The organism is Streptomyces sp. NBC_00569, from assembly GCF_036345255.1.
Lineage (GTDB): Bacteria > Actinomycetota > Actinomycetes > Streptomycetales > Streptomycetaceae > Streptomyces.
This window is the reverse complement of record NZ_CP107783.1, coordinates 3628187-3743529: the sequence shown is the minus strand read 5'-3', so window position 1 is coordinate 3743529 and position 115343 is coordinate 3628187. Positions and strand designations below refer to the sequence as shown.

Below are 115343 nucleotides of genomic sequence, written 5' to 3'. Positions count from 1 at the left end.
CCTCATGTGCTCGCTGGGATCCCTGCACATCAGCCGCTCGCAGCTGACCGCGGCCGGACAGCGGCTCGCCGTGGCCCGCGACGTCTTCGCCGAACTCGGCGACGTGCACGGGCAGGCCATGACCCGGCGCAACCTCGCCCTGCTCGACCAGCGGCGCGGCAACAACGAGGCGGCCCTCGCGCAGTACCGGCCCGCACTCGAGGAGTTCCGCTCGGCCGGTGACTCGGTCGGCGCCGCGAGCGTCCTCGTGCACATGGCGAGCATGGAGATCGACCGCGACAACGCCGACGCCGCGGGCGCCCATCTCTCCGAGGCCCTGACGATCTGCCGTGCCACCGGAAGCCAGCGGGTGGAGGTGCAGGTCCGCTACGTACTCAGCGTGCTGCGCCAGCGCCAGGGCCGCTACACGGAAGCCGAGGAGATCCTCACGGGCATCCTGCGCCAGGTCCGCGAGCGCCGGGACATGGCTGGGGAGTCGCGCATCCTGCACCGACTCGGACTGGTCAACGCCCGGCTCGGCCGCACCGGGGTCGCCCAGGGCCGGCTGCGTGAGGCCATCGCGATCCGCGAGCGGATCATGGACCGGGTCGGCGCGGCCGAGGCGCGCCTGGAACTCGCTCAGCTGGAGGTCGCCATCGAGGACCGCATGCTCCTCGGCGACCACGGTGGTGTCGTCTGCCGCACCGGTGGACCGGCCGGTCCGACGAACACCGCCGGCCCGGGCCGGACCCGGGGCGACGGTCTGCCGGACAGGCCCTAGGGCCTTCGTCGTACTAGGCGGCGCCCTCGGCCGAGTTGGAGCCCGGGCCCGGCCACGGAGTGTCCAACGGTGTGACGGTGCTGTGCGCGGCAGCGGTGGTGCCGGCCTGTGGGCCGGGCCACGGAGTGTCGTCGGTGGTCGCGCCCAGGCCCAGTGTGAGGGGCAGGACGGCCGCTGCGACGAGTGCTGCCAGGGTGAACGTGGTGGTCCTACGCACGTGTTCCCGCTTTCCCTTGTGAACGGGCCCGGACCTCTGCCCGGACCCAGCCCGTGGATCGTAGGCGACCCCGCTATCACTCAGCTATCGCTGCGCCACCGGCGACGGCACCGGCGGCGACGGCCGAACGGGTCCGCGGCAGCAGCGGACCAGTAGGGCTCGTGGTGATGATGCGTGACGGCGGCCGGAGCAGCGTCGGCCGACAGATCCTCGAACTCCCCGGCGCCGGCACAGGCGCCGTCATCCGACGAGGCCCGGGCGCCCCCCGGGCATGGAGGCTGGTCCGTGGACGCGCCGTACCCTTCGCACCCCCTGCCGATCGGGGCGGCCTTCGCCCGGCAGGCCCGCCTGACGCCCGACAGGACCGCGGTCCGCGGTGACGACGGGGAACTGACCTACGGCGAACTGGACGACCGCTCCGACCGTCTCGCCCGGCATCTCCAGGACCTCGGGGTGATCGTCGGCGACGTCGTCGCCCTGGACGCCGGGCGCTCCGTCGCCGCCGTCGTGGGACTGCTCGGCGTCCTCAAGGCGGGCGCCGCCTATCTCGCGCTCGAACGCCGCTATCCGCCGGAGCGGCGCCGGCTGATCCTCGAGGACGCGGGCGCCCCGTTCGTCCTCACCGCGCCCGGCGCGTCCGGGGAGTTGCCTCCCGGGTGCACGGCCCTGCCGCTCGAAGCGGACCTGCCCGCGCGGGTACCCGCCGACCCCGGGGTGACCCCCGCCGACTCCGCCTACCTCGCCTACACCTCGGGGTCGACCGGCGCGCCGAAGGGCGTCTGCGTCCCGCACCGCGCCGTGTCGCGCCTCGTGCTCGGCGCCGACTTCCTCGCCACCACCGAGGACGACGTGTTCCTGCAGTACGCGCCGATGGCCTTCGACGCGTCCACCCTGGAGATCTGGGCGCCGCTCCTCAACGGCGCGCGCCTGGACCTCGCCCCCGACCGCGACCTGTCCGTCAGCGAACTCACCAAGCTGGTACAGCACTCGGGCGCGACCGTGCTCTGGCTGACCGCCGGCCTCTTCCAGCAGGTCGTCGAGTCCGGTCTCGACGACCTGCGCGGGCTGCGCGTCCTGCTCGCCGGCGGGGACGTCCTGTCGCCGCCCCACGTGAACCGCGCCGTCGCCGCACTGCCCGGCACCACACTCATCAACGGCTACGGCCCCACCGAGAACACCACCTTCACCTGCTGCCACACCATCACCGGGCCCGTGACGGGAGCCGTGCCGATCGGCCGGCCGATCCGCGGAACCGGCGTCCACGTACTCGACGCCGATCTGCGTCCCGTCCCCGACGGGGAGACCGGCGAGCTCTTCGCGACGGGCGAGGGACTGGCCCACGGCTACCTCGGCAGTCCGGAGCTGACCGCCGAGCGCTTCCTGCCCGACCCGTACGCGACCCGGCCGGGCGCCCGGATGTACCGCACCGGCGACCTGGTGCGCAGGCGCCCCGACGGCGTCCTCGAGTACCACGGGCGCGCCGACCAGCAGGTGAAGATCCGCGGCTTCCGCATCGAACCCGGCGAGGTGGAGTCCGCCCTCGCGACCCTGCCCGGTGTGGCCGAGGCGGCCGTCGTGGCCCAGCCGCAGCCGGCCGGCGGCAAGAGCCTCGTCGCGTTCGTCACGGGCCGTCCCGGCGAGGAGCTGTCCACCCTCGACCTGCGCAGGCGCCTCGCCGACGTGCTGCCGGAGTACACGATCCCGTCCCGGGTCCGGATCGTCGACGCGCTGCCCCTGACGGCGAACGGGAAGGTCGACCGCCCCGCGCTCACCGCCGAGCGGTCGCCCGGCAGGCCCGAACTCGCGGCGGCGTACAGGGAACCGGCGTCCGGGACCCAGACGGCCGTCGCCCGTCTGTGGAGCGACCACCTCGGCATCGACGGCGTCGGCGCCGACGACGACTTCTTCGAACTCGGCGGCCACTCCCTGATCGGCGTCCGCATCACGGCGGACCTCCAGCGCGAGTACGGCGTGGAGATATCCCCCGTCGCCTTCTACCTCGACCCGACCCCGGCGGGCCTCGCCGCGGCCGTCGAGAAGGCGCGGGACGCCGCGTGAGGATCACCGCCGGATGCGTTCCCGTCCCGGCCGCGGACCTCGCGAAGGCCGATCTCTTCGATCCCGGGTTCCACGCGGACGGTGACCTCCATGCCGTGTGGGCGCGCATGCGGACCGACGCGCCGCTGCACCGCCGAGTGCTGCCCGACGGACGCGCGTTCACCTCGGTCACCCGTTACGCGGACGCCTGTCGCGTCCTCGGCGACCACCGTGCCTTCACCTCCGAACGCGGCAGCATCCTCACCCAGCTCGGCCACGACGACACCTCCGCCGGCCAGATGCTGGTCTCCACCGACCCGCCGCGCCACGGCGAACTGCGCCGCCCCCTCAACGGGAAGCTCACCGCCCGCGCGCTCGCCGACTGGGAGGGCAGGATCCGGCAGGCCGTCACCCACTTCCTCGCCCCCGCCCGCGACGGCGGCGTCTGGGACGTGGCGAGGCGCGCCTACGACCTGCCGATGACCGTGGCCGGCGCGCTGATGGGCGTACCGGAGTCCGACTGGGACGACCTCGTGCGGTGGACCGCGATGGCGGCGGCGCCGGAGGACGAGACCTTCCGCGTCGGCACCAGCGGGGCGGCGACGCTGGCCATCGCGCACCACCAGCTCTTCGAGTACTTCGCGCAGACGCTGCGCACGCGCCGCACCGAAGGACCGGGCGAGAACCTCGTCGGCCATCTGATGACCATGGACGCCGGCGGCGCGAAGCTGAGCGACGCGGAGGTCATCTACAACTGCTACAGCCTCCTGCTGGGGGCCAACGCCACGACACCGCACACCGTCTCGGGCACGCTGCTCGCCCTCTCCGAGCACGAGGACCAGCTGCGCAAGGTCGCCGACGACACCGCGCTGATCCCCGGCCTGGTGGAGGAGGGGCTGCGCTGGACGTCCCCCGCGAGCAGTTTCCTGCGGTACGCGGTCGAGGACACCGAACTCAGCGGGGGGCGGGTGCCCGCGGGCGAGGCCGTCGCCGTGTGGATCGGCTCGGCCAACCGTGACGAGAGCGTGTTCACCGACCCGTACCGGTTCGACGTGCTGCGTGCCGACAACCGGCACATCGCCTTCGGGCACGGCCCGCACTACTGCCTGGGCGCCACACTCGCCCGCGTCACCTTCCGGATCCTCTTCGAGGAGTTCCTCGCCGGGTTCCGGTCCGTCGAACCCGCCGGGCCGCCGCAGCACCTGAAGTCGGTCTTCATCGCCGGGATGACCAGCCTTCCCGTCGTGACCGCGCCGCGCTGACGCCCGCGCGAACCGGCCGCCTCAAGCCCCCGAAGCACACCGAGACAGGTGGAGTATGTCTGTGAATCCCGTGTCCGCCGGCGTCAGGGCCACCACGCCCTGGCTGCTGAGGAAACCGTCGCAGGACGCCGCGGCGCGCGTCTTCTGCTTCCCCTACTCCGGGGTCGGCGCGTCGATGTTCAACGCGTGGCCCGCCCGCTTCGGCGCCGACGACGGCGTCGAGGTGTGCGCGGTCCAGCTGCCCGGCCGCGAGAACCGGATGCGCGAGCCCCACTACGGCACGTACGAGGAGCTCGCCGGGCACCTCGTCGAGGCTCTGACGCCCTACCTCGACCGGCCCTTCGCGTTCTTCGGGCACTGCGCGGGATCGCTGCCGGCGTTCGAGACGGCGCGGCTGCTCGCCGCGCGTGAACTGCCCCTTCCCGAGACGGTGTTCGTGTCGGCGCAGGTCGCGCCGCACGACTGCCCGCACGACCGCTTCCTCGACATGACGGACGACGAACTGAAGGCCGAGCTGGAGTTCCTCGCGGTCTCCCGCGGCGGCACCGCCCACCCCGCGCTCATCGAGCTCGGCCTCGCCGTGCTGCGCGAGGACCTCGGCGCCAACCGGGTGTACGGAACGGAGCGACCGGTACGGGTGCCGTTCGGCATCACCGTCCTGCACTGGTCCGACGACCCCGAGGTCACCCACGACGAGCTCAAGGGCTGGGACGCGTACGCCGACGGAGTCGCCTTCCCCGTACTCGACGGCGGGCACTACGACTTCCTGAAGGCCCCCGACGCTCTGATGGAACGGCTGGCCGATGCGTTCACAGCATGACGTGGACGTGTTCCGCGTGCCCGGCTTCCGGCGCCTGCTCGTCGGGCGCACCCTGTCCTTCCTGGCCACGGCGCTCGTGCCGACGGCGCTCACCCTCGCGGTGATCAGGGCGACGGGCAGCGCAGGCGACCTGGGGATCGTGCTGGCCGCCGAACTCGTGCCCCAGCTCGTGCTGCTGCCCGTCGGCGGCGTGCTCGCCGACCGCTTCCCCGCCCAGCGGGTGGCGTTCGCCGCCGACCTGGTGCGCGGCATCGCCCAACTCGCCATCGGGGCCGAGCTGTTGCTCGGTGCCGTGCGGATCGGGGACCTCGCGGTGCTCTCCGCCGTCACCGGCGCCGCCATCGCCTTCGGTACGCCGACCATGTCCCCGCTGGTCGCCGCCACCGTTCCGCAGGAGGCGCGGCTGCGCGCCAACGCCCACCTCGGCGTGGCCCGCGGCTTCGCCCTCGTGGCGGGGCCCGGCATCGCGGGAGTCCTGGTCGTCGCCGTCGGCGCGGGCTGGGCCTTCGTGTTCACCGCGATCGTCTTCGGCGTCGGCGCCGTCACCCTGGGCGGCCTGCGGACCGAGCCCAGGGAGGCGAAGGCGCACACCCCGACGTTCTTCAGGGAACTCGCCGAAGGCTGGCAGGAGGTGCGCAGCCGCCCCTGGTTCTGGACCAACCTCGTCGGGCACGGGGTGTCCAACCTCGCGGCCGGGGTGCTCATGACGCTCGGACCGCTCATCGCCATCGAGCGGCTCGGCGGAGAGATCTCCTGGGTCGTCGTCTACCAGGCGGGTATGGCCGGCATGCTGGCGGGCGCGTTCGTCGCCCCGCGCCTGAAGGCCACACGTCCCCTGGTCGTGACGTCGGTGTGCGGCGCGCTGTTCGCCCTCCCCATGATCACGTTCGCGGTGCCGCTGGCCGTGTGGGTGAACGCGGTCGCCTACGGGATCGCCATGCTCGGCATCGGGGTCCTCAACACGCTGTGGCAGACCACCATGCAGCGCCACTTCCCGCCGCACGCGCTGGCCAGGGCCGACTCGTACGACGCCCTGCTGTCCTTCGCGGCCAGACCGCTCGGGCTCGCCGTCGCCGCTCCGGTCGCCGCCCTCACCGGGTCCGCCGCGCCGCTCCTCGTCACCGCGGCACTCGTCGCCGTGGCCAACCTGGCGTGCCTCGCGCTGCCCGACGCCCGCGCCATCACCAACCGCGCCGAGCCCGACGTGCGCGTCGCCTGAATCCGTCCGGACCGCTCGACCTTCCACACTCACAGGGGGCAGGACCCATGGGCACGATCGAAGAGGGAGCGGCGCTCGCCGTCGTCGGCGCGGCTTTCGAATTCCCCCAGTGCGCCGACTGGGACACGCTGACCGCGCTGCTGCGCGAGGGCCGCGACACGTTGCGCGGGCTGCCGCAGAAGCGCGCGGAGTCCACCGGCGTCGTGCGCACCGCGAGCGACCGCGAAGGCGGCTGGATCGACGACGTCACCGGCTTCGACCACCGCTACTTCGGCATCTCCAAGGCCGACGCCGAGCTGACCGACCCGCGCCAGCGCCGCATGCTCCAACTCGCCGTGCGCGCGATCGGAGAGGCCGGATACGCGCCCGGCGAGCTGGCGGGCAGCGACACGGCGGTCCTCGTGGCCGGCTACGGCGCCCCGCATCCGAGCCTGTACAACCTCCTGCCCGCCGGGCAGCAGGGCGCCGGGCCCGCGATGACGGGCAGCCTGCACGCGTACGCGGCGGGCCGGGTCGCCTACCACCTCGACCTGCGCGGCCCCGCCGAGGTCATCGACACGTCCTGCTCGTCCTTCCTCGTCGCGCTGCACGAGGCCCGCTGGAAGCTGGCGCGCGGTGAGTGCGACCTCGCCCTCGTCGGCGGCTTCGAACTCGTCCTCGGCCCGCTGCCGCGCCGCACCACTGGCACGGACGGCCTCGGCGTCCTGTCGGCGGAGGACCGCTGCCGTCCCTTCGACAGCGCGGCCGACGGCACGACCTACGGGGAGGGCGGCGGATTCGTCCTGGTCAAGCGGTACGAGGACGCCGTGCGCGACGGCGACACCATCTGCGCGGTCGTCCGCGGCAGCGCCGTCAACCAGGACGCCGGACGCAGCACCGGCCTCACCGCCCCCAGCCCCGCCGCGCAGAGCGAGGTCATCACCGCCGCCTGGCAGGACGCGGGCGTCGAACCCGCGACCATCGGCTACGTCGAGGCGCACGGCACCGCCACGAAGATCGGCGACCCCATCGAGATCCAGGGCCTCGCCGGAGCGTTCGCCGCAGCGCGGGACGCCACCGGCGCACGGCCCGTGTCCTCGGTCAAGGGCAATCTCGGGCACCTCGGCTCCATGGCCTCGTTCGCCGGACTGATGCGCGTCATCGCCCAGTTCAGGGCCGGCGAGATCTTCCCCACCGCGCACTTCCGCGAGGCGAACCCACTGCTCGCCCTGCCTGCGGAGATGCTGCGGATCGCCGCCGGCGCCGAGCCGTGGCCCACCGGCCGTGGCCCCCGCCGCGCGGGCATCAGCAGCTTCGGTCTCAGCGGCACCAACGCCCACATGGTCGTCGAGGAGGGGCCGGCCGCCCCGCCGCCACCCCCGTACACGAAGGCCGAGCGCCCCTTCGTGCTCTCCGCGCGCGACCTGTCGGGCCTCGACCGCCAGGTGCGCCGGCTGCGTGACCTGATCGCCGCCGACGTCACCGGCTTCGACCTGGCCGCGGCCGGCGAGGTCCTCACGGCGGCGCGCGAACACTTCCCGCTGCGGCACGCGTGGACGGCGCGCGACACCACCGAACTCCTCGGCCGTCTGGACGCCGTACTTCACGGGCCCGGCCAGGCGCCCGTGCCCGGCACGACGCCGCCCCTCGTCGTGGCACTCGGCGACACGGTCGCCACGACGGTCGAGGACCTGCGCGCCTGCGCCGCCGGACACCCCGCCTTCGCCGACGTCCACGAGGAGGCTGCGCGGGCGCTGCCCGCGGGCGAGTGGAACGCCGCGCAGCGCACGCTGGTGCGGCTGGTCGGCGGGCACGCGATGCTCGCGCGGGCCGGCCTCGCGCCCGCCCTCGTACTCGCCCACGGCGTCGGCGCCCACGCGGCCCGCGTACTGCGGGGGGAGACGGACCTCGCCACGGCACTGGGCGCGCTCGGGGATCCGCCCGCGGAGTCCGCGCCGCCCAACCCCGAGGCCCTGCGCGGCGCCCTGTCCGGGCTCGCCGGGCACCCCCTGGTCGTCGACCTGGCACCCGGCGGCGCCCTGTCCGGGCTCCTCGCCGCCCAGCCCGTCACGGCCGTCGCCACCACCCCCGTACAGGCCCTGGCCCTGGCCTTCGCACACGGGCACACCGTGGACTGGCGGGCCGCGCTCGGGCGGCCGCCGGTGCGCCGCGTACCGCTGCCCGTCGCGGCCCTGGCGGAGGAGCACTGCTGGCCCGCCATGGCGGCGGTCCAAGACGCGCCGGACGCACCCGAGCCGGAGACTGCCGAGCCGGAGACGGCCGCCGGGGGCAGTGTCACGGACATCGTGCTCGGCTTCGCCCGGGACGTCCTCAAGGAGCCGGGGCTCGGCGAGGACGACGACTTCTTCGACGCGGGCGGGAACTCGCTGAACGGCACCCGGCTCGTCGCCAGGATCAACGAGCGCTTCGGCACCGACTTCGAGGTCCTCGACCTGTTCGACCTGCCGGACCTGCGCTCCCTCGCGGACGCCGTGGCCGGGGCCGCCCCGCAGGCGGCGACGCCCCGGCCGGCCGGCGGACAGGAAGAAGGCACGGCGCGGGGAGCCGGGGGCGGCGATGTGCGGGAAGGCCCTCTGTGCGGGCAGCAGACCGCCATCTGGGCCGCACAGCAGCTCGACCCCGAGTCGGGCGCGTACAACGTGCCGGCCGCGCTGCTCCTCGACGGCGAGCCCGACCCCCGGGCGCTCGCGGCCCGGCTCACCACGCTGGTGCGCCGGCACCCGATGCTGCGGGCCTTCGTGCGGGACACGCCGGAGGGTCCCGTGCAGTGCGTCGCGCCGGCCGACGGGGCCGAAGCCGTCCTGGAGCACATCGAGTCGGACCTCTCGGACCACACCCTGTCCAGCGGCGAAGGCGCCCTGCTGGAACGGCTGCGCGCCCTCGTCGCGGCCCCCCTCTCGCCGTACAGCCGGCCCGCGGCCCGCCACCAGCTGATCCGCGCGCGCTTCGCCGACGGCGAGCGGCACGTCCTGCTGCTCACGTACCACCACCTCTTCGTGGACGGCTGGTCGTGGCGGCTCCTGTTCGAGGACCTGGCCGGTACGGCCCCCGAGTCTCCCGAGCCCGGCCGCCACTACCTCGACCACGTGACCGAACAGCGCGAACGCCTCGGACAGGAGACCGGGCGCACCCTGGAGGCGTTCTGGTCCGGCTATCTCAGCGGCTCCCGCCCCGCGCCGCTGCCCGAGGACCCGGCGGACGCGGCCGCCCCCGGCGCCGCCGTCCTGGAACTGCCCGTCGCGCCGCGGCTCGCCGAGCGGCTGCGCGAGCTCGCCCGGCGTGAACGCGCCACGTCCAACATGGTGTTCCTCGCGGCCTGGGCGGCCCTGCTGTGGCGCATCACCGGAGAGACGGACGTGACGGTGGCCGTACCGGCGGCGGGGCGCGCGCCGGCGGACGAACCCGTGGTCGGCAACTACGCCAACACCCTGGTGCTGCGCGTGCGGGTGCGGCCCGACGAGCCGTTCTCCGCGCTGCTCGCCGCGGTGCGCGAGGCCTCGCTGGCCACGCTCGCCCACCAGGACCTGCCCACCGACCGCATCCGCCGCACCGCGCGTCCCGGCTCGGCCGAGCCGCTCGCCGCCACGATGTTCGGCTTCAACAGCGGTGTCGCGCCACTGCGGCGCATCGGGCCCGACGGACCGGCCGTCGAACTCCTCGACGTGGGCCAGGGAGCCCCGGCCTTCCCCGTGAGCGTCGCCGTCCTCGAATACGGCGAGGAGACGCGGGCCGGTGTCCAGTACACGCCCGACCGATTCCGCGCCACGACGGTCGAGGGCTGGCTCGACGCCTACCGCTCGCTGCTCGAATCCGTCGCCGAACAGGGCACGGGCGCCCGCACGGCGGACCTGGCGGGCGGTCCCGCGCCCGTGCGGGCGACCGACGTCACCGGCGCGGGAGAAGCCGGAGAAGCAGAAGAAACAGCGGACGAGGCCGACGGCGCGGGACACGTGGCCCCACGCACGCCCGTCGAACGCGAACTCGCCGCGCTCTGGGCCCAGTTCCTCAAGCGGGACCGGGTCGGGGCCACCGACGACTTCTTCGACCTCGGCGGCGACTCGATCACCGCCATCGCGATCGCCTCCGAGGCCGCACGCCGCGGCCTCGCCCTGCGGCCGAGGACCGTCCTGGAGCTGCGTACGGTCGCGGCGGCCGCGACCCGGACGACGCGCGCCGAACCCGCTCCCGCACGTCCGGACCACATGGCCGCGCTCGCCGCCGCTGACACCCCGGACGAGAACGAGCCCGTCGAACTCACCCCACCGCAGCTGGAGTTCCTCGCGCGGGGCGCCGCCAGGCCCGACCACTGGAATCACGGCGTGCTCTACCGCGCCCGCCGCCCCCTGGACGCGGCCGAAGTGGGGCGCGCCCTGCGGACGCTCGCGCGCCGGCACCCGGTGCTGCGCGCCAGACTGCGCGAGGACGAAGGCCTGTGGCGCCAGTCGGCCGGGCCCGAGGCCCCGCCCGTGACCGAGTTCGACCTGCGCGGCGCGGACGCCGGGCGCATCGCCGAGACCGTCGACGCGCGCGCCACCGAGCTGCACGAGTCGCTCGACCTGCGGGAGGGACCCGTCTGCCGGGCGGGCCTGTTCCGCCTCCCGGCCGGGCTGCCCGACGAACTCGTCCTCGTCGTCCACCACGTCGTGGTCGACCTCTACTCGTGGAACGTCCTCACCGAGGAACTGTCGGCGCTCCTGCGCGACGGCGACGACCGGGCGCTCGCCCCGGCGGGTCCCTCCTACTTCCACTGGGCGCGCCGTCTGGCCCGCCACGTCGCCGAACGTCCCGACGACTTCGACGGCTCGTACTGGCTGGACCACACCTGGGGCGACGGCGCGCAGCGGGCGACGGTCCCCGAGGGCCCGCGCGGCGTCGAGGGCAACACCCAGGAACTGGTCACCGACCTTCCCGTGCCGGACACCGCGGGCCAGGGCGTCACCCTGTACGAACGTCTGCTCGCTGCGCTCGGCGCCGCCTTCCAGGACTGGCTGGGCGTACGCGGCGGAGAGGTCGCCGTGCAGCTCGTCGGGCACGGGCGGGAGGACCTGTTCTCCGAGGGCGCCCCGGCCGGCGCGGACGCCGGAGTCGACCTCGGCCGCACCGTGGGCTACTTCAACTCGACCTATCCCTTCGCGCTCGCCCTGCCCGGACGCCGCGCCGCCGCCGACCACACCGCTTACGTCGCACGGGAGTTGCGGTCGGTGCCACAGGCCGGCTTCGGCTTCGAGGCGCTGCGCCACCACCACCCGGACCCGGGAGCGCGGCGCGCGCTCGGCGCCATCGAGGTGCCGGGGGTGCTCTTCTCCTTCTGGGGCCGCCCGGCCTTCCTCGACGCCGGACAGGCCGGCGACGAGGAAGGTGTCCTCACCGGCGTACGCACCGAACTCGTCGGAAGGGACCGGCCGTTCGACATGGAACGGCCCTGCCCCGTCGAGGTCTACCCCAGCCTCACCGACGGCCGTCTGACCGTGCGCTGGCGCTTCAGCGGCGAGTTGTTCACCGCCGCGCGGATCCAGGACCTGGCGAACGCCTTCGGCGCGGCCCTCGGCACCTGACCGCTCCCCCCATCCGTCCGGTACGGGATCAGGCCCGTACAGGAACTTCCGCCCATCCAGCTAGGAGTAGCGATCCCATGACCGCGACACCCCGGAAGAGATTCTTCCGGCTCAGGCCCCTGGCCGCCCTCGCCCTCGGCGCGGCCCTGCTCCCTCTCGGAGTGAACGGCCCCGCGCACGCGGCGGACGCCGACGGCATGCCCGCGGACGTCCTCGCCCGGAAGATGGCCGACGAGGTCACCGGGCCGGGCGCCTGGCGCCACCTCCAGGCGATCAACAAGGCGACCCTCGACAACGGAGGCACCCGCGTCTCGGGGACCCCCGGCTACGACGCGAGCGCCGCCTACATCACGCGCGAGCTCACCAAGGCCGGATACCAGGTCAAGAAGCAGGAGTTCGAGTTCCTCGACTACGACATCCTGTCCGAGCAGGGCTCCGTCGTGGCGCCCGAGGCCAGGACCCTGCACCCGACCATCGCCCGGTTCTCCGTGTCCACGCCGGACGGCGGTCTGACCGCCGACCTCGCGCAGCCGTCCGGCAAGAGCACCGGCTGCAGCGCCGACGACTACGCGGGCACCGACGTCAAGGGCAAGATCGTCCTGGTCGACGTGGGCACCGACTGCTTCATCACGCAGAAGCAGCTGGTCCTCTCGGAGCTGGGCGCCTCGGCGATGCTCATGAACGTCAACTCGCCCAACCCCGACCTCAATCTGCGCTACCGGATGGTCCCGCCGACCGACGCCCGGATTCCCACGGGCACCCTGTCGCGGGCCGAGTCCGAGGCGCTGCGCGCCGACGCCGCCGAGGGCCCCGTCTCGCTCCGCCTCGACCTGCGCGGCAACAACAAGATGACCAAGACGTACAACCTGCTGGCCGACACCCCGACCGGCCGGGCCGACAACACCGTGGTCATGGGCGCGCACCTCGACACCGTGGACACCACGGCGGGCGCGAACGACAACGGCGCCGCGGCCGCGATGGTCCTGGAGACCGCGCTCAAGCTCGCCCCGCACCGCAATCACGTCAAGAACCGCGTGCGGTTCGCCTGGTGGTCCGCGGAGGAGAAGGGCCTGTCCGGCTCGCAGTTCTACGTCGACCAGCTCTCGCCCGAGCAGCGCCGGCAGACCGCGCTGTACCTGAACCTGGAGATGATCGGTTCGCCGAACTTCGCCCGCCAGGTCTACAACGGCCAGACCGCGACCGGGCCCGCCCCGGCCGGCTCGCAGCGGATCTCCGAGCTCGTCACCGGCTACTTCGCGGACCGTCACCTGCCGACCGTGCCGCTCGTCCTGGACGGCCGCTCCGACCACTCGCCGTTCATCACGGCCGGCATACCCGCGGGCGGCGTCAACGCCGGCTCGGACACCGTGAAGTCGCAGGAGTGGGCGGACCTGTTCGGCGGCACGGCCGGGCAGATGCTCGACCCCTGCTACCACCAGGCCTGCGACACGCTCGCCAACGTCAACAAGACGATCTTCGACCAGAACGGCCGCTCGATGGCCTGGGCCGTCGGCCGGTTCGCCGTCCACACCTCGGACATCAACGGCGCGGCGGCGTCGCAGCAGTAACACCCGCCGTACGAGCAGCAGTTCACCGCGCACACCGGACCGGGGCCGCCCGAGCGGAGTCTTCGGACAGGCCCCGGTCCGCCTCCCGGGAGGAACGACGGATGTCATTTGGGATCGTGGCCTCGGGCCACGCGCTGGGCGCCCCGGTCACCGTGGACGAGCTGGTGGCCCATGGGGGCGCCGATGCCCGAAAGCTCGCGACCTGGGGCTACCGGCGCTTCCACCGCGCCGACGACGGCGTGGGCCTCACCGACCTGGCGGTCCGCGCCGCCGCGGCCGCGCTGCGCCGGGCCGGCGTCGCCGCCGACGAGGTCGACCTGGTCGTCCTCGCCATCCCCGACATCGCCGAGTACCTGTACTGGGACCCCGCCGCGGCCCTCCAGGGGCGGCTCGGGGTGCACCGCGCGGAGGCCGTGCTCCTGAGCCAGGCCTGCGGCGGCGGCGTCACCGCCTTCGACACGGTGGCCGGCCGGTTCGCCACCCATCCCGACCACCGGACGGCCCTCGTCGTCGCCGCGAGCCGGGTGGCGGAGCCGTACTGGGACCGCGCCGGCAGCGGTACCTCCCTCACCTCGGACGGTGCGGCCGCCGTCGTGCTGCGCCGCGGGCACGACGCGTGCGCATGGCTCGCCACCGAGACCCTCACCGACGGCCGGTACGCCGACTTCATGCGCATGGAGAGCGGGGGAGCGGCCCGTCCCTTCACGCCCGAGAGCCCCGCGAGCCCGGCCGTGGCGAGCGTCGTCGACCGGATGGACGCCTTCTTCGAGGGCGACGGCAGGGCCACGTACGAGTTCGCCACCCTCGTGAACACGCGCAACCGCGAGGTCCTCGAACGGGTCTGCGCGCGCACCGGGACGCCCGTCGGGTCCGTCGAACGCGTCCTGTACCTGCACGACAACCGCAAGGCCTTCGAGGAACTCGCCAAGGAACTCGGCGTCCCCCTCGACCGCACCAACGCCGATGTCGCCATGGAGCTCGGTCACTTCGGTCCCGCCGACCAACTGATCAGCCTGGAAAGGCTGCAGGCCGCCGGAGAGCTCGTCACCGGCGACACGGTGGCCCTCCTGAGCATGGGCAGCGGCATGCACTGGACCTGCACCCTCCTGCGCGTCTGACCGGCACGGAACGCCGACCTGGACCACCGGACCTGGACCCCTGGACCTGGGACCCCGGCCTGGACCCCCACTCAGATCACCGACGCAGATCACCGACCCGGAAGGAAACGCTGGCTGTGGACGACCTGCTCCAGCGGGTGCGGCGCCTCGCCGGACCCGAAGCGGCACCTGACCCCGCCCTCCTCGCCGAGCTGGCCCGCAGCCAGGACGTCACCCTCGTACGAGAGGCGGGACGGCACCTCGCCGCGCTCGACTCCCGGCTCGTGACGCCGCCGGGCCGCGCCCCGCGCCCCCTGCGCGTCGCCGTCGTCCCCTCGTTCACGGCCGACAACGTGCTGCCGCTGCTGCGTGTCGGCCTGCTCGCCGCCGGCATCGCCCCCACGTTCCATCTCGCGGCGCCCGACCAGCAGTTGATGGTCCTGGGCCGCCCCGGCTCGCCGCTCGACGACTTCGCCCCCGACCTCACGCTCTGCCTCACCCACGAGGACGTCTTCCTGCCGCGGGACTGGGACCCCACGGACCTCGCGGGCCTCGCGGCCGCCGTCGACGAGCGCGCGGAGCGGTACACCGCCGCCGTCGCCTCCTTCGCCGCACGGACCACCGGCAGCGTCCTCCTGCACACCGTCCCGCTCCCGTCCGCCTGGCCGCGCACGGTCACCTCCCACCGGTCCCGGGCCGGGATCGGCAGGCTGTGGCGCGAGCTGAACCTGCGCCTCCTCGACCTCGCCGAGCGCACCGCGTCCGTCGACGCGCTCGACCTGGAGACCCTGCTCGCCGACTGCCCCTCACCTCTGCGCGACGAGCGGCTCTTCCGCTTCGCGAGCATGGCGTGGGCCCCGGCCGTGGAGCGGCTGTACGCCCAGGAGGCCGCCGGGTACGGGCGCGCGCTGGCCGGGCTCGGCAAGAAGTGCCTGGTCCTCGACCTGGACAACACCCTGTGGGGCGGGGTGCTCGGCGACGACGGGCCGGAGAACATCGAGATCGGACCGATGTACCCCGGCAACGCCTATGCGGCGGTCCAGCGCACCGCCCTCGCCCTGCGCCGCCAGGGTGTCCTGCTCGCGGTCGCCAGCAAGAACGACCCCGGCCTCGTGGCGCGCGTTCTCGGCGAACACCCCGAACTCGTCCTGCGCCGCGACGACTTCGTGTCCGTGCACGCGAACTGGGACGCCAAGGACGGCAGCATCAGAGCCATCGCCGACGAGCTCAACATCGGCCTCGACAGCATGGTCTTCCTCGACGACTCGCCCTTCGAATGCGACCTCGTGCGCAGCACGCTGCCCCAGGTCGAGGTCGTCCGGGCGGCCGGGGACCCCGCACAGCACGTCAACACGCTCCTGTCCGGAGGGCACTTCGACGTCCTCGACACCACCGTCACCGACGCGCGGCGCACGGACCTCTACCGCGCCAGGGTGGAACGCCGGGAGTGGACCGAACGTCAGGACCAGGCCTCGCCGGCCGACTATCTGGAGGGCCTCGGCCTGGAGGTCACGGTCCGCGCGGCCGACGCCTATCTACTGCCGCGCGTCATCCAACTGGGCGGCCGCACCAACCAGTTCAACCTCACGGGGGGCGCGCACGCGGAGGCCGAGACGCGGCGCATGGCCGGGTCCGACGACCACGAGGTGCTCGGCTTCGCGGTCCGTGACCGGTTCGGCGACGAGGGGGTCGTCGGCGCGCTCTGGATCGCCCGCCACCCCGACCACTGGATCGTCCAGAACGCGGTGATGAGCTGCCGGGTCTTCTCCCGCGGCATCGAGTTCGCGGTCCTGGCCGCCGTCGCCGACGCGGCCCGCGCCGCCGGAGCCACCCGTATCGAAGCCGACTTCCGCGACAGCGGGCGCAACGGACCCGCCGCCCGCTTCCTCGCCGACGCCGGATTCACCCCGCGGGACGCCCCCGCGGCCGACGGCACGGTCCGCCACGTACTTCCCCTCGAACCCGCCCCGGCGCTCGCTCCCGCGTGGATCTCCGTACGCGACGAACGCCCCGTCCCCACCGAAGGATGACGCACGCGATGACCGACCCGACCACCGCCGCCACCGACACCCCCGCCACGGCCGACGCCCCTCGCACGGACGAACTGGTGCGGGTCATCTCGGCCGTCACCGACGCCCCCGCGGGAACCCTCACCGGCGCCTCCCGGTTCGACGAGCTCGACAACTGGAGCAGCCTCGCCGCCCTGCGCCTGCTCACCGCCGTCGAGGACGCGTTCGGGGTCCGGCTGAACCTGCGCGCCTACCTCGCCACCGAGACCGTGGACGGCCTCGCCCGGATGATCGCGACCGGCCCCACGGGAGGCCGGTCATGACCGCAGAACTGCTCAGGGAGGAACCCGCCATGGCGCCCGAGACCGCACCGCGGACATTGTCCGGCACGGCGGCTCACCGATTCCTCGGCATCGCCGCCCGCAGCGGCGCGTGCCCCGCGCTCCGCCAGGGCGATGCGACGTACACCTACGAGGAGTTGGCCCGGTCGGCGGGCGGCGTGGCCCGCTGGCTGCGGGAACAGGGCGTCGGGCGGGGCGACGTCGTGGCCACGCTCATGGACCGCTCGCCCCGCTGCATGGCCGCCGTCCTCGGCGCATGGGCCGTCGGCGCCGCCTACGTCCACCTGGAGGCCACCGACCCGGACCCGCGCGTCGCCACGCTCCTCGCGACGACCGGAGCCCGCGCCGTCGTCACCGACGAACGCAACGCGCCACGCGTGCGGGACCCGCACGGGCGCCCCTCCCGCACCGTTCCCGACGCGGCGCAGGGCGCCCCGTACGAGATCGGCCCGGACCTGGACCCCGCCGACGTCGCCTACCTGGTGTGCACCTCGGGCTCGACGGGCACGCCGAAGGCGGTCGTCGTCCAGCACAGCGCCCTCCTGAACTACTGCGACGCGTTCTGGGAGCGGATCACCCCCGACGCCCTCGACAGCTTCGGCCTCGCCACGACGTTCGCCGCCGACCTCGGCAAGGTGTCGGTGTACGGGGCGCTCCTGTCCGGCGCCCGCCTCGACGTGTACCCGCGCGACACCACGCTCGACCCGGCCGCGCTCGCCGCCGACCTCAAGGCGCACCCCGCGGACTGCCTCACCTACACGCCGTCGCAACTGGAGGCCCTCGGTGCCGAGGGGGACCTCGCGGCGCTGCTGCCCGAGCGGGTGCTCGTGGTCGCGGGGGAGGCGTTCCCGCCCCGGCTCGCGGAAGCGGTCCTGCGCGTACGGCCCGACCTGGAGGTCCACAACGGCTACGGGCCCTCGGAGGCCACCATCCTCGCCACCACGCACCGCGTGGACCTCACCGACGGCGGGCGGGCCCGCGTCCCCGTGGGCACCCCGCTCGCCGGGGTCCGCGCCCGGGTGCTCGGCGCGGACGGCCGCGCCGTGCCCGACGGCACCCCGGGGATCCTGTACCTCGGCGGTGCCTGCGCGGCCGCCGGCTACCTGGGCGAGCCCGAGCTCACCGCGGCCAAGTTCGTGGCGCCGGACGGACCGCAGGGAGGAGTCTTCTACTGCACCGACGACCTCGTCGTCAGGGAGCCCGGCGGTGTCCTCGACTACCTGGGGCGCGCCGACCGGCAGCTCAAGGTCAGGGGCAACCGCGTCGAGCCCGGCGAGGTGGAGAGCGCGCTGCTCGCGCTGCCCGGCGTCCGGCAGGCCGTCGTGACGGGTGAACGGCCCGCCCCCGAAGCCCCGTTGGAGCTCGTCGCGTACCTAGTGGGCGAGGCGGACCCGAGGGAGCTGACCCGGGAGCTGCGCGCCACCCTGTCCGCCGCGCTCGTCCCCAGCCGGCTCCACGTGGTGCCCGCCATCCCCGTGAACCTCAACGGCAAGGCCGACTTCACCGCGCTGCGGGCCGCCGTGGAAGCCGCCGCCCGCACCTCCACGGACGGCGCGCCCGCCGAGCCGCCGCGGCCCGGCACCGAGCAGCTGATCGCGGACATCTGGGCGCAGGCGCTGGGCCGTGACGCGCTCGGCCGTAACGAGCGGTTCCTGGAGATCGGCGGCGACTCCTTCAAGGCGCTGACCGTCTTCGCGCGCCTGCGCAAGCACCACCCGAAGCTCGTGATCGCGCAGCTGTACGCGCACGCGACGATCGCGGCGCTCGCCGCGGAACTCGACGGCACCGGCGCGACGGACACGGCGCCCGCACCGGCCGTCGTCGAGCTGTGACCACCACCGCCACCACCCCAGGAAGGGTGACCGCCCCATGACCCATGCCGTCGTGGTCGACGAGGAGGGATCCCACTCCCTCCGGCCGACGCACCGCACCCCGGGCGAGGCGACATGAAGCGCCGTCGGCTCACCCCGCTCCTCTGGCAGTTCGGGGAGGACTCGCCGTCCCCGGCGCGGACGTTCGTCCTCGCCCCCTTCGGCGGCGGCAGCGCCTACGCCCTCGCGGAATGGCTGCCCGGGCTCCTGGCTGACGGCGAGAGCGCGCTCGCCCTCCAGTACCCCGGCCGCGGCCCCAGGGCCGGCGAACCGCCGGCCGAACTCCTCACGGAACTCGCCGCCCAGGCCGCCCGCGAGATCGACGCCCACACGGAGGGGCCCCTCGTGCTGGTCGGCCACAGCCTGGGCGCCGTGCTCTCGTACGAGATCGCCCACCGCCTGGAGACCGCGGGCCGCGACCTCGAACTCCTCGCCGTCTCGGCGGCCAGGCCCCCGGACCTCCAGCGCCTCGACCCGGCCGCCGTGCTCGCGATGACCCGGGACGACTGGCTGACGGAGCTGGCCACCGGCGGCAACGCCGACATCGGGGAGGGCGCGCTCGCCGACATCGTCGACCTGATGATCCCGGTCCTGCGCGCCGACTACCTCCTGCTGGCCCGCTACGCTCCCGGCCCCCGCAGGCCGGTGGCGTGCCCGCTGCTCGCCACGGGGGGAGCGGACGACCCGTGGGTCGCCCGCGCCTACCTGGACGCCTGGCAGGCGTGGACGACCGGCGCGTTCACCGGCCGGCTGCTGCCCGGCGGCCACTTCTACTACCGGGACCGCACCGACGACTTCTGCCGGACGGTCAGGGACTGCCTGCGCCCTGCCGCCGACCGGGTACCGGCGGCCGGCCCGCGCCACGGACAGGAGGCATGATGCGCAAGACCCTCATCGTGGTGTACGCGGACGGCGCGGCCCACCCCGGCGACATCGCCGTCGGCCTCGCCGACTGGGCCCGCTGCGTCTTCGTCACGGCCCCCGACGACCACACCCGGGCCATGGAGCCCCTGCTCGCCGGGTTCGGGCCCGTCGTGACGGCCGGGTCCCCGGCCCAGGCCGCCGCGAAGGTGCGGGCGTACGAGCCCGAGGGCATCGTCACGTACAGCGAGCGGGCACTGGCGTACACGGGCGAGCTGGCCGAGGCGCTCGGGCTGCCGTTCCACGGCCGGCGCACCGTCGGCCTGCTGACCGACAAGTGGCAGCAGCGGGACGCGCTGCGGGCCGCCGGGGTCGACGCGGTGCGGTGCCGCCGCATCGACAGCGTCGAGGACTGGGCGGACGCGGTCGCCGAGACGGGCCTGCCCGCCGTCCTCAAACCCGCGCACGGCGGCGGCAGCCGCAACACGTTCTTCGTGGAGGACGCCGGGGAGGGCCTGGCGCTCGCCCGTACCCTCCTCGCCGAGGACCGGCCCGGACTCGTCGCCGGCGGCACTCTGGTCCTCGAGGAGTACCTGCCGGGCCGGGACACCGGAGCGTTCGGCGACTACGTGTCGGTCGAGAGCGTCGTACGCGACGGCACGGTCCTCGACATCGCCGTGACCGGCAAGTTCCCCATGGTGCCGCCCTTCCGGGAGACCGGCCGCTTCTGGCCCTCGCCCCTGGAACCGGCGGAGGAGCACCTGGCGCGGGACCTGGCGCGGCGCTCCGTCGAGGCGCTCGGGATCCGAGAGGGCCTCACCCACACCGAGATCAAACTGACCCCCGACGGGCCCCGGCTCATCGAGGTCAACGGCCGGCTGGGGGGCGGCATCAACGAGCTGTCCGTCCGCTCCCAGGGCCTCGACCTCATCGAACTCGCCGGCCGCACCGCCCTCGGCGAGCACCCGCAGCTGCCGGCCCTCTACACCGGCCGCGCCTGCTTCCAGCTCTTCCACCCCGCACCCCGCCGCCCCGGCACGCTCCTCGGCATCGACGGCAGCGACGAGGTCAAGCGGATTCCGGGCGTCACCCTGCACCGCCCCTACGCCAGGCCCGGCACCCGCTTCCCCGGCGGGGTGCAGACCCTGGAACTCGACATCGTGATGGGGGAGGCCCGCGACCTGGCCGAACTCGCGGTGCTCGCCAAGGACATCGAGTCGACGCTGCGCTACCGCTTCGCCTTCGAAGGCGACGACGACACCCCGGACACCCGCCCCACGACGACCGAGGTCACCGGCGCGGAACTGGGCGCCCTGTGACCACGCCCCAGCACAGCGAATGGAGAAACCCGTGAACGACAGCACGACGACCGTGGCGCCCGAGGTCCTGCTCGCGGACATCTGGAAGGAGATCCTCGGCGTCGGCGAGGTCGGTCCCGACGACGACTTCTTCTCCCTCGGCGGGGACTCGCTGCTGGCCCTGAAGGTCATCGGCGCCGCCCAGGAGCAGGGCCTGTCCCTCTCCCTCCTCGACCTGTTCAAGAACCCGACGCCGCGCGGCGCGTGCCGGTCCCTGACCCGGGCCACGGACCGCCCGGCACACGGTGCCCTCGACCAGCTCTCCGTCCTGGACCGGGCCCGGGTGCCCGCCGACGCCGAGGACGCCTACCCGGCGGCCAGGCTCCAGCTCGGCCTGATCTACGAGAGCCTGGTCAGTGACGGCGCCTTCTACCTCGACGTCATCTCCCGCACGGTCCTGCGCCCCCTCGACCCGGTGGCCCTGCGCGCGGCCCTCGACCTGCTGTCCGCCCGGCACCCCCTCCTGCGCACCCGCTTCGACCTGGGCACCTTCAGCGAGCCGATGCAGCTCGTGCAGAAGGAGGCGCCGATCCCGCTGGTCGTCGCGGACCACGGGCACCTGACCGGGGCGGCGGCCACGGAGGCGTACGAGCGGGTGATGACGGAGCTCGCCGAGCCCTACGACGCGGAGAGCGCCCCGCTGCTGCGCGTCCACGCCGCCGCCAAGGCACCCGGCTCGTTCCGGCTCTCCTACTCCTTCCACCACGCGATCCTGGACGGCTGGAGCGAGTCGGTCTTCTTCAACGAGCTGGTCGTCGCCTACGCGGCCCTTCTCGACGGCACCCGGCCCGAGTTCGCCGACCCCGTCCCGTACGCGGAATTCGTGCGCCTGGAGCGTGAGGCGGTGCGCGACGAGCAGTCCGTACGGCACTTCCGTGACCTCCAGGCGGAGTTGCCGCCGCAGCGGGAGGCGTCCTCGGCGGAGCCCGAGCACCGCAAGGCGAGCGCCGACGTGCCCGCCGAGGACGCCCGGCGTCTCGGTGAGATGTCCGCGCGCTGGGGGCTGCCGGTCAAGAGCCTGCTGCTCGCCGCCAACTGCGTGGCGGTGGGCGCCGCCTGGGAGACCGAGACCCCGGCCGTCGGCCTTCTCCTCAACGGGCGGCCGGAGCGCACGGGTGCGGACGTCACCCTCGGTCTGTTCCTCAACCAGCTGCCCATGCGCCTCGACCTGCGGGACGCCGACTGGCGCACCGCGGCCCGCCGTGCCCTCGACGCGGAGAACGCCCTGCTGCCGCACCGCCGCTTCCCGCACTCGGAGCTGCGCCGGCTGCTCGGCCGTAACCCGTTCGAAGTGACCTTCAACTATGTCCACTTCCACCCGCGCGACGAGCTCCTCGCCGCCGGCCTCCTGGCCGCCGACGAGGACATGCGCGACCACACGAGCCTGCCGGTGCGGATCGAGGCCCTCGACGACCCCGAGGGCGGCGGACTGAGCGTGCACGTCACCGCGGACGTGCACCGCTTCGGCGAGGAGCTGCCGGGCCGGCTCGTCGAGGGCCTGCTCGCCGCGATCCACGCCCTGGTCACCGACGAGGAGGCGGCCGCGCGACTGCCCTGGTCATGACCTGGGACGACGGGCCCGTCCGGGATGTTCTGCCCGCCTTCGTCGCGGTGGCGGGCGCCTTCGGGGAGGCGGCGGGCGCGGTCCTGTTTCCCGAGGAGCGCGCGTATGTCGCGGGCGTGGCCGCGTCGCGGCGCCGGGAGTTCGGCGAGGTGCGCCACTGCGCCCGGCGCGCCCTCGGCGCGCTCGGGATCCGCCCGCTGCCGCTGGTGCCGGGCGCGGACCGGGCGCCGCGCTGGCCGGGCGGGGTGGTGGGGAGCATGACCCACTGCCACGGCTACCGCGCGGCCGCAGTCGCCTCCCGTACGCGCCTGCTCTCCCTCGGGATCGACGCGGAACCGCACGAGCCGCTGCCGGCGGGCGTCCTCGATCTGGTCGCCGACCCGGTCGAGCGCGCGGCGCTGGCCCGTCTCGCGCGCACGCGTCCACGGGTCCACTGGGACACCCTCCTCTTCTCCGCCAAGGAGAGTGTGTTCAAGGCGTGGTTCCCCCTCATGGGCACCTGGCTCGACTTCACCGACGCCCGGCTCCGCCTCCGGCCCCGGGACGCGGCCTTCGACGTCCGCGTCCGGGTGCCCGCTCCGCCCGCATCGCAGCTTCCGGGACAAAGCGCCATTACCCCCTGTTTCACGGGCAGTTGGCGCATCACGCGGGGCATTGTCGCCACATCGGTCACGGTGTCACATTCCGGACCCACTGCCGAGGGGAGTCACGGGAGCGAATTGTCCGCTCAGCCGGTTCCCACGTCCGCATACTGCACTCCTGCCGCCTCATCACGGTTGCGCAACCTTTCACGGTGAGGGCTGGCGGCTGGTCACAGGCGCATTGAAGACTCCCTGCAGACACGGGGTTTCGACTCTGTGTACGAGCTGAACGGTCACCTACGAGGCCATGTCCCCGGGCTGTCCAGCCAGTGAAACAGGATCAAGCCGCTACCGCGGCGGGCGTGGGCCGGCCACCGTCGGCCGAGAGGGGTCAACCACACCGTGACCGCACCGATCGAGACCACTGGGGCCCAGGCCGAGGTGCAGCCCGAGGCTGTGCTCGCCGGCACCAAGGGGCAGCAGATCGAGGGGCGCTCCCTCGGGCGTATCGCCTGGAACCGCTTCAAGAGGGACAAGGTCGCCGTCGCCGGCGGCGTCGTCGTAATCCTGCTGATCCTCATCGCCGCCCTGGCACGCCCCCTCCAGCATCTCTTCGGCCTCGACCCGAACACGTTCCACCAGGACCTGATCGACCCCACCAGCTCGCTCCCCAAGGGCGGACTCGGCGGTATGAGCGGCGACCATCCTCTCGGTGTGGAACCGAAGTTCGGCCGTGACATCTTCGCGCGCATCCTCGAAGGGTCCTGGGTCTCCCTCGTCGTCGCCTTCGGCGCGACCGTCCTGTCGAACGTGATCGGGGCGATCCTCGGCGTCGTCGCCGGGTACTACGGCGGCCGGGTCGACTCGATCATCAGCCGCATGATGGACACCTTCCTGGCGTTCCCGCTGCTGCTGTTCGCGATCTCGATCTCCGCGACCCTCCAGGGGGGAGCGTTCGGTCTGAACGGGCTGCCGCTGCACATCTGCGTGCTGATCTTCGTGATCGGCTTCTTCAACTGGCCCTATCTGGGACGCATCGTGCGCGGTCAGACCCTGGCGCTGCGCGAGCGGGAGTTCGTGGACGCGGCCCGCGGGATGGGCGCCCGAGGCCCGTACATCCTGTTCCGGGAACTGATGCCCAACCTGGTCGCGCCGATCATCGTCTACTCGACCCTGCTGATCCCGACGAACATCATCTTCGAGGCGTCGCTCAGCTTCCTGGGCGTGGGCATCCAGCCGCCGCAGGCCTCCTGGGGCGGCATGCTCAACCAGGCCGTCGACTACTTCCAGGTCGATCCGCAGTACATGATCGTTCCGGGCCTCGCCATCTTCGTCACCGTGCTCGCGTTCAACCTGCTCGGTGACGGTCTCCGCGACGCTCTCGACCCGCGCAGTCGCTGAGTCCGGCCGCGCAGAGAGCTCCACAAGTTTCCGACAATGGAGGGGATTCCGACCATCATGCGAAGGTCATCACTTGCCGCTGTTGCGGCCATCGGCAGCGTGAGCATGTTGCTCGCCGGCTGCAGCAAGGCCGACGACGGCTCGGACGGCAGCAACAAGTCGGCCGGTGCGAACGCCGCCACGAAGGATGTCGTCAACGCCTCGACGAAGAAGGGCGGCACGGTCACCTACGCGATGTCGGACGTCCCCGACTCGTTCGACCCGGGTAACACGTACTACGCCTACATGTACAACTTCAGCCGGCTCTACGCGCGCCCGCTGATGACCTTCAAGCCGGACGCCGGCGAGAAGGGCAACACGCTCGTGCCCGACCTGGCCTCCGCGCCCGGCGAGCAGAGCGACGGCGGCAAGACCTGGACGTACACGATCCGCAAGGGTCTCAAGTACCAGGACGGATCGCCGATCACGTCCAAGGACGTCAAGTACGCCGTCGAGCGCTCGAACTTCGCGCGTGACGTACTCTCGCTCGGCCCGAACTACTTCCAGCAGTTCCTCAAGGGCGGCGACAAGTACAAGGGTCCGTACAAGGACAAGAGCGCCGAGGGCCTCAAGTCCATCGAGACGCCGGACGACACCACCATCGTCTTCCACCTGAACCAGGCCTTCCAGGAGTTCGACTACCTGGTCGCCACCCCGCAGACCGCGCCGGTGCCGAAGGCCAAGGACGACGGCATCGACTACGTCAAGCACATCGTCTCCTCGGGCTCGTACCAGTTCCAGAGCTACCAGGAGGGCAAGCAGGCCGTCCTGGTCCGCAACAAGAACTTCGACCCGAAGTCCGACCCGCTGCGCAAGCAGTACCCGAACAAGATCGTCGTCAACCTGAAGGTCAACCAGCAGACGATCGACAAGGACCTGCAGTCCGGCGACACCCTGATCGACATGCAGGGCAAGGGCGTCGACACCCAGACGCAGGCGCAGCTGGTCAACGACAAGTCGAAGATGGGGAACACGGACAACGCCTACGGCGGCCGTCTCGTCTACGCGGCGATCAACACCAAGCTGAAGCCGTTCACGAACGTCGACTGCCGCAAGGCCGTCGAGTACGCGATCGACAAGGTCTCGGTGCAGACCGCTCAGGGCGGACCCATCCGCGGTGACGTCGCCACCACGGTCCTGCCCCCGGACATCACGGGCTACGCCAAGGAAGACGTCTACGCCACCAGCGGCAACAAGGGTGACGTGGCCAAGGCCAAGGACGCCCTGAAGGCCTGCGGCGAGAAGACGATCAACACCACGATCACGGCGCGCAGCGACCGTGACGAGGAAGTCTCCGGTGCCCAGGCGCTCATCGAGTCGCTGAAGAAGGTCGGCATCAACGCCAGCCTGAAGCAGTACCCGTCGGGCAAGTACTTCACCGACTACGCCGGTGTCCCGAAGTTCAACCAGAAGAACAAGGTCGGCATCATGATGATGCAGTGGGGCGCCGACTGGCCGTCGGGCTACGGCTTCCTGCAGCAGATCCTGAACAGCAAGGCGGTCGGCGAGTCCGGCAACACCGCCCTGTCGGAGCTCGACGACAAGAAGGTCGACTCGATGCTCGCCGAGGCCATCGGGGCGCCCGACGAGGCCACGCGCAACAAGCTGTACGCGCAGATCGACAAGCAGGCCATGGATGACGCGGCGCTCGTCCCGCTGACCTACTTCAAGGTCCTGCTGTACCGCTCGCCGTACGCCACCAACCTGGTGTCCACGGCCGCCTTCAGCGGGCAGTACGACTACCTCAACATCGGCACCACGAAGAAGTAGCAGCCCCGGAAGGCAGGTGAAGGCATTGGTGCCCGCGGGCCGCACGGTCCGCGGGCACCAGCGCCGGTCCCCGTGATCTCGTACATCATCCGCCGGCTGATCGCGGCAGTGATCCTGCTGCTGGTCGTCACCGCGGTCACGTTTTGCATCTTTTTCCTGCTGCCGAGAATCGCCGGCCAGTCCGCCGATCAGCTCGCGCAGCAGTACATCGGCAAGAGTCCCTCGGCCGCGGACATCGCGGCGGTCAAGCACAACCTCGGCCTGGACGAGCCCGTATACATCCAGTACTGGCACTTCATCAAGGGGATCTTCGCGGGGTCCACCTACGACCTCGGCCCCACCACGGTCCACTGCAACGCTCCGTGCTTCGGCTACTCCTTCAAGAACCACGTCGCGGTGTGGCCCGAGCTGACCGACCGGCTGCCCATCACCCTGTCCCTGGCCGCGGGTGCCGCCGTCATCTGGCTGGTGTCCGGCGTCACGGTGGGGGTGATCTCGGCACTCAAGCCAGGATCGTTCTTCGACCGTGCGTTCATGGGCGTCGCCCTGGCCGGTGTCTCGCTGCCCATCTTCTTCACGGGCCAGCTGGCGCTGCTCGTCTTCACCTACCAGATTCCGATCTTCGGGCGAACATACGTACCGCTGACGGAAAATCCGGCGCAATGGGCCAACACCCTCTTCCCGGCCTGGTGTTCACTCGCTCTGCTGTACTCCGCCATCTACGCGCGGCTGACCCGCTCGGGCATGCTGGAGACGATGAACGAGGACTTCATCCGCACCGCGCGCGCCAAGGGCCTGCGCGAGCGCACGGTGGTGGGCCGCCACGGCCTGCGCGCCGCACTCACCCCGATCGTCACCGTGTTCGGCATGGACGTCGGTCTGCTGCTCGGCGGCGCCGTGATCACCGAGAACGTGTTCTCGCTGCACGGCATCGGTGAGTACGCGGTACAGGGCATCACCGACAACGACCTGCCCAAGGTGCTCGGCGTGACGCTGCTCGCCGCGTTCTTCGTCGTCTTCTGCAATCTCCTGGTGGACCTTCTCTACGCCGCCGCCGACCCGCGGGTGAGGCTCTCGTGACCGAACTGTCCAAAACCGGTGCCGCCGTGGGCGAGCCGGTGGCCGCGGGCCCGGCCAAGCCCCCGACCGCCTTCCTCGAAGTGCGCGACCTCAAGGTGCACTTCCCGACCGACGACGGCCTGGTCAAGTCCGTCGACGGGCTCAGCTTCAAGCTGGAGAAGGGCCAGACCCTCTCCATCGTGGGCGAGTCCGGGTCCGGCAAGTCCGTGACCTCGCTGGCGATCATGGGCCTGCACCGGCTCGGCGCGCGCGGCAAGAACGTGAAGATGTCCGGCGAGGTCTGGCTCGACGGCAAGGAGCTGGTCGCGGCCGCCCCGGACGACGTGCGCCGGCTCCGCGGCCGCGAGATGGCGATGATCTTCCAGGATCCGCTGTCCGCGATGCACCCGTACTACACGGTCGGCAACCAGATCGTGGAGGCGTACCGCGTCCACAACGACGTGAGCAAGAAGGTCGCGCGCAAGCGGGCCGTCGAACTGCTCGACCGGGTGGGCATCCCCGAGCCGGCCAAGCGCGTCGACAGCTACCCGCACGAGTTCTCCGGCGGTATGCGCCAGCGCGCGATGATCGCGATGTCGCTGGCGAACAACCCGCAGCTGCTGATCGCGGACGAGCCGACCACCGCCCTCGACGTCACCGTCCAGGCGCAGATCCTCGACCTGATCAGGGATCTGCAGAAGGAGTTCGAGTCCGCGGTCGTCCTCATCACCCACGACCTGGGTGTCGTCGCCGAGATCGCCGACCAGGTCCTGGTCATGTACGGCGGTCGCTGCGTGGAGCGCGGTCCCGTCGACAAGATCTTCGCCGAGCCGCAGCACCCGTACACCTGGGGTCTGCTCGGATCGATGCCGCGCATCGACCGTGAGCAGACCGAGCGGCTCATCCCCGTCAAGGGTCAGCCGCCGTCCCTCATCAACGTCCCCTCGGGCTGCGCCTTCCACCCGCGCTGCCCGTACGCGGACCTGCCCAAGGGCGGCATCACCCGCACCCAGCGGCCCGAGCTGCACGAGGTCGGCAGCGACCACTTCTCCGCCTGCCACCTCTCACCGGAGGACCGTACGCGGATCTGGACCGAAGAGATTGCGCCGAAGCTGTGAGTGAGCCCGTGAGCGAGACGAAGAAGGAAACCGCAGGGGGCATTGCGGCGGGCACCGCGGCGGTTACGGTCCCCGCGCAGGCGGCGTCCCCCGAGGACCGGGAGGTGCTGCTCAAGGTCGAGGGCCTGGTCAAGCACTTCCCGATCAAGAAGGGGATCCTCCAGCGGCAGGTCGCCGCGGTGAAGGCCGTCGACGGGATCGACTTCGAGGTCCGCAAGGGCGAGACCCTGGGCGTCGTCGGTGAGTCCGGCTGCGGCAAGTCGACCATGGGCCGGGTCATCACGAAGCTGATCGAACCCACCAGTGGCAAGATCGAGTTCGAGGGCCAGGACATCACCGGCCTCGGCACGCGGGGCATGCGCCCGCTGCGCCGGGACATCCAGATGATCTTCCAGGACCCGTACGGCTCCCTGAACCCCCGGCACACCATCGGCTCGATCGTCTCGGCGCCGTTCCGGCTCCAGGGTGTGGAGCCCGAGGGCGGGGTGAAGAAGGAGGTCCAGCGCCTCCTGGAGCTGGTGGGCCTCAGCCCCGAGCACTTCAACCGCTACCCGCACGAGTTCTCCGGCGGCCAGCGCCAGCGCATCGGCATCGCCCGCGCGCTCGCGCTCAAGCCGAAGCTGGTCGTGGCGGACGAGCCGGTCTCCGCGCTCGACGTGTCGATCCAGGCGCAGGTCGTCAACCTCATGGACGACCTGCAGTCCGAGCTCGGTCTGACGTACGTGATCATCGCGCACGACCTCTCCGTCGTCCGCCATGTCTCGGACCGCATCGCGGTGATGTACCTCGGCAAGGTCGTCGAACTCGCCGACCGCACCTCGCTGTACGAGGCGCCGATGCACCCGTACACCAAGGCCCTGATGTCGGCCGTGCCGGTGCCGGACCCCAAGCGCCGGGGCGCCAAGAGCGAGCGGATCCTGCTCAAGGGCGACGTGCCCTCGCCGATCTCGCCGCCGAGCGGCTGCCGCTTCCACACCCGGTGCTGGAAGGCGACGGAGATCTGCAAGACGGCCGAACCGCCGCTGCTCCAGCTCGCCCCCGGACGCCAGGTGGCCTGCCACCACCCGGAGAACGCCGAGGACCAGGCGCCGGGTGACACCAAGCTGCTCGCGGTCGCCAAGGAGGCGATCGAGGTGCTGACGCTGTCGCGGACGGACACGGACGACGCTCCTGACGAGCCGGTCGCGGAGTCGGCCGAGGCGCCGGCCAAGGAGTCGGCCGAGGCGCCGGCCAAGGAGTCGGCCGAGGCGCCGGCCAAGGAGTCGGCCGAGGAGTCTGCCGCGACTCCCGAGGCGGCAGCCGACGCCGGTGACGACAGTGACGTACAGCCGTCGGACGATGCGGATGACGCGGACGGGACGGATGACGTACAGGAGTCGTCCGGCAGTTAGCGGGGATTTGACCGAGCAGGTCATGTACACGCCCTGACGGGAGAGTGCAGAGTCTGCGTGTCCGTTACATCGGAACACGCGCGAAGGGACGACTCATGGCACTCTCCCGTTCGGCACGTCTGGCGGCGGTCGCGACAGCGGCCGCCTCGTTCTGTCTGGTCGCCGCGGCCCCGGCCCCCACCCCCGGCTCGGACGGCATCGGCGACCCGTACTTCCCGCAGCTCGGCAACGGCGGCTTCGACGCCACCCATTACGACCTGAACGTGGCGTACGACCCCGCGACCGACCGCCTCGACGGCGTCACCACCGTCACCGCGCGCGCCACCCAGAACCTCTCCTCCTTCGACCTGGACCTCCAGAAGCTGACCGTCACCTCCGTCGAAGTGAACGGCAGACGCGCCCACTTCACGCGCTCCGGCGACGAGATACGCGTCACCCCGCGCGACGCGATCCGCGACCACCGCACGTTCTCGGTCACGGTCACCTACGGTGGCGTCCCCGAGGCGCTCAACGGCCCCATCGTCTTCGGCTCCGACTACGGCTGGATGAAGACCGACGACGGCGTCTTCGTCGCCTGCGAGCCCAACGCCGCCTCCACCTGGTTCCCCTCCAGCGACCACCCCTCGGACAAGGCGACGTACGACATCCGCATCAAGGCGCCCAAGGGCCTCACCGGCGTCTCCAACGGCCGCCTCGTCGACACGTACGACGTCCGGGGCGGGCAGACCGTGCACCACTGGCGCGAGTCCCGGCCGATGGCGACCTACCTCGCGACCGCCTCGATAGGGAAGTTCGACGTCAAGACCGGCCGGACCCCCTCGGGCATTCCGATCTACGTCGCCATCGACCCGGTCCTGAAGAACAGCAACAACGTCGACGTGTACGGCGTCACGGCCGAGGTCACCGACTACTGGTCGAAGATGTTCGGCCCCTACCCGTTCGAGGAGACCGGCGCGGTCGTCGACGACATGCCGCAGGCCGGGTTCTCCCTGGAGACGCAGTCCAAGCCGAGCTACTCCGCCGTCCGCTCCGAGGGCACGATCGTGCACGAGCTGGCCCACCAGTGGTTCGGCGACTCCGTCTCGGTGCGGCAGTGGAAGGACATCTGGCTCAACGAGGGCTTCGCCAGCTACGGGCCCTGGCTGTGGAACGAGCACAAGGGCCGCTCCAGCGCCCATGACTCCTTCCTGGCCGCCTACAACTCCGTCCCCGCCTCCTCGTCCTTCTGGCAGAGCGTCATCGCCGACCCGCAGCGCGACACCATGTTCAACAGCGCCGTCTACAACCGCGGCGCGATGACACTCCAGGTCCTTCGCGAGCGGATCGGCGACAAGGACTTCTTCAAGCTGCTGCGTACCTGGACCGCCACACACCGCTACGGCAACGCGCAGACCGCCGACTTCATCCGCCTCGCCGAGAAGGTCTCCGGGCAGGACCTCGACGGGCTCTTCCAGACGTGGCTCTACACGAAGGGCAAGCCCGCGCTGTAGGCCACGCGCCACACCTGGCTCAGGGGGGCACCCGGCAGTGCGTAACAATGTCGGGTGCTTCTGGAACTCTTCACCCCCTCCGTCCAGCATTGGCTGGACCTCGTCGGGATCTTCGTCTTCGCGATCTCCGGCGCTCTCCTCGCGGTCCGCAAGAACTTCGATGTCTTCGGCATCGCCGTTCTCGCCGAGGTCACCGCGCTGGGCGGAGGGCTGTTCCGCGACGTGATCATCGGCGCCGTCCCGCCGGCGGCGTTCACCGACCTCGGGTACTTCCTGACCCCGCTGGTCGCCGCCGGCCTCGTGTTCTTCCTGCACCCCGAGGTGGAGCGCACCCAGGTCGCGGTGAACATCTTCGACGCGGCGGGCCTCGGCCTGTTCTGCGTCACCGGCACGGTCAAGGCGTACGACTACGGGCTCGGGCTCACGGCCTCCGCGGCGCTCGGCCTCACGACCGCCGTGGGCGGCGGTGTGCTGCGCGACATCATCGCCAACGAGGTCCCGTCCCTGGTCCGCTGGGACCGCGACCTGTACGCGGTGCCGGCGATCGTCGGCTCGACGATCATCGTTCTGTGCATCCGCTTCGACGTGCTGTCCGCGTTCAGCAGCGGCGCCGCGGTCATCACGGCGTTCGTACTGCGGCTGCTCGCGATGCGCTACCACTGGCGGGCGCCGCGGGCCTGGCACCGCAGGTCGTCGGCGGCGGAGGAGACGCCCTGACCGGGCTCCCGGCGCTCGGCCCGCGATAAAAGCTACCGCTTAGTAGTTTCCTGTTGTACCGTACCTGCATGGCACAGGTATCGTCCGCCGCGCAGGCGGTCATCGGCGACAGCGAATTCGACCGCGACACCGCGGTCACCCGGCGCGAGCCCGGCGTGTACGACATCGACCTCTCGGCCGGCTGGACGATCATCAGCGCCGTCAACGGTGGCTACCTGCTCGCCGTACTCGGCCGCGCCCTCGGTGACGCCCTGCCGCACAGCGACCCGTTCACCATCTCCGCGCACTACTTGACCGCGTCCCGGCCCGGCCCCGCCGTGATCAGGACCGACGTGATCCGCACCGGCCGCACCCTCTCCACCGGCCAGGCCTCCCTCTTCCAGTACGACGACGAGGGCGCCGAGGTCGAGCGGATCCGCGTCCTCGCCTCCTACGGCGACCTCGACGCGCTCCCGGACGACGTCCGCACCACCGCGAAGCCGCCGCACTTCCCGCCGGTCGAGCAGTGCTTCGGCGCGCAGGACGGCCCCACGCCGATCAAGGGCAGCTCCGCCATCACCGAGCGGCTCGCCCTCAAGCTCGATCCGGCGACGCTCGGCTGGGCGCTCGGTTCGCCCTCCGGCAAGGGCGAGATGCGGGCCTGGTTCGGCCTCGCGGACGGGCGCGACGCGGACCCGCTCTCCCTGCTCCTCGCCGTGGACGCGCTGCCCCCGACCGCGTTCGAGATGGGCCTGACCGGCTGGGTCCCGACGGTCGAACTGACCGTCCACGTGCGCTGCCGCCCCGCCCCCGGCCCCCTGCGCATCTCCATCACCACCCGCAACCTCGCGGGCGGCTTCCTGGAGGAGGACGCCGAGGTCTGGGACAGCCAGGACCGCCTCGTGGCCCAGTCCCGGCAGCTCGCGCGGGCGAAGCTGAGCTGACCGGGGCCCGGCCTCACGGTGTGCGCCGGGCGGGGCGTGAAGTGAGCCCGACGCCCTCGGACGACGCGCGTCGCGAGATCCTCTGACGTGTGAAATCCGACCGGCTGCTCTCGATCCTCCTGCTGCTCCAGACCCGTGGGCGGGTCGCCGCCCCCGAGCTCGCCGAGCGGCTCGAAGTGTCCGTGCGCACCATCTACCGCGACATCGAGGCGCTCTCCGCGAGTGGCGTCCCGGTGTACGCCGAGCGTGGCCGGCACGGAGGCATCGCCCTGCTGCCCGGCTACCGCACGGACGTCACCGGACTCACCGCCGACGAGTCGCGGGCCCTGTTCATCCTGGCCGCCCAGGGCGCCCACAGCGCGCTCGGTCTCGACTCCGCGTTCCGCTCGGCCCTGCGCAAGGTGATGGCCGCGCTGCCCGAACCGCACCGCCCCGCCGCCGAGCTGACCAGCCGCCGCATCCTCGTGGAGGCGTCCCGCTGGAGGGGCGGGCCCATGCCCGCCGTGGACCTGGGCGTGCTCCAGGAGGCGGTGCTCGCCGAGCGGCGGCTGCGCCTGCGCTACCGGCACAGCGGCACCGACACACCCCGCACCTACACCGTCGACCCGTACGGACTCGTCTCCAAGGCCGGGGTCTGGTACCTCGTCGCCGACCGGCGCGCCGCGCCCCACCTGTTCCGGGCGGACCGGGTGCGCGAGGCGACCCTCACGGACGCGCCCGTACGGCGGCGCCCTGGAGTCCAACTGGCCGACGCCTGGGCCGTGCTGAAGCGCCAGGTCGAGGACAGGCCGGGTGCCGTCGAGGCCACCGCGCGCGTGCGGCGCACCCACCTCGACCTGTTCCTGCGGCTGTGCGGCAACGCGCTGACGGCGCCGCCCGATGACGACGGCCACAGCGAGTGGATCATCGTGCGCCTCGGCTACGGGGAGGTGCGCGAGACGCGCTCGCTCCTGTCCTTCGCCGACAACGTCGAGGTCACCGGCCCGCCCGAGATCCGTGAGGAACTCGCCCGCTGCGCCGCCGCGATCACCGGCGTGTACGGTCCGCCCACAGGAACTCCGTGACGGCACCGGTCAGTTCGGCCGGCGCGTCCTCCTGCACGAGATGCCCCGCGCCCTCGATCAGCCGCAGCTCGGCGCCGGGGATCAGCTTGGCCAGCTCGTGCCCCCGCGCGACCGGGATCCAGGTGTCATCGGTGCCCCAGCAGATCAGCACGGGCAGGTCCAACTCCCCGTACCGGTCCTGGATCTCGTCGGTGAAGCGCTGGTCGTTCTGCTCGATCTGGCGGTAGAACGCGGGCTGTCCCTCGGCCGTGCACCAGGGTGCGACCAGTCGGTCGAGTGTCGCCGGGTGCAGGCCCCGGTGGCTCGCCGACCTGATGTACTCACGCACCAGTGCCTCGTGCAGGGCGGACGGGAGCTGGGTGAACACCTCGGCGTGCGCGCCGAGAAGGCGGTACGTGGGGGAGCCCCACGGGGCGAGCGCCACCGGGTCGACGAGCGCGAGCCGCTCGTAGCGCGCGCCGTGCAGCAGACGGGCGCGCAGGGCGACACAGCCGCCGAAGTCATGGGCGGCGACGGCGGGTTCCGCGCCGGGCCGGTCCAGGCCCCAGTGGGCGAGCAGCTCGGTCAGGACGCGGGCGTGGGCGGCCAGGGAGACGTCCTGCCCGTCGTGCTTGGCCGAGGCGCCGTACCCGGGCAGGTCCCACACGTACACGCGGTGCCGGGCGGCGAGCGCGCGGGCCGGGCCGCGCCAGACGTACGAGGAGAAGGGCGTGCCGTGGACGAGGACGACCGGCGGCGCGTCCGCAGGGCCGAGCGCGGCCCAGGCGACGTCACCGGACGAACTGGCGTAGGAGCGGTCGAGATTCCAGTCGGCGGTCATGCGTGTCAGGCTAGGGCTTGTCCCGGCCGGGGGCGTGGGGGGCGCGGGCGTCCGCGGCAGGTCGCCGGTGTGGGTCACCTGCAGGCCGGCTTCAGTCCAGCCAGTGCGCCCTGCCGAGGTTGACGAGGCGCAACTGCCGCGTGGCGACGTCGATCGCCGCGTCCATGCGCTCCGGCGGGGTCTCCAGGAAGACGGACGCGGTCATCACCATGTGCTCGACGTAGTGCAGGGCGAGCATCCGCAGGTCGTCGCGGCTCCAGCCGGCGGACACGGGGTCCGCGGCCAGTCCCTCGGCCACCTCCTCGGCGAACCGCGCGAGCTGCCCGCCGATGGCATCCCGCACCCGCTGGACGCCGCCGTGCCGCTCACGCGCGATGAAGCGCACGTGGGAGGGGTGGGTGCGGACCAGGCAGGCGATCAACTCGACTGTCCGGCCGAGGCGTTCCTCGTTGCTCCCCGTCGTGGTCAGCATCGTGGTGATCGTCTCGTGCAGGCTGCCGAGCGCCTCCTCGACGAGGGCGACGCCGAGCTCGGCCGTCGAGTCGAAGTGCCGGTAGAACGCGGTCGGCGCGACCCCGACGGCCCGGGTGACCTCGCGCAGCCCCAGGCTCGACAGGCTCTGGTGCTCGAGCAGCTCCAACGCCGCGTCGAGCAGGGCCTGTCGGGTCTTCTGCTTCTGGGCCTGCCGGACGCCGAGAGTGTGACTCATGCCATGCAGTTAACACTTGTTCTCTGTAATTCGGAAGCCGTGCGCGCGCTAGACTCGAGAGTCAGTGAACGGTTGTAATCCCAACTGTCGCCGACCCGACCATGAGAGGCACTCATGCTGTTCCTCGTAGCCGCCCTGCTTCTGCTCGGCGTCGCGCTGGGCTCCGTGGCCCACGCGCCTCTTCCCGTCACCCTCGTCGCCGCCGCCGTCATCGGTGTCTGGCTGGTCGTCTTCGCCGTGCGCGAGCGGACCGCCCGACGACGCCACCAGCACTGATCCATCAGCCTGATCACGTCTGATCCAAGAGGGGGTACCACCATGCACATCACCGCTGACACCAGCACCGACACCCGCACCAGCACCCACACCGACGCCGTGGCCGGGACGGCCCCTGCGGAGCAGCCCCGCACCGGTGCGCGCGACGCCGACGGAATGGCCGTCGCCTCGTTCGTCCTCGGGCTGCTCGGACTGCTCGTCCTCAACCTCTTCCTCGGCCCCGTCGCCATCGTGCTCGCCGGCCTCGCCCTGTGGCGCGGCACCGCCCGCCGTGGCCGTGCGCTGCTCGGACTCGGGCTCGGCGTGGCCGACCTGGCGGTCCTCGCGGCGTTCGTCGCCGCCGACCACACGGTGTCCTGGAGCCTCACGGGCTGACCCCTTTCGCGCTCGGCGTGGGACGGGACCCCACGCGGCGCGGAGCACCGGGACCGGGGCTCGTAGAATCGAGCCCACCATGGCCTACCTCGACCACGCCGCGACCACTCCGATGCTCCCGGAGGCCGTCGAGGTGATGACCGCCCAGCTCGCCGTCACCGGCAACGCGTCCTCGCTGCACGCAGCGGGCCGGCGCGCCCGACGCGCCGTCGAGGAGTCCCGCGAGACCCTCGCCGAATCCCTCGGCGCACGCCCCAGTGAGGTCGTCCTCACCTCAGGCGGCACCGAGGCCGACAACCTCGCGGTGAAGGGCCTGTACTGGTCCCGCCGCGACGCGGACCCCGCCCGCACCCGCGTCCTCTCCAGCCCCGTCGAACACCACGCCGTCCTCGACGCCGTGCACTGGCTCGGTGAGCACGAGGGCGCCACCGTCGAGTACCTGCCCGTCGACGCGTACGGGCGCGTGCACCCGGACGCCCTGCGCGAGGCGATCTCCCGCAACCCCGACGACGTGGCCCTGGCCACCGTCATGTGGGCGAACAACGAGATCGGCACGATCCAGCCCGTCCGTGAACTCGCCGACGTGGCCGCCGAGTTCGGCGTCCCGCTGCATGCCGACGCCGTCCAGGCCTACGGTCAGCTCCCCGTCGACTTCGCCGCGTCCGGCCTCGCCGCGATGACCGTCTCCGGCCACAAGATCGGCGGCCCGTACGGCATCGGGGCGCTCCTCCTGGGCCGCGAGTACACCCCTGTACCCGTGCTCCACGGCGGCGGCCAGGAGCGGCATGTGCGCTCCGGGACGCTCGACGTGCCGGCCGTCGCCGCGTTCGCCGTCGCCGGGCGGATCGCCACCGAACAGCGCGAGCGGTTCGCCCGCGAGATCGGCGGCCTGCGTGACGACCTGGTCGACGCCGTGCGCGCGGCCGTCCCCGAGGTGATCCTCGGCGGCGACCCGGCCCCCGGCGGCCGGCTGCCCGCCAACGCCCACTTCACCTTCCCCGGCTGCGAGGGCGACTCCCTGCTGCTGCTCCTGGACGCGCAGGGCATCGAGTGCTCCACCGGCTCCGCGTGCACGGCCGGTGTGGCGCAGCCCAGCCACGTACTGCTGGCCACCGGCACCGACCCGGACCTCGCCCGCGGCACCCTGCGCTTCTCCCTCGGCCACACGTCGACCGAGGCGGACGTCGCAGCGGTGGCGGACGCGATCGGACCGGCGGTGGAGCGGGCCAGGACGGCCGGGCTGAGCTGACGGCCGGGCTGAGCCGACGGCGGGCTGGGCTGACGGCCGGGCTGAGCCGACGGCGGGCTGGGCTGACGGCCGGGCCGGGCCCGGGCGTGTCCGGGCCGGCCGGGCGGCCTATGCCTTGGCCGTGCGCCCCTCGTCGTGGGCGCGCTTCACCAGGCGCATGTACCGGTCCCAGTCCCAGTGCGGACCCGGGTCGGTGTGGTCCGTGCCCGGCACCTCGACGTGCCCGATGATGTGCTTCCGGTCGACGGGTATCCCGTAGCGCCTGCATATCCCGGCGGTGAGCCGCGCGGAGGACGCGTACATGGCGTCCGTGAAGTCGGCCGGGCGGTCCACGAACCCCTCGTGCTCGATCCCCACACTGCGCTCGTTGAAGTCTTTGTTCCCCGCGTGGAACGCCACGTCCAGCTCGCGGATCATCTGCGCGACGTGCCCGTCCTTGCGCACCACGTAGTGCGCGGCCGCCCCGTGCCACGGGTCCTTGAAGACCTTCAGCGTGCCCTGGTAGCTGCCCTGTGTGACATGGATGATCACGCGGTCGATCGTGTAGTCCGCCGGGCGGTCCGCCCGGCGCCAGTTCGCCGCCGCCGCGGCCACCCACTCCGCGCCCCTGAAGTCGACCTCGCCGGCCTTGCGCGGCTTGTCGATGCCGGGCATCTGCCACCACATGTGCGCCAGATCGCTGCGGGCGAGCAGGCCCACACCGACGGCCGTCGCCGCGCCCCCGATCAGCAGCGTCCGTCTGCTGACCCCCCGGTCACCGTCGCGCTTCGCGCGGCCCCCGGACTTCTGCCGGGACTTCCCCTGTGCTCCCACGACCCGCCCCCGTTCACGTCGTACGAGATCCACAACGGATACTCGCGGGATTCGGTTCCCGCGGCCCCGTACCCTGTTAGAGCTATGACTTCGCAGACCCCGCAGAGCACCCGCCCCCTCCGTGTCCTCGCCGCCATGTCGGGCGGCGTGGACTCCGCCGTCGCCGCCGCCCGCGCGGCGGAAGCGGGCCACGACGTGACGGGCGTCCACCTCGCCCTCTCCGCGAACCCGCAGTCGTTCCGCACCGGAGCCCGTGGCTGTTGCACCATCGAGGACTCCCGCGACGCCCGCAGGGCCGCCGACGTCATCGGCATCCCCTTCTACGTCTGGGACCTCGCCGAGCGGTTCCGCGAGGACGTCGTCGACGACTTCGTCGCCGAGTACGAGGCCGGGCGCACCCCGAACCCGTGCCTGCGCTGCAACGAGAAGATCAAGTTCGCCGCGCTCCTCGACAAGGCGCTCGCCCTCGGCTTCGACGCCGTCGCCACCGGCCACTACGCGAAGGTGGTCGAGCACCCGGACGGCACCCGCGAACTGCACCGTGCCTCCGACATGGCCAAGGACCAGTCGTACGTCCTCGGAGTGCTCGACGACCGCCAGCTCGCGCACGCCCTGTTCCCCCTCGGTGACACGGTCACGACGAAGGACGAGATCCGCGCGGAGGCCGAGCGGCGCGGCCTCGCCGTCGCCAAGAAGCCCGACTCGCACGACATCTGTTTCATCGCGGACGGTGACACCCAGGGCTTCCTGGCGTCGCGCCTGGGCAAGGCCGAGGGCGACATCGTCGACGAGACGGGCAGCAAGGTCGGCACGCACGAGGGCGCGTACGGCTTCACGATCGGCCAGCGCAAGGGCCTGCGCATCGGCACCCCGGCCCCCGACGGCAAGCCGCGCTACGTCCTCGACATCTCGCCGGTGAACAACACGGTGACGGTCGGCCCCGTCGACTCCCTCGACGTCACGGCTCTCACGGCCATCAAGCCCCGCTGGTGCGGCACGGCCCCCTCGGGGCCGGGCACGTACACCGCGCAGCTGCGCGCCCACGGCGACGAGACACCGGTGACGGCGGAGCTGGTCGACGGCACCCTGACCGTCACCTTCGACGAGCCCGCACGCGGCGTCGCCCCCGGCCAGGCCATCGTGCTCTACGACGGCACGCGGGTGGTCGGCTCGGCGACGATCGCGACGACCACGCGCGCGAAGGCCGTCGCCTAGGGCCTGTCCGGCGGATCTTGTCGCGGGCGCGGGCCCCGAGTGCGACCTGATCCGCCGGACAGACCCTGGTCCCGTCGGGCGCTTCCGGGGCGCGCGGGCCTACGCCGAGAAGAACTCGCCGAGCAGCGGGCCGAGTACGTCCGGGTCCACCGCGTGGGTCTGGCCGTCCAGCGTGCGGTACGTCCCGTCGGGCACCGCCTCCGCCACCGCCCGCGCCGCCTCGCGCATCCACGCGGGACTCGCCCCGCCCGCGACCGCGAGCACCGGCACGGTGATCGCGGCCAGCCGCTCCCGCGGCACCAGACCGTCACCCATCGCGGCGTCGTCGTAGGCGAGGGTCGGCGCGACCGCCTCCATGTCCGGCCACCAGGGTGACCGCCGGGCGCCCGCGATCATCTCCGCGGGCATGCCCGTGAGCGACATGAACAGCTCCACCGCGTCCCCGTTGCGGCCGTCGGCCAGAAGCCCGGACAGCTGCCGCGTGTACTGCGCGCGTTCCTCGCCGCTCCCGTCGTCGAGCGCGAACGGGGGTTCGTACACGGCGACCCGGGTCACCGCGAGCCCGCTCGCCGCGGCCTCCAGGGCCAGCGCCGCGCCCGAGGACATGCCGTACAGCGCCGCGCTGCCGCCCACCGCGTCGATCAGCGCCGCGATGTCCTCCACCTCGCGGGCGACCGCGTACGGGGCCGTGTCACCGCTCGCGCCACGGCCCCTGCGGTCGTACGGGACGGCGTCGAGTCCGCCGCTCAGCCGGGCGGCCAGCGGTTCCATCGACGAGCCCGCCGACAGGGCGCCGCTCACCAGGATGACCGCCGGACCCGTGCCGGTGCGTTCGTACGCGATGGCCGTGCCGTCGCAGGAGTTCGTCTTCTTGTCCATGTCCGTGAAGACTCCCCCGCCCGCTGGAACTCATCACGCGGTCAGGCGATTTCCACCTCTTCCACCTCGTAGAAGCACAGGTGGTCCTTGATCGCGGCCACGTCCGGCTTCGGGTCCGGGTACGACCACACCAGGTCGGGGGCGTCCGGCAGGGACCAGTAGGACGCCGTTCCCTTGAAGGGGCAGTACGTCTGTGTGCCGGACGGGTTCAGCAGGTCCACGCGGACGTCCGCCGGCGGGATGTAGTAGCGCACGGGACAGCCCGTCTCGCGCAGCAGCAGCGGACGCGCGCTCTGCGCGAGCACCACCCCGCCCTGGACGACGCGTACGGAACCGGTGCCCTGCTCGATCGTGATCGTGTGTCCATCAGCCATACCTGGGACAGCGCCGGAAGGGGCGCCGTTCTTCCCCCGTACCGTAGGACGCATGAACATCTGCGTCTTCCTCTCCGCCGCCGACCTCGCCGACCGCTACACCCGCCCCGCCCGTGAGTTCGCCGAACTGCTCGGCAAGGGCGGGCACACGCTCGTGTGGGGTGGTTCGGAGAGCGGGCTCATGAAGGTGGTGGCGGACGGCGCGCAGGATGCCGGAGGGCGCCTCGTGGGGGTCTCCGTGGACTTCCTGGCCGCCAAGGCGCGGACGAACGCCGACGAGATGGTGATCGCTCGTGACCTCGCCGAACGCAAGGCACTGCTCCTGGAGAAGGCCGACGCCGTCGTCATCATGGTGGGCGGCACGGGCACGCTCGACGAGGCCACCGAGATCCTGGAGCTGAAGAAGCACGGCAAGCACACCAAGCCGGTCGTCCTGCTGAACTCGGCGGGCTTCTACGACGGCCTCAAGGAGCAGTTCCGCCGCATGGACGACGAGGGGTTCCTGCCCCTGCCGCTCACCGAGCTCGTCTTCTTCGCCGAGGAGCCCGTCGGCGCGCTGGCGTACCTGGAGGAATCAGTCGGCACGCTCTAATGCGAGCATGGGCCGTATGGCAACACATGTGATCACCGGAGCCGGCTCAGGGATCGGCGCGGCAGTGGCGCGCCGTCTGCACGCACGCGGGGACGAACTCGTGCTCCACGCGCGCGACGCGGCCCGCGCGAAGGAACTCGCGGCCCAGTTCCCCGGCGCGGGCACCCTCGTCGGCGACCTCGCCGACCCGGACAAGCTCTCCTGGGCGTTCTCGCATCAGTCGCTGCCCGACCGGCTGGACTCGCTGCTGCACATCGCGGGCGTCGTCGACCTCGGCCCGGTCGGCGAACTCACCCCCAAGTCGTGGCGCCACCAGCTGAACGTGAACCTGGTCTCGCCCGCCGAGCTGACCCGCCACTTCCTGCCCCAGCTCCGCGTCGCCCAGGGCCACGTGATCTTCGTCAACTCCGGTGCGGGCCTCAGCGCGCACGCAGACTGGTCCGCGTACGCCGCCTCCAAGCACGGCCTGAAGGCGCTCGCCGACTCCCTGCGCCAGGAGGAGCACGCCAACGGAGTGCGGGTCACGTCGGTCTACCCGGGCCGCACGGCCAGCGCCATGCAGGTCAAGGTGCACCAGCAGGAGGGCAAGCCGTACGACGCCGCCCGCTGGATCGACCCCGAGTCGGTCGCCACGACGATCGTCATGGCCCTCGACCTGCCGCGCGACGCCGAGGTCAACGACCTGACGGTGCGTCCGGGCCGCTAGCGCATCGCTCCGGTCCACCTGCGCTTGAGCCGGCCCCGGCCCCGTTACGTACGCTTCGCTGGTGAGCGAAAACAGCAAGTTCAGGCCGGGGCCGGCCACCGGTGTCGGATCGATGCCCGGTGGCGACGCGCGCGAGGCGGCCAAGACGGTCACCGGCAGTGTCGAGGAGTTTCCGTATCTGGCGGAACTGCCCGCACGCGGACCCGGCGCCGACATGATCGGCCGGACCACCGGACTGCTCGTCGAGCTCTACGCGCGCGTGGAGCCCAGCGGCTGGCGGCTCGGGGACCGGCCGGGCCGCGACACCCGGCGCGCCCGGTCCTGGATGGGCGAGGACCTGGACGCCCTCGAGGAGTTCACGCAGGGCTACCAGGGGCCGTTGAAGGTGCAGGCGGTCGGACCCTGGACGCTCGCCGCGGCCCTGGAACTGCGCAACGGCGAGGTCGCCCTCTCCGACGAGGGCGCCTGCCGCGACCTCGCCGGCTCGCTCGCCGAGGGCCTGCGCCTCCACCTCGACGACGTGCACCGCCGCATCCCCGGCGCCGAGATCGTGCTCCAGCTCGACGAGCCGTCCCTCATCGCCGTACTGCGCGGCCAGATCAAGAGCGCCAGCGGATACCGAACCCACCGTGCCGTCGACCGCCAGCTCGTGGAGAGCACGCTCCGCGAGGTGCTCTCGGTCCACGACGGGCCCGTCGTCGTGCACTCCTGCGCACCCGACGTCCCGTTCGCCCTGCTGCGCCGCGCGGGCGCCGACGCCATCTCCTTCGACTTCTCGCTGCTCACCGAACGTGACGACGACGCGATCGGTGAGGCCGTCGAGGCCGGCACGCGGCTCCTCGCAGGTGTCGTGCCGGGCACGGACGGCCCATTGTCAGACCCTGCCGGTAGCGTCATGGGAGTCAGGACGCTGTGGCGCAGGCTGGGGCTGAATCCCGGCTCCCTCGCGGAGTCGGTCACGCTCACTCCGTCGTGCGGTCTCGCGGGGGCCTCTCCCGCGTACGCGCGCGCCGCGCTCGCCCACTGCGTCCGGGCGGCGAGATCACTCGCGGACAACCCAGAGTGACGGGTCCGGGTCCGCACAGGGACAAACGGGAGGACGAGACGGTGGCCGGCGAACAGCAGCACGCACAGCCCGCAGAGGTGCCCGCGACGGCACGGGAGCAGCACGCGCAGCTCGCCGAGCAGATCGAGGAGCACCGCTTCAGGTACTACGTGAAGGACCAGCCGATCGTCAGCGACGGCGAGTTCGACAAGCTCCTGCGCTCCCTGGAGGCGCTGGAGGAGCAGTACCCCGAGCTGCGTACGCCCGACTCGCCGACGCAGAAGGTCGCGGGTTCGTACGCGGCCGTGTCCACGTCGTTCGCCGCCGTCGAGCACCGCGAGCGCATGCTCTCCCTCGACAACGCCTTCGACGACGCCGAGTTGGCCGCCTGGGCCGACCGCATCGCCCGGGACGTCGGCACGCCCGACTACCACTTCCTGTGCGAACTCAAGATCGACGGCCTCGCGGTCAACCTCACGTACGAGGACGGCAGGCTCACCCGCGCCGCCACCCGCGGAGACGGCCGCACCGGCGAGGACATCACTCCCAACGTGCGCACGATCGCGGAGATCCCCCACCGCCTCAAGGGCGACCGCGTCCCGGCACTCGTCGAGATCCGCGGCGAAGTGTTCTTCCCCATGGCGCGGTTCGAGGAGCTCAACGCGCGTCTGGTCGAGGCCGGCGACAAGCCCTTCGCCAACCCGCGCAACGCGGCGGCGGGTTCACTGCGCCAGAAGGACCCCCGCGTCACCGCGACCCGCCCGCTCCACATGGTCGTGCACGGCATCGGCGCCCGCGAGGGCTTCGACATCGACCGCCTCTCCCAGGCCTACGAGCTGCTGCACGAATGGGGCCTGCCCACCGCCCGGCACAACAGGGTGGTCGACAGCATCGAGGACGTACGGGAGTTCATCGCCCACTACGGGGAGAACCGCCACTCCATCGTCGAGCACGAGATCGACGGCGCCGTCGTCAAGCTCGACGAGATCCCCCTCCAGGGCCGCCTCGGCTCCACGTCGCGCGCCCCGCGCTGGGCCATCGCCTGGAAGTACCCGCCGGAGGAGGTCAACACCAAGCTGGTCAACATCCGCGTGGGCGTCGGCCGCACCGGCCGCGTCACGCCGTACGCGCAGGTCGAGCCGGTCACCGTGGCCGGCTCCGAGGTCGAGTTCGCGACCCTGCACAACCAGGACGTCGTCAAGAAGAAGGGCGTCCTCATCGGGGACACCGTCGTCCTGCGCAAGGCGGGCGACGTCATCCCGGAGATCCTCGGCCCGGTCGCCGACCTGCGCGACGGCACCGAGCAGGAGTTCGTGATGCCCGCCGAGTGCCCCGAGTGCGGCACCCCGCTGCGGCCCATGAAGGAGGGCGACATCGACCTCCGCTGCCCGAACGCCCGGTCCTGCCCGGCCCAGTTGCGCGAGCGCCTCTTCTACCTCGCGGGCCGCAAGTCCCTCGACATCGAGAACTTCGGTTACGTGGCGGCCGCCGCCCTCACCAAGCCCCTGGAGCCGGCCGAGCCGGTGCTGGCGGACGAGGGCGACCTGTTCGACCTCACCATCGAGCAGCTGCTGCCGATCCGGGCGTACGTCCTCGACCAGGACAGCGGCCTGCCCAAGCGGGACCCGAAGACCGGCGAGGAGAAGATCGCCACGGTCTTCGCCAACCAGCAGGGCGAGCCCCGCAAGAACGCCGTGTCCATGCTGGAGAACATCGCGGCGGCCAAGGAGCGGCCGCTCGCCCGTGTCATCACCGGCCTGTCCGTGCGCCATGTGGGTCCCGTCGCCGCGGAGGCACTGGCCCGCGAGTTCCGCTCCATCGACCGCATCGAGCAGGCCACCGAGGAGGAGCTCGCCGCCACCGACGGCGTCGGGCCGATCATCGCCGCCTCGCTCAAGCAGTGGTTCGCGGAGGACTGGCACCGCGAGATCCTGCGCAAGTGGCGGGCCGCCGGGGTGCGGATGGAGGAGGAGGGCGCCGGCGAGGACCAGGGACCGCGTCCCCTCGAAGGCCTCACGGTCGTCGTCACCGGCACTCTCGAGCACCACACCCGAGATGGCGCGAAAGAGGCCCTGCAGAGCAGAGGGGCCAAGGTGACGGGGTCCGTTTCCAAGAAGACCTCCTTCGTCGTAGTGGGGGACAACCCGGGCTCCAAGTACGACAAGGCGATGCAGCTGAAGGTTCCGGTTCTGAACGAGGACGGGTTCGCCGTCCTGCTCGAACAGGGGCCGGACGCGGCGGCGGACGCGGCGCTTCCGACCGAGGAGTAGCGGTTGAAGACCACCCGTTCAGCGCATACCAGATGCATACGGGTGGCCGGGGCGCATTCGGGCAACCGTGGGCGACCGCTGCCCCTGGAAGCCTTCTGCGGCCTACTGTTGAGGGGTGCGCCTGCCGTGCCCGGCTGCGGATGGGGCATCCCCTGCCCACGACGGGCACGGGGCAGTGAACGAGGACGCGGTACCGCTGACGGAAGTCGTCCGCGGCGGATCGCGTGGCGTGGGCACCGCCGGCTGTGAGAGGGACGGGAATGGAACCGACCGAGAGCGCCGCTCCGGACTCACGGCTGCGCACGCGCTGGCGCGTGTGGCGAGGCGCCGAGAGCCCGGCGCCGGCCGCGCGCAGCGTGCCGGGACGGGACGAGACCGGCGAGAAGGACGACACCGGCGAGAGCGACCAGGGGGACGGGCGCCGCGCGGACGACGCCGCCCCGGCAGCGCGCCCCGCGGACGACAGTCCGGGCGGGGACGAGCACGGTGGTTCGGTGAGCAGGCGCGGCGCGTGGCGCGCGGCGTTCGGGATCCGCGGCGCAGGGCGTACGCGCCGTCGCGCGGGCTCCGGTGCTCAGGGCGAGAGCGGACGGAGTGGCTCCGCCGGCGGGTCGGCCGGATCCGCCGCGCCCGTACCCGGCTGGCCCGCGTCCGGTTCGAACGGCGGAGCCGGGATCGGCGCCTACGGCGTGCCCGGATCCGGTGCGGCGGCGCCCGGTTGGCCCGTCCCGGGTTCGAACGGCGGGGCGGGCATCGGTGCCATCGGCGGTAGCGGCTCCGGAGCGGCGGTGAGCGGCGGGACCGGCTGGACCGGGGCCGCCGCTGACGGTGGTTCCGGGTGGACGGGCGCCGAAGCGGGAGACGCGGGCGGCTGGCCGCGTGCGTACGGGACCTTCGGCGAGGAGGGGGACGGCGGGGAGCGCTCCTGGCTGGGAGCGCTGCCCGTGCTGCCTCTCACGATCGTCGCCCTCGCCGCCGCCGTCCTCGGCACCGGCTTCTACCGCGCCTTCACCGGCAGCCACGCGCTCTTCCCGTCCGGCGGCGCCGGCTGGGCCCTGGCCGTGCTGACCGGCATCATCGTCGGCCACCTCGTCGCGCTCGGCCGCGACCGCTGGTGGGGCGGCACCGGCTCGGGCGCGGCCTTAACGCTCGCGGTCCTGCTGCTCTACGGCTGGGTACCCGCCGGCATGGTCAGCCTCACCGTCGTCGTCCTCGTCGGCATCGCCCGCCGGCACCGCTGGCGCCAGGGCATCCTGCAGGGCGCGGTCGACATCATCGGCATCGGCGCGGGTGGCCTCGCGCTCGCCGTGTTCGGCCAGGTCCCGTCCGTGGAGTCCCCGTGGAGGCCGGAGACCTGGACGGTCCTCAACGTCCCCGAGGTGGCGCTCGTCGCGGCCACCTACCTCACGGTCACGCGCAGCCTGCTCTGGTACGTCCACGCGCCGCGCACCTCCGGCCTGCCCACCGTCGCCCGCACAGCCCTCGTCCGTCAGGGCCTCGTCGGCGCCGCCCTGCTCGGCATCGCCCCGCTGATCTGCGTGGTCGCGATCGCGCTGCCCGAGCTGCTGCCGCTGTTCGCCGTCCCGCTCATCGCGCTCGACTCGACGTTGTGGATCGCCCGGGCCCGCGCCGAGGAGCAGCTGCGCGACCCGCTCACCGGGCTGCCCAACCGGCAGTGGCTCCTGGAGCGGACCTGGACCGCGCTCGACGACGCCGAGCGGATCGGCGCGCGCAGCGCCCTCATGCTGATCGACCTGGACCGCTTCCGGTCGGTCAACGACACCCTCGGCCACCTGGCGGGGGACCGGCTGCTGCTTCAGATCGCCGACCGGCTCCGGATGGCCCTGCCCCGTGGGGCGGAGGCCGCACGCCTCGGCGGCGACGAGTTCGCCGTCCTCCTGCCCGTGGTCGACTCCACGACCTCCGCCACCCGAGTGGCGCGCACCCTGGTCGCCGCCCTCGGTTCCCCGCTCGACCTGGACGGACTCACCCTGGTCCTGGAGGCCAGCGCCGGACTGGCCGTCTTCCCCGACCACGCGCTCGACGCCGAAGGGCTCCTGCGCCGCGCGGACGTCGCGATGTACCAGGCGAAGCGCGACCGTACGGGCGTCGAGGTCTACGAGTCGAAGCGGGACTCCAACACCCCGGACCGCCTCGGCCTGCTCGGCGATCTGCGCCGCGCGCTCGACGCGGGCGAAGTGGAGCTGCACTACCAGCCGAAGGTCCGCTTCGACGGACAGGTCGCGGGACTCGAGGCGCTGGTGCGCTGGGTGCACCCCGAGCGGGGGAAGGTCCCGCCGGACGAGTTCATCGCCATCGCCGAGTCGTCCGGACTCATGCCCCATCTGACCGAGTACGTCCTGGAGACGGCGCTCGCGCAGGTTGCCCGCTGGCGGGCGCAGGGCCTGCGCGTGCCGGTCGCGGTGAACGTGTCGCCGAGGGACGTGCACACCCCGGGATTCGCCGGCGCCGTCGCCGCGCGGCTCGCCCGGCACGGCGTCCCCCCGGGCGCCCTCCAGCTGGAGATAACCGAGCACGTCCTGCTGGAGGACCCCCAGCGCGCCGCCGACACCCTCGCCGGGCTCACCGGGCACGGCGTGAAGATGTCCCTCGACGACTTCGGCACCGGCTACTCCTCCCTCGTCCACCTGCGCCGCCTCCCGGTCAGCGAGCTGAAGATCGACCGCTCGTTCGTGGCCCGCCTCGCCGTGGACAACGAGGACGCGGAGATCGTCCGCTGCACCGTCGACCTGGCGCACTCGCTCGGCCTGCTCGTCGTCGCCGAGGGCGTCGAGGACGACGAGACCTGGGAGCGCCTGCGCGACCTCAGGTGCGACGCCGTCCAGGGCTGGCTGGTGGCCGCCGCGATGCCGCCGGACGAGACGACGGCGTGGCTGCGGGCGCGCGGCTCCCGCGGTTGGCAGCGGCCCTCCGTCCTCGCCGCCGAGGCCGAGGACCAGTCGTCGGGACAGACGGTCAACTGAGCCGTACAGGGGTGACCGGAGGTGTCAGGGCCTCCGAACGGGAAACCGTTTAGGGGGCACGGCACCGTGCCCCATAGGATTGGGGCCAGTCGTCCCATTCCCGTCTGTCGTGCGACGCCCGGCACGCACTCGCCGCGTTGCCGAATCGTCCACGTGGCTCCGCCACGAGGACGCTCCGGCGCCTTGCGATCGCACACACCGGACGACGCACGACCCGCCCCTCGGGCGGACGACGGGAATGGGACGACTGGCCCCGGCCCAAACCACACTCACTCACCCCAGAGGATCGCTGCATGCCTGGCATCACGCGCGAGGAGGTCGCACACCTCGCACGGCTGGCGCGTCTGGAGCTGAAGGACGAAGAGCTCGACCACTTCGCCGGACAGCTCGACGACATCATCGGCGCGGTCGCCCGCGTCTCGGAGGTCGCCGACCAAGACGTACCGCCGACCTCCCACCCGCTCCCGCTGACGAACGTCATGCGGGCGGACGAGGTTCGTCCGTCGCTCACCCCCGAGCAGGCGCTCTCCGGCGCCCCGGCCCAGGAACAGCAGCGTTTCAAGGTGCCGCAGATCCTGGGGGAGGACTAATCACCATGACGGACAGCAACATCATCAAGCTCACCGCCGCCGAGATCGCCTCGAAGATCGCCGCCGGCGAGCTCACGGCCGTCGAGGTCACCGAGGCCCACCTGGCCCGGATCGAGGCCGTCGACGAGAAGGTGCACGCCTTCCTGCACGTCGACCGTGAGGGCGCGCTCGCACAGGCCCGCGCCGTCGACGCCAAGCGCGAAGCGGGCGAGAAGCTCGGCCCGCTGGCCGGCGTACCGCTCGCGCTGAAGGACATCTTCACCACCGAGGGCATCCCGACCACCGTCGGTTCGAAGATCCTCGAAGGCTGGATCCCGCCGTACGACGCCACCCTGACGCGCAAGCTCAAGGACGCCGACGTCATCATCCTCGGCAAGACCAACATGGACGAGTTCGCCATGGGGTCCTCCACCGAGAACAGCGCCTACGGCCCGACCGGCAACCCGTGGGACCTCACCCGTATCCCCGGCGGCTCCGGCGGCGGTTCCTCCGCGGCCCTCGCCGCCTACGAGGCCCCGCTCGCCATCGGCACGGACACCGGCGGTTCGATCCGCCAGCCCGCGGCCGTCACCGGCACCGTCGGCGTCAAGCCGACCTACGGCGGCGTCTCGCGCTACGGCATGGTGGCGTTCTCCAGCTCCCTCGACCAGGGCGGCCCCTGCGCCCGCACGGTCCTGGACGCGGCGCTCCTGCACGAGGTCATCGCCGGCCACGACCCGCTCGACTCGACGTCCATCGACGCGCCGGTCCCGCCGGTCGTCGAGGCCGCGCGCAACGGCTCGGTCCAGGGCATGCGCGTCGGCGTCGTCAAGCAGTTCTCCGGCGAGGGCTACCAGGCCGGCGTCGTCCAGCGCTTCAACGAGTCGGTCGAGCTGCTGAAGTCGCTCGGCGCCGAGATCGTCGAGCTGGACTGCCCGACCTTCGACCTGGCCCTGTCGGCGTACTACCTGATCGCGCCGTCCGAGTGCTCGTCCAACCTGGCCCGCTTCGACGCCATGCGCTACGGCCTGCGGGTCGGCGACGACGGCACGAAGTCGGCCGAGGACGTCACCGCCCTCACCCGTGAGGCCGGCTTCGGCGACGAGGTCAAGCGCCGCGTCATCCTCGGTACGTACGCGCTCAGCTCCGGCTACTACGACGCGTACTACGGCAGTGCCCAGAAGGTCCGCACCCTGATCACCCAGGAGTTCGAGCGCGCCTTCGAGCAGGTCGACGTGATCGTCTCGCCGACGACGCCGACCACCGCCTTCCCGATCGGTGAGCGCGCCGACGACCCGATGGCGATGTACCTGGCCGACGTGTGCACGATCCCGACCAACATGGCGGGCAACGCCGCCATGTCGCTGCCGTGCGGCCTCGCGCCGGAGGACGGCCTGCCGGTCGGGCTGCAGATCATCGCCCCCGCCATGAAGGACGATCGCCTGTACAAGGTCGGCGCTGCCGTCGAGGCCGCCTTCGTGGAAAAGTGGGGGCATCCGCTGCTCGAGGAGGCTCCGTCGCTGTGAGTGCCATGGCAAAGAAGGCCAAGAACTTCAAGAAGTCCAAGACCGGCGCATACGTGTCGATTGCGACCACTGCATTTGGCGCGATCAGTGTCGCGAAGCAGGCGAAGCTGGCCCGCAACGATCACGACACCCTGCGGCTCATCGACGCCGCGGTGTCCGCCGCCGCCATCGTTACCGGCCTGGCGATCCTCTACCGGGAGCTGAAGCGCCTGGGCGACGACGACGTCCTGCTGGGCTGAGAGGGAAAGTCTCACCGTGACCGTCACTGAACTGATGTCGTACGACGCGGCACTCGCGACGTACGACCCCGTCATGGGCCTCGAGGTCCATGTCGAGCTGGGTACGAAGACGAAGATGTTCTGCGGGTGCTCCACCGAGCTGGGCGCCGAGCCCAACTCGCAGACCTGCCCCACCTGTCTCGGCCTGCCCGGCTCGCTCCCGGTCGTCAACGCGATCGGCGTCGAGTCGGCCATCAAGATCGGCCTCGCGCTCAACTGCGAGATCGCCGACTGGTGCCGTTTCGCCCGGAAGAACTACTTCTATCCGGACATGCCGAAGAACTTCCAGACCTCCCAGTACGACGAGCCCATCGCCTTCAACGGCTACCTCGACGTACAGCTGGAGGACGGCGAGATCTTCCGTGTGGAGATCGAGCGCGCCCACATGGAGGAGGACACCGGCAAGTCGCTGCACGTCGGTGGTGCGACGGGCCGTATCCACGGCGCCTCGCACTCCCTGCTCGACTACAACCGCGCCGGCATCCCCCTCATCGAGATCGTCACCAAGCCGATCGAGGGCGCCGGGGAGCGTGCGCCGGAGGTCGCGAAGGCGTACGTCGCCGAGCTGCGCGAGGTCATCAAGGCGCTCGACGTCTCCGAGGCCCGCATGGACAAGGGCCAGATGCGCTGCGACGTGAACCTGTCGCTGCGCACCGGCCCCGAGGCGCCCTTCGGCACCCGCTCGGAGACGAAGAACGTCAACTCGCTGCGTTCCGTCGAGCGTGCCGCCCGTTACGAGATCCAGCGCCACGCCGCTGTCCTGTCGTCCGGCGGCACGATCGTGCAGGAGACCCGTCACTTCCACGAGGAGGACGGCTCCACCACGTCGGGCCGTATCAAGGACAACGCCGAGGACTACCGCTACTTCCCCGAGCCGGACCTGGTGCCGGTGGCGCCCGCCCGCGCCTGGGTGGAGGAGCTGCGCTCGGGGCTGCCCGAGATGCCGCGCGTGCGCCGTAACCGGCTGCGCGAGGAGTGGGGCGTCTCCGAGCACGACATGCAGTCGATCCTCAACGCGGGCGCGGTCGACCCGATCGTCGCCACGATCGAGGCCGGCGCCGACTCCGTCTCGGCCCGCAAGTGGTGGATGGGTGAGCTCGCCCGTAACGCCAACGAGTCGGGCACCGCGCTCGACGAGCTGCCCATCACCCCGGCCCAGGTGGCCCGGGTGGCGGCGCTCGTCTCCGCCGGTGACCTCAACGACAAGCTGGCGCGCCAGGTCATCGAGGGTGTCCTCGCGGGCGAGGGCGACCCGGACACGGTCGTCGAGAAGCGCGGCCTGAAGGTCGTCTCGGACGAGGGCGCGCTCGGCGCGGCCGTCGACGAGGCCATCGCGGGCAACGCCGGGATCGCCGACAAGATCCGTGGCGGCAAGGTCGCCGCCGTCGGCGCGCTCGTGGGCGCCGTCATGAAGGCGACCCGGGGTCAGGCCGACGCGGCGCGCGTCAAGGAGCTGATCCTGGAGAAGCTGGGCGTCTCCGAGGGCTGAGGTTCTGTGTCCTCACACGCCGGACGGGCTCAAAGAGCCAGCCCGTCCGGCGTGTGAGGACCGGGGTCCGGGGCGGAGCCCCCGGACTTCGGAAAGGGGGCAGGGGGAGCACGAATTCTGGAGTCGCACGTTGAGCACCATCCCCGCCGAACTCCTCTCCGTCACCCTCCTCCTGCTCATCCTCGGCTTCGCCGTGGTCCGTCCCCGGCAGCTGCCGGAGGCCGTCGTCGCCGTGCCCGCGGCGGCGATCGTCGTGGCCGTCGGCGCCGTGTCGCCCGCGCACGCGTGGGCCGAGACACAGGACCTGCTCCCGGTCGTCGGGTTCCTCGCCGCCGTCCTGGTGCTCGCTCAGCTCTGCGCCGACGAGGGCCTGTTCAAGGCCGCGGGCGACGCCATCGCGCGGGCCTGCAAGGGCAGTCCGCGCCGCATGCTCGGCGGGGTCTTCGCCGCGGCCGCCGTGATCACCGCGGTGCTGAGCCTGGACGCCACTGTCGTGCTGCTCACGCCGGTCGTCCTCGCCACCGCCCGCCGGATCGGCGCGAGGCCGCGCCCGCACGTCTACGCGAGCGCCCACCTCGCCAACTCCGCCTCGCTGCTTCTGCCGGTCTCGAACCTCACCAATCTCCTCGCCTTCACCGCGAGCGGCCTCACCTTCGCGCGGTTCGCGGGGCTCATGGCCCTGCCGTGGCTGGGCGCGATCGCCGTCGAGTACGTGGTGTTCCGGCGGTACTTCGCCGACGACCTGGCGGCGCCCGCCCACGAGCCGGACGCCGAGGAGCCGCCCGGCCTGCCGGTGTTCACCCTCACCGTCCTCGCGCTGACGCTCGTGGGCTTCGTGGTCACCTCGTTCGCCGGGATCGACCCGCTGTGGGCGGCGATCGCCGGCACGGCCGTCCTCGCGGTGCGGGCGCTGGGGCAGCGGCGCACGACCCCGCTCGCGCTGGTGAAGTCGGCGCACCCGTACTTCTGCCTCTTCGTCCTCGCGCTCGGGATCGTGGTCAAGGCGGTCGTCGACAACGGGCTCGGGGACGGCATCGACCGGCTGCTGCCCGAGGGCTCGTCGCTTCCCGCGCTGCTCGCCGTCGCCGGCGTCGCGGCCCTGCTCTCCAACCTGATCAACAACCTTCCGGCCGTTCTCGCGCTGCTCCCCGTGGCGGGGCCCGCGGGTGCGGGGCCGGTCCTCGCCGTCCTCATCGGCGTCAACCTCGGCCCCAACCTCACGTATGTGGGCTCGCTCGCCACGCTCCTGTGGCGCCGCATCGTCCACGCCCACGACGTGCATCCCGAGCTCGGTGACTTCACCCGGCTCGGCGTGCTCACGGTCCCGGCGACCCTGGTCGTGTCAACGGTGGCGCTCTGGGCGGGACTTCAGTTCCTCGGCTGACGGGCCGCAGAAGGCGAGCCGCGTCACCGGACCGGAAGGTGACCGCGAACTCCCGCGCCCTTGTGACTAAGGCCACGAAAGCGACAAAGGATCACTTCTTGCTGTAAGAGTGGCTTGCCATTGCTCATGTGTCTTTGCGGGCGTTCCCGGTGAAGATCCACAACCCTGGGAGCGCGTCCGTGGCAGCACTCGCACGATGGTGTGCACGGCACCGCCTCGTAGTCGTCCTGCTGTGGCTCCTCGCCCTCGGCGGCACGAGCGCGGCAGCGGCCGTCGGGGGCTCCTCCTATTCGAACGACTACGAGGCACCGGGCACCGAGTCGGGGCGCGCCACGCAACTCCTCGACGACGCATTCCCCGGCCTCGGCGGCGACAGCGACACCGTCGTCTGGCACACGGACGGCAGCATGGTCCGCGCCGCCGACGTGAAAGAGCGCATGACCCGCACGCTCGACAGGATCGAGCACCTGCCCGGCATCGCCGCGGTCACCGGCCCGTACGAGCAGCAGGGCACCGGCCAGACAAGCGCCGACGGACGCACCGCCTACGCCACGGTCACCTTCGACCAGCAGTCCGGCGACATCGCCAAGGCCGACGCGCAACGTCTCGTCGACACCGCCAAGGCCGCCGAGAACAACGCCCCCGACGGACTGCGGGTCGAACTCGGCGGCAGCGCCGTCGCCCTGACCGAGTCCGCCCAGGGGCATGTCGCCGAGATCGTCGGCGTCGTGGTCGCGGCCGTCGTCCTCCTGCTCGCCTTCGGCTCCCTCGCGGCCAGCGCCCTGCCGATCGCCACGGCCCTGGTCAGCGTGGGCACCGCCGCCTCCGGCATCGTGCTCCTCGGCCATGTGATGACCGTCGCCGACTTCGCCCCGATGCTCGGCATGCTCGTCGGCCTCGGCGTCGGCATCGACTACGCGCTGTTCATCGTGACCCGGCACCGGCGCGGCCTGAAGCAGGGCCTGTCCGTGGACGAGGCGGCGGAGCGCGCCGTCGCCACCACCGGGCGCGCGGTCGTCTTCGCCGGCGCCACCGTCTGCATCGCGCTCCTCGGCATGCTGATCCTGCGCCTCAGCTTCCTCAACGGCGTCGCGATCGCCGCCTCCCTGACCGTGCTGCTCACCGTCGCCGCGTCCGTCACGCTGCTGCCCGCGCTCCTGTCGTTCATCGGCATGCGCGCGCTCAGCAGGCGCCAGCGGCGCAGACTCGCCGCACACGGCCCCGAGCCCGAGCTGCCGACCGGGGTCGCCGCCCGCTGGGCCGCCTTCGTGGAGCACCACCCCCGGCTCCTCGCCGGCCTCGCCCTCGGCGTGATCACGGTGCTCTCGGTGCCCACGCTCTTCCTGCACCTGGGCACGTCCGACCAGGGAAACAACGCGTCGGCGTCCACGACCAGGCAGGCCTACGACCTTCTGGCCGACGGATTCGGGCCCGGCGTGAACGGGCCGCTCACCCTCGTCACCCCCATAGACGGCGCCGGCGACCAGGTGGCCGTGAGCCGTCTGGAGTCCATGATCGGCTCGGCCGATGGCGTCTCCTCCGTGACCCCGGCGACGTACAACGACAGCGGCACCGCCGCCTTCCTGACCGTCGTGCCGAAGTCCGCGCCCCAGTCCCAGAAGACCAGCGAGCTCGTCGACCGGCTGCGCACCGACGTCATCCCCGCGGCCGAGAAGGGCACGTCCCTCGACGTACGGCTCGGCGGCGTCACCGCCAGCTACGACGACTTCGCCGACGTCATCATCGGCAAACTGCCGCTCTTCGTGGGCGTCGTCATCGGACTCGGCTGCGTCCTGCTGCTCCTCGCCTTCCGCTCGATCGGCATTCCCCTCAAGGCCGCCGCGATGAACGTCGCGGCCGTCGCCTCCGCCTTCGGCGTCGTCGTCGCGATCTTCCAGTGGGGCTGGGGCAGCGAGATGCTCGGCCTCGGCAGAGCGGGCCCGATCGAGCCCTTCCTCCCCGTGATCATGGTGTCGGTCCTGTTCGGGCTCTCGATGGACTACCAGGTGTTCCTGGTCAGCCGCATGTACGAGGAGTGGCTGGAGACCGGCGACAACCGGCGATCCGTCCGCGTCGGGCTCGCCGAGACCAGCCGCGTCATCAACTCCGCGGCCGTGATCATGATTTCGGTCTTCCTGGCCTTCGTCCTCAGCGGTGACCGCGTCATCGCGATGTTCGGCATCGCCCTGGCCGCCGCTGTCGCCCTCGACGCGTTCGTCCTGCGCACGCTCCTGGTGCCCGCCCTCATGCACATGCTCGGCGGGGCCAACTGGTGGCTGCCGAAGTGGCTCGACCGCCGACTGCCCCGCATCAGCATCGAGCCGCCCGAGTGCCGCGAGCCGCATGCGAGTATTCCTGGACAGCACCCGGCCGCGGACGGCGCCCTGCTGGACACACTGGTGAAGGCCGAGGCCGAGGAGCACAAGCGCGATGTACACGATCTCCCTGGGTGACGACGGCGCGGAACTGCGGCCCCTTGAGCCGTGGCACGCCGAGCAGTTCCTCACCCATCTGGAGCGCGGCCGCGAGTTCATCGGGCAGCACATCTCGTTCGGCTCGAACATCAAGGACGTCGACACGGCCCGTGATCTGCTCAGGTCCTACGCCGACAAGCGCGCCGCCGACACCGGAAGCCTGTACGGGATCTGGCTGGACGGGACGCTCGTCGGCGGCCTGCTCTTCCGGATCTTCGACGTGGAGGGCGGCAACTGCGAGATCGGCTGCTGGCTCGAGCCCGCCGCGGCCGGGCGCGGTCTCGTCACACGCGGTGCGCGCGTCCTCATCGACTGGGCGGTCCTCGAACGCGGCATCCACCGGGTGGAGTGGGTCGCCTCCTCCGAGAACGGGCCCAGCCTGAACGTGGCGCGGCGACTCGGCATGAAGCGGGAGGGCGTTCTGCGCGAGGCCAGCACGCACAAGGGCGTCAAGCAGGACCTTGAGGTGTGGTCGGTGCTCGCGCCTGAGTGGCGCGCGCTTTGATCCGCCGGGCCGTTCCGGATGCCCGTGACCTCGTGGGCCGGTGCTAGCTCGCCGGTTGTGAGGCGGGTGGCTCGGGGGCGGGGGACTCCGCGTTCGACGGCGGGGCCGACGATTCTCCGGGTGCCTCGGACGACGGCGGCTGCGACGCCTCGGACGACGGGGACGACGGGGACGACGAGGACGACTCCGGCGTCCCGGACGACGGGGCGGTCGAGGCGTTCGAGGGGGAGGCCCCGGGAGGGGTGCGCGGCGTGGTCCTGCGGTCGCTGCCACCGGTGGTGCCCGCGGTTCGGGTGAACCAGCCCTCGGTCTCCGGGTCGTACATCACGAACCTGGCCACCGGCTGCGGCGCAGGCGACACGACCACCACGTTCGACGACTTGTACGCCGACCAGGCCTTGCCCTGACGCTTCACCGGCCCCCGCAGAGGCACCGGGGCGAGCAGCGGGTTCCCGCACGAGCAGCGCACGCGCGGCTCCCCGCGGTCGTTCACGAGCACGGCGGTGCCGGACTGGAGCACGGACTGGAAGGCCGTCGCCGCGCCGTCGCGGAAGCCGTGGTTCGTGACCCGGGTGTCGAGGCGGAGCTGGACCGGGGTCAGCGACCGCAGATAGGCGGGGACACCGGACGGGGCGAGACCGAGGACGGAGGCGAACGCCTTGTTCTTGTCCGGCTCCGCGCCCAGCGCGCGGATCTGCTTCTCCACGTCGCAGCTGGAGACGTCGCGGGTGCCGCCGTACAGACCGGGGGCGGAGCCCTCGACGCCCCGGACGATGTTGGCGTTCTGCGACGGGCCGGTCCCCGAGGCGCTCGGCAGCGCGGTCGGCGTGGTCGCGGTGGCGCCCTTCCGGGTGCTCGACCCGGTGTACGGGTCGGGGCCGGACGAGCTGGCGCTCTGGAGGAAGAGCTCGTCGCCGGCCGCGGTCCCGCCGCCTCCACCACCGCCGCCGAAGTTGGTGAGGACGACAGTGAGGACCACCGCGGCGGCGATCAGGACGCCGAGCGCCACGAGCTTCCTGGGCGTGAAGCGCCACCAGGGGCGACCGGGGTGTGGGCCGTCCGGGGGCGGGGTGCCACCGGGGGGCGGGGTGTCGCCCGGGGGTGGCGTGCCGCCCGGGCCGCCGCCCGTACTGCCAGAGCCTGAACCAGCGCCTGAACCAGCGCCCGAGCCGGAGCCTTCGCCGGGCGGCGGTGCTGAGGGGGGCCCGGGCGCCGACGGAGGTTCGGGCGCGGGCCGGGCCGGGCCCGAGAGTGGGCCGGATGGGGGGCCGGTGGGGCGGCCGGGCTCCGTCGGTCGGTCACTCACGGGCGCTTCTTCTCACCGTAGGAGGCATGGGGCGGGACAGGGAGGGCCCGCCTCGCGGTCCGGCGGCCCAGTCCCCTATATCCCGTTACCTCCACATTGTGTGCTCCGTACTCGTACGGCCCGCAAGCCGAACTCGTACGGCCCGCGACGCGACGCGGTCGGCCCTCCCGAGGGGCGGACCGCCCGGCGCCTGCCTAGCGTGGCCCCGTGAGTGAACAGGCATCCGACGGCCGGACCGGCGCCAGGCGCAGCGCGAAACACGGCTGGGCCGCGGCCCTCGTCGCCGTGCTCGCCGGGCTCGTGGCCATGGTGGTCACGGCCGCCCTCGGCCTGTGGGCCGCGGGCGCCACCGGGCTTCCCGGGAGCGCCTTCCCCCGAGTGGTCGTCGCCGTCGTGGTGATGGCGGCCGGCGGCTCCGTCGAACTGGCCGGAAACGCCGGAGAACTCGCCCAGACACACGCCGACATCTCGGTCCTGCCCCTTTCCGTCACCCTCGCCGGAGCACTGGTGATCGCCGCGGGCTTCCTGCGGCCGCTGCGCCACCGGGCCATCGCGAGCGGCGGCGAACTCCTGGGCTGGGCCGGGCGGGTGGCCGTGCCGTGGGTGGTGGCGATCGTCGTCCTCTCGTTCCTGGCCAGGCAGGATTTCGAGATCCCCGTCACGGACCCGACCGGCGGCGTCATCGAGGGCGTCCTGGACGGCCCACCCAAGGTCGGATTCCGGACGAACCTGCCCCTCACGCTGCTCTTCGGCCTGCTGTGGCTCGCGGGCGTCATGATTCTCGCCGTCCTCGTGTCACGCGCCGCCCCGCTCCCCGCCCGCCTCGTCCGCTTCCAGGAGTCGGTGCGCCCGGCCGCGTACGCGATGGCAGCGCTGCTGCTCGTGTACGTGGTGCTGGGCGTCGTCATCGGTCTCGTCGTCGCCGCGACGCGCGGCCACGCTTCCGAGACGTTCGCCGTGATCCTCCTGGGCCTGCCCAACCTCGTCTGGTTCGGCTACACCATCGGCCTCGGCGCGTCCTGGGAAGGCAAGGTCGACGGTCCGTTCGGCCTGCCCGTGCCGCACATCCTCGACGCCGTGCTCCGCACGCCCGACATCTCCACCGTCGACGTCAGCACGCTCGCCGCGCAGGACGGCCGCGTCTGGTGGTCGATCGCGGTGGCCGCGATCCTGACGCTGGCGGCCGCGTTCGGCATGGCGCTGCGGTCACCCGCCCGGATGAGGGCCTGGCAGCACGCCCTCCACATGGCGGCGGCCCTCGTCCTGACCGTGCTGGCCATCTGCCTTCTCGCCCGGGTCTCCGCGTACTACGGCCTGTCGCTCCTCGGCCTCGGCGATCTCGGCGGCAGGCTCGGCGGAGAGATGTCGCTCCGACCGAACGTGTGGAGCGCCCTCGGCCTCGCGGTCCTGTGGGGCCTGGGCACCGGGTTCCTCGGCGGCCTGCTCGCGTCCCGGCGCCACCGGCGTGGAGAGGTGGAGACGGCGAAGCCGGACCGGAGCTGACCGTTTCGCGACTGACCGTTTCGCAACTGACCGGATCGGAGCAGGGGCGGGGCTGGGGGCTAGCGCACCAGGCCTGTGAAGACCGGCAGCGCCCATCGCGGGGGTGCGGGCGGGGGCCCGGCCGTGGGGGACCACGTACTGATCCGGCCGTTCACCTGCGTCGGAGGATGGTCGTCCCGGGCGCCGCCACGGACCGCCGCGCGCAGGGCCGCCACGAACTGGAGGCACGAGTCGTAGCGGTCGTCCGGGCTCTTCGCCAGCGCCTTGGCGAGTACGCCGTTCATCGCCGCCGGGAGATCCGGGCGCAGCCCGGTCAGGGGCGGCGGCGGGTCGAACTGGTGGGCCCACAGCAGCGCCATGTCGTCGTCGCGCTGGAACGGCGGCAGGCCGGTCAGGGTCTCCTGGACGACGCAGGCGAGGCTGTAGACGTCGCACCGGCCGTCGACCGGGCGGCCGGAGATCTGCTCGGGCGCCACATAGTCGAGCGTGCCGACGAACTGCCCCACGGACGTGAACCCCGTCAGCGACAGCGACTTCTTCGTCAGGCCGAAGTCGGTGAGGTAGACGTGCTCGGGGTGGTCGCTGTCCGTTCCCGCGGCGACCAGGATGTTGCCGGGCTTCACGTCCCGGTGCACCAGGTCGTGGTCGTGGGCGGCGTCGAGCGCGGACGCGACCTGCGCGGCGATCCGTACCGCCGTCTCCGCGGGCAGCGGCCCCTGGCGGTCGATGAGCGCGCGCAGGTCCTGGCCCGCGACGAAGCGCATGGCGATGTAGAGGATGCCCTCGGTCTCGCCGGCCTCGAAGACCGGCACGATGTGCGGATGGTCGATCGCGGCGGCGACGCGCGACTCGTGCGTGAACCGTTTACGGAAGGTGTCGTTGCGGACGAGTTCGGGGGCGAGCAGCTTGAGCGCGACGGTGCGGTCGAGGCGTAGGTCCGTGGCCCGGTAGACGACCGCCATGCCGCCCCGGCCGATCTCGCTCTCCACGCGGTACCCGGCGATCTGCCGCCCGAGCAGATCGGACGGCCGGCCGACGGGCAACTGCGCATCGTCCGTCATCACCGGTCACCGCGCCGGGGGCCGTCCCGAACGGGAGCGGGGGCAGAGGGCTCCTCGGCGCCGCGCTCCGCGGTCGGGTATCCGCTCATCTCTTCCGGGTCCACGATGCGTGTCGGCTCGGGGGCGGGCCGTCCCTCATCGGCGTTCTCGTCCGGACCGGGGGCCGTCCCGTCCGCGCCCGCGTCGGCGACCTCCTCCGGGCCCGCGTAGGCGACCTCCTCCGGGTCCACGACGCGGGTGGGTTCCGGGGCCGCGGCAGGTGCAGGCCCGGCCGCGGGAGCCGGTGTCGCCGCGCTCGGCCGTCCCGGTCCCGCCCCCGCCGCGTACGTACTCAGCTGAGTGCCGTCGCTGTACACCCACCGCTCGTGCTCGGCGTCGTACAGCCACACCGCCTCGCCGTCGACGACCATCCCCACGCGCAGCCCCTGCGTGCGGCGCCGGAACGTCTCCCCGTCGATGCGCTGCTCGGCCAGTTCCAGCGCGGCCCGCCGGTACTGGCCCGCGGCCTCCTCGACGCGTGCCATCAGCGGGCGCGGATCCGCCGTGCGGGCCATGGGCTTTCCGGCCTGGGGCGGGTCGCGCGGCACGGCGACGAGCAGGCGGCCGTCGACCCACGCCGACCAGCCGTTGGCGCACACGATCCGGCCCCAGTCCGCGCGCCGGTCGACCAGCTCGACGGGGAGCAGCGGGTCGAGCGGCTGCGTGGGCCGGGACACGTCCGGCTCCTCCCAGGCGGGCATCCCGTCCGGAGGCACGACATGGGTGGGGCGGAACTCCGGTGTCGCCATGGGCGCCTCTCCGCTACTTCCGCATGATGGCGGGCTCGTGCCGGCGCAGCAGGCGCGCGACGGCGAATCCGAAGACGACCGAGAGCACGACCAGCATCCCCATGTTGAGCAGCCACACCCCGGTGGCGTGCTCGAACAGGGGGTCGCTCGTCAGCTTCCCCGGCACGATCCGGGACAGCCCGACCGTGCCCGCCATCGCGGCCAGCGCCCACCTCGACGGAACCAGCCACGACAACTGCTCGATTCCGGGCACCCCGTGCAGTTGGAGCAGCGCACCGCAGAACACGACCTGGATGATCGCGAGGAGCACCAGGAGAGGCATGGTGACCTCCTCCTTGCGCACGAGCGCGGACACGAGCAGACCGAGCATCATCGCCGTGAACGACAGGAGTGCCACCGTCAGCGTGATCTCCATCAGCGGAGGCATCAACACCCCCTTGCCACCGGGCGCGTTGAGGTCGACACCGACGAGCCCGACGAGCGTGAGCACGATGGCCTGAAGCACCGTGATCGTGCCGAGGACGACGACCTTGGACATCAGATACGCGGATCTGGACAGCCCGACGGCACGTTCCCGCTGGTAGATCACCCGTTCCTTCACCAGCTCGCGCACGGCGTTGGCGGCGCCCGTGAGCACACCGCCCACACACAGGAGGAGCAGCGCGTTCATCGCCGACTCCTGGGTGAGACGGCTGCCGGCCAGCGCACGCACCATCGCGCCCATGACGAACGGCAGCGCGATCATGATGGCGAGGAAGGTCCGGTCGGCGCTCAGCGCGGCCGCGTACCGGCGTACGAGCGTCCGCAGCTGCGCGCCCCAGCTCCGTGTCCTCGGCGGCGGGGCCACCTCCTTCACGGGGGTGGCCGGCAGCCGGGGCTGTGCCGTGGAGTTCACGATGTACTGACGGTGGAACAGGGACGTGTTGTAGTCCTCCGCCCAGCCGCGGTCGCGGTCGTTCTCGAAGGCCTCGAACGCCTCCGGCCACTCCTCGAAGCCGAAGAACCCGAGCGCGTCCCCCGGCGGGCCGTAGAACGCGATCTTCCCTCCAGGGGCGAGGACCAGCAGCCGGTCGCACACCTCCAGGCTGAGGACGCTGTGCGTGACGACGATGACGGTCCGCCCGTCGTCGGCGAGGCCGCGCAGCATGTGCATCACCGAGCGGTCCATGCCCGGGTCGAGCCCGGACGTCGGCTCGTCGAGGAAGAGCAGTGACGGCTTGGTGAGCAGTTCGAGGGCGACGCTGACGCGCTTGCGCTGGCCGCCGGAGAGGCTGTGGATCGGCTGCGTCGCCCGCTGTTCGAGGCCCAGCTCGCGGACGACCTCGTCGACGCGGTCGCGCCGTTCCGACTTCTCGGTGTCCTGCGGGAAGCGGAGTTCGGCCGCGTAGCCGAGGGCCCGGCGCACGGTCAACTGCGAGTGCAGGATGTCGTCCTGCGGCACCAGGCCGATGCGCTGGCGCAGTTCGGCGTAGTCGCGGTACAGGTCGCGGCCGTCGTACAGGACCGAGCCCTGGTCGGCGGGGCGCAGCCCGGTCAGCGCGTTGAGCAGCGTGGACTTGCCCGCGCCGCTCGGGCCCACGACGGCGAGCAGGCACTTCTCGCCGACCGGGAACGAGACGTGATCGAGGAGCGTCTTGCGGCCCCGGTCCACGGTGACCGCCAGGCCTTGGACGTCGAGCGAGACCTCACCGGTGTCGACGAACTCCTGCAGCGTGTCGCCGACCAGGCAGAACGCGGAGTGGCCGATGCCCACGATGTCCCCGGGCGAGACCCGGGCGCGGGAGACCGGTGTGCCGTTGAGGTAGGTGCCGTTGTGCGAGCCGAGGTCGACGATCTCGTACGTGCCGTCGGGCCGCGCCCGCAGCTCGGCGTGACGGCGGGAGACGGTCAGGTCGTCGACCACGAGGTCGTTGTCGGCGCTGCGGCCGAGGTGCACGGTCCGGGCGGGCAGCGGCCGCACGGTCGTCGGCTGCCGGAACGTGCCGGTCGCGCCGGGCATGGAGACGGATGAAGGCCGTTCCGGGGCGCGGCGTGTCGCTGACACCTGATCAAGTACGTGATCAGGAATGCGGTCCGGTATCTGATCCGACAGGTGATGCGTCATGGGCCTGGGCGGCGGCGGTGGCTCATGGCCGACCAGCACGGCGCGCGGTCCGTCCGCGGGGTGACCGAACCTGATGACCGTCCCCGGCCCCACCCCGGACTCGTGGATGCGCCGGCCCCCGGTGTACGTGCCGTTCGTACTGTCCTCGTCCTCCAGAGACCAGTGGTCGTCGACGGGCCGGAGCACCGCGTGGTGCCATGAGACGCGGGCGTCGTCGATGACGATGTCACTCATGGGGTCGCGACCGACGTGGTAGTCCCTGCTCGGGCTCATCACCGTGGGTCCGGCATCGGTTTCGAGCACAAGCTCGGGCGCAGTCGACGCGACGGGCCGCTCTGCCATGTCCGAATTCTATCGACGTGTGCTGGTGTGCGCCTGATCGGACAAGTGCCCCGGCCGTACACAGGCCCGGCACAGGCCGGTCTCAGCCCGGACTCAGCTCGTTAAGAGAGCTCTCAGACTCCGTCCGTACGGTGCGGGGCATGGTTACGAAGACTGATGACGAGACGACCGAGACCCCTGAGTCCACCACCGCCGAGGCCGCCGAGGCCGCCGCCGAGACTCCTGAGGTCAGCGAGGTCACCAAGGAGGCCGAAGGTACCGACGCCGCCGACACCCCCGTGGGCACGGATGCGGACGCTGACCTCGACGACGAACCGTTCGCGACCGCCGCGCCCGTGGAGGACTCCTCCGGTGCGGGGCAGGGCGCCGGCGCCGTCGTCTCCGCGGCACTGGGCGTCGTCGCCCTCAGCGGCAGCTGGGTCGCGACCGTCGCCTCGGCCCGCGAGTCCCTGATCGGCCAGCTCCAGACCTCGCAGAGCGCGAGCGTCGCCAAGCAGGTCTCCGAGGTCTACGGCGACTCGTGGCACGCCACCGCCCTGGTCGGCGGCCTCTTCGCGCTCCTCGCGCTGATCGTCGGCGCGGTCGTCCTGGCCCGGCCCGCGTTCGGCGCCCCGGGCAGGCCGCAGGCCGTGTGGATCAAGTCGGTCGCCTGGGCGGGTGTCTCCCTCGGCATCCTCGGTCTGCTTCTCGCCGTGGCGAAGTACACCGACATCCTCATGTCGCTTCCCTCGACCTCTTCCTGACCCCGCTTCCTGAGACGTGCGTCGGGGGTGCCTCAGACCGGGTCGGGGGTACCTCAGCCCGGTCTGAGGTTCTCTGAGGTACGTCTAAGGCACCCCGTACCCGCAACATGCGGCACTCTCCCGATGTGGCGGACCCCCCTGGGAGACGAGTGTTGAGGCATCGCAGAAAGCGAAGCCGAAACCCACTCGCCACCAGGGAGCACCAGATGTACGAGTACGAGATCCACCAGGTCCGCGCCGCCGAACTGATCCACCGGGCCGAGCACAGCCGCCTGGTCCGCGAGGCCCGTGAAGCCCGGCGCAGCCGGCGCGCGGAGCGCCGCGCCGCCTCTGCCGGCCAGGACGCGGAGGGTCGGGTGAACAGTCCGCGCTCAGGCCGCTCGCGTTTCGCACGCGCGGCCTGACGATGAAGGCGGAGCCGGGGGAGGACCACACGCGTGTGGTCCTCCCTTTCCACTTCAGCCCCGACTTCAACGCAGGCGACCGGCATATCGAGGTCACTGACCGGCGCCCGACTCTGCCCTCGGCGATAACGGGTGCCGCTGCGTCGGACCCCTGTGCGATGCTCGCCCCTGTGGAGACCAGGTGCGTCAGCCCGGTGTTCGTCGGCCGCGCCGGCGAACTGGGCGTACTCAACAAGGCGCTCGCCCGTGCCACCACGGGGGAGCCGCAGGCCATGCTGCTCGGCGGGGAGGCGGGGGTCGGAAAGACCCGTCTCGTCGAGGAGTTCGCGCTCGCCGCGCGACGGGAGGGCGCCGTCGTCGCGCTCGGCGGGTGCGTCGAGATCGGTGCGGACGGGCTTCCGTTCGCCCCCTTCTCGACGGCTCTGCGCGCCCTGCGCCGACTGCTGCCCGAGGAGTTCGTCGCGGCGGCCGCCGGACAGGAGACCGAGCTCGCACGGCTCCTGCCCGAACTCTCCCTGGCGCCGGCCGGACGCGACGGACGCCACGGCGAGGAGAGCATGGCCCGGCTCTTCGAGCTGACGGCCCGTCTCCTGGAACGTGTCGCCGCGGATCGCACCGTCCTCGTCGTCCTGGAAGACCTCCACTGGGCCGACGCCTCCACCCGCCACCTCCTCTCGTACCTCTTCCGTACGCTGCGCAGCGGCCGCCTCGTCATCGTGGCCACGTACCGCGCCGACGACGTCCACCGCCGCCACCCCCTGCGCCCGCTCCTCGCCGAACTCGACCGTCTGCGCACCGTCACCCGCCTGGAACTCGACCGCTTCAGCCGCGACGAGGTGGCCCGCCAGGTCGCCGGGATCTTCGCCGCCGAACCCGAACAGGCCCAGGTCGACGACATCTTCGAGCGCTCCGACGGCAACGCGTTCTTCGTCGAGGAACTGGCCGTCGCCACCAGCGAGGGCTGCTGCACCGGCCTGTCCGAGACGCTGCGCGACGTGCTCCTCGTCCGCGTCGAGAGCCTTCCCGACGATGCCCAGCGCGTGGCCAGGATCGTCGCCGAGGGCGGCTCGACCGTCGAGTACGCGCTGCTCGCCGCCGTAGCCCGGCTCGGCGAGGACGAACTGATCGAGGCCCTGCGCGCCGCCGTCGGCGCCAACATCCTGCTCGCCACCCCCGACGGGGACGGCTACCGCTTCCGCCACTCCCTGGTCCGCGAGGCCGTCGGCGACGACCTCCTGCCCGGCGAACGCTCCCGCCTCAGCCGCCGCTACGCCGAGGCGCTCGAGGCCGACCCCTCGCTCGTCCGCGCCGACGAACGCGTCACGCGCCTCGCGAGCTACTGGTACCACGCCCACGACCCGGCCAAGGCCCTGCCCGCCGTACTCGACGCATCCGTCGAGGCCCGCCGCCGGCACGCCTACTCCGAACAACTGCGGCTCCTGGAACGGGCGATGAACCTCTGGGACGAGACCCCCGAGGACATCCGCGCCGAGCTGCGCCCGGTCGACTACACCGAGGTCTACCCGCCCTGCGGCTGCGACCCCGCCACCACCCCCCTGCGCTATCTCGACCTGATGGCCGAGGCCGCCGTCGCCGGCCGGCTGTGCGGCGAACGCGAACGCTCCCTCAAGATCACCAAGCGTGCCCTGCGCCTCATCGACGACGCCGACGACGAGAAGGACCCCCTGCGCGCTGCCTGGTTCTGGATCCAGCGCTCCCGCCTCGTGCCGTCCCTCGGCCGCGGCGACGGCTGGGCCGAGATCGCCACCGCCCAGGAACTCGTACGCGGACTGCCGCCGTCCGAGGTGCACGCCGAGGTCCTCACCAACGTCGCCTCCTGGGGCATGCTCCACAACCCCGGCGAGGAGACCCTGGCCGCCGCCGAACGGGCCGTCGAATACGCCCGCATGGTCAAGGCCGAGGACATCGAACTGAACGCGAGACTCACCCTCGGCAGCCTCCTCGTCGACGCGGGGGAGGCCGACCGCGGCCTGGCCGAGATGTACGCCGTCCGCGACCGGGTCGTCGAGATCGGCCTCGTCCCGCAGGTCGGCCGCGTCCACATCAACCTCGCCTCCGCTCTGGAGAGCGCGGGCCGCTCCCTCGAGTCCGTGACCGTCGCCGAGTCGGGCATGGACCTGTGCCGCCGGTACGGGCTCCTCGACTCGGAGGGCTGGGTCCTGACCAACATGGCCGAGTCCCTCACCTCCCTGGGCCGCTGGACCGAGGCCGACGCCGTCGTCGACACGGCGCTGCGGTCCTCCGCCCTGAGCGCCAAGCCCCGCGGCACAGTCGCCCTCCGCCGCGCGACCGTCGCCCTCGGACGCGGCGACCATGTCGAGGCGGCCGCCCAGCTCACCGCGGCCCGAGCCACCTACGGCACCCACGACACCATGCCCCAGTACGCGCTGCCCCTGTCCGCCCTCGCCGTAGGCATCGCGGCCGCGGCCGGCGGCACCCAGGGACTCCTCGACGCCCGCGCCGAACTCGCCCGCGTCGTCGCCGAGGGCATCCCGCCGAGCAACCAGCGCTATGCCTGGCCGCTCCTCGTCGCCGCCGCCGTCGCCGAGGCGGACGCGCGGGGCCTGCCGACCGCGGAGCCCGGCCGCGCCGGAGCTGTCGACCGGATCCGCACCGCCGCCAAGCGCCTGGCCACACCCATGCCCGTGTGGCTCGCCCACGAACAGTGGGTCCGCGCCGAACTCCTGCGCGCCGAAGGCCGCGACACCCCTGACGACTGGTCCCATCCCCTCACCACCTTCGAGTCGCTCGACCGCCCCCACGACCTCGCCCGCGTCCGCTTCCGCACGGCGGAATCCCTTCTCGCGGCAGCCTCCGCGTTCGAGGACGAGAGGGAGCGGGCCACGGAACTGCTGCGGCTCGCCGGAGCCGTCGCCGAACACATCGGAGCGCGCCCGCTCACCGAAGCGGTCGCCCTCCTCGCCCAGCGCGCCCGCCTCACCCTGAACCCCGCCGCGCCACGCCCTCAGACCCCTGCCGACCCCGCCGAGGAACTCGGCCTGACCAGCCGCGAACGCGACGTCCTGCGCCTCGTCTCCGCCGGACGCAGCAACCGCCAGATCGCCGAGGAGCTCTTCATCTCCCCGAAGACGGCGAGCGTCCACGTCTCCAACATCCTCGCCAAGCTGGGCGTCGCCGGCCGCGGCGAGGCAGCCGCTCTGGCCCACCGCCTGAGACTGTTCGCGCCGACGGGCTGAGCCCCGGGCCCGCACGGGATCGTCACGCAGGGTGAAATTTCGCGCTGTCGTACGCTGGACTGAGATCTCGGCCACCCGGAGGCGCCGTGTTCAACATGTTCGAGGAGCTGTTCTCACCCGGCCGCAAGCACACCGACGAGGAGCGCAAACGCCTGGAGCTGACCCGCGTGGACCTCAACGACGGCGACCCGGGGCGCGGTCCCATAGACCTCACCTCCGGCAAGGTGGTGGTCCGTGTCCCCGCCCAGGCCGCACCTGGCCCGACGGACCCGACGGACCCGATGGATCCGGCGGACGAGGCGGAGCCGGGGGAGCAGACCCCGGAGGCGGACGCGCACGACCTCGCCGTCCCCGCCCCCTCCGACGGCGAGACCTGAGCCCTGGTTCCGCTCCCGCCCGGGACCGGGGCCGCCCTTCAGGACACCTCCAGCTCCAGGATCCGGTCGTCGCCCTTCCGGGGCGTGCCTCTCGAGTCCGTGTTGCTCGTCGTCAGCCACAGCTTGTTCCGGCCCGCGGCGACCACCGTGCGCAACCTTCCGTACGTGCCCTCCTCGGTCGCCTTGTCGATGAGGAAGGCCTGGGGCTCGGCCGCCACCCCCGTCCCCTTCAGGGGGATCCGCCACAGCCGCTCGCCTCTCAGGCCCGCCATCCAGATCGAGCCCTCCGCGTAGGCGATGCCGCTCGGTGACGCCTCGGACGTGTGCCACACGGCCACCGGATCGTGGAAGCCGGACTTGCCGCTCTTGCCCTCCACGTCGGGCCAGCCGTAGTTGTCACCCGGCACGATCAGGTTGAGCTCGTCCCACGTGTCCTGGCCGAACTCCGAGGCCCACAGATGCTTGTCCTTGTCCCAGGCGAGCCCCTGCACATTGCGGTGACCGTACGTATAGACCACGGAGTCGCCGAAGGGATTTCCGGGCGCCGGTCTGCCGTCCGGGGTCATCCGGAGGATCTTGCCGCCCGGGGACTTCTTGTCCTGCGCGTACTTCTTCACGTACGTCTCGCCCGTGCCCGCGTAGAGCAGCTTGTCCGGGCCGAACGCGATGCGCCCGCCGTTGTGGTTCGTGCCCTTCGGGATGCCCTTGAACACCGTCTCGGGCGCGCCCAGCTGGTCACCCGGCGGCTTCTTCGCGTCGTACCGCATCCGCACGATGCGGTTGTCCGACTTCGCGGTGAAGTACGCGTAGAGCCAGTGGTCGGAGGCGAACGACGGGGAGAGGGCCAGGCCGAGCAGTCCGCCCTCGCCGCCAGGGACCACCCCGGGCACCGTGCCGACCTCGGTCTTCTTGCCCGTCTTCGTGTCGACCCGCGTGATCGTCGCCTTGTCCCGCGAGGACACCAGCAGGCCGCCGCCCGGCAGCGGAGCCAGACCCCAGGGGGAATTCAGGCCCTCGGCGACCGTGCGCACCACCTTCACCGAACCCTTCACCGGACCGGTGTCGCCCCCCGAGTTCCCGGAAGCGGACGTTCCTGGTTCGGACGAGCCGGGGGAGGCGCTGCGCCGGCTGTCCGACGGACCGCCGCCACCCGAGGAACACCCCGCCGTGAACAGGATCGAGGCGCAGGCCAACACGGCCAACACGGGCTGCACACCGGGACGTTGCACGATCGGATCCTCTCGACGCTGCGGACGGGGCTGCTCTTCTGCGCTGCGGTTCTACTGTTCATACACCGCAGCCACCCCGCAGGTTCCCGATCAACCCCGACGCGTTCGGAGCAACTCGAGCCCGCCCGCCACTCTCACGGCCCAGCCGTCGAAGCTCCCCCAGCCGCCAAAGCCCGTCCTCCCCCTCAGCCTCCAGAACTTCTCCCCCCAGCCCCAGAGCCCCGTCCCCAGAGCTCCCCCTCAGTCCCAGGACCCCCGAGCCCGCGGCAGCTCCCCGATCTCCGCCAGATCACGGTCCGTGAGCCGCAGCTCCGCGGCCGCAGCGTTCTCCGCCGCCCACCGATCCCGCTTGGCACCCGGTACCGGGACCACGTGCCGCCCGCGGCTCAGCACCCACGCCAGCGCCACCTGCGCGGGAGTGACCGCTTCCCCGTGCCGCGCGGCGATCCGGCGCAGGCCCGCCACGATCGGCTGGTTGGCCGCCATCATCTCCGCGGTGAACCGGGGATGCCGGGCCCGCAGATCGTCCGGTTCGAAGCCCTGCCCCGGCGTCAGCGTGCCCGTGAGGAAGCCGTTGCCCAGCGGCATCGCCGCGAGGAACCCCACGCCCCGCGCCTCGCACCACGGCAGCAGTGTCTCCAGCGCCTCCGGCGACCACACCGAGAGCTCGGCCTCCACCGCGCTCACCGGGAACACCTGCTGCACCCGCTCCAGCTGCCGGATCGTTCCCGCATGCAGCCCGGCCCTGCTCCGCCGTGTCGCCCGTGCCCCCACCGCGCACAGCCCGAGCGCCCGCACCTTTCCCGCGCCCACCAGCTCCGCCATGGCGCCCCACGTCTCCTCGACGGGCACCTCGGGGTCGGCCCGGTGCAGCTGGTACAGATCGATCGTGTCGGTCTGGAGCCGCCGCAGGGACGCGTCGCAGGCCCGCTTCACATACCCGGGCCGGCCGTTGGCGACGATGTGCTGCTCCCCGACGAGCAGCCCGCACTTGGTCGACACGAAGGCGTCGCCCCGGCGCTCCTTCAGGACCCGTCCGAGCAGGAGCTCGTTCGTGAACGGCCCGTACATGTCCGCCGTGTCCAGCAGGGTCGACCCCCGGTCCAGCGCGGCGTGCACAGTGCGTACGGACTCGTCCCCCCGCTGCCGCGAGCCGGTATAGGCCCAGCTCATCGGCATGCACCCGAGCCCGATCGCGCCCACCTCGAGCGCTGCCGCCCCGATCGTCCTGCGCTCCACCTGGAAGTAGCCTCCCTCTGCGTGTTCGAGAGGCACCCAAACTAACCTCTGGGACCCGGCCCGCCGCGCACAGCCCACCTCCCATTAGCCTCCTGACCATGAGTGCTGAGGTATCCGCCGACGTTTGGCTCCCGTTCCGTGCAGACGAGGTCCCCGGGCTTCCCGAGGGGCTCAACTACCGCTTCTGGGACGGCGGCCCCGACTTTCCCGCCGACCCGGCCGACTGCGCCTTCTACGTGGTCCCCTACATGAAGGGCGCGGATGTCGGCGTACGCCCCATGGCGCAGATGACGTCCGTACGGGCCGTGCAGACGCTCTCCGCCGGCGTCGACCATGTACAGGGAGGCCTCAAGTCGCTCCCCTCGGGCGTGCAGCTGTGCAACGCGCGCGGCGTGCACGAGGCGAGCACCGCCGAGCTCACCCTCGCCCTGATCCTGGCGTCCCTGAGGGGCATCCCCGGGTTCGTGCGGGGACAGGAGGGCGAGGAGTGGCGCTCCGGCTTCTATCCGGCGCTCGCCGACAAGAACGTACTGATCATCGGGTACGGGTCGATCGGCTCCGCCATCGAGGACCGGCTCGCTCCCTTCGAGTGCGCGCGGGTGGTGCGCGTCGCGCGCTCCGCCCGCACGACCGCACGCGGCCCCGTGCACCCGCTCACCGAACTGCCGGCGCTGCTCCCCGACGCGGACGTGGTGATCCTTTCGACGCCGCTCAACGAGGCGACGCGAGGTCTCGCGAACGCAGCCTTCCTGGCACGACTCAAGGACGGCGCCCTCCTCGTGAACGTCGCGCGCGGGCCCGTCGTCGACACCGAGGCGCTCCTGGTCGAACTGGAGAGCGGCCGGATCACCGCCGCTCTCGACGTCACCGATCCCGAACCCCTGCCCCAGGGGCACCCGTTGTGGCACGCTCCGGGAGTGCTCGTCAGCCCGCACGTCGGCGGCTCCACATCCGCCTTCTGGCCGCGGGCCAAGCGCCTGCTCGCCGCGCAGCTGACCCGGTTCGCGGCGGGAGAACCGCTCGAGAACGTCGTCCTGACGACGGACTGAGGGCGGGTTCCGGAGAGGCCCATCCACCGCCTCCCGGCCCGGCCTAGCGCGCCCCCGCACACGCTCCGCACCCGCCCGGATGCGCCCTGTACGCGCATCCTCGCTGGTCGTCACGGAGAGTAGAGAGACTATGTCCCTGAGTGACGAGTCTGGTGTATCGTCCCGACTGGGGTAGCGCCGTGGAGAGTTCGGCGCGGGGGGCGGACAACCGGACTGTGAGGGGGCGACGGGCGATGCACGGCCTATGGGCGAACGATCCGACGCGGCGGGGCCGCCGGCGACGACCCGCGCGCGCACCGGTCCGCACAAGCCGGCCCAGCTGCCACGGCAGCCGCAGGGGCGGACGCCACAGGAGCGGCGGACGCAGAAGGCCCCAGCAGGCAGCACACGGAAACCGGGACACGGGGGCGGCACGGACCGGAGCGACCCTGTGAGCGCCCCCGGAACTGTGATCACCGCCCGCCGCCTGTTCCAGGGCGGCGGGTCCAGCCTCGCCTCGCAGCTCGTCTTCGCCCTCCTGTGCGGCGGGTACGCCACGGGGTCGGCGCTCGGCTGGGGATCCGACCGACTCGCCCTGTTCATGGGCGACTTCGGACTCAGCGCCGCCGCCGCGGTCGCCGCCGTGTCGAACTTCGCGTACGCACGCAGTCGGCGCAGCCGCATTCGGCCGGCCTGGATCCTGTTCTCGGTCTCCTCCGCCATGGCGTCCCTGGGGAACGGGGTGTGGGGCTGGTACGAGGTCGTCCTCCAGCGCCCCGTGCCGACGCCGAGCCTCGCCGACCTCTTCTTCCTGTGCTTCGCGCCGCCCGCCATCGTCGGTCTGCTCGTCCTCGCCAAGCGCCCCTTCACCAAGGCCGGCTGGGTCTGTCTCGCGCTCGACTCCTGGCTCATCGCCGGCTCGCTGATCACGCTGTCCTGGAGCCTCGCCCTCGTGCACACCGCGCGGTTCGAGGGGCAGAGCGTCACCCGCACCGCGCTCTCCCTCGCGTACCCGCTCCTCGACATCGTGCTGGTCAGCATGGTGCTCGCGTTGCACTTCCGCCGCTCGCCCGGCAACCGCACGGCGGTGAACACCGCGATCGGCGCGCTCGCCCTGACCGTCATGTGCGACGCCCTGTTCACCTCGCCCCTGCTGCACGCGAGTTACCACTCGGGGGAGATCCTCGACGCCGGCTGGTTCGCCGGGTCGCTGCTGCTCGCGTACGCGCCCTGGGTGGGGCCGCGGCGCGGGGAGCACGACGGAGGCCCCGCGTTCGCGCGGTACCAGGTCACCCGCCCCATCTCCGGATCGCTCGCGGCGCTCACGCCCTATCTGGCCGCCGCCGTCTGTACGTTGGGAATTCTGTACAACGTCCTGAACGGTCAGAGCATCGACCGCGTGGTCCTCTTCACGGCCTGCACGGTCGTCCTGGCCCTCGTCGTGCGCCAGGGCATCATGCTCCTCGACAACATCACCCTCACCCAGGAGCTGGCGCAGAAGGAGAACCACTTCCGCTCCCTGGTCCAGGGCTCCAGCGACGTCATCATGATCGCTGCTCCGAACGGCGTCCTCAGGTACGTCAGCCCGGCCGCCGCCGGGGTCTACGGGCGTGACGCCGAGGAGCTCGTCGGGTCGGAGCTCGCCTCGATCATCCATCCCGAGGACCTCGGGCGCGTGGTCCACGAAGTGCGCCGCTTCCTCGCGGCGAGCCAGATCGAGGAACCGACGACCCGCATCGAGTGCCGCTTCCGCTCCGGCACCGGCACCTGGCTGAACGTGGAGTCGACGGTCAACCGCCACCACGGCGGCCTCATCCTCAACAGCCGGGACGTCACCGAACGGGTGCGCCTGCAGGCACAGTTGCAGCACAACGCCGAACACGACCCGCTCACCGACCTGCCCAACCGCGCCCTGTTCACCAAGCGGGTCGGCCTCGCGCTGGGAGGCCGCCGCGCCACCGACCGCGGCACGGCCGTCCTCTTCATCGACCTCGACGGCTTCAAGCAGGTCAACGACACCATCGGCCACCAGGCGGGCGACGAACTCCTCGTCCAGGCCGCCCGGCGCCTGGCCGCATCCGTGCGCTCCGGGGACACCGCCGCCCGCCTGGGAGGCGACGAGTTCGCGGCGCTGATCGTCGGCGACGGCGGCCGCGACGACACCGCGCGTGAGCAGCACATCTACGAGCTCGCGGACCGCCTCAGGGTCACGCTCTCGCAGCCGTACGCCATCGACGGCAACGATGTCCGGGTGGCCGCCTCCATCGGTGTCGCCTTCGCCGAACCCGACGTGTCCGCGGGTGAGTTGCTGCGGAACGCGGACCTGGCGATGTACCGGGCGAAGGCCGCCGGCAAGGGCCGGGTGGAGCTGTACGCGCCCCAGATGCAGGCCGACGTCGTGCGCAAGGCGGAGCTCGCCACCCGGCTGCGCACCGCCCTGCACGAGGGCGAGTTCGCCCTGCTGCACCAGCCGGTCGTGTCCCTCGACTCGGGCCGGATCACGTCGGTCGCCGCGCAGGCCCGCTGGCGCTCGACTCAGGGCATCCTGTTCACGCCCGCCGAGTTCCTGCGTACGGCCGAGGACGGCGAGCGTACCGCCGAGCTCGGCCGGTGGATGCTGGAGGAGGCCGTCGAGCAGGCCGCCGAGCGCGGCCGCAGAGGGCATGCCGTGCCCGTGGCCGTCCGGATCGGCGCCCGCAGACTCCTCGACCGGTCGCTGCCCCTCGGCTCCATCGAGGCGCTCCTGACCCGGCACGGGCTCCCCTCCGGCGCGCTGGTCATCGAACTGGCCGACAGTGACCCCAGGGTCCCCCTGGACGAGCTGGAGCGGCGTCTCACCGTGTTGCGCAGACTCGGCGTCCGGATCGCCCTGGACGGCTTCGGCAGCGGATACGCGGCGATCACGGCGCTGCGCAGGCTCCCTGTCGATGTACTGAAACTCGACCGCAGTCTCGTAGAAGGAGTGGTGGAATCCGCCCGCCTGCACAAGATCACCAGTGGTCTGCTGCGCATCGCCGGCGACCTCGGCCTGAATTCCGTGGCCGACGGCGTCGACCTGCCCGAGCAGGTCGTCGCTCTGCGCGCCATGGGGTGCACACATGGACAGGGGATGGCCTTCTCCGGGCCGCTCGACGAGTACCGGTTGCGCCGCGCGCTGGCCTCGGGGGGCTACCCGGTGCCCAGCGGTCCGGCCGAGCCGGTGTTCGCGGGCGTACCGGCACCGTCCGTTCGGGCGGCCCTGCTCCGCTCACATAATGAGACTCCCGTCCCACCTACTTGACACGCACTGTGTGCCGGGGGGAGGGTCAATGCCATGCGCACCCGAATTCTCGTACTTGGAAAGCGCGTCGGCTGAAGCTGGGACCCACCGGTCGGAACACCGGATCCCAGCGACCGCACCCGGCGCGCTCCCCTCGCTTGCCTCACGGCACGAGGGGTTTTTTGTTGCACAAGCGCGTGTAATCCAGTAACCGAACACCGTACAAACCTCGCAAAAACCCTCAGCATCGAGAAGAGAATGCCGATGACCGAGCAGGCCACCGGGGCCCACCATCCGCAGCCGCGGCCCCGAGGACAGCAGTCCGCCCCCGTCGAGCACGTCACGGGGGCGAAGTCCCTCATCCGTTCGCTCGAGGAGGTCGGGGTCGACACCGTATTCGGCATTCCCGGCGGCACGATCCTTCCCGCGTACGACCCGATGATGGACTCCGAGAAGGTCCGTCACGTCCTCGTCCGGCATGAGCAGGGTGCGGGTCACGCGGCCACGGGTTACGCGCAGGCCACCGGCAAGGTCGGTGTGTGCATGGCGACTTCGGGTCCGGGTGCCACGAACCTGGTGACGCCGATCGCCGACGCGTACATGGACTCGGTGCCGCTGGTCGCGATCACCGGTCAGGTCGTGTCCAACGCGATCGGCACGGACGCCTTCCAGGAGGCGGACATCGTCGGCATCACGATGCCGATCACCAAGCACAGCTTCCTCGTCACCAAGGCCGAGGACATCCCGAAGGCGATCGCGGAGGCGTTCCACATCGCCTCGACCGGTCGCCCCGGCCCGGTCCTCGTCGACATCCCGAAGGACATCCTGCAGGCGCAGACGACCTTCTCCTGGCCGCAGACGCAGGACCTGCCCGGCTACCGCCCGGTGACCAAGCCGCACGCCAAGCAGATCCGCGAGGCCGCGAAGCTGATCACCGCCGCGAAGCGGCCGGTCCTCTACGTCGGCGGCGGTGTGCTCAAGGCGCACGCCACGGCCGAGCTGAAGGTCCTCGCGGAACTCACCGGAGCGCCCGTCACCACCACCCTGATGGCGCTCGGCGCATTCCCCGACAGCCACCCGCTGCACGTGGGAATGCCGGGCATGCACGGTGCGGTCACCGCCGTCACCGCGCTGCAGAAGGCCGACCTGATCGTCGCCCTCGGAGCCCGCTTCGACGACCGCGTCACCGGCAAGCTGGACAGCTTCGCCCCGTTCGCGAAGATCGTCCACGCCGACATCGACCCGGCCGAGATCGGCAAGAACCGTGTCGCCGACGTGCCGATCGTCGGTGACGCCCGCGAGGTCATCGCCGACCTGGTCCAGGCCGTGCAGAAGGAGCACAGCGAGGGCCACAAGGGCGACTACAGCGCCTGGTGGAAGGACCTCAGCCGCTGGCGCGACACCTACCCGCTGGGCTACGACCAGCCCGAGGACGGCTCGCTCTCGCCGCAGAACGTCATCGAGCGGATCGGCCGGCTCGCGCCCGAGGGCACGATCTTCGCCGCGGGCGTCGGCCAGCACCAGATGTGGGCCGCGCACTTCATCCAGTACGAGAAGCCCGCCACCTGGCTCAACTCCGGCGGTGCCGGAACGATGGGCTATTCGGTGCCCGCCGCGATGGGTGCGAAGGCCGGCATGCCGGACCGCGCCGTCTGGGCGATCGACGGCGACGGCTGCTTCCAGATGACCAATCAGGAACTGACCACCTGCGCGCTCAACAACATCCCGATCAAGGTCGCCATCATCAACAACGGCGCCCTCGGCATGGTCCGCCAGTGGCAGACGCTGTTCTACAACCAGCGCTACTCCAACACGGTGCTCCACAGCGGCCCGGACGACGTCCAGGCCAACAAGGGCACCCGCGTCCCCGACTTCGTCAAGCTGTCGGAGGCCATGGGCTGCTACGCCATCCGGTGTGAGCGCCCCGAGGACCTGGACAAGGTCATCGAAGAGGCCAACTCCATCAACGACCGCCCCGTCGTCGTCGACTTCATCGTCCACGAGGACGCCATGGTGTGGCCGATGGTCGCCGCCGGCACCTCCAACGACGAAGTCATGGCCGCCCGCGGGGTCCGCCCCGACTTCGGCGACAACGAAGACGACTGAGACCGAGAGCGAAAGAGAGACCAAGAGCCATGTCCAAGCACACGCTCTCCGTCCTGGTCGAGAACAAGCCAGGTGTCCTCGCCCGGATCACCGCGCTGTTCTCCCGCCGAGGGTTCAACATCGACTCCCTGGCGGTCGGCGTCACCGAGCACCCCGACATCTCCCGCATCACCATCGTGGTGAATGTCGAGGACCTGCCGCTCGAACAGGTCACGAAGCAGCTCAACAAGCTGGTCAACGTCCTGAAGATCGTCGAACTGGAGCAGGGCCACGCCGTCCAGCGTGAGCTCGTCCTCGCCAAGGTCCGCGCCGACAACGAGACACGCTCGCAGATCGTCGAGATCGTCCAGCTGTTCCGCGCCAAGACCGTGGACGTCTCCCCGGAGGCCGTCACCATCGAGGCCACCGGCTCCAGCGACAAGCTGGAGGCGATGCTCAAGATGCTGGAACCCTTCGGCATCAAGGAGCTCGTCCAGTCGGGCACCATCGCGGTCGGCCGCGGCTCGCGCTCCATCACCGACCGGAGCCTGCGGGCGCTCGACCGCACGGCCTGAGCCCCCAGGTGCTTTCGAGCGCCCTCTCGTATACCGAGACCCGAAAACTTCCCTCCGCAATCCCGCCGTACGGTGGGACGCAACACCTGCACACCAAGGAGAAAATCCAGTGGCCGAGCTGTTCTACGACGACGATGCCGACCTGTCCATCATCCAGGGCCGCAAGGTCGCGGTGATCGGTTACGGCAGCCAGGGCCACGCCCACGCGCTGTCGCTCCGTGACTCCGGTGTCGACGTCCGCGTCGGTCTGCACGAGGGCTCCAAGTCCAAGGCCAAGGCCGAGGAGCAGGGCCTGCGCGTGGTGACGCCGTCGGAGGCCGCCACCGAGGCCGACGTCATCATGATCCTGGTCCCGGACCCGATCCAGGCCCAGGTCTACGAGGAGTCCATCAAGGACAACCTGAAGGACGGCGACGCGCTGTTCTTCGGCCACGGCCTCAACATCCGCTACGGCTTCATCAAGCCCCCGGCCAACGTGGACGTGGCGATGGTCGCGCCCAAGGGCCCGGGTCACCTGGTGCGCCGCCAGTACGAAGAGGGCCGCGGCGTTCCGTGCATCGCGGCCGTCGAGCAGGACGCCACGGGCAAGGGCTTCGAGCTGGCCCTCTCCTACGCGAAGGGCATCGGCGGCACCCGCGCCGGCGTCATCAAGACGACCTTCACCGAGGAGACCGAGACCGACCTGTTCGGTGAGCAGGCCGTCCTGTGCGGTGGCACCGCCGCGCTGGTCAAGGCGGGCTTCGAGACGCTGACCGAGGCCGGCTACCAGCCGGAGATCGCGTACTTCGAGTGCCTCCACGAGCTGAAGCTCATCGTCGACCTCATGTACGAGGGCGGCCTGGAGAAGATGCGCTGGTCGATCTCCGAGACCGCCGAGTGGGGCGACTACGTCACCGGCCCGCGCATCATCACGGACGCCACCAAGGCCGAGATGAAGAAGGTCCTCGCCGAGATCCAGGACGGCACGTTCGCCAAGAACTGGATGGACGAGTACCACTCGGGCCTGAAGAAGTACAACGAGTACAAGACCCAGGACGAGAACCACCTCCTGGAGACCACCGGCAAGGAGCTCCGCAAGCTCATGAGCTGGGTGGACAACGACGAGGCGTAAGCCTTACGACGAGGGGGCCGGGGCGAATGCCCCGGCCCCCTCGTCGAGGTGGACGGCCCGTGGCGCACTCGCGTCAACGTGGTTGTCCACCCCGTCCAGCCACGGACGAGTGATCCTTCCACGGAGGCGCAAGACCACCTCCGAAGCGCCACTAGACTGCAGAACACATTCGCGTCGGGCCCACAGCGTCGTGCGTCTACCACGCGGCACAGCGACACCGTAGAAGTGCAAGTACGTCCCCACGCCGCCCGGCACGCACTCTCGCCGGACCGGCCAAAGGCACAAGTAGCCCCGTCTACGAGAGCCTTCGTCCGGCACACCGAGAGCACGCACCGAACGACGCGGGAACGCGCCCGCACCTCCCCGGCGCCGCTGACACCCCTCCACCGCATGCGGCCGTCGGGACGGCCGTCCGCAATGGGACTTGTGAGGACTCACGTGAGCACTGCTGCAACCGGCAAACCTGTCGTACTCATCGCGGAAGAGCTGTCTCCCGCGACCGTCGACGCTCTTGGCCCCGACTTCGATATCCGCCAGTGCAACGGCGCCGACCGGGCCGAGCTGCTCCCGGCCATCGCCGACGTCGACGCGATCCTGATCCGTTCGGCCACCAAGGTCGACGCCGAGGCGATCGCCGCCGCGAAGAAGCTGAAGGTCGTCGCACGAGCCGGCGTCGGCCTCGACAACGTCGACGTCTCCGCCGCCACCAAGGCCGGCGTGATGGTCGTCAACGCCCCGACCTCCAACATCGTGACCGCCGCCGAGCTCGCCTGCGGCCTGCTCATCGCCACCGCGCGCAACATCCCGCAGGGCAGCCAGGCCCTCAAGGCCGGCGAGTGGAAGCGCTCCAAGTACACGGGCGTCGAGCTGGCCGAGAAGACCCTCGGCGTCGTCGGCCTCGGCCGTATCGGCGCGCTCGTCGCGCAGCGCATGTCGGCCTTCGGCATGAAGGTCGTCGCGTACGACCCGTACGTGCAGCCCGCGCGCGCCGCCCAGATGGGCGTCAAGGTCCTCACGCTCGACGAGCTGCTCGAGGTCTCCGACTTCATCACCGTGCACCTCCCCAAGACCCCCGAGACGGTCGGCCTCATCGGCGACGACGCGCTGCGCAAGGTCAAGCCGACCGTCCGCATCGTCAACGCCGCGCGTGGCGGGATCGTCGACGAGGCGGCGCTGTACTCGGCGCTCAAGGAGGGCCGCGTCGCCGGCGCCGGCCTCGACGTGTACGCCAAGGAGCCCTGCACGGACTCCCCGCTGTTCGAGTTCGACCAGGTCGTGGCGACCCCGCACCTCGGTGCCTCCACGGACGAGGCGCAGGAGAAGGCCGGTATCGCCGTCGCCCGCTCCGTGCGGCTCGCGCTCGCCGGTGAGCTCGTGCCGGACGCGGTGAACGTCCAGGGCGGCGTCATCGCCGAGGACGTCAAGCCGGGCCTGCCGCTCGCCGAGAAGCTCGGCCGGATCTTCACCGCGCTCGCGGGCGAGGTCGCGGCGCGCCTCGACGTCGAGGTCTACGGCGAGATCACTCAGCACGACGTGAAGGTGCTCGAACTCTCCGCTCTGAAGGGCGTGTTCGAGGACGTCGTCGACGAGACGGTGTCGTACGTGAACGCTCCGCTGTTCGCGCAGGAGCGCGGCGTCGAGGTCCGCCTCACCACGAGCTCCGAGTCCCCGGACCACCGGAACGTCGTCACCGTGCGCGGCACGCTGACCGGCGGCGAGGAGATCTCGGTCTCCGGCACGCTCGCCGGCCCCAAGCACCTCCAGAAGATCGTCGCCGTCGGCGAGTACGACGTGGACCTCGCCCTGGCCGACCACATGGTCGTCCTGCGCTACGAGGACCGTCCCGGTGTCGTCGGCACCGTGGGCCGTGTGCTCGGCGAGGCGGGCATCAACATCGCCGGCATGCAGGTCGCCCGCGCGGGCCTGGGCGGCGAGGCGCTCGCCGTCCTGACCGTCGACGACACGGTGCCCGCCGGGGTGCTCGGCGAGCTGGGTGACGAGATCGGCGCGACGTCGGCGCGCTCCGTGAACCTGACGGACTAGTTCTCGGCATGTGGTGGGGCCCGGGTCACCCTTTTGGTGGCCCGGGCCCTTCCTTTTTTCTCCCCCGCCCCAACGCCGGGCGGGCTGAGATTCAGCCCGCCCGGCGTTCGAGGACATGCGGGAAGGGGGCGGATCGGCAAGGAGATCAGGCCGTGGCCCGCTCCGGCTCCGGCTGCTCCTCCCGCTGCGGCGCGGCCACCCCGCGCAGGCCACGCAGGGCCAGTACCGCGGCCCCCAGCAGGACCGCCCCACCGGCCAGCGCGGCGATGTGCATGCCGCTCGTGAACGCCTCCCGGGCCGACGTCAGGAGCGCGTCGCCCGCCCGGCCCGGCAGGTGCTGCGCCACCGCGAGCGCTCCGCCCAGCGTCTCCTTCGCCTCGGCCGGCGCGTCGCCGATCCGGTGACGGTAGACCGCCGTACCGATCGAGCCCAGGACGGCCATGCCGAGGGCGCCGCCGAACTCCTGGCCCGTCTCGAGCAGGGACGACGCCGCGCCGGCCTTCTCCGCGGGGGCCGCGCCGAGCGCCAGGTCGGTCAGCTGCGAGCCCACGATCACCGCGCCGGAGGCGAGTACACCCGCTCCGGCCAGGACGGTCCACAGGGAGTCCGTACCGGTCAGCGTCAGGAGGCCGTAGCCGCAGGCGCTGGTCAGGAAGCCGGCGGTGACGACGGAGCCGCGGTGGACGCCACGCTGCACGAGGACCGTCGCGAGGGGGGCCGCGAGACCGATGAATACGGTCGGCGCGAGCGCCCACAGCGCCGCTTCGAGTGCGCTCTTGCCGAGCACGGCCTGGAGGTACTGCGTCGTGAAGTAGGCCGACCCCATCATCGCGAAGGCCGAGATGAGGTTGAGGGTGACGGCGGGGCCGAAGCCGCGGCCCCGGAAGAGGGCCGGCGAGATCATCGGTGACTCGACGGTGCGCTGACGGCGTACGAACAGGGCGCCGAAGACGAGGCCGACGACGATCGACGCGACGTAGAGCGGCTCGAAGCCCTCGGAGGGGATCTCCTTGATGCCGTAGACGAGGGGGAGCACCGCGGCCATCGACAGCGGGACGCTCACGAAGTCGAAGCGGCCCGGCTGCGGGTCCTTGAACTCGGGGAGCAGGACCGGGGCGAGCAGCAGGAGCAGGGCCATCGCGGGCAGGTTGACGAGGAAGACCGAGCCCCACCAGAAGTGCTCGACGAGGATGCCGCTCATCACCGAGCCGAGCGCGATGCCGCCGGTCATGACGCCGGACCAGATGCCGATGGCCGTCGCGCGCTGTTTGTCGTCGCGGAACATGTTGCGCACCAGCGCCATCGTCGTGGGCATCAGGGTCGCGCCGCCGATGCCGAGGATCGCGCGGGCCGCGATCAGCATTTCCGCGCTGTTCGCGTAGGCCGCGCAGACGGAGGCGGCGCCGAAGGCGGTGGCGCCGATCATCAGGAGCTTGCGTCGGCCGATGCGGTCGCCGAGGGAGCCCATCGTCATCAGCAGGCCGGCGAGCACGAACGCGTAGATGTCGAAGATCCACAGCTGCTGGGTGCCGGTGGGCTCGACGTCCGCGCTGATCGAGGGGATCGCGAAGTAGAGGACGGAGACGTCCATCGAGACGAGGAGCAGCGGAAGCATCAGGACCACGAGAGCCGTCCATTCACGGCGCCCCGCACGGGAGTTGGTGCTCGGTGAGTTCGTCATGAGAAGGACTGTACGGGCGCCTTAAACGCTTGTCTAGTACGAGCGTATAGATCGATTGTGTAAGACGTCGGTATGGGACGTTCGTATGGGACAACCGTATGAAACGGGGGTACGGTGGCCGCATGGGACATCGCGAGGATCTGCTCGAAGGCGCCAAGCGCTGCCTTCTGGAGAAGGGGTTCGTGCGCACGACGGCGCGCGACATCGTCAAGGAGTCGGGGACCAACCTGGCGTCGATCGGCTACCACTACGGCTCGAAGGACGCGCTGCTCGCGCAGGCGTACGTGGCGCTGGCCGAAGGGGCCTCGGACGACTGGAGCGCGGTGGGCGAACTGCCCGGCGCGCCGGGCTCGTTGGAGCGGTTCCGGTCGGTGATGGCCGGGATCACCGACAGCCTCGGGAAGCCCGGGTCCATCTGGCACCTGAGCATCGAGCTGGTGACGATGGGCGACAAGATGCCGGTCGTGCGCGAGCAGTTGGCACAGGCTCAGCACGAGGCGGGGCGCGGCTTCATCGGCATGGTCATGGGGGAGGAGCCGCCGGCCGACGACCCGAGCGTGCACACGCTCGGGAAGCTCTTCTCGGTGCTGGTCCTCGGGCTCGTCGCCCAGCACACCTTCGACGCGGACTACTCGCCCAGCGCCGATGAACTCACCGAGGGCCTGCGGCTGTTGCTGGACGCGATGCGCGCGTCACAGGCGTGACGCCTTGAGCCCCATGTGCAGCAGCAGCCGGTCCTCGCCGTCGTCCAGGTCGAGACCGGTGAGCTGCTCCACGCGGGACAGCCGGTAGTAGAGGGTCTGGCGGTGGATGCCCAACTCCGCCGCCGTGCGGCCCGCCTGGCCCGCGCAGTCGAGGAACACCTCGGTGGTGCGGGCCAGTTGGCGGTTGGCCGGCAGTAGGAGCGGGGCCAGGACCGGGTCGTGCGCCGTGTCCGGGGGCAGTGCGGTGAGCAGGCGGTACGGGCCGATCGCCGCCCAGTGCGCGTCCGGGCCGAGACGCGGCTCGGCGAGCGCCGCGCGCGCCGCGGCCGTCGCCTCCTGCCAGGCGGCCCCGAGGTCACCCAGTTCGCGCCGCGCGCCCCCGAACCCCGCAGCGACGACCGTCGTGCCGGCGCGCTCCCGCAGCTTCGCCGTCGCCGCCATGGCCGGCCCGAGCGCGTCCGCCGAACGCAGCCGCACCAGGAGGGCCAGGGCCTGTCCGGCCGCGCCCCACGGCACCGTGCACAGCGCGTCGGCCGAGGGGATCGTGCGGAAGGACGGCGCGTCGTCCGGGTCCGCATAGGGGTCTCCACTGCTCGAGCGAAGCCGAGAGCTAGGGGAAGGCCACGGCGCGACGCACACCACCGCGTGCAGCCCGTCCGCGCGCGAGCCGAGCGCCGTGCGCAGGGCCGCCACCGCCATGTCCCGCTGCCAGCCGCGTTCGGCCGTGAGCACCTCGCGGAACTCGCGGGTCAGGTCGGCGCCCGCCTGCGCCTCGTCCGCCAGCAGCGCGCCGATGCGGCCCGCCACCTCCATCGCGGCGGTCAGCTGCTGCTCCGTCGGCCCCGGATCGTCGTCGAGCAGCCACACATAGCCGAGGACGACACCCCGATGGCGTACGGGAAGGCAGATGCGGCCCCGGTAGACCCCGGCCTCCGGGGTCGGCGGGATACGGACGGGCCCGGTGGCGCGGGCGATGCCGAAGCCCTCGAACCAGGTGCGCACCGCGGCGGTGGAGCGGCGGGTCAGGATCGAGCGGGTGCGGACGGGGTCCAGCGTCGATGCGTCGAAATCGCTGTCGCTGTCGTGCGCGCCGAACGCGATCAGCCCGAAATCCCGGTTCTCCAGCGTCGCGGGGGCGCTGAGCAGCGCCGAGATCTCGTCGACCAGTTCCTGGTAGTCGCCCTTCACCCCGCCATTCTCGCGCACCCCACCCGATCTCTTCAGACAAATGTCTGAGGTGGTGGCCACAGATGCGTGACAGCTGTCGATGGCACTGGATCGGAGAGATCCTTAGATTTCACGGTGGTTCTCCGTGCCGTACCGGTCTGTTGCGATTCAGTTCGTTTACACCGATACAGCCACTCGTCCGTACTCTCCGTGGAGGTGCCCCGTGCTGGGTCCCGTGATTCTCGCCGCGTCGCGCAGCGACAGGATGCGCCGTTTCATCTCGGCCGCCCCCGGCACGAAGCAGGTCGTCGACCGGTTCATCGCCGGTGAGGGCGTCGACGACGTCGTGCCGATCGTCGTGGACGCCTGCGACAGGGGCCTCGAAGTGACCCTCGACGTGGTCGGCGAGGACATCACCACCCCCGAGCAGGCCGCCGCCGCGCGCGACGCCTACCTCGAGCTGATCGCGCGCCTCAAGGACCTGGGCCTCGGCACCAAGGCCGAGATGTCCGTCAAGCTGTCGATGTTCGGCCAGGCGCTGGAGGGCGGCCACGAGCTGGCCCTCGCCAACGTCCGCCCGGTGGTCGAGGCCGCCGCCGCGATCGGCACCACGGTCACCCTGGACGCCGAGGACCACACCACCCTCGACTCGATGTTCGCCATCCACGACGAGCTGCGGAAGGACTTCCCGCAGACCGGATGCGTCATCCAGGCCTATCTCTTCCGCACCGAGGACGACGCCCGCCGCCTGGCCGCCGCCGGCAGCCGCGTGCGCATCGTGAAGGGCGCCTACAAGGAGCCCGCCTCCGTCGCGTACCAGGACAAGGGCGAGATCGACAAGGCGTATGTCCGCATCCTGAAGGTTCTGATGGAGGGTGACGGGTACCCGATGATCGGGTCCCACGACCCGCGCCTCATCTCCATCAGCCAGGAGCTCGCCCGCCGCGCCGGGCGCAAGCTGGACGAGTACGAGTTCCAGATGCTGTACGGGATCCGCAGCGACGAGCACGTCCGTCTCGCCGCCGAGGGTCACCGGATGCGCGTCTACACCGCGTACGGCACCGACTGGTACGGCTACTTCATGCGCCGCCTCGCGGAGAAGCCCGCCAACCTGCTGTTCTTCGCCCGCTCCATCCTCACCAAGGGCTGAGCCCCACCCCTCTCAAAGGAGTTCAGAGACTCATGGACGCTGTAACCCAGGTCCCCGCTCCCGTCAACGAGCCGGTGCACGGCTACGCCCCCGGTTCCCCGGAGCGGACGCGCCTCGAGACCAAGCTCAAGGAGCTTGCCGAGAACCCGATCGAGCTGTCGATGACCATCGGCGGCGTCAAGCGCCTCGGTGGCGGTGACGAGTTCACCGTCGTCCAGCCGCACAACCACAAGGCCGTCATCGGTACGGGCCGCGGCGCCACGCAGCAGGACGCGCAGGACGCGATCGACGCCGCGCTCGCCGCCGCCCCGGCCTGGCGCGCGATGTCCTTCGACGACCGCGCCGCGATCATCCTGCGCGCCGCCGAGCTGCTGTCCACGACGTGGCGCGAGACGCTCGCCGCGTCCACGATGCTCGGCCAGTCGAAGACCGCCCAGCAGGCCGAGATCGACACCCCCTGTGAGCTCGTCGACTTCTGGCGCTTCAACGTGCACTACGCGCGCCAGATCCTCGCCGAGCAGCCCCCGGCGAACTCGACCGGCGTGTGGAACCGCATGGACCACCGCCCGCTCGAGGGCTTCGTCTACGCGATCACGCCCTTCAACTTCACCGCCATCGCGGGCAACCTCCCCACCGCCCCCGCCCTCATGGGCAACGTGGTGGTCTGGAAGCCGTCCCCGACGCAGACCCACGCCGCCGTGCTGCTCATGCAGCTCCTCGAAGAGGCCGGCCTGCCCAAGGGCGTCATCAACCTCGTCACCGGTGACGGCATCGCGGTCTCCGAGGTCGCCCTCAACCACCGCGACCTGGCCGGCATCCACTTCACCGGCTCGACCCCGACCTTCCAGCACCTGTGGAAGACGGTCGGCGAGAACATCGCGAAGTACCGCACCTACCCGCGTCTCGTCGGCGAGACGGGCGGCAAGGACTTCGTCGTCGCCCACCCGAGCGCCGACCGCGCCGTCCTCAAGACGGCCCTGACCCGCGGCTCCTTCGAGTTCCAGGGCCAGAAGTGCTCCGCGAGCTCGCGCGCGTACATCCCGGCCTCCATCTGGAACTCCGGCTTCAAGGAGGAGTTCGCGGCCGAGGTCGACGGCATCAAGATGGGTGACGTCACCGACCTGTCGAACTTCATCGGCGCCGTCATCGACGACCGCGCGTTCGCCAAGAACAAGGCGGCCATCGACCGCGCCAAGGCCGACGACTCCTGCACCATCGTCGCGGGCGGCACCTACGACGACTCGGTCGGTTACTTCGTGCGCCCGACCGTCGTCGAGTGCGCGGACCCGGAGAACGAGGTCTTCAAGACCGAGTACTTCGGCCCGTTCCTCGCCGTCCACGTCTACGAGGACGACAAGTACGACGAGATGCTGACCCAGATGGAGTCGGCGTCGGACTACGCCCTGACGGGCTCGGTCATCTCCAACGACCGCGCCGCGGCCGCCTACACGATGGAGAAGCTCCGCTACGCCGCGGGCAACTTCTACATCAACGACAAGTCGACCGGCGCCGTCGTCGGCCAGCAGCCCTTCGGCGGCGGCCGCGCCTCCGGCACCAACGACAAGGCCGGCGCCCCGCAGAACCTCCAGCGCTGGACCCTGACCCGCGCCATCAAGGAGACGCTGGTCCCGCCGACCGAGTACGGCTACCCGCACATGGGCTGACGCCCACCCCGGGCGGCCCACACGGACCGCCCCCTCCGCCCCCGCCTCCGACCAGGGCCCCACCCCGGTCGGAGGCGGTGTCGTGTCCGGGGTCAGAGCAGTGCGTCCACGGCGACGCGCGTGATGTCGGCGGCGATCCGGTCCTCGCCCGGGGTGTCCGGGTCGAGCCGGGTCGTGTACACGGAGACGATCAGGGGAGCTCCACCGCCCGGCGGCCAGGCCACGGCCACGTCGTTGACCCCGCCGTAGGCGGGTGACCCGGTCTTGTCGCCGACCCGCCAGCCCGGCGGGAGCCCCGCGCGGATCCGCTTGTCGCCGGTGGTGTTCTCCACGAGCCACCGGGTCAGCTGGCCGCGGTCGAGCGGGTGGAGGGCGTCGCCGAGGACCAGCGCGCGCAGGTCCGCGGTCATGGCTGCGGGCGTCGTGGTGTCCCGCCGGTCGCCGGGGAGGTTCGTGTTGAGGTCGGTCTCCCACCGGTCGAGCCGGGTCACGGAGTCGCCGAGCGAGCGGGCGAACGCGGTGACGCCGGCGGGGCCGCCGATCCGGCGCATCAGGAGATTGGCCGCGGTGTTGTCGCTGTAGGTGATGGCGGCGTCGCACAGCTCCCTCACCGTCATGCCGGTCTCGAGGTGCAGCTCGGTACGGGGCGAGGCGGCCACGAGGTCGTCGCGTCCGTAGCGGATCAGTACGTCGAGCAGTCCGGGCTCCTGCTCGCGCGCCCGGTGCAGGATCGCCGAGGCGGCAAGCACCTTGAACGTCGAGGCGATCGCGAAGCGTTCGTGCGCGCGGTAGCCGAGGACGGCGCCGGTGCCGGTGTGCAGGGCGTGCACCCCGATGCGGCCGGGATAGCCCTCCTCCAGCTCGCGCAGCCGGCGCCGGGCGTCGCCGCCGGCCGCGGGGGAGGGCGCCGCGCTCGCGGTGCCGGGCACGGAGAGGAGGACGGGCGCCAGGGCCGCGGCGCCGAGGAGGGACCTTCGTGAGGGAGGTAAGTTCATGATCTCGAAGGTACGTGAGCGGGGTCGGGGATGCCGCTGTCATCGCCTGGTTCGTGGTGCCGCGCGGCCCGCTGTGACCGGACGCGTCAGCTCCAGCCCACCACGATGAGCGAGAGGGCGGCCGCGAAGCCGCCGCACAGCAGGCCCAGGTAGAGCCCGTAGAACCTGCGCAGCCGGTGCGCCAGGAAGCCGAACGCGCCGAACGCGAGCCCCACGGGGAGCGTGCGCGAACCGCGGGCACGTGCCGACTCGGACAGGAAGTCCGCGACAGGGACGTCCGCGCGGCCCGCCTGCTTCACGTAGACCTTGAACGGGATGCCGTTCCAGGGCTGGTGGCGTACCGCCGACGCGCCCTCGACGGACAGCTCGTGACGGACCTCCGCCCGCATCCGGTCCGTCGTCAGGGGTGCGGGCAACGACACACCCATGGAGGCCAGTTGGAGCGCGAGCAGGCCGCCCGCGAGGCTGCCCGCGAGCGCGGTGACGGACAGCTTCAGGGCCCGGCGCGGCACCGCGACGCACGCCACCGCGAGGAACAGCTCGGGCATCAGCGGCCAGCTCAGTGCCTCCGCGCACGCCCATGAGAAGGCGAGGAGCAGCCCGAGCCGTGCGCTGATCACGCGGGCCAGGGCCTTGCGGACGCGGGAGTCGCGCAGCGGCTCCGCGACCGTGCGGTCATGCAGCGCCGCGACCGCCTTACGGGCCTCCTGCACCGTCGCCGTGCACGGGAGCGGCTCGCCGATCCGCACCCGGACCAAGGACGGGCGCAGCCTGCCGTGCTTGGGCAGAAGTCGGTCCGTGCCCGCGATCCCGACCGGCACGACCGGCACGCGCGCGTGCTCCGCCAGGACCAGCGCGCCCCGATGGAACGACCCCAGCTCACCCGCACGCGCGCGCGTGCCCTCGGGAAAGAGGACCACGGCGCGCCCGGCGCGCAGCGTGTCCGCCATGCCGAGCAGGTCGTCCATGCCCCCGCCGGAGCGCCGCACCGGGAAACCTGCGGCGAGGCGGCTGCAGATCCGGCTGCGCCAGGGCGAGGCGAACCAGTAGTCGGCCGCCGCACCGATCGCCGGGGCGTGCGACGCGTCGAGCGCGGCGAGCAGCGCCGCGGTGTCGGCGTGCGAGCTGTGGTTGGCGACCACGACACAGCCGCCGCGCGGGAGCCGGCCCCGGCGCTCCACACCGCCGGTGAGGGTGAGGACGAGCCACCACAGGGCGTGGCGAAGGCGGGCGGCCGCACGAACCGGGCGCACTCGGGCAGCGGTGGTCACGGTCGTCGTCACAGGGTCACCACCATCACGAGGAGCAGGGCCACCAGGAGTGAGTCGATACGGTCGAGGAGCCCGCCGAAGCCCGGCAGCCAGCTGCCCGCGTCCTTCACGCCCGCCTCGCGCTTCACCATCGACTCGACGAGATCGCCGAGGACGCAGCCCGCGAGGACGGCCGCCCACAGGACCGGCGTGAACGCGCCGACTGCCGCGAGCGCGGCGGCAGTTGCCGCTGCCGCGCCGACCACACCCGCCCACGTCTTGTTGGGGGACAGCGGTGAGAGGCGCCGTGCGAGCGGCCCCCGCCGGCCGAGCGCCGTACCGCCGCACCACGCGCCCACGTCACCGAAGGCCACCGCGACCCCCACCGCGAGCGCCGTGTCGCCGAGCAGCACCAGGCCGCTGAGCGAGACCGGGATCCACAGCAGACCGAAGAGCGTGCGCGACGCGCGTGTGAAGCCCTGCTCGGCGTCGCCCGCGCAGACCGCCGCGAGGACGGCGAGTACGAGAAGCGCTCCCGTCGTACGGGGATCGGGCCCCGCAAGTGCCGCTCCGGGTACGGCGATCGCCGCGGCGACCAGGACGGCCCGCTCGGCGCGGGGCAGGGCGGCCATCCGCGCGTACTCGCCCACGGCGACCACGCCGAGCCCGGCCGCGAGCGCGAAGGCCCCCGCGCGGCCCACGAAGAAGGCCCCGACGAACAGCGGCGCGGACAGGGCCCAGGTCCGCCACCGTCTGCGCAGCTCGGCCCGCATCCGTATCCGGGACGGCAGCGAGGCGACGGCGACACCACCGGCCCCGAGGACCCCGGCCACGACCGGCACGGCCCGCCCGGCCACCTCGCCGGCGACGAACACGGCGCTCATCGGGCACCCCGCAGCCGCGTGCCGCGGTCCGCGGGGGACTGCGGGCGGGTGTGCGTGATGCCGCCGGACACCTCGCCGGGGTCGAGGGGGAGGCTCCGATCGTGCTCAGAGGGAAAGGAGCCGAGCGTGGGGGAGGAGGACGGCGACGGAGATGGGGGTGGGGATGGGGCTGGGGATGGGGACGGGCGGCGCCTAGGGGCGGAGGACGCGGGCTCCGCCACCCGCACCACAGTCTTCTCGCTCGCCACATCCCTCTCCGTAGCCATGGCCCTCTCCGTAGCCACAACCCGCTCCCTGGCCACAGCGGCCACAGCTGTCTCTGGCTGCCCAAGCGCCCTCCACACCCAGACCGCCCGCACCACCGCCGTCACCGCGGAGCCCGCCGCGACGACCGCGAGCACCGGTACCGCCCAGCCCGAGGCCGCGGCCACGACGGCGAGGAGGCAGCGCTCCGTCTTGCCGACCGGGCCGCCGTTGCGGCGGGGCGCACCCGCCGCCGCGCCCGCCAGCGAGACCCATGAAGGGAGCGTCGTCGCGAAGGCCGCCGCGGCCACCAGCCACAGCGGGGCCAGCGGCAGGAAACCCGCGATGACGAGCAGGTCGGCCGCACGGTCACCCAGCTCGTTCAGGAGCGCGCCGCGCGGCGTCGTGCGGCCGGTGTCGCGGGCGAGCGCGCCGTCCAGGTTCGCGAAGGCGAGCCGCCCCGCGAGCAGCACGGCCACGAGAAGCGCGGCCGACGGCGCCGGCAGCCACGCGAGCGCGGCCGCCGCGCCCGCGGCGCACACGACACCGGCCGCCGTCAGTGTGTCGGGCGAGACCTGCCGGGCGGCGAGCGCGCGGCGCAGGCCGGCGAGCCGGTCCGCGTACCAGGGCTTGAGAGCGTAGAGGCCGTTCATGAGGACGACTGTGCCGCCGGAGAAGCGGCGTGAAATCGGCACGCGTACTCAAATGGCGCGTGAGTACGGTGTCCCGGTGACCACGCTGAGCACCGCCCACACCGCCGACCTCACGCGAGCCGAACTCCGTTCCGTGCGTGCCCTGTTGGACGACGCCTTCGGCGGCGGCTTCAGCGACGACGACTGGGACCACACCGTCGGCGGCGTGCACGCCCTCGTGCGCGACAGCGCCGGTGACCTCGTCGCGCACGGCTCCGTGGTGCAGCGCAGGGGCGCGCACGCGGGCCGCTCGCTGCGCATCGGCTACGTCGAGGGCGTCGCCGTCCGCGCCGACACGCGCAGGAGCGGTCTGGGCGGGCAGGTCATGGCGGCCCTGGAGCGGGTGATCGACGCCGCCTACGAACTGGGCGCGCTGTCGGCCTCGCCCGACGGGGCCGGGCTCTACCGTGCGCGCGGCTGGGAGCAGTGGCAGGGCGCTTTCGCCGCGTACGGCCCCGACGGGCCCGTGCCACTGCCGGACGACGAGAGCGCGCCGTACCTGCGCCGCGTCACCGCCGCACTCGACCCGGCTCACACGCTCCTCTTCGACTGGCGGGGCGGCGACCTTCTCTGAGCCCGGAACGCCGGCCGGCCCCGGCGCGACGTCACCCCGTCGCGTGACTGCCGTCTCAGATAGTAGGAAGTCCGAGTAATTGTGGAGACAGAAGCAGGCTCCTCGCTTAGCTTTGTAGGAGCCGAACGTCTCGCTCGATCCAGCGAATGGCGGTCGTGAGCTGAGCAGAAGGCAGGCAACCCCTGCGGCTCCAGGCTCCCCGCCTCTTCCGGCGCCTCGAAATCCCAAGTGATCTCAAGGAGTCGATCTCTCATGGCCACAGCGACGCCCGTCCGCCGCCGAGTCCGTCACGCATCGCCGTCCGATTCAGACCGTAAGAACGCTGCCGCCGCCCTGCAGCGAGCCCTCGACCGCAGGGACAACGGCGGCGAGACGGGACACGAAACCCGTTAGGGCCCCCGGTCCCTACGGCTGTGTGCCGCGCCTGATCTCGAAGTAGTCGATGCGCTCGCCGCTCTCGGCCAGCGCGGAGACCTTCAGTGCCGGTGTCACGCCCGTCCCGCCGGTCTCCGCCTCCACCGCGAGGAACGAGAAGCCGGTGTACCGCACCCGGGACCACTCCACGGTGTCCGGGTCCGGCAGGCGTGACTTCGTCCAGTGGAACGTCACGATCGACTCGCGGTCGTGGACATGGCCCTCGTAGCTGTCCCCGACCCCGATGCCGAACCCGTAGAGGTCCTTGCCGGCGCCGCCCGCGGTGACGTACACGATGCCGTCGCGCGTCGGATCGGTCGACGCGCCGACCGGCACGGGCTTGCCCACCTCTCCGTCCTTGACGGCGTCCGTGCGCTCGTACACGTGGTTGTGCCCATTGATCACCAGGTCCACCTGGTGCTCGGCGAACAGCGGCAGCCACGCGGCGCGCACCCCGCCGTCGGAGGCGTGCGTCGACGTCGAGTACGCGCAGTGGTGGAAGAAGACCACCACGAAGTCGATGTCCTTGCGCGCGCGCAACTCGCCGAGCCGCTCGGCCAGCCACGCGGTCTGCTTACCGTCCGTGTACCCCTTGTTCGCGGGGATCTCGTACGAGACGTCGTTCGCGTCGAGTGCGACGACGCCCACGTTCCCGTACACGAAGGAGTAGACGCCCGGCGCGTTCCGCGGGTCCGGGCCGTTGTCCGGCAGGGTCCAGCGGGCCGACTGGCCGCCGTATCCGTTGGGGGAGTACCAGGCCTCCATGTCGTGGTTGCCGGTCGTCACCATCCACGGCACCGACTTCGCGACCGACTCCGTCTGCGCGAGGAACTGGTCCCACACGCGCGCGTCGTACGTGTCCGACTCCTTGCCGTGCCCGCTGCTGTCGGCGTAGCAGATGTCGCCGGCGTGCAGATGGAACGAGGGGTTCTGGCCCAGGATCAGCTGGTCGTTGGCGAGCGCGTCATAGCTGACGCCCTGGTCACCGAAGGCCGTGAAGACGAACCTCTCCGCCTTCGCCGGAGCCGTGCGGAACGAGCCGATCGTCGCGATGCGCTCCGCGGACGCCGGGTCGAAACCGTCGTGGCCCACTCCGTAGTAGTACGTCGTCCCGGGCGTCAGGCCGTCCAGGGCCGCGTGCAGATAGAGCTGCTCGACCGCCGGGAGCTTCTTCGACAGGCTCGGGGTGTGCAGCGCGCGCACCTCCGCCTCGATCTTCCGGCTGAGGTCCCAGGGCCTCAGGCCGACCCGTACGAACGGCTTGCGCACCGCGAACGGCACCTGCCAGGAGATCCGCATCTGCGTCTTCGGGTCGGCGCCGAAGGCGAGATGGCGGGCGAACGGCGCGACGAGGGAGCCGTCGACCCGCACGGCCGCCGAGCGGACGGGCGCGGCGGGCGAGGAGGCGGCGGAAGGCGCCGCGTACGCCGAGGAGGCCGAGCCGCCCAGCAGGGTCAGGCCGCCCAGGCTCGCCGCGGTCCCGGTCAGCGCGCGCCGCCTGCTGAAGCGGGCCCGCAGGTACTCGTGCTGCTCCGGCATGCTCAGACGGCGGGCCAACTGCTCGGGAATGCCGACGTTCGGTGTGTCCACGAGAAGAAAACTTCCCAGTAACAACCAACGAGGGCCATACCTACGGGTGAACAAAAATCGACCGCACGGCGGCCCGCGTACGGCGGATCCCGCGACGGCCCGCGCGAGGCCTGTCCGAATGGCGGACAACGAGTGTCATCCCATGGGACGCCGAAGTAGGGTGCCCGTATGTCGGCTAGCTCTCGCATCCTCAATCTCGCAGTGATCCCCGGTGACGGCATCGGCCAGGAGGTCGTGGCCCAGGGGCTCAAGGTCCTCGGCGCCGTCCTCCCGCAGGATGTGAAGCTGGAGACCAAGGAATACGACTTCGGCGCCAGGCGCTACCACGCGACCGGTGAGACCCTCACCGACGCCGATGTCGAGGCCCTCAAGCAGCACGACGCCATCCTGCTCGGCGCGATCGGTGACCCCTCGGTCCCGTCCGGCGTCCTCGAGCGCGGCTTCCTGCTCAAGCTCCGCTTCCTCTTCGACCACCACGTCAACCTCCGCCCGAGCAAGCTGCTCCCGGGTGTGGCGACGCCCCTCAAGGGCCAGCCGGAGATCGACTTCATCGTGGTCCGTGAGGGCACCGAGGGCCCGTACACGGGCAATGGCGGCTCGATCCGCACCGGCACCCCGCACGAGGTCGCCACCGAGGTCTCCGTCAACACGGCGTTCGGTGTCGAGCGCGTGGTCCGTGACGCCTTCGCCCGCGCCCAGGCCCGCCCCCGCAAGAAGCTCACGCTGGTCCACAAGAACAACGTGCTGTCCTTCGCGGGTCACCTCTGGACGAACATCTTCAACAAGGTGGCCACGGAGTTCCCCGAGGTCACCACGGACTACCTGCACGTCGACGCGGCGACGATCTTCCTCGTCACCGACCCCGAGCGCTTCGACGTGATCGTCACCGACAACCTCTTCGGCGACATCATCACCGACCTCGCCGCCGCCGTCTCCGGTGGTATCGGCGTCGCGGCCTCCGGGAACATCAACCCGTCCCGCGAGTTCCCGTCGATGTTCGAGCCGGTCCACGGCTCGGCCCCCGACATCGCCGGACAGGCCAAGGCCGACCCCACGGCCACGGTCCTGTCCGTGGCGCTCCTGCTGCGTCACCTCGGTTACGAGGCCGAGGCCGCCCGCATCGAGGACGCCGTCTCCGCCGACCTGGCCGAGCGCGGCACGAGCGTGCGGTCGACCGACGAGATCGGCGACGCGCTCGCCGGCCGAGTAGCCGGCTGACCCGCCGCGCTTGATGCACTTAAGCAGCCGCCGGGTCGCATCCGCACCCGGCGGCTTCACCTTTGCGGTCCCCGGGTGCCACCATCAACCCCTGGGCCGCACCTCACGCTGTACCCGTACGGGCTGTTTTCGTCCATCGGACCCCACGCGCGATAATCGAACGTGGGGCCGCGGTGAACGCAGAAGCTCGGACGACCAAGTAGTTGGGAAGTTCGTGCTTCCGGCTGCGCGAGCGTGATAGCGGTCCGTCACACACAACCGGTGAAGGACACGCAACCATGACGACGCCCACGATCGAGCTCAAGCCCTCCTCGACCCCGCTGTCCGGCGCGGAGCGCGAGGCGATCCTGGCCCACCCCGGATTCGGCCGCCACTTCACCGACCACATGGTGACGATCCGGTGGACCGAGGGCCGCGGCTGGCACGACGGGCAGCTCGTGCCCTACGGACCGCTCTCCCTCGACCCGGCGACGAACGTCCTGCACTACGCGCAGGAGATCTTCGAGGGTCTCAAGGCCTACCGCCGGCCCGACGGCACCGTCGCCACCTTCCGCCCCGAGATGAACGCCAAGCGCTTCCAGGCCTCGGCCCGCCGCCTGGCCATGCCCGAACTGCCGGTCGAGACGTTTATCGAGGCGTGTGACGCGCTGGTGCGGCAGGACATCGCGTGGGTCCCGGCGCACGGTGGCGAGGAGTCCCTCTACCTGCGTCCCTTCATGATCGCGACCGAGGTCGGCCTGGGCGTGAAGCCCGCCAACGAGTACCTCTTCATCGTGATCGCCTCGCCCGCGGGCGCCTACTTCGCCGGTGGCGTCAAGCCGGTGTCGATCTGGCTGTCCGAGGACCGCGTGCGCGCCGTCCCCGGCGGCATGGGCGACGCCAAGACCGGCGGCAACTACGCGGCGTCCCTCCTCGCCCAGGCCGAGGCCGCCGCCGAGGGCTGCGACCAGGTCGCCTACCTCGACGCCGTCGAGCACAAGTGGGTCGAGGAACTGGGCGGCATGAACCTGTACTTCGTGTACGGAGACAAGATCGTCACTCCCGAGCTGACCGGCTCGCTCCTCGCGGGTGTCACCCGTGACTCGCTCCTGTCGGTCGCCCGCGACCTCGGCTTCGAGTCCGTCGAGGGCCGCGTCTCCATCGATCAGTGGCAGGCCGACTCCGAGAACGGCACGCTCACCGAGGTCTTCGCCTGCGGCACCGCGGCGGTCATCACGCCCGTCGGCACCGTCAAGCGCGCCGGCGGCCAGTGGACCCAGTCGGGCGGCGAGCCCGGCGAGGTCACACTGAAGCTGCGCGAGGCGCTCCTCGACATCCAGCGCGGCACGAGCGCGGACAAGCACGGCTGGATGCACCAGCTCGGCTAGACCGGCTCGCGCTCAGCCTTCACCGCTCGTGACCAGGGCCGCCTCGGACTTCTTGTCCGCGGCGGCCCTGACGCGTACCGAGCGCACCTCACGTGCCGTCAGCGCCAGGTACGCCGCGCCGCCGGCCAGGCCCGACAGCAGGAAGCTGCAGTCCACGCCACCCGTCAGGGAGAGCAGCGGGCCCTCGTACGAGGGCAGGGACACCGCGAGCAGGCCGACGAGCGCGCCCAGGGCCCAGGAGGCGGTGGCGCGCGGGTTCCAGCCGCCCCGGTACCAGTAGACGCCGCCGCGCGAGCGCCGGTTGAAGACCTGGAGCGCGTCCGCGTCGTAGACGCCGCGGCAGCGCACGAAGCCGATCAGGGTGATCACGGCCCAGGGGGTGCCGATCGCGGTGAGGAGCAGGACGAACGACGTCATGGCGTCCTGTGCGGCCCACGCGAAGTGGCCGACGAAGACGCAGACCGTGGCGACGCCGGCGACCGTGTAGGTCGCGGCCGTGCGGGAGGCGCGGGGCAGGATCGCGTCCAGGTCGAGGCCCATGGAGTAGAGCATCAGGCCCGCGTTGCCGACCGAGCCCGCGGAGGCGGCGAGCAGCAGCGGGATCAGGTACCAGGTGGGCGAGGCGGAGACGAGCGAGCCCGCGTAGTCGAGGGCGGCGCGGGCCGCGTACGCGGTGAACGTGCCGAACAGCTGGGGCGTGAGCAGGCCGACGATCAGGCCGAGCCAGGTGGCGCGCAGGACGCTCCGCTGGGAGTGGCGGGCCGGGGACACGTAGCGCGTGTAGTCGCCGAGGAGCGTGATGAAGGCGATGGGGCCCGACAGGCCGGCCGCGACGAGGGCGAGCAGCCAGGTCGGCCAGAACGAGCCGAGCAGGTAGCCGCCGGCGTCCGGCAGCGGCGCCGTCGTGAAGTGCGGGGCGTACGCGGCGACGCCGAGCGCCAGGAGCGCGGTCATGCCCACGGCCAGGACGCGCGAGAGGCGCAGCAGGACGCGGTAGCCGTAGACCGCGCCGATCACGGTGGCGGCGGCCAGGAGCGCGTAGACGACGCCGTAGGTGAGGCCCGACTCGGGCACGCCGAACAGGCGGTGCAGGACGCCCGTCATCGCGTCGCCGCCGATCCACACGGTCAGCGCCGTGTAGCCGAGCGACAGGAGCAGGCCGACGACCGAGCCGACGAGCCGGCCGCGGACGCCGAACTGGGCGCCGGACGACGTCGACAGGTTCGTGCCGGTGCGCAGGGAGACCAGGGCGAGCGGGGCGGTGAGCGCGGTGCCGAGAAGCGTGCCCGCGATCACGGAGGTGACCGAGGCCCACCAGCCGAGCCCGAACGACACAGGCAGCCAGCCGAAGACGATCACCCCGAGGCAGAGGTTCGAGCCTAGGAGGATCGAGACGATGTCCCGGGGACCGCTGGTGCGTTCCTCATCGGGGATGGTGTCGACACCGCGCTGTTCTATCGCCATGGGGGACCCCTGATCTTTGCGTCGTTGCATCGTTCACGTCGGGCGCTTTAGAGCAGCGTTCAATGTGACTCATCACAAGCTGGCACGTCAATATTTCCGAGTTGTGAATCGTATGGTTAGAGTGAAGTTCTAAACCTGTACGGGAGGTGTGGTGGCGTGCGTCTGACCCCCACGGAACGCGATCGGCTGCTGCTGTTCGGGGCCGCGGAGCTGGCCAGGGCCCGGAAGGCCCGCGGCTTGCGGCTCAATGTCCCCGAGGCGACGGCCCTCATCGCGGACACGGTGTGCGAGGCGGCCAGGGACGGCCGGCGGCTCGCCGAGGCCATCGAGGCGGCGCGCTCCGTCCTCGGCCCCGACGACGTGCTCCCCGGCGTCTCCGACGTCGTGACGGAGGTGCACGTCGAGGCCGTCTTCGACGACGGGTCGCGGCTCGCCGTGGTCAGTGACCCGATCGGCTCATCGCTGGGCGACGAGGCGCCGGGCGCGCTGCTCCCGGGCCCCGAGCACAGCGACCCGCCGGCCACGGTGACGCTCACGGCGACCAACACGTCGAGCGTCCCCGTCTCCGTCACCTCCCACTTCCACTTCTTCGAGGCCAACCCGCGGCTCGACTTCGACCGCGCGGCCGCGTACGGCATGCGGCTCGCCGTCCCCGCCGGGTCGTCGGTGCGGTTCGGGCCGGGGGAGAGCGCCGAGGTGGGCCTCGTGCCCATCGGCGGCGCGCGCGTCGCGATCGGCTTCGCCGGGCTCGTCGACGGCCCGCTGGACGCGCCGGGCGCCAAGGAGGAGGCCCTGCGCAGGGCAGCCGCCTGCGGATATCTCGGAGTGAAGGGAGCGGGCGCATGAGCAGGCCCACCAAGCACAGCGACCACTGCGCGCCGGGCAGCCGGCACATCGACCCGCACGCGTACGCCGCCACGCACGGCCCGCGCGCCGGTGACCGCGTCCGCCTCGGCGACTCGGGCCTGACCGTCCGCGTCGAGTCCGACGCGCAGGCGTACGGCGACGAGTTCCTCGCCGGGTTCGGCAAGACGGCCCGCGACGGACTGCACCTCAAGGCCGCCGCCGTCCGCGAGACCTGCGACGTCGTGATCAGCAACGTCCTCGTGATCGACGCCGTGCAGGGGATCCGGAAGGTCTCCATCGGCATCCGCGAGGGACGGATCCACGCCATAGGGCGCGCCGGCAACCCGGACACCCTCGACGGGGTCGACGTCGTCGTCGGCACCGGCACGTCCATCGTGTCCGGCGAGGGCCTCATCGCCACCGCGGGCGCCGTCGACACCCACGTACACCTGCTGTCGCCGCGCATCATGGAGGCCTCGCTCGCCTCCGGCGTGACCACGATCATCGGCCAGGAGTTCGGGCCCGTGTGGGGCGTGGGCGTCAACTCGCCCTGGGCGCTGCGCCACGCCTTCAACGCCTTCGACGCCTGGCCCGTCAACATCGGCTTCCTCGGCCGGGGTTCGTCCTCGCACGACGCCCCGCTGATCGAGGCGCTTGCCGAGGGCGGCGCGTCGGGCTTCAAGGTCCACGAGGACATGGGCGCCCACACCCGCGCCCTCGACACCGCGCTGCGCGTCGCCGAGGAGCACGACGTCCAGGTCGCCCTGCACAGCGACGGCCTGAACGAGTGCCTGTCCGTCGAGGACACCCTCAGGGTCCTCGAAGGCCGCACCATCCACGCCTTCCACATCGAGGGCTGCGGCGGCGGGCACGTACCGAACGTGCTGAAGATGGCGGGCGTCCCGAACGTCATCGGGTCGTCCACCAACCCCACGCTGCCCTTCGGCCGCGACGCCGTCGCCGAGCACTACGGCATGATCGTCTCGGTCCACGACCTGAAGACCGACCTGCCGGGCGACGCCGCCATGGCCCGCGACCGGATCCGCGCCGGGACGATGGGTGCCGAGGACGTCCTGCACGACCTGGGCGCCATCGGCATCACGTCGTCGGACGCGCAGGGCATGGGCCGCGCCGGTGAGACCGTCCGCAGGACCTTCGCCATGGCCGGGAAGATGAAGGCCGAACTCGGCCCGATGCCCGGCGACGGCGAGTACGACGACAACGCGCGCGTCCTGCGCTACATGGCGAAGCTGACGATCAACCCCGCCATCGCGCACGGCCTCTCCCACGAGGTCGGCTCGATCGAGGCCGGCAAGCTCGCCGACATCGTGCTGTGGCGCCCCGAGTTCTTCGGCGCGAAGCCGCAGCTCGTCCTGAAGGCGGGCTTCCCCGCGTACGGCGTCGTCGGCGACCCGAACGCGGCCACCGACACCTGCGAACCCCTCGTCCTGGGGCCGCAGTTCGGGGCGCACGGCGCGACCGCGGCGGACATCTCCGTCGCCTTCGTCGCCCGGGCCGCCCTCGACCAGGGCAACGACAAGATGCCCACCCGCCGCCGCCGCGTCGCCGTCCGCGGCACCCGCGGCATCGGCCCGGCCGACCTGCTCCTCAACTCGCGCACCGGCTCCATCGACGTCGACCAGGCCACCGGACTCGTCACGCTCGACGGCGACCCGGTCCGCTCGGAACCGGCCGACTCCGTCTCCCTGAACCGTCTCTACTTCCTGTGAGGACCCGCTCATGAGCAGCTTCCACATGCCCCCCGAGTGGGCCCCGCACGAGCGCACCTGGATGGCCTGGCCGAGCCCCAACCCGACCTTCACCAACGACGAGGAGCTGGCCGAGGCGCGCGAGGCCTGGGCGTCCGTCGCCCGCGCCGTACGCCGATTCGAGCCGGTGACCGTGATCGTCGCCCCGGGCCAGAGCGACTCGGCCCGCGCGCTCCTCGGCGACGACATCGACCTCGTCGAGCGTGACCTCGACGACGCCTGGATGCGCGACATCGGCCCCACGTTCGTCGTCGGAGACGGCCGACTCGCCGCCGTGGACTGGACGTTCAACGGCTGGGGCGCCCAGGACTGGGCCGTCTGGGAGCACGACGCGAAGATAGCCCGCCACATCGCGGACCTCGCCGGCGTCCCCGTCCACTCCTCCTCCCTCGTCAACGAGGGCGGCGGCATCCACGTCGACGGCGAGGGCACCGTGCTCCTCACCGAGACCGTGCAGCTCGACCCCGACCGCAACCCGGGCCGCACCAAGGCCGAGGTCGAGCAGGAGATCCACGCCAGGATCGGCACCACCAAGGCGATCTGGCTGCCGCGCGGCCTCACCGGCGACTACGGCGTCTACGGCACCCGCGGCCACGTCGACATCGTCGCCGCGTTCGCCGCGCCCGGCGTCGTCCTGGTCCACTCGCAGCAGGACCCCGCCCACCCCGACCACGAGCTGAGCAAGCAGCTCATCGCCCAGCTCAGGGGCGAGACGGACGCCAAGGGCCGTCCCCTGGAGGTCGTCGAGGTCCCCGCGCCGACCGTCCTCAAGGACGACGAGGGCTGGGTCGACTACTCGTACATCAACCACTACCTGTGCAACGACGGCGTCGTCCTGTGCTCCTTCGACGACCCGAACGACGAGGTCGCGGCCGGGATCTTCCGCAGGCTCTTCCCGGACAGGACCGTCCAGCTCGTGGACGCCCGTACGATCTTCGCCGGGGGTGGTGGCATCCACTGCATCACCCAGCAGCAACCCGAGATCACGCCCGCAGACTGAAAGACCCGCAGGAGTCCCCGTGGCCCAGGCCCGCCGGAAGAACGCGCCTCCGCGCGAAGAGGTCCTCGCCGCGGCCATGGAGATGATCGCCGAGCGCGGCCTGGAGAAGCTCACCATGGCCGCGCTCGGCCGCGAGGTCGGCATGAGCAGCGGCCACCTCCTCTACTACTTCGGTTCGAAGGACGAGCTGCTCCTGCGGACCCTGGAGTGGAGCGAGGGCCGCCTGGGCGCGGAGCGGGCCCGGCTGCTCTCCGGCGGCGGCACGGTCCGCGAGCGTCTCGACGCGTACGTCGACCTGTATGTCCCCGACGCCCAGGGCGACCCGCACTGGACGCTGTGGCTGGAGGTCTGGAACCGCTCGCAGAACGCCGAGGCCGACGGCGACGCGCGCGAGCGGCAGGCCGCGATCGAGCTGGCCTGGCACCGCGACCTCGTCGCGCTGCTCGCCGAGGGCACCTCGCGCGGCGAGCTCCCGCCGCTCGACCCCGACCGGTTCGCGTCGCGGCTGCGGGCGCTGCTCGACGGCTTCTCCATCCATGTGGCGATCGGCCTGCGCGGCACGGACCGGGCTCAGATCCTGTCCCACGTACGGGAGTTCCTGGACGAGGCGCTGCCCCCCACGGACTCCTGACCGGGCGTCGGGGTCAGACCGGGCGGTTGTGGTTCCTTGCCCGGTCCGGTCCGCAGGAGAGCCCCTGCTGCAGTGTGAAGCGGACGGGTGTCCCCGGGGCGGCCTGGGCCGCCCCGGCCAGGGCGGCCTCCGCGACCACGGCGATCACCGGGTAGCCGCCGGTCGTCGGGTGGTCGTGCAGGAAGACCACCGGGCGGCCGTCGGGCGGCACCTGCACCGCGCCGAGCACCATGCCCTCGCTGGGCAGCTCACCCGACAACTCCCTTGCCAGGCACGGGCCTTCGGTGCGCAGGCCGATGCGGTTGCTGTGCGCGGACACGCGATACGTGGCGGTCGTGAACGTGTGCAGCGCCGCGGGGGTGAACCAGTCGGCGCGGGGGCCGAGCCGTACGGGCAGGGTCAGTTCGCGCGGCGGGGCCGGCCAGGGCGCGGCAGGCGGCATCGGCGGGCAGGGCGCCGCCTCGCCGACGGGCAGCACCTCGCCGTCGCGCAGGGGAGCGGGCCCGAGGCCCGACAGGAGGTCCGTCGAGCGGCTGCCGAGCACGGTCTCGACGGCGATCCCGCCGGCCACGGCCACGTAGGAGCGCACGCCGTGGACCGCCGGCCCGGCGTCGAGGACCGCACCCGCGGGCACCCGCACCGGGGCACCCCACGCGACGGGCCTGGCGTCCAGGGTCACCGCGCAGGGGGCGCCGCCGACGACGACGGTGACCGGCCGGTCGGGCCGCAGCGCGCACCCGGTGAGCGTGGTCTCGAGGACGGCGGCGTCCCCGGCGTTGCCGAGCAGCCGGTTGGCGAGCCGCATCGCGGGTGCATCGAGGGCGCCGGAGCGCGGAACTCCCAGGTGGGCGTGGCCGGTCCGGCCCGCGTCCTGGATCGTCGTGAGGGCGCCGGCCCGTACCAGGGTGATCTTGGCGGTCATGCGCGGCCTCCTTCGGCGACGAACCGCACCTGGGTGCCCGGCGTCAGGAGTGCCGCCGCCTCCCGGGACGGGTCCCACAGCGGTGCCGGGTCCGGCATGGTGCCGATCAGCTGCCAGCCGCCGGGGGTCGCGCGCGGGTACACGGCGGTGTAGGGGCCTGCGAGGGCGAGCGCGCCGGCGGGGACGCGGGTGCGCGGGGTCGCGTGGCGCGGTAGGTGCAGCTCGGCGGGCAGGCCCGTGAGATAGCCGAAGCCGGGGGCGAAGCCGCAGAACGCGACGCGGTACGTGTGGGCGGAGTGGCGGGCGGCGACCTCGTCCTCGGGGACGCCCCAGCGGGCCGCCACCCCGGCGAGGTCCGGGCCGTCGTAGACCACCGGGATCTCGACGACGGCCCCCTCCTCGGGAGCGTGCAACGGGATGTCCCAGGACATGAGCCGACGGGCCAGGAGCTCGGGGTCGCCCACCCCGTCGAGCAGGACGGTGCACGCGCCGGGCACGATCTCGGCGACGGGCGGCAGGGTCCCGGCGGCGCGGCGACGCAGCAGCTCGGCGTGGAGCGCACCGGTGCGACCGGCGTCCGGCAGCTCCACGAGCAGCGCATGCCGCCCGGCGGGCCGCACCACCATCGAGGGCGACGAGGCCGTCATGCGAACGCCCCGACCTTGACGCCGGCCTCTTCGAGCGCGTGGCGCACCCGGACCGCGAGCCGGGCCGCGCCCGGGGTGTCGCCGTGCAGGCACAGGGAACGGGCGGCGACCGTGACACGCGTACCGTCCACCGTGTCCACGGCGCGCTCGACGGCGAACGCCACGGAGCGGCGCACCACCGCGTCCTCGTCGCAGACCACGGCGTTCGGCTCGCTCCGGGGTACCAGCGTGCCCCGGGGGGTGTAGGCGCGGTCGGCGAAGGCCTCCGGCACCGGCGTGAGACCGGCGTCCGCCGCGGCGGCGAGCAGCCGGGAGCCGGGCAGTCCGAGCACGGGCAGCGAACCACCCGCGAGCCGGACCCCCGCCACCACGGCGCCCGCCTGCTCCGCGTCATGGACGGTCCGGTTGTAGAGCGCGCCATGCGGCTTCACATACGCCACCTCGGCCCCGGCCGCCTCGGCGAACACCCTCAACGCGCCTATCTGGTAGGCCACTTCGGCCGCCAGCTCGTCCGCGGGCACATCCATCGCCCGCCGCCCGAAGCCGGCCAGGTCGCGGTACGACACCTGCGCCCCGATCCGTACGCCGCGCGCGGCAGCGAGGTCGCAGACGCGGCGCATCACCGCGGGGTCGCCCGCGTGGAATCCACAGGCGACGTTGGCGCTGGTCACCACGGAGAGCAGGGCCTCGTCGTCGGTGAGGGTCCAGCGGCCGAAGCCTTCGCCGAGGTCGGCGTTGAGGTCGATGAGGTCCTGGATCACGTCCGTAACGTAGAGGATTGTTGAACGATTCGACAAGGGGTCGATTTTGTCACGGTCGTCTCAGACCCCTTGTTCGATCGTTGAACGATCCCTTACGGTCCGTGCATCCTCCATGGAACCGGAAGCGCATAATCCGGTCCGTGCCCCCTCGTGCCCTGAAGAAGGCCGCCGCATGATCGTTCTTCTCGGCGTGCTCGTGGTGATCCTCGGATTCGTCACGCGCCGCAACCCCGTCCTCGTGGTGGGCGTCGCCGGTATCGTCACCGGCCTGCTCGGCAGGATGAACCCGCTGGAGGTCCTCGCGGCCTTCGGCCGGTCCTTCGCCGACAGCCGCTCGGTCACCGTCTTCGCCATCGTCCTGCCGGTGATCGGCCTCCTGGAGCGGTACGGCCTGCGCGAGCAGGCGCGCACCCTCATCGGCCGTCTCGGCAAGCTCAGTGCCGGCCGCTTCCTCACCGTCTACCTGCTGATCCGCCAGGTCACCGCGGCCTTCGGACTCAACAGCATCGGCGGCCCCGCGCAGACCGTGCGCCCGCTCGTCGCACCCATGGCCGAGGCCGCCGCCGAACGCACCACCGGCGGCCCGCTGCCCGACCGGCTGCGCGAGAAAGTCCGCTCGTACGCCGCTTCGTCCGACACCGTGGGCGTCTTCTTCGGCGAGGACTGCTTCATCGCCATCGGCTCGATCCTGCTCATCACCGGGTTCGTGAACTCGACCTACCACCAGCAGCTCGAACCCACCGAGCTGGCCCTGTGGGCGATCCCGCTCGCCTTCTGCGCCCTCGTCATCCACGGCGCCCGGCTCCTGCTCCTGGACCGGAAACTGGAGCGCGAGATGGCTCTGCATGCCGCCGAGAACGAACTGCCGCCGCCCCCGCGGGCCGCGGCGTCCCGCACGGGCAACGGGTCCGAGGAGGCCGGCAAGTGATCAAGGTCGAATGGCTCTACTGGCTGATAGGCCTCGTCTTCGTCGTCATGGCCGTACAGATGGCGGCCGACCGCACCAACCCCAAGCGCTGGACGTCCGCCGCGTTCTGGGGCCTGCTCGGGCTCACCTTCCCCTACGGCACCGGCGTCGTGAACGCCGAGCTGAACGCGGCGAAGCCGGGCTCCGCGAGCTGGACTCTGCCCGCCGAACCCCTCGGCGTCGCCGTCCTCGCCCTCATCGTGCTGGCCGGATTCAACTTCATCGGCAAGGGCGTCCCCGTCACCACCACCGCCGAACAGCGCGAGGCCTCCGCGGCGCGGCTCGGCAGCAAGATCTTCATCCCCGCCCTGACGATCCCGGTCGTCGCCATCGTCTGCGCCTCCGTCCTGGACGAGTCGGGCCTCTTCGAGACGGGGAAGGCCACACTCATCGGCCTGGGCCTCGGCTGCATCGCCGCGCTCGCGGTCGGCATGTTCGTCACGGGCGAGAAGAAGCTCTCCGTCCCGATCCACTCGGGCCGCTCCATGCTGGAGGCCATGGGCTCGGCCCTGCTGCTCCCCCAGCTCCTGGCCGTGCTCGGCTCGATCTTCGCGGTCGCCGGCGTCGGCACCCAGGTCGGCACGATCGTGAACGACGTCCTGCCCGACAACTCCAAGTACCTCGCCGTGATCGCCTACTGCGTCGGCATGTTCCTGTTCACCGTGATCATGGGCAATGCCTTCGCCGCGTTCCCCGTGATGACGGCCGCGATCGGCTGGCCCGTCCTCATCCAGCAGATGCACGGCAACGAGGCGGCCGTCCTCGCGATCGGCATGCTGGCGGGCTTCAGCGGCACGCTCTGTACGCCGATGGCCGCCAACTTCAACATCGTCCCGGCGTCGCTCCTCGAACTGAAGGACCAGTACGGCCCGATCAAGGCACAGCTGCCGACGGGGCTCGCGCTGCTCGTCTGCAACATCGTGATCATGGCCCTGTTCGCCTTCTAGGGACTGGTCCCCGCCCAGGAACCGGCTCCGTCCGAGACCTGTTCCCCGTCCAGGAACGTGCGCTGTCCCAGAAAGGTCGACACAGATGACCCGCGTCCTCATCACCGGCTTCGAGCCGTTCGGCGGCGAGAGCGTGAACCCCTCCTGGCAGGCGGCCTCCCTGGTCGCCGCCGAGCCGCCCGCAGGTCTCACCGTCACCGCGGTTCAACTCCCTTGCGTCTTCGGTGAGTCCGTGGCCGCCCTGCGCCGGGCCGTCCGCGAGAGCGGGCCGGACCTGGTCGTGTGCGTCGGTCAGGCGGGCGGGCGGCCGGGTGTCACCGTCGAGCGGGTCGCGGTCAACGTCGACGACGCCCGCATCCCCGACAACGCGGGCGCGGCGCCGGTCGACGAGCCGGTCGTCCCGGGCGGGCCCGCCGCGTACTTCTCCACGTTGCCGATCAAGGCGTGCGTGGCCGCGATGCGGGAGGCCGGGGTGCCGGCCGCCGTCTCCAACACGGCGGGCACGTTCGTCTGCAACCACGTGGCGTACGGCCTCGCCCACCTCATTGCGACCGAACTCCCCGGGGTGCGGGGCGGGTTCGTGCATGTGCCGTGGGCGCCGGAGCAGGTCCCCGACGGCACCGCCGCCGCGCTGCCCGCCGTGACAGTGGCCCACGGCCTGCGGGCGCTGATGCTCGCCGCGGCGGCCACGACTCAGGATCTGCGGGTGACGGAGGGGGCCACGCACTGAGCGTGCGGCCGTGCGTCGTCCGTGCCCGAGCGCGCAGTTTCCCACGCCCCCGAAGGGGCGCCCCGCAGCCGAACCCCACCCACGAGGAGCTCTCCCCATGACCGTACAGGCCGCGGAATTCGCCCGCCTCGCCACGGGCAACGTCACCCGCGAGTACCCCAACTTCACTGCTCACCTGGTCACTTCGGCCGACGAAGAGACCCGCCCGAGCGCCCTGCACCCCGCCTTCTACGGTGCCTACGACTGGCATTCGTCCGTCCACATGCACTGGCTGCTCGTCCGGCTCCTGAGGCGGGGCCTGCCCGACTCCGCCCAGGACGCCGAGGTCATCGGCGTACTCGACCGGCACCTCACCCCCGCCAACCTCGCCACGGAAGCCGCCTATCTGCAGAACCGGCCCACCTTCGAGCGCCCCTACGGCTGGGCCTGGCTGATTGCGCTCGCCGCCGAGTGCCGTGCCCTCGGCAGCCCGGACGGCGACCGCTGGGCGGACGCGCTCGCCCCCGCTGTCACCGCCGTCGACCTGCTGCTGAGCGAATGGCTGCCCAAGGCCACGTATCCCGTACGCCACGGCAACCACCCCAACAGCGCCTTCGCGCTGGGTCTCGTCCTCGACGCGGGCGAGCGCGCGGGGCTGCCCGCGGCCACCGTCGAGGCCGTGCGGGACCGGCTGCGCTCCTGGTTCGCCGGCGATCACGACGCGCCCGCCCACTGGGAGCCGTCGGGGCAGGACTTCCTCTCCCCGGCGCTCACCGAGGCCGACGCGATGCGGCGGGTGCTGACGGGGCCGGAGTTCGAGCCCTGGCTGGACCGGTTTCTGCCCGCGCTGCGAGCCGGCGAGCCCTGCGCCCTCCTGGAGGTCCCGGTCGTCTCCGACCATGCCGACCCGCAGATCGGTCACCTGCTGGGCCTCGCCCTCAGCCGGGCGGCCGCCTTGCGCGGCATCGCGGGGGCGGTCCCGGACGGGCCGGTCCGCACGCGCCTCACGGAGGCGGCGGACGCCCATCTGAAGGCCGGGCTGCCCGCCGTGGAGCGTGGCGACTTCACCACCGACCACTGGCTGGCCACCTTTGCCACGCTCGCCCTTGAGGCGTGACCACAAAGAACGCAAGTACGCATGATCGTTGCGCGTTACACCCTTGTCATGGAGTGAAGCGTTCCGGCACCGTGGCCGCCCATGGGACGAGAGCAATGGAAGAAGATCCTGGTCGGGTCGGCCGGGAACATGGTCGAGTGGTTCGACTGGTTCGTGTACGCGAGCTTCGCCACGTACTTCGCGGGAGCTTTCTTCCCCGACGGGAACCCCACGGCACAGCTGATGAACACGGCCGGCATCTTCGCCGTCGGCTTCTTCATGCGGCCCGTGGGCGGCTGGCTGCTGGGCAGGGTGGGGGACCGCAAGGGCCGTAAGGCGGCGCTCACCCTGACCGTCACGCTGATGTCGGCGTCCGCCGTCCTCATCGCGATCGCGCCCACCTACGGGGTCGCCGGGTACGGCGGCGCCGTCGTCCTGCTCATCGCCCGCCTCCTGCAGGGCCTCTCGGTCGGCGGCGAGTACGCGGCCAGCGCCACCTACCTCACCGAGGCGTCCGACCCGAGCCGCCGCGGCTTCGCGTCCAGCTTCCAGTACGTCTCCATGACCGCGGGTCAGATCGTGGGCCTCGGCCTCCAGATCGTCCTCCAGCGCACGCTGTCCGACGACGCGCTGCACAGCTGGGGCTGGCGCATCCCGTTCGTCGTCGGCGCGCTCGGCGCCGCGATCATCTTCTATCTGCGGCGCAACATGCTGGAGACCGACGTCTACGAGGAGTCCGCCGACGACGCGGGCGCCGACCGCAAGGGCACCCTGACGGCGCTGTGGGCGCACCGGCGCGAGGCGTTCCTCGTGATGGCCCTGACGATGGGCGGCACCGTCGCGTACTACACGTACACGACGTACCTCACCAAGTACCTCTCCAACTCCGCCGGCCTGAGCAAGGAGACCGCGACGCTCGTCTCGTTCTGCGCGCTGATCGTCTTCGCCTGCATCCAGCCGCTCGCGGGCCGGCTCTCGGACCGGATCGGCCGCCGCCCGCTCCTGATCACCTTCGCGGTGGGCTCCACCTTCCTCACCGTGCCGATCATGACGATGCTCAAGCACGCGGGCTCCTTCTGGCCGGCCCTCGGCCTCGCCCTGCTCGCCCTCGTCGTCGTCACCGGCTACACGTCGATCAACGCGTGCGTGAAGGCCGAGCTGTTCCCGACCGGCATCCGCGCCCTCGGCGTGGCCCTCCCGTACGCCATCGCCAACGCGCTCTTCGGCGGTACGGCGGAGTACGTGGCCCTGTGGTTCAAGGACGCGGGCGTGGAGTCGGGCTTCTACTGGTACGTCGCCGGGTGCGCCGCCGTGTCGCTGATCGTCTACCTGACGATGCGCGAGACGAGGGACATCGACCTGAACCGGGTCGCGGTCGCCGGGCCCGAGGCCACGCGGCGCGCGCCCGAAGCGGTCTGAGCCCACATCGTGAGACCACGGTCCGGGCCACGCCCGGGCTGTGGCAGACTGCCGACGTGCTCTCGTTCGCCATGATTATTGGCAGCAGGCGCGCCGGTCCGCAGTGACCGCCACGTACCACCACGTACGGGCGGACATCGTCGTCTCGACCCGCGCGCAGACCTCTCGCACCCGCGAGGGGTTTTTTCGTTTCCTGGCCCACCACGAACCAGGACCGGAGCGCGAGGGATCATAGGGGGACGGTGGAGCCGGTCATTCCGGTAGACCGAGATCCGACACAGGAGCCAGATCAGCATGACGGACGCAACCGACGACCATTACCCCGCTTCCCGCGTCGACGACGACTTCCACGTCTTCGACACCACGCTGCGCGACGGCGCACAGCGTGAGGGCATCAATCTGACCGTCGCGGACAAGCTGACCATCGCCCGGCACCTGGACGACTTCGGCGTGGGCTTCATCGAGGGCGGCTGGCCCGGTGCCAACCCCCGCGACACCGAGTTCTTCGCCCGCGCCCGGCAGGAGATCGACTTCAAGCACGCGGAGCTCGTCGCGTTCGGCGCCACCCGTCGCGCCGGCGCCAAGGCCTCCGAGGACCCGCAGGTCAAGGCGCTCGTAGAGTCCGGCGCCCCGGTCGTGACGCTGGTCGCCAAGTCGCACGACCGCCATGTCGAACTGGCTCTGCGGACCACCCTCGAGGAGAACCTGGAGATGGTCCGCGACACCGTCTCCTACCTGCGCGCGCAGGGCCGCCGCGTCTTCGTCGACTGCGAGCACTTCTTCGACGGCTACCGCGCCAACCCCACGTACGCCAAGGCCGTCGTCACGGCCGCGCACGAGGCGGGCGCCGACGTGGTCGTCCTGTGCGACACGAACGGCGGCATGCTGCCCGCCCAGGTCCAGGCGATCACCGCGACGGTCCTCGCCGACACGGGGGCCCGCCTCGGCATCCACGCCCAGGACGACACCGGCTGCGCCGTCGCCAACACCCTCGCCGCCGTCGACGCGGGCGCGACCCACGTGCAGTGCACGGCCAACGGCTACGGCGAGCGCGTCGGCAACTCCAACCTCTTCCCGGTCGTCGCCGCCCTGGAGCTCAAGTACGGCAAGAAGGTCCTCCCCGAGGGCGCCCTGCGCGAGATGACCCGCATCTCCCACGCCATCGCCGAGGTCGTCAACCTCACGCCCTCCACGCATCAGCCGTACGTGGGTGTTTCCGCGTTCGCCCACAAGGCGGGCCTTCACGCCTCGGCGATCAAGGTCGACCCGGACCTCTACCAGCACATCGACCCGGACCTCGTCGGCAACCGCATCCGCATGCTCGTGTCCGACATGGCGGGCCGCGCGTCCATCGAGCTCAAGGGCAAGGAGCTCGGCGTCGACATCTCCGACGACCGCGAGCTGGTCGGCCGCGTCGTCGAGCGCGTCAAGGAGCGCGAGCTCAAGGGCTACACGTACGAGGCGGCCGACGCCTCCTTCGAACTCCTCCTGCGTGAGGAGGCCGAGGGCCGCGCCCGGCGCTACTTCCGCGTCGAGTCGTGGCGGGCCATCGTCGAGGACCGCCCCGACGGCAGCCACGCCAACGAGGCGACCGTGAAGCTGTGGGCCAAGGGCGAGCGCATCGTCGCCACGGCCGAGGGCAACGGCCCGGTCAACGCCCTCGACCGCGCCCTGCGCGTCGGCCTGGAGCGGATCTACCCGCAGCTCGCCAAGCTGGAGCTCGTCGACTACAAGGTCCGCATCCTGGAGGGCAAGCACGGCACGTCCTCCACGACCCGTGTCCTGATCTCCACGAGCGACGGCGCGGGCGAGTGGTCCACCGTCGGCGTCGCCGAGAACGTCATCGCCGCGTCGTGGGGCGCCCTCGAGGACGCCTACACATACGGGCTCCTGCGGGCCGGGGTCGAGCCGGTCGAGTAGAGACAGCACAGGTACGGACGCCGGAGGGGCCGTGATCGGCCCCTCCGGCTCTCTGTCGCCCCGGCCACCCGTGTTACCAGGTGAAGGTCGCCGAGGTCTTCGCGGGCAGCGAGTAAGTGGCGTGCTGCCCGCCCCAGTTGACGGTCACCGTCTTCGCGGACGTGCCGCCGTTGTACGCGATGAGCGCCTTCGAGCCGTCCGGGTTGCGCCAGGCGACGTTCGGCACGGCCGAGCTGCCGGTCGACGCGATGCGCCGGGCGCCCGGCCGGACGAACTTCGTCAGATGGCCCATCGTGTAGTACTCGACGGTGTAGTCCACCTGTCCGCTGCGCCCGTCTCCGTTGTGCACGGTCACGAGACCCGTGCAGGTGCCGCAGCCGCCGTTGTGGGGGCCCATGTTCTGGTCCACGGCGAGCGACCACTTGGTCACCGACTTCGCCCAGTTGCGGGTGTAGTCGACGATGTTGAGCATGTCCTCGCGCTGCTGGTCGGCGATCCACGTGCCGCCCGAGTGCTCGGTCCCGAAGGCGTCGAGCTGCGGGTAGCGGTCATGGATGCCGCTCTGCTCGGCGACGTCGCCGCCGTAGCCGTGCCACGCGATCCCGCCGAAGTTCGGGTGCGCGCGCACCGCCGCGTCGTCCACGGTCTGCGCCGCGTAGCCGTCGTAGGTGTCCCAGTTCCAGTCGTGCGCCAGGACCTTGGTGGTCAGGCCGGCGGCCGCCAGCTTCGGGAGCAGCTCGCTCTTGGTGAAGTAGGCGAGCCCCGAGGCGTTCCAGCTCATCGAGGGGTAGCCCCCGCAGCACGTCGGCTCGTTCTGCGCGCTGACGTAGTCGACCGGGACGCCCTGGTCCCGGTACGCCTGGAGGTACTTCACGAAGTACGAGGCGTAGGTGCCGTAGTCCTCTGCTTTCAGCCAGCCGCCGTTGAGCTGTCCGCTGTCCTTCATCCAGGCGGGCGCGGTCCACGGGGAGGCCATCACGGTGACCTTCGGGTTGAGCAGACGGGCCTGCTTCGTGAGGGGCAGGACGTCCGCGAGGTCGTGGGCGACGGAGAACTCGGAGAGGTCGGGATCGGTCTGCCCGGCGGGCACGTCGTCGAACGTGTAGCCGTAACGCGCCAGGTCGGAGCCGCCCATCGGGTTGCGCAGGAACGACAGGCCGATGCCGTCCGTGGGGGAGAACAGTTTGCGCATCGTGGCGTCGCGCGTGGCTGGTGACAGGGCGCCGCTGCTGTTCATCAGCCAGGCCGCGGTGTCCGTGAACGAGGCGCCGCCGCCGGTGAAGGTCTGGTAGCGGGTGTTCTCGTCGACGGTGATGTTCTCGCCACCGCCGCCCGTGCCCGCCTGGAAGGCGAACGGGGCCTGCTGTTCGAGTCCGCGGACCACATGGCGTCCGGCGGCGTCGTCCGTCGTGGTCAGCCAGGCCGTGACCGGCTCGCCCGCGGCCTGCGCGGGGGAGGCCACGAGCCCGGTCAGGCCCGCGGTCGTGAGCAGCCCTGCGGCGAGCAGCCGGGCCGCCCGGCGCGGGCCCGAACGGAGTCGTCTGGGGGTTCTCATGGTGCGCCGCCCTTCTGTGGGGGTGAGGAGTTGGGGCGTGCGAGGCGTGAGTAAATGACGGCCGCGAACGGGAGTCAAGGGGGCGCGCGTTCAGAAAATGAATGCTCAACTGCCCTGACAGGCCACGGGAATTGGCTGTGCACCGGTTCTGACGTGAAGTCTTGACGGGTTCACGGGGCACCAGTTAATTCACGGCGTGAGCTAAGTCATGAGCTTCACCAGGGACGCCCGTCACCCCCAGAGGTTGCGGCGCGTACCCGAACCGGCCGAAGGGAAGTCCATGCGAAGAACCGCCCTGCTCGTCTCCGCAGCCCTGCTCACGGGGCTGCTCCCGCTCGCGTCGGCAGGCGCGGCGACCGGCGCGGAGGAACCGCCGCCGGTGCCCGTCGACCGCTTCGAGGGAGAGGTTCCCTTCGCGTCCCAGCCCGCGGAGGGCATCTTCACCTGGGGAGGCGACAGCGACGACCCGCCCGAGCTGGAGCTCGCGGCGCGCGACGACGCCCCCGAGGGCGACAAGGTCCTCTCCGGGACGTACGACATCAGCGGCTACGGCGGCTTCACCCACGACTTCGCCGCGAACGAGCCCGGCCACGACTGGTCCGCGCACAAGGGCATCCGCTTCTGGTGGGACGGGAAGAACACCGGCAAGCGGGTCAACTTCGAGATCAAGGACGGCGGTGCGAACGGCGAGGCGTCCGAACTGTGGACGACCTCGTTCACCGACGAGTGGACCGGCTGGCACCAGGTCGAGATCCCCTTCAGCGACTTCGCCTACCGCACCGACTACCAGCCCGTCGGCGGCATCGACCAGAACCTCGGCCTCACCGAGATGTGGGGTTACGCGCTCACCCTGCCCACCGGCACGCCCGGCACCTTCGCCATGGACGGAGTGGAGCTGTACGGCAAGGCCGACCCCGCCCTGACCACAAAGGTACTGACGGGTGCCGCCGTGTACCCGGTGAAGGAGGGCGGCACGGCCGGCGTGCGGATCTCCGTCGCCACCACCGGCTCCGCCCCGCTCGCCGAGCCGGTCACGGTCGCGTACGAGAGCGCGGGCGGCAGCGCCGGCGCGGGCACGGACTACACCCCGGTCAAGGGCGAGTTCACCTTCCCGGCCGGCACCGCTTCGGGCGCCACGCACACCGTGTCCGTACCGACCCTCAAGGACAAGGCGGCCGAGCCCGCCGAGACGATCCCCCTGAAGCTGACGGTCGCCGGCGCCAAGGCGCCCGCCGAGACCCCGCAGGTGGTGATCGACGCCCACGGCCTGCCCTACCTCGACGCCAAGCTTCCGGTGAAGCGGCGCGTCGCCGACCTGCTCTCCCGGATGTCCCTGGAGGAGAAGGCCGGCCAGATGACGCAGGCCGAGCGCAACGCGGTCGGCACGGGCGGCGATGTCGCCGCGTACGACCTCGGCTCGCTGCTCTCCGGCGGCGGCTCGACGCCGACGCCGAACACGGCCGCGGCCTGGGCGAAGATGATCGACGGCTTCCAGCTCCGGGCGCAGGCGACGCGGTTCCAGATCCCGCTGATCTACGGCGTGGACGCGGTGCACGGCCACAACAACCTCGTCGGCGCCACGGTCCTGCCGCACAACATCGGCATCGGCGCGACCCGCGACCCCGGGACGGCCGAGAAGGCGGGCGCGGTCACGGCGGCCGAGGTCCGCGCCACCGGCATCCCCTGGGACTTCGCACCCTGTCTGTGCGTCACCCGCGACGAACGCTGGGGCCGGTCGTACGAGTCCTTCGGCGAGGACCCCGCCCTCGTGAAGCAGATGGAGACGGTCGTCCAGGGGCTCCAAGGGGCACGCGACGGCAAGGACCTCGACCGGGACGACAAGGTCCTCGCCACGGCCAAGCACTTCGTGGGCGACGGCGGCACCGAGTACGGCTCGTCGACCACCGGCTCGTACACCATCGACCAGGGCGTCACCAAGGTCACGCGGCAGGAGCTGGAGGCGGTGCACCTCGCGCCGTTCCAGGAGGCCGTGGACCGCGGGGTCGGCACGGTCATGCCCTCGTACTCGTCGCTCGACATCATCGGCGACGACGAGGG

General features: G+C 71.8%; 91 protein-coding genes and 1 pseudogene (2 of these 92 running past the window's edge). 68 read left to right on the top strand and 24 right to left on the bottom strand.

All coding sequences use genetic code 11. From position 1 onward, the window contains the following. Window positions 1-760, top strand: partial view of an AfsR/SARP family transcriptional regulator gene (locus OHO83_RS16665; protein ID WP_266674372.1) — the final stretch only. It extends 2246 nt beyond the left edge of the window; only the last 760 of its 3006 coding nucleotides appear in the window; its start codon lies beyond the left edge, outside the window; the stop codon is at window positions 758-760. A 13-nt stretch (window positions 761-773) separates the two neighbouring features. Here OHO83_RS16665 and OHO83_RS16660 read toward each other — a convergent pair whose 3' ends face one another. Continuing rightward, window positions 774-977, bottom strand: a complete 204-nt coding sequence (locus OHO83_RS16660; RefSeq protein WP_266674374.1) for a hypothetical protein — start codon at window positions 975-977, stop codon at window positions 774-776. 285 nt (window positions 978-1262) lie between these two features. Between OHO83_RS16660 and OHO83_RS16655 the strand changes: the two genes are divergently transcribed. The 23 genes from OHO83_RS16655 (at window position 1263) to OHO83_RS16545 (ending at window position 34092) form a co-directional block, all read left to right on the top strand. After that, window positions 1263-3035, top strand: a complete 1773-nt coding sequence (locus tag OHO83_RS16655; RefSeq protein WP_266674376.1) for a non-ribosomal peptide synthetase — start codon at window positions 1263-1265, stop codon at window positions 3033-3035. Beyond that, window positions 3032-4276 (top strand): cytochrome P450, encoded by a 1245-nt coding sequence (locus tag OHO83_RS16650; protein ID WP_266674377.1) that lies wholly within the window; start codon window positions 3032-3034, stop codon window positions 4274-4276. Before OHO83_RS16655 ends, OHO83_RS16650 begins: the two co-directional genes overlap by 4 nt. Before the next feature lie 55 nt (window positions 4277-4331). Continuing rightward, window positions 4332-5096, top strand: a complete 765-nt coding sequence (locus tag OHO83_RS16645; protein WP_266674379.1) for a thioesterase II family protein — start codon at window positions 4332-4334, stop codon at window positions 5094-5096. Further along, on the top strand, window positions 5080-6315 hold the full coding sequence (locus tag OHO83_RS16640) for an MFS transporter (RefSeq protein ID WP_266674381.1): 1236 nt from the start codon (window positions 5080-5082) through the stop codon (window positions 6313-6315). Before OHO83_RS16645 ends, OHO83_RS16640 begins: the two co-directional genes overlap by 17 nt. 47 nt (window positions 6316-6362) lie before the next feature. Then, window positions 6363-11870, top strand: coding sequence for a condensation domain-containing protein (locus tag OHO83_RS16635; protein WP_266674383.1), 5508 nt, complete (start codon window positions 6363-6365; stop codon window positions 11868-11870). Window positions 11871-11947: 77 nt separating this feature from the next. Next, on the top strand, window positions 11948-13438 hold the full coding sequence (locus tag OHO83_RS16630; protein WP_266674385.1) for a M28 family peptidase: 1491 nt from the start codon (window positions 11948-11950) through the stop codon (window positions 13436-13438). Between the two features lie 101 nt (window positions 13439-13539). Continuing rightward, window positions 13540-14556 (top strand): 3-oxoacyl-ACP synthase III family protein, encoded by a 1017-nt coding sequence (locus tag OHO83_RS16625; protein WP_266674387.1) that lies wholly within the window; start codon window positions 13540-13542, stop codon window positions 14554-14556. A 116-nt stretch (window positions 14557-14672) separates the two neighbouring features. Further along, window positions 14673-16565 carry an HAD-IIIC family phosphatase gene (locus OHO83_RS16620; protein WP_266674389.1) on the top strand — a complete coding sequence of 631 codons (1893 nt, stop codon included), beginning with the start codon at window positions 14673-14675 and terminating at the stop codon, window positions 16563-16565. 8 nt (window positions 16566-16573) lie between these two features. Further along, window positions 16574-16867, top strand: a complete 294-nt coding sequence (locus OHO83_RS16615; protein WP_266674391.1) for an acyl carrier protein — start codon at window positions 16574-16576, stop codon at window positions 16865-16867. Next, window positions 16864-18717 (top strand): non-ribosomal peptide synthetase, encoded by a 1854-nt coding sequence (locus OHO83_RS16610; RefSeq protein ID WP_266674393.1) that lies wholly within the window; start codon window positions 16864-16866, stop codon window positions 18715-18717. The genes OHO83_RS16615 and OHO83_RS16610 overlap by 4 nt, the downstream gene beginning before the upstream one ends. A gap of 114 nt (window positions 18718-18831) precedes the next feature. Beyond that, the gene (locus OHO83_RS16605) at window positions 18832-19635 is read left to right on the top strand and encodes a thioesterase II family protein (RefSeq protein WP_266674395.1); all 804 of its coding nucleotides are present in this window, start codon (window positions 18832-18834) and stop codon (window positions 19633-19635) included. Next, on the top strand, window positions 19632-20936 hold the full coding sequence (locus tag OHO83_RS16600) for an ATP-grasp domain-containing protein (protein WP_266674397.1): 1305 nt from the start codon (window positions 19632-19634) through the stop codon (window positions 20934-20936). Before OHO83_RS16605 ends, OHO83_RS16600 begins: the two co-directional genes overlap by 4 nt. 31 nt (window positions 20937-20967) lie before the next feature. Then, window positions 20968-22539, top strand: a complete 1572-nt coding sequence (locus OHO83_RS16595; protein ID WP_266674399.1) for a condensation domain-containing protein — start codon at window positions 20968-20970, stop codon at window positions 22537-22539. Further along, a complete protein-coding gene (locus tag OHO83_RS16590) occupies window positions 22536-23336 on the top strand; it encodes a 4'-phosphopantetheinyl transferase family protein (RefSeq protein ID WP_266674401.1) in 801 nt (266 codons plus the stop codon). The genes OHO83_RS16595 and OHO83_RS16590 overlap by 4 nt, the downstream gene beginning before the upstream one ends. A gap of 186 nt (window positions 23337-23522) precedes the next feature. Then, a complete protein-coding gene (locus tag OHO83_RS16585; protein ID WP_266674403.1) occupies window positions 23523-24521 on the top strand; it encodes an ABC transporter permease in 999 nt (332 codons plus the stop codon). A gap of 57 nt (window positions 24522-24578) precedes the next feature. Next, on the top strand, window positions 24579-26330 hold the full coding sequence (locus OHO83_RS16580) for an ABC transporter substrate-binding protein (protein WP_443066050.1): 1752 nt from the start codon (window positions 24579-24581) through the stop codon (window positions 26328-26330). A 72-nt stretch (window positions 26331-26402) separates the two neighbouring features. After that, window positions 26403-27410 (top strand): ABC transporter permease, encoded by a 1008-nt coding sequence (locus OHO83_RS16575; RefSeq protein WP_266559838.1) that lies wholly within the window; start codon window positions 26403-26405, stop codon window positions 27408-27410. Next, window positions 27407-28507, top strand: coding sequence for an ABC transporter ATP-binding protein (locus OHO83_RS16570; RefSeq protein ID WP_266674407.1), 1101 nt, complete (start codon window positions 27407-27409; stop codon window positions 28505-28507). The genes OHO83_RS16575 and OHO83_RS16570 overlap by 4 nt, the downstream gene beginning before the upstream one ends. A gap of 8 nt (window positions 28508-28515) precedes the next feature. Next, window positions 28516-29898 carry a dipeptide ABC transporter ATP-binding protein gene (locus OHO83_RS16565; protein ID WP_443066049.1) on the top strand — a complete coding sequence of 461 codons (1383 nt, stop codon included), beginning with the start codon at window positions 28516-28518 and terminating at the stop codon, window positions 29896-29898. Between the two features lie 95 nt (window positions 29899-29993). After that, complete coding sequence (locus OHO83_RS16560) at window positions 29994-31388, top strand: M1 family metallopeptidase (protein WP_266674409.1); 1395 nt, start codon at window positions 29994-29996, stop codon at window positions 31386-31388. A gap of 54 nt (window positions 31389-31442) precedes the next feature. Beyond that, window positions 31443-32105, top strand: a complete 663-nt coding sequence (locus OHO83_RS16555) for a trimeric intracellular cation channel family protein (protein WP_266674411.1) — start codon at window positions 31443-31445, stop codon at window positions 32103-32105. A 68-nt stretch (window positions 32106-32173) separates the two neighbouring features. Then, window positions 32174-33028, top strand: a complete 855-nt coding sequence (locus tag OHO83_RS16550) for a thioesterase family protein (RefSeq protein WP_266674413.1) — start codon at window positions 32174-32176, stop codon at window positions 33026-33028. An 89-nt stretch (window positions 33029-33117) separates the two neighbouring features. Next, entirely contained in the window at window positions 33118-34092 is a 975-nt protein-coding gene (locus OHO83_RS16545) for a helix-turn-helix transcriptional regulator (RefSeq protein WP_266674415.1), read from the top strand. On the opposite strand, the gene OHO83_RS16540 is transcribed toward OHO83_RS16545, so the two are convergent. Beyond that, entirely contained in the window at window positions 34055-34912 is an 858-nt protein-coding gene (locus OHO83_RS16540) for an alpha/beta fold hydrolase (RefSeq protein WP_266674417.1), read from the bottom strand. The genes OHO83_RS16545 and OHO83_RS16540 overlap by 38 nt on opposite strands. A gap of 91 nt (window positions 34913-35003) precedes the next feature. Continuing rightward, window positions 35004-35621, bottom strand: coding sequence for a TetR family transcriptional regulator (locus OHO83_RS16535; RefSeq protein ID WP_266674419.1), 618 nt, complete (start codon window positions 35619-35621; stop codon window positions 35004-35006). 114 nt (window positions 35622-35735) lie between these two features. On the opposite strand from OHO83_RS16535, the gene OHO83_RS16530 reads away from it, so the two are divergent. The 3 genes from OHO83_RS16530 to OHO83_RS16520 all read left to right on the top strand — a co-directional run bounded on the left by OHO83_RS16530 (window position 35736) and on the right by OHO83_RS16520 (window position 37521). Continuing rightward, a complete protein-coding gene (locus tag OHO83_RS16530) occupies window positions 35736-35897 on the top strand; it encodes a hypothetical protein (protein WP_266559820.1) in 162 nt (53 codons plus the stop codon). Window positions 35898-35939: 42 nt separating this feature from the next. Then, window positions 35940-36272, top strand: coding sequence for a hypothetical protein (locus OHO83_RS16525; RefSeq protein WP_382476681.1), 333 nt, complete (start codon window positions 35940-35942; stop codon window positions 36270-36272). Window positions 36273-36351: 79 nt separating this feature from the next. Continuing rightward, window positions 36352-37521 carry a cysteine desulfurase family protein gene (locus OHO83_RS16520; protein ID WP_266674422.1) on the top strand — a complete coding sequence of 390 codons (1170 nt, stop codon included), beginning with the start codon at window positions 36352-36354 and terminating at the stop codon, window positions 37519-37521. Window positions 37522-37629: 108 nt separating this feature from the next. Here OHO83_RS16520 and OHO83_RS16515 read toward each other — a convergent pair whose 3' ends face one another. Further along, window positions 37630-38334, bottom strand: coding sequence for an N-acetylmuramoyl-L-alanine amidase (locus OHO83_RS16515; RefSeq protein WP_266674424.1), 705 nt, complete (start codon window positions 38332-38334; stop codon window positions 37630-37632). An 84-nt stretch (window positions 38335-38418) separates the two neighbouring features. Between OHO83_RS16515 and mnmA the strand changes: the two genes are divergently transcribed. After that, on the top strand, window positions 38419-39549 hold the full coding sequence (mnmA, locus tag OHO83_RS16510; RefSeq protein WP_116509612.1) for a tRNA 2-thiouridine(34) synthase MnmA: 1131 nt from the start codon (window positions 38419-38421) through the stop codon (window positions 39547-39549). A 99-nt stretch (window positions 39550-39648) separates the two neighbouring features. On the opposite strand, the gene OHO83_RS16505 is transcribed toward mnmA, so the two are convergent. Then, complete coding sequence (locus OHO83_RS16505; protein WP_266674426.1) at window positions 39649-40428, bottom strand: alpha/beta fold hydrolase; 780 nt, start codon at window positions 40426-40428, stop codon at window positions 39649-39651. A 41-nt stretch (window positions 40429-40469) separates the two neighbouring features. Further along, the gene (locus OHO83_RS16500; RefSeq protein WP_266674428.1) at window positions 40470-40802 is read right to left on the bottom strand and encodes a DUF427 domain-containing protein; all 333 of its coding nucleotides are present in this window, start codon (window positions 40800-40802) and stop codon (window positions 40470-40472) included. Window positions 40803-40854: 52 nt separating this feature from the next. Here OHO83_RS16500 and OHO83_RS16495 point away from each other — a divergent pair, with 52 nt between their 5' ends. The 12 genes from OHO83_RS16495 (at window position 40855) to OHO83_RS16440 (ending at window position 56624) form a co-directional block, all read left to right on the top strand. Further along, window positions 40855-41394 carry a TIGR00730 family Rossman fold protein gene (locus OHO83_RS16495; protein ID WP_266674430.1) on the top strand — a complete coding sequence of 180 codons (540 nt, stop codon included), beginning with the start codon at window positions 40855-40857 and terminating at the stop codon, window positions 41392-41394. A 7-nt stretch (window positions 41395-41401) separates the two neighbouring features. Then, on the top strand, window positions 41402-42100 hold the full coding sequence (locus OHO83_RS16490; RefSeq protein WP_266674432.1) for an SDR family oxidoreductase: 699 nt from the start codon (window positions 41402-41404) through the stop codon (window positions 42098-42100). A gap of 61 nt (window positions 42101-42161) precedes the next feature. Then, the gene (locus OHO83_RS16485) at window positions 42162-43166 is read left to right on the top strand and encodes a methionine synthase (RefSeq protein ID WP_266674434.1); all 1005 of its coding nucleotides are present in this window, start codon (window positions 42162-42164) and stop codon (window positions 43164-43166) included. Window positions 43167-43207: 41 nt separating this feature from the next. After that, window positions 43208-45415, top strand: coding sequence for an NAD-dependent DNA ligase LigA (ligA, locus tag OHO83_RS16480; RefSeq protein WP_266674435.1), 2208 nt, complete (start codon window positions 43208-43210; stop codon window positions 45413-45415). Window positions 45416-45675: 260 nt separating this feature from the next. Next, window positions 45676-48399 carry a putative bifunctional diguanylate cyclase/phosphodiesterase gene (locus OHO83_RS16475; RefSeq protein WP_443066048.1) on the top strand — a complete coding sequence of 908 codons (2724 nt, stop codon included), beginning with the start codon at window positions 45676-45678 and terminating at the stop codon, window positions 48397-48399. A gap of 293 nt (window positions 48400-48692) precedes the next feature. Continuing rightward, a complete protein-coding gene (gene gatC / locus OHO83_RS16470; protein WP_016642027.1) occupies window positions 48693-48989 on the top strand; it encodes an Asp-tRNA(Asn)/Glu-tRNA(Gln) amidotransferase subunit GatC in 297 nt (98 codons plus the stop codon). Continuing rightward, on the top strand, window positions 48989-50494 hold the full coding sequence (gene gatA / locus OHO83_RS16465) for an Asp-tRNA(Asn)/Glu-tRNA(Gln) amidotransferase subunit GatA (RefSeq protein ID WP_266676647.1): 1506 nt from the start codon (window positions 48989-48991) through the stop codon (window positions 50492-50494). Before gatC ends, gatA begins: the two co-directional genes overlap by 1 nt. Window positions 50495-50499: 5 nt before the next feature. Next, window positions 50500-50733, top strand: a complete 234-nt coding sequence (locus OHO83_RS16460) for a hypothetical protein (protein ID WP_100598271.1) — start codon at window positions 50500-50502, stop codon at window positions 50731-50733. Window positions 50734-50749: 16 nt separating this feature from the next. Continuing rightward, on the top strand, window positions 50750-52261 hold the full coding sequence (gatB, locus tag OHO83_RS16455; protein WP_266674436.1) for an Asp-tRNA(Asn)/Glu-tRNA(Gln) amidotransferase subunit GatB: 1512 nt from the start codon (window positions 50750-50752) through the stop codon (window positions 52259-52261). Between the two features lie 130 nt (window positions 52262-52391). Then, on the top strand, window positions 52392-53645 hold the full coding sequence (locus tag OHO83_RS16450) for an SLC13 family permease (protein WP_266674437.1): 1254 nt from the start codon (window positions 52392-52394) through the stop codon (window positions 53643-53645). A 179-nt stretch (window positions 53646-53824) separates the two neighbouring features. Next, window positions 53825-56098 carry an MMPL family transporter gene (locus OHO83_RS16445; protein ID WP_266674438.1) on the top strand — a complete coding sequence of 758 codons (2274 nt, stop codon included), beginning with the start codon at window positions 53825-53827 and terminating at the stop codon, window positions 56096-56098. Continuing rightward, a complete protein-coding gene (locus OHO83_RS16440; protein WP_266674440.1) occupies window positions 56076-56624 on the top strand; it encodes a GNAT family N-acetyltransferase in 549 nt (182 codons plus the stop codon). The genes OHO83_RS16445 and OHO83_RS16440 overlap by 23 nt, the downstream gene beginning before the upstream one ends. A 43-nt stretch (window positions 56625-56667) precedes the next feature. Here the strand turns inward: OHO83_RS16440 and OHO83_RS16435 are convergent, their stop codons facing one another. Then, window positions 56668-57633, bottom strand: a complete 966-nt coding sequence (locus OHO83_RS16435; RefSeq protein ID WP_266674442.1) for a DUF6777 domain-containing protein — start codon at window positions 57631-57633, stop codon at window positions 56668-56670. Window positions 57634-58137: 504 nt separating this feature from the next. Between OHO83_RS16435 and OHO83_RS16430 the strand changes: the two genes are divergently transcribed. Beyond that, the gene (locus tag OHO83_RS16430; protein WP_266674444.1) at window positions 58138-59433 is read left to right on the top strand and encodes a streptophobe family protein; all 1296 of its coding nucleotides are present in this window, start codon (window positions 58138-58140) and stop codon (window positions 59431-59433) included. A gap of 59 nt (window positions 59434-59492) precedes the next feature. Here OHO83_RS16430 and OHO83_RS16425 read toward each other — a convergent pair whose 3' ends face one another. The 3 genes from OHO83_RS16425 to OHO83_RS16415 are packed head-to-tail and all read right to left on the bottom strand — an operon-like array spanning window position 59493 to window position 63728. Continuing rightward, on the bottom strand, window positions 59493-60494 hold the full coding sequence (locus tag OHO83_RS16425; protein ID WP_266674446.1) for a serine/threonine-protein kinase: 1002 nt from the start codon (window positions 60492-60494) through the stop codon (window positions 59493-59495). Further along, window positions 60494-61282, bottom strand: coding sequence for a hypothetical protein (locus OHO83_RS16420; protein ID WP_266674448.1), 789 nt, complete (start codon window positions 61280-61282; stop codon window positions 60494-60496). The genes OHO83_RS16425 and OHO83_RS16420 overlap by 1 nt, the downstream gene beginning before the upstream one ends. A gap of 13 nt (window positions 61283-61295) precedes the next feature. Continuing rightward, the gene (locus OHO83_RS16415; protein WP_266674450.1) at window positions 61296-63728 is read right to left on the bottom strand and encodes an FHA domain-containing protein; all 2433 of its coding nucleotides are present in this window, start codon (window positions 63726-63728) and stop codon (window positions 61296-61298) included. 140 nt (window positions 63729-63868) lie between these two features. Between OHO83_RS16415 and OHO83_RS16410 the strand changes: the two genes are divergently transcribed. The 4 genes from OHO83_RS16410 to OHO83_RS16395 all read left to right on the top strand — a co-directional run bounded on the left by OHO83_RS16410 (window position 63869) and on the right by OHO83_RS16395 (window position 68470). Then, window positions 63869-64471, top strand: a complete 603-nt coding sequence (locus OHO83_RS16410) for a hypothetical protein (RefSeq protein ID WP_266674452.1) — start codon at window positions 63869-63871, stop codon at window positions 64469-64471. Window positions 64472-64677: 206 nt separating this feature from the next. Then, entirely contained in the window at window positions 64678-64875 is a 198-nt protein-coding gene (locus tag OHO83_RS16405) for a hypothetical protein (RefSeq protein ID WP_266674454.1), read from the top strand. Between the two features lie 158 nt (window positions 64876-65033). After that, window positions 65034-68093 (top strand): helix-turn-helix transcriptional regulator, encoded by a 3060-nt coding sequence (locus OHO83_RS16400; RefSeq protein ID WP_266674456.1) that lies wholly within the window; start codon window positions 65034-65036, stop codon window positions 68091-68093. A gap of 95 nt (window positions 68094-68188) precedes the next feature. Then, on the top strand, window positions 68189-68470 hold the full coding sequence (locus OHO83_RS16395; RefSeq protein ID WP_266676651.1) for a DUF6191 domain-containing protein: 282 nt from the start codon (window positions 68189-68191) through the stop codon (window positions 68468-68470). 38 nt (window positions 68471-68508) lie between these two features. On the opposite strand, the gene OHO83_RS16390 is transcribed toward OHO83_RS16395, so the two are convergent. Continuing rightward, complete coding sequence (locus tag OHO83_RS16390; protein WP_330280783.1) at window positions 68509-69702, bottom strand: PQQ-dependent sugar dehydrogenase; 1194 nt, start codon at window positions 69700-69702, stop codon at window positions 68509-68511. A gap of 237 nt (window positions 69703-69939) precedes the next feature. Beyond that, window positions 69940-70938 (bottom strand): aldo/keto reductase, encoded by a 999-nt coding sequence (locus OHO83_RS16385; protein ID WP_266676653.1) that lies wholly within the window; start codon window positions 70936-70938, stop codon window positions 69940-69942. A gap of 98 nt (window positions 70939-71036) precedes the next feature. On the opposite strand from OHO83_RS16385, the gene OHO83_RS16380 reads away from it, so the two are divergent. The 6 genes from OHO83_RS16380 to serA all read left to right on the top strand — a co-directional run bounded on the left by OHO83_RS16380 (window position 71037) and on the right by serA (window position 81039). Next, a complete protein-coding gene (locus OHO83_RS16380; RefSeq protein WP_266674460.1) occupies window positions 71037-71987 on the top strand; it encodes a 2-hydroxyacid dehydrogenase in 951 nt (316 codons plus the stop codon). A 430-nt stretch (window positions 71988-72417) separates the two neighbouring features. After that, the gene (locus OHO83_RS16375; protein WP_405599229.1) at window positions 72418-75246 is read left to right on the top strand and encodes a putative bifunctional diguanylate cyclase/phosphodiesterase; all 2829 of its coding nucleotides are present in this window, start codon (window positions 72418-72420) and stop codon (window positions 75244-75246) included. A gap of 243 nt (window positions 75247-75489) precedes the next feature. Next, a complete protein-coding gene (locus OHO83_RS16370) occupies window positions 75490-77331 on the top strand; it encodes an acetolactate synthase large subunit (RefSeq protein WP_266674464.1) in 1842 nt (613 codons plus the stop codon). 29 nt (window positions 77332-77360) lie between these two features. Beyond that, window positions 77361-77885, top strand: coding sequence for an acetolactate synthase small subunit (gene ilvN / locus OHO83_RS16365; protein ID WP_100594986.1), 525 nt, complete (start codon window positions 77361-77363; stop codon window positions 77883-77885). Window positions 77886-77994: 109 nt separating this feature from the next. Beyond that, window positions 77995-78996, top strand: coding sequence for a ketol-acid reductoisomerase (ilvC, locus tag OHO83_RS16360; RefSeq protein WP_266674467.1), 1002 nt, complete (start codon window positions 77995-77997; stop codon window positions 78994-78996). Window positions 78997-79413: 417 nt separating this feature from the next. Further along, window positions 79414-81039 carry a phosphoglycerate dehydrogenase gene (gene serA / locus OHO83_RS16355; RefSeq protein WP_266674469.1) on the top strand — a complete coding sequence of 542 codons (1626 nt, stop codon included), beginning with the start codon at window positions 79414-79416 and terminating at the stop codon, window positions 81037-81039. A 145-nt stretch (window positions 81040-81184) separates the two neighbouring features. Here the strand turns inward: serA and OHO83_RS16350 are convergent, their stop codons facing one another. After that, window positions 81185-82720, bottom strand: coding sequence for an MFS transporter (locus OHO83_RS16350; protein ID WP_266674471.1), 1536 nt, complete (start codon window positions 82718-82720; stop codon window positions 81185-81187). A 122-nt stretch (window positions 82721-82842) separates the two neighbouring features. On the opposite strand from OHO83_RS16350, the gene OHO83_RS16345 reads away from it, so the two are divergent. Continuing rightward, the gene (locus tag OHO83_RS16345; protein ID WP_266674473.1) at window positions 82843-83424 is read left to right on the top strand and encodes a TetR/AcrR family transcriptional regulator; all 582 of its coding nucleotides are present in this window, start codon (window positions 82843-82845) and stop codon (window positions 83422-83424) included. On the opposite strand, the gene OHO83_RS16340 is transcribed toward OHO83_RS16345, so the two are convergent. Then, on the bottom strand, window positions 83413-84630 hold the full coding sequence (locus tag OHO83_RS16340) for a PucR family transcriptional regulator (RefSeq protein ID WP_329433933.1): 1218 nt from the start codon (window positions 84628-84630) through the stop codon (window positions 83413-83415). The genes OHO83_RS16345 and OHO83_RS16340 overlap by 12 nt on opposite strands. 184 nt (window positions 84631-84814) lie before the next feature. Here OHO83_RS16340 and OHO83_RS16335 point away from each other — a divergent pair, with 184 nt between their 5' ends. Further along, complete coding sequence (locus OHO83_RS16335) at window positions 84815-85741, top strand: proline dehydrogenase family protein (RefSeq protein WP_266674477.1); 927 nt, start codon at window positions 84815-84817, stop codon at window positions 85739-85741. A 32-nt stretch (window positions 85742-85773) separates the two neighbouring features. Next, a complete protein-coding gene (pruA, locus tag OHO83_RS16330; RefSeq protein ID WP_266674479.1) occupies window positions 85774-87405 on the top strand; it encodes an L-glutamate gamma-semialdehyde dehydrogenase in 1632 nt (543 codons plus the stop codon). A 92-nt stretch (window positions 87406-87497) separates the two neighbouring features. Here pruA and bla read toward each other — a convergent pair whose 3' ends face one another. From bla to OHO83_RS16310, 4 genes are all read right to left on the bottom strand, one after another. Further along, window positions 87498-88400, bottom strand: a complete 903-nt coding sequence (gene bla / locus OHO83_RS16325) for a class A beta-lactamase (protein ID WP_266674481.1) — start codon at window positions 88398-88400, stop codon at window positions 87498-87500. Between the two features lie 86 nt (window positions 88401-88486). Beyond that, entirely contained in the window at window positions 88487-89683 is a 1197-nt protein-coding gene (locus OHO83_RS16320; protein WP_266674483.1) for a lysophospholipid acyltransferase family protein, read from the bottom strand. Continuing rightward, window positions 89680-90534 (bottom strand): phosphatidate cytidylyltransferase, encoded by an 855-nt coding sequence (locus OHO83_RS16315; RefSeq protein WP_266674485.1) that lies wholly within the window; start codon window positions 90532-90534, stop codon window positions 89680-89682. Before OHO83_RS16315 ends, OHO83_RS16320 begins: the two co-directional genes overlap by 4 nt. Beyond that, entirely contained in the window at window positions 90531-91430 is a 900-nt protein-coding gene (locus OHO83_RS16310) for a CDP-alcohol phosphatidyltransferase family protein (RefSeq protein WP_266674487.1), read from the bottom strand. The genes OHO83_RS16315 and OHO83_RS16310 overlap by 4 nt, the downstream gene beginning before the upstream one ends. Before the next feature lie 76 nt (window positions 91431-91506). Between OHO83_RS16310 and OHO83_RS16305 the strand changes: the two genes are divergently transcribed. Next, the gene (locus OHO83_RS16305; protein ID WP_266674489.1) at window positions 91507-92043 is read left to right on the top strand and encodes a GNAT family N-acetyltransferase; all 537 of its coding nucleotides are present in this window, start codon (window positions 91507-91509) and stop codon (window positions 92041-92043) included. 405 nt (window positions 92044-92448) lie between these two features. Here the strand turns inward: OHO83_RS16305 and OHO83_RS16300 are convergent, their stop codons facing one another. After that, the gene (locus OHO83_RS16300; protein ID WP_266674491.1) at window positions 92449-94047 is read right to left on the bottom strand and encodes a purple acid phosphatase family protein; all 1599 of its coding nucleotides are present in this window, start codon (window positions 94045-94047) and stop codon (window positions 92449-92451) included. A 168-nt stretch (window positions 94048-94215) separates the two neighbouring features. Between OHO83_RS16300 and OHO83_RS16295 the strand changes: the two genes are divergently transcribed. Further along, entirely contained in the window at window positions 94216-95265 is a 1050-nt protein-coding gene (locus tag OHO83_RS16295; protein WP_227297363.1) for a 3-isopropylmalate dehydrogenase, read from the top strand. Window positions 95266-95543: 278 nt separating this feature from the next. Continuing rightward, entirely contained in the window at window positions 95544-96632 is a 1089-nt protein-coding gene (locus OHO83_RS16290) for a branched-chain amino acid aminotransferase (RefSeq protein WP_266674493.1), read from the top strand. 12 nt (window positions 96633-96644) lie between these two features. On the opposite strand, the gene OHO83_RS16285 is transcribed toward OHO83_RS16290, so the two are convergent. Then, entirely contained in the window at window positions 96645-98096 is a 1452-nt protein-coding gene (locus tag OHO83_RS16285; protein WP_266674495.1) for a cytosine permease, read from the bottom strand. 156 nt (window positions 98097-98252) lie between these two features. On the opposite strand from OHO83_RS16285, the gene ureA reads away from it, so the two are divergent. From ureA to OHO83_RS16265, 4 genes are all read left to right on the top strand, one after another. Continuing rightward, window positions 98253-98942: an urease subunit gamma gene (ureA, locus tag OHO83_RS16280; protein WP_116509513.1), complete on the top strand. Its 690-nt coding sequence runs from the start codon at window positions 98253-98255 to the stop codon at window positions 98940-98942. Next, window positions 98939-100672 carry an urease subunit alpha gene (locus tag OHO83_RS16275; protein WP_266674498.1) on the top strand — a complete coding sequence of 578 codons (1734 nt, stop codon included), beginning with the start codon at window positions 98939-98941 and terminating at the stop codon, window positions 100670-100672. Before ureA ends, OHO83_RS16275 begins: the two co-directional genes overlap by 4 nt. Window positions 100673-100682: 10 nt before the next feature. Then, window positions 100683-101711, top strand: coding sequence for an agmatine deiminase family protein (locus OHO83_RS16270; RefSeq protein WP_266674500.1), 1029 nt, complete (start codon window positions 100683-100685; stop codon window positions 101709-101711). A gap of 76 nt (window positions 101712-101787) precedes the next feature. Further along, window positions 101788-102342, top strand: a complete 555-nt coding sequence (locus OHO83_RS16265; RefSeq protein WP_266676655.1) for a TetR/AcrR family transcriptional regulator — start codon at window positions 101788-101790, stop codon at window positions 102340-102342. 13 nt (window positions 102343-102355) lie between these two features. On the opposite strand, the gene OHO83_RS16260 is transcribed toward OHO83_RS16265, so the two are convergent. The 3 genes from OHO83_RS16260 to OHO83_RS16250 are packed head-to-tail and all read right to left on the bottom strand — an operon-like array spanning window position 102356 to window position 104669. Then, complete coding sequence (locus OHO83_RS16260) at window positions 102356-103264, bottom strand: biotin-dependent carboxyltransferase family protein (RefSeq protein ID WP_266674502.1); 909 nt, start codon at window positions 103262-103264, stop codon at window positions 102356-102358. Next, window positions 103261-103911, bottom strand: a complete 651-nt coding sequence (locus OHO83_RS16255) for a 5-oxoprolinase subunit B family protein (protein ID WP_266674504.1) — start codon at window positions 103909-103911, stop codon at window positions 103261-103263. The genes OHO83_RS16260 and OHO83_RS16255 overlap by 4 nt, the downstream gene beginning before the upstream one ends. Continuing rightward, window positions 103908-104669, bottom strand: a complete 762-nt coding sequence (locus OHO83_RS16250) for a LamB/YcsF family protein (protein WP_266676657.1) — start codon at window positions 104667-104669, stop codon at window positions 103908-103910. Before OHO83_RS16250 ends, OHO83_RS16255 begins: the two co-directional genes overlap by 4 nt. Before the next feature lie 175 nt (window positions 104670-104844). Between OHO83_RS16250 and OHO83_RS16245 the strand changes: the two genes are divergently transcribed. From OHO83_RS16245 to cimA, 6 genes are all read left to right on the top strand, one after another. Then, window positions 104845-105600, top strand: coding sequence for a DUF969 domain-containing protein (locus OHO83_RS16245; protein WP_266674506.1), 756 nt, complete (start codon window positions 104845-104847; stop codon window positions 105598-105600). Continuing rightward, window positions 105597-106586: a DUF979 domain-containing protein gene (locus tag OHO83_RS16240; protein WP_266674508.1), complete on the top strand. Its 990-nt coding sequence runs from the start codon at window positions 105597-105599 to the stop codon at window positions 106584-106586. Before OHO83_RS16245 ends, OHO83_RS16240 begins: the two co-directional genes overlap by 4 nt. A gap of 85 nt (window positions 106587-106671) precedes the next feature. Next, on the top strand, window positions 106672-107316 hold the full coding sequence (pcp, locus tag OHO83_RS16235; protein ID WP_266674510.1) for a pyroglutamyl-peptidase I: 645 nt from the start codon (window positions 106672-106674) through the stop codon (window positions 107314-107316). A 97-nt stretch (window positions 107317-107413) separates the two neighbouring features. Further along, window positions 107414-108412: a DUF2891 domain-containing protein gene (locus OHO83_RS16230; RefSeq protein WP_266674512.1), complete on the top strand. Its 999-nt coding sequence runs from the start codon at window positions 107414-107416 to the stop codon at window positions 108410-108412. A gap of 81 nt (window positions 108413-108493) precedes the next feature. Then, window positions 108494-109810 (top strand): MFS transporter, encoded by a 1317-nt coding sequence (locus tag OHO83_RS16225; protein WP_266674514.1) that lies wholly within the window; start codon window positions 108494-108496, stop codon window positions 109808-109810. Between the two features lie 294 nt (window positions 109811-110104). Next, window positions 110105-111730, top strand: a complete 1626-nt coding sequence (gene cimA, locus OHO83_RS16220) for a citramalate synthase (protein WP_266674516.1) — start codon at window positions 110105-110107, stop codon at window positions 111728-111730. A gap of 76 nt (window positions 111731-111806) precedes the next feature. Here the strand turns inward: cimA and OHO83_RS16215 are convergent. After that, a pseudogene (locus OHO83_RS16215) lies at window positions 111807-113285 on the bottom strand (glycoside hydrolase family 30 protein); the annotation flags it as partial. Window positions 113286-113565: 280 nt separating this feature from the next. Here OHO83_RS16215 and OHO83_RS16210 point away from each other — a divergent pair. Then, window positions 113566-115343, top strand: partial view of a glycoside hydrolase family 3 protein gene (locus OHO83_RS16210; protein ID WP_266674518.1) — the 5' portion only. The gene runs 1249 nt beyond the window's last position; 1778 of the gene's 3027 nt are visible here — the first part of the coding sequence; it begins with the start codon at window positions 113566-113568; the stop codon falls past the right edge of the window.

What these genes read in the sequence shown, in the direction of transcription:
- OHO83_RS16610 (WP_266674393.1), top strand. Translation starts at nt 16,864, where the DNA reads ATGACCGCAGAACTGCTCAGGGAGGAACCCGCCATGGCGCCCGAGACC.
- OHO83_RS16630 (WP_266674385.1), top strand. Translation starts at nt 11,948, where the DNA reads ATGACCGCGACACCCCGGAAGAGATTCTTCCGGCTCAGGCCCCTGGCC.
- OHO83_RS16505 (WP_266674426.1), bottom strand. Translation starts at nt 40,428, where the DNA reads ATGGACAAGAAGACGAACTCCTGCGACGGCACGGCCATCGCGTACGAA.
- OHO83_RS16600 (WP_266674397.1), top strand. Translation starts at nt 19,632, where the DNA reads ATGATGCGCAAGACCCTCATCGTGGTGTACGCGGACGGCGCGGCCCAC.
- OHO83_RS16520 (WP_266674422.1), top strand. Translation starts at nt 36,352, where the DNA reads ATGGCCTACCTCGACCACGCCGCGACCACTCCGATGCTCCCGGAGGCC.
- mnmA (WP_116509612.1), top strand. Translation starts at nt 38,419, where the DNA reads ATGACTTCGCAGACCCCGCAGAGCACCCGCCCCCTCCGTGTCCTCGCC.
- ilvN (WP_100594986.1), top strand. Translation starts at nt 77,361, where the DNA reads ATGTCCAAGCACACGCTCTCCGTCCTGGTCGAGAACAAGCCAGGTGTC.
- OHO83_RS16495 (WP_266674430.1), top strand. Translation starts at nt 40,855, where the DNA reads ATGAACATCTGCGTCTTCCTCTCCGCCGCCGACCTCGCCGACCGCTAC.
- OHO83_RS16530 (WP_266559820.1), top strand. Translation starts at nt 35,736, where the DNA reads ATGCTGTTCCTCGTAGCCGCCCTGCTTCTGCTCGGCGTCGCGCTGGGC.
- OHO83_RS16295 (WP_227297363.1), top strand. Translation starts at nt 94,216, where the DNA reads ATGTCGGCTAGCTCTCGCATCCTCAATCTCGCAGTGATCCCCGGTGAC.
- OHO83_RS16425 (WP_266674446.1), bottom strand. Translation starts at nt 60,494, where the DNA reads ATGACGGACGATGCGCAGTTGCCCGTCGGCCGGCCGTCCGATCTGCTC.
- OHO83_RS16440 (WP_266674440.1), top strand. Translation starts at nt 56,076, where the DNA reads ATGTACACGATCTCCCTGGGTGACGACGGCGCGGAACTGCGGCCCCTT.
- OHO83_RS16260 (WP_266674502.1), bottom strand. Translation starts at nt 103,264, where the DNA reads ATGACCGCCAAGATCACCCTGGTACGGGCCGGCGCCCTCACGACGATC.
- OHO83_RS16225 (WP_266674514.1), top strand. Translation starts at nt 108,494, where the DNA reads ATGGGACGAGAGCAATGGAAGAAGATCCTGGTCGGGTCGGCCGGGAAC.
- OHO83_RS16395 (WP_266676651.1), top strand. Translation starts at nt 68,189, where the DNA reads ATGTTCGAGGAGCTGTTCTCACCCGGCCGCAAGCACACCGACGAGGAG.
- gatC (WP_016642027.1), top strand. Translation starts at nt 48,693, where the DNA reads ATGCCTGGCATCACGCGCGAGGAGGTCGCACACCTCGCACGGCTGGCG.
- OHO83_RS16460 (WP_100598271.1), top strand. Translation starts at nt 50,500, where the DNA reads ATGGCAAAGAAGGCCAAGAACTTCAAGAAGTCCAAGACCGGCGCATAC.
- OHO83_RS16345 (WP_266674473.1), top strand. Translation starts at nt 82,843, where the DNA reads ATGGGACATCGCGAGGATCTGCTCGAAGGCGCCAAGCGCTGCCTTCTG.
- OHO83_RS16245 (WP_266674506.1), top strand. Translation starts at nt 104,845, where the DNA reads ATGATCGTTCTTCTCGGCGTGCTCGTGGTGATCCTCGGATTCGTCACG.
- OHO83_RS16640 (WP_266674381.1), top strand. Translation starts at nt 5,080, where the DNA reads ATGCGTTCACAGCATGACGTGGACGTGTTCCGCGTGCCCGGCTTCCGG.
- OHO83_RS16415 (WP_266674450.1), bottom strand. Translation starts at nt 63,728, where the DNA reads ATGGCAGAGCGGCCCGTCGCGTCGACTGCGCCCGAGCTTGTGCTCGAA.
- OHO83_RS16405 (WP_266674454.1), top strand. Translation starts at nt 64,678, where the DNA reads ATGTACGAGTACGAGATCCACCAGGTCCGCGCCGCCGAACTGATCCAC.
- OHO83_RS16230 (WP_266674512.1), top strand. Translation starts at nt 107,414, where the DNA reads ATGACCGTACAGGCCGCGGAATTCGCCCGCCTCGCCACGGGCAACGTC.
- OHO83_RS16590 (WP_266674401.1), top strand. Translation starts at nt 22,536, where the DNA reads ATGACCTGGGACGACGGGCCCGTCCGGGATGTTCTGCCCGCCTTCGTC.
- OHO83_RS16270 (WP_266674500.1), top strand. Translation starts at nt 100,683, where the DNA reads ATGAGCAGCTTCCACATGCCCCCCGAGTGGGCCCCGCACGAGCGCACC.
- OHO83_RS16550 (WP_266674413.1), top strand. Translation starts at nt 32,174, where the DNA reads ATGGCACAGGTATCGTCCGCCGCGCAGGCGGTCATCGGCGACAGCGAA.
- OHO83_RS16410 (WP_266674452.1), top strand. Translation starts at nt 63,869, where the DNA reads ATGGTTACGAAGACTGATGACGAGACGACCGAGACCCCTGAGTCCACC.
- OHO83_RS16370 (WP_266674464.1), top strand. Translation starts at nt 75,490, where the DNA reads ATGACCGAGCAGGCCACCGGGGCCCACCATCCGCAGCCGCGGCCCCGA.
- OHO83_RS16535 (WP_266674419.1), bottom strand. Translation starts at nt 35,621, where the DNA reads ATGAGTCACACTCTCGGCGTCCGGCAGGCCCAGAAGCAGAAGACCCGA.
- OHO83_RS16645 (WP_266674379.1), top strand. Translation starts at nt 4,332, where the DNA reads ATGTCTGTGAATCCCGTGTCCGCCGGCGTCAGGGCCACCACGCCCTGG.
- pruA (WP_266674479.1), top strand. Translation starts at nt 85,774, where the DNA reads ATGGACGCTGTAACCCAGGTCCCCGCTCCCGTCAACGAGCCGGTGCAC.
- OHO83_RS16625 (WP_266674387.1), top strand. Translation starts at nt 13,540, where the DNA reads ATGTCATTTGGGATCGTGGCCTCGGGCCACGCGCTGGGCGCCCCGGTC.
- OHO83_RS16635 (WP_266674383.1), top strand. Translation starts at nt 6,363, where the DNA reads ATGGGCACGATCGAAGAGGGAGCGGCGCTCGCCGTCGTCGGCGCGGCT.
- OHO83_RS16525 (WP_382476681.1), top strand. Translation starts at nt 35,940, where the DNA reads ATGCACATCACCGCTGACACCAGCACCGACACCCGCACCAGCACCCAC.
- OHO83_RS16615 (WP_266674391.1), top strand. Translation starts at nt 16,574, where the DNA reads ATGACCGACCCGACCACCGCCGCCACCGACACCCCCGCCACGGCCGAC.
- OHO83_RS16290 (WP_266674493.1), top strand. Translation starts at nt 95,544, where the DNA reads ATGACGACGCCCACGATCGAGCTCAAGCCCTCCTCGACCCCGCTGTCC.
- OHO83_RS16490 (WP_266674432.1), top strand. Translation starts at nt 41,402, where the DNA reads ATGGGCCGTATGGCAACACATGTGATCACCGGAGCCGGCTCAGGGATC.
- pcp (WP_266674510.1), top strand. Translation starts at nt 106,672, where the DNA reads ATGACCCGCGTCCTCATCACCGGCTTCGAGCCGTTCGGCGGCGAGAGC.
- OHO83_RS16580 (WP_443066050.1), top strand. Translation starts at nt 24,579, where the DNA reads ATGCGAAGGTCATCACTTGCCGCTGTTGCGGCCATCGGCAGCGTGAGC.
- OHO83_RS16500 (WP_266674428.1), bottom strand. Translation starts at nt 40,802, where the DNA reads ATGGCTGATGGACACACGATCACGATCGAGCAGGGCACCGGTTCCGTA.
- OHO83_RS16285 (WP_266674495.1), bottom strand. Translation starts at nt 98,096, where the DNA reads ATGGCGATAGAACAGCGCGGTGTCGACACCATCCCCGATGAGGAACGC.
- OHO83_RS16605 (WP_266674395.1), top strand. Translation starts at nt 18,832, where the DNA reads ATGAAGCGCCGTCGGCTCACCCCGCTCCTCTGGCAGTTCGGGGAGGAC.
- OHO83_RS16350 (WP_266674471.1), bottom strand. Translation starts at nt 82,720, where the DNA reads ATGACGAACTCACCGAGCACCAACTCCCGTGCGGGGCGCCGTGAATGG.
- OHO83_RS16310 (WP_266674487.1), bottom strand. Translation starts at nt 91,430, where the DNA reads ATGAACGGCCTCTACGCTCTCAAGCCCTGGTACGCGGACCGGCTCGCC.
- OHO83_RS16315 (WP_266674485.1), bottom strand. Translation starts at nt 90,534, where the DNA reads ATGAGCGCCGTGTTCGTCGCCGGCGAGGTGGCCGGGCGGGCCGTGCCG.
- OHO83_RS16420 (WP_266674448.1), bottom strand. Translation starts at nt 61,282, where the DNA reads ATGGCGACACCGGAGTTCCGCCCCACCCATGTCGTGCCTCCGGACGGG.
- bla (WP_266674481.1), bottom strand. Translation starts at nt 88,400, where the DNA reads ATGAACTTACCTCCCTCACGAAGGTCCCTCCTCGGCGCCGCGGCCCTG.
- OHO83_RS16475 (WP_443066048.1), top strand. Translation starts at nt 45,676, where the DNA reads ATGGAACCGACCGAGAGCGCCGCTCCGGACTCACGGCTGCGCACGCGC.
- OHO83_RS16380 (WP_266674460.1), top strand. Translation starts at nt 71,037, where the DNA reads ATGAGTGCTGAGGTATCCGCCGACGTTTGGCTCCCGTTCCGTGCAGAC.
- OHO83_RS16540 (WP_266674417.1), bottom strand. Translation starts at nt 34,912, where the DNA reads ATGACCGCCGACTGGAATCTCGACCGCTCCTACGCCAGTTCGTCCGGT.
- OHO83_RS16275 (WP_266674498.1), top strand. Translation starts at nt 98,939, where the DNA reads ATGAGCAGGCCCACCAAGCACAGCGACCACTGCGCGCCGGGCAGCCGG.
- OHO83_RS16255 (WP_266674504.1), bottom strand. Translation starts at nt 103,911, where the DNA reads ATGACGGCCTCGTCGCCCTCGATGGTGGTGCGGCCCGCCGGGCGGCAT.
- cimA (WP_266674516.1), top strand. Translation starts at nt 110,105, where the DNA reads ATGACGGACGCAACCGACGACCATTACCCCGCTTCCCGCGTCGACGAC.
- OHO83_RS16560 (WP_266674409.1), top strand. Translation starts at nt 29,994, where the DNA reads ATGGCACTCTCCCGTTCGGCACGTCTGGCGGCGGTCGCGACAGCGGCC.
- serA (WP_266674469.1), top strand. Translation starts at nt 79,414, where the DNA reads ATGGGACTTGTGAGGACTCACGTGAGCACTGCTGCAACCGGCAAACCT.
- OHO83_RS16400 (WP_266674456.1), top strand. Translation starts at nt 65,034, where the DNA reads ATGCTCGCCCCTGTGGAGACCAGGTGCGTCAGCCCGGTGTTCGTCGGC.
- OHO83_RS16265 (WP_266676655.1), top strand. Translation starts at nt 101,788, where the DNA reads ATGGAGATGATCGCCGAGCGCGGCCTGGAGAAGCTCACCATGGCCGCG.